This window comes from Quadrisphaera sp. INWT6, from assembly GCF_015390235.1.
In the GTDB taxonomy this organism is placed as follows: domain Bacteria; phylum Actinomycetota; class Actinomycetes; order Actinomycetales; family Quadrisphaeraceae; genus Quadrisphaera.
In genome coordinates this window covers 403,701-517,939 of sequence record NZ_VUOH01000001.1, presented here as the reverse complement: position 1 = coordinate 517,939, position 114,239 = coordinate 403,701, and the positions used below count along the sequence as shown (strand labels likewise).

Annotated in this window: 104 protein-coding genes, 1 other RNA gene and 3 pseudogenes (2 of these 108 cut by a window edge); 28 read left to right on the top strand and 80 right to left on the bottom strand. The window is 76.4% G+C overall.

Annotated features, from left to right (window positions below; genetic code table 11):
- Positions 1 to 1,298, bottom strand: partial view of a dihydroxy-acid dehydratase gene (ilvD, locus tag F1641_RS02270; protein WP_194902836.1) — the 5' portion only. Its footprint begins 418 nt before the window's first position; the window shows 1,298 of its 1,716 coding nt (coding positions 1-1,298); the start codon lies at positions 1,296 to 1,298; the stop codon falls past the left edge of the window.
- Between the two features lie 73 nt (positions 1,299 to 1,371).
- A complete protein-coding gene (locus F1641_RS02265) occupies positions 1,372 to 2,322 on the bottom strand; it encodes a 2-hydroxyacid dehydrogenase (RefSeq protein ID WP_194902835.1) in 951 nt (316 codons plus the stop codon).
- Between the two features lie 55 nt (positions 2,323 to 2,377).
- On the opposite strand from F1641_RS02265, the gene F1641_RS02260 reads away from it, so the two are divergent.
- Complete coding sequence (locus tag F1641_RS02260; RefSeq protein WP_309225322.1) at positions 2,378 to 3,652, top strand: PQQ-dependent sugar dehydrogenase; 1,275 nt, start codon at positions 2,378 to 2,380, stop codon at positions 3,650 to 3,652.
- 21 nt (positions 3,653 to 3,673) lie between these two features.
- Here the strand turns inward: F1641_RS02260 and F1641_RS02255 are convergent, their stop codons facing one another.
- The 11 genes from F1641_RS02255 to F1641_RS02205 all read right to left on the bottom strand — a co-directional run bounded on the left by F1641_RS02255 (position 3,674) and on the right by F1641_RS02205 (position 18,078).
- Positions 3,674 to 5,692, bottom strand: coding sequence for a bifunctional diguanylate cyclase/phosphodiesterase (locus F1641_RS02255; protein ID WP_194902833.1), 2,019 nt, complete (start codon positions 5,690 to 5,692; stop codon positions 3,674 to 3,676).
- A gap of 92 nt (positions 5,693 to 5,784) precedes the next feature.
- Positions 5,785 to 7,320: an Asp-tRNA(Asn)/Glu-tRNA(Gln) amidotransferase subunit GatB gene (gatB, locus tag F1641_RS02250; RefSeq protein WP_194902832.1), complete on the bottom strand. Its 1,536-nt coding sequence runs from the start codon at positions 7,318 to 7,320 to the stop codon at positions 5,785 to 5,787.
- Complete coding sequence (gatA, locus tag F1641_RS02245) at positions 7,317 to 8,900, bottom strand: Asp-tRNA(Asn)/Glu-tRNA(Gln) amidotransferase subunit GatA (RefSeq protein ID WP_194902831.1); 1,584 nt, start codon at positions 8,898 to 8,900, stop codon at positions 7,317 to 7,319. The genes gatB and gatA overlap by 4 nt, the downstream gene beginning before the upstream one ends.
- Positions 8,897 to 9,217 carry an Asp-tRNA(Asn)/Glu-tRNA(Gln) amidotransferase subunit GatC gene (gene gatC / locus F1641_RS02240; RefSeq protein ID WP_194902830.1) on the bottom strand — a complete coding sequence of 107 codons (321 nt, stop codon included), beginning with the start codon at positions 9,215 to 9,217 and terminating at the stop codon, positions 8,897 to 8,899. The genes gatA and gatC overlap by 4 nt, the downstream gene beginning before the upstream one ends.
- Positions 9,218 to 9,346: 129 nt before the next feature.
- The gene (locus F1641_RS02235) at positions 9,347 to 10,480 is read right to left on the bottom strand and encodes a hypothetical protein (protein ID WP_194902829.1); all 1,134 of its coding nucleotides are present in this window, start codon (positions 10,478 to 10,480) and stop codon (positions 9,347 to 9,349) included.
- 11 nt (positions 10,481 to 10,491) lie between these two features.
- The gene (locus F1641_RS22790) at positions 10,492 to 11,385 is read right to left on the bottom strand and encodes a pentapeptide repeat-containing protein (RefSeq protein WP_194902828.1); all 894 of its coding nucleotides are present in this window, start codon (positions 11,383 to 11,385) and stop codon (positions 10,492 to 10,494) included.
- On the bottom strand, positions 11,378 to 13,606 hold the full coding sequence (gene ligA, locus F1641_RS02225) for an NAD-dependent DNA ligase LigA (protein ID WP_194902827.1): 2,229 nt from the start codon (positions 13,604 to 13,606) through the stop codon (positions 11,378 to 11,380). The genes F1641_RS22790 and ligA overlap by 8 nt, the downstream gene beginning before the upstream one ends.
- Before the next feature lie 65 nt (positions 13,607 to 13,671).
- Positions 13,672 to 14,535: a type II CAAX prenyl endopeptidase Rce1 family protein gene (locus F1641_RS22785; RefSeq protein WP_194902826.1), complete on the bottom strand. Its 864-nt coding sequence runs from the start codon at positions 14,533 to 14,535 to the stop codon at positions 13,672 to 13,674.
- Positions 14,536 to 14,556: 21 nt separating this feature from the next.
- Entirely contained in the window at positions 14,557 to 15,717 is a 1,161-nt protein-coding gene (locus tag F1641_RS02215) for a methionine synthase (protein ID WP_194902825.1), read from the bottom strand.
- On the bottom strand, positions 15,714 to 16,841 hold the full coding sequence (gene mnmA, locus F1641_RS02210; protein WP_194902824.1) for a tRNA 2-thiouridine(34) synthase MnmA: 1,128 nt from the start codon (positions 16,839 to 16,841) through the stop codon (positions 15,714 to 15,716). Before mnmA ends, F1641_RS02215 begins: the two co-directional genes overlap by 4 nt.
- Before the next feature lie 10 nt (positions 16,842 to 16,851).
- Positions 16,852 to 18,078, bottom strand: a complete 1,227-nt coding sequence (locus F1641_RS02205) for a cysteine desulfurase family protein (protein WP_194903307.1) — start codon at positions 18,076 to 18,078, stop codon at positions 16,852 to 16,854.
- Positions 18,079 to 18,146: 68 nt separating this feature from the next.
- Between F1641_RS02205 and glgX the strand changes: the two genes are divergently transcribed.
- Complete coding sequence (glgX, locus tag F1641_RS02200) at positions 18,147 to 20,552, top strand: glycogen debranching protein GlgX (RefSeq protein ID WP_309225321.1); 2,406 nt, start codon at positions 18,147 to 18,149, stop codon at positions 20,550 to 20,552.
- Here the strand turns inward: glgX and F1641_RS02195 are convergent.
- Positions 20,486 to 21,607, bottom strand: coding sequence for an ABC transporter substrate-binding protein (locus F1641_RS02195; RefSeq protein WP_206690395.1), 1,122 nt, complete (start codon positions 21,605 to 21,607; stop codon positions 20,486 to 20,488). The two genes, glgX and F1641_RS02195, sit on opposite strands and share 67 nt — an antisense overlap.
- A gap of 45 nt (positions 21,608 to 21,652) precedes the next feature.
- Between F1641_RS02195 and F1641_RS22780 the strand changes: the two genes are divergently transcribed.
- Both F1641_RS22780 and F1641_RS19585 read left to right on the top strand, forming a co-directional pair.
- The gene (locus tag F1641_RS22780) at positions 21,653 to 22,036 is read left to right on the top strand and encodes a hypothetical protein (RefSeq protein WP_206690394.1); all 384 of its coding nucleotides are present in this window, start codon (positions 21,653 to 21,655) and stop codon (positions 22,034 to 22,036) included.
- Positions 22,027 to 22,440 (top strand): hypothetical protein, encoded by a 414-nt coding sequence (locus F1641_RS19585; protein WP_206690393.1) that lies wholly within the window; start codon positions 22,027 to 22,029, stop codon positions 22,438 to 22,440. The genes F1641_RS22780 and F1641_RS19585 overlap by 10 nt, the downstream gene beginning before the upstream one ends.
- Before the next feature lie 76 nt (positions 22,441 to 22,516).
- Here F1641_RS19585 and F1641_RS02185 read toward each other — a convergent pair whose 3' ends face one another.
- From F1641_RS02185 to glgP, 5 genes are all read right to left on the bottom strand, one after another.
- Positions 22,517 to 22,798 carry a hypothetical protein gene (locus tag F1641_RS02185; protein WP_194902823.1) on the bottom strand — a complete coding sequence of 94 codons (282 nt, stop codon included), beginning with the start codon at positions 22,796 to 22,798 and terminating at the stop codon, positions 22,517 to 22,519.
- Positions 22,799 to 22,809: 11 nt separating this feature from the next.
- Positions 22,810 to 23,049 carry a hypothetical protein gene (locus tag F1641_RS02180; protein WP_194902822.1) on the bottom strand — a complete coding sequence of 80 codons (240 nt, stop codon included), beginning with the start codon at positions 23,047 to 23,049 and terminating at the stop codon, positions 22,810 to 22,812.
- Positions 23,050 to 23,157: 108 nt separating this feature from the next.
- Positions 23,158 to 23,943 carry an ABC transporter permease subunit gene (locus F1641_RS02175; protein WP_309225320.1) on the bottom strand — a complete coding sequence of 262 codons (786 nt, stop codon included), beginning with the start codon at positions 23,941 to 23,943 and terminating at the stop codon, positions 23,158 to 23,160.
- Positions 23,940 to 24,815: an ABC transporter ATP-binding protein gene (locus F1641_RS02170; protein ID WP_194903303.1), complete on the bottom strand. Its 876-nt coding sequence runs from the start codon at positions 24,813 to 24,815 to the stop codon at positions 23,940 to 23,942. Before F1641_RS02170 ends, F1641_RS02175 begins: the two co-directional genes overlap by 4 nt.
- A 42-nt stretch (positions 24,816 to 24,857) precedes the next feature.
- Positions 24,858 to 27,440: an alpha-glucan family phosphorylase gene (glgP, locus tag F1641_RS02165; protein ID WP_194902821.1), complete on the bottom strand. Its 2,583-nt coding sequence runs from the start codon at positions 27,438 to 27,440 to the stop codon at positions 24,858 to 24,860.
- A gap of 152 nt (positions 27,441 to 27,592) precedes the next feature.
- On the opposite strand from glgP, the gene F1641_RS02160 reads away from it, so the two are divergent.
- From F1641_RS02160 to glgB, 3 genes are all read left to right on the top strand, one after another.
- Entirely contained in the window at positions 27,593 to 29,737 is a 2,145-nt protein-coding gene (locus F1641_RS02160; protein WP_309225318.1) for an alpha-1,4-glucan--maltose-1-phosphate maltosyltransferase, read from the top strand.
- Positions 29,734 to 31,254 carry a phosphotransferase gene (locus tag F1641_RS02155; protein ID WP_206690392.1) on the top strand — a complete coding sequence of 507 codons (1,521 nt, stop codon included), beginning with the start codon at positions 29,734 to 29,736 and terminating at the stop codon, positions 31,252 to 31,254. Before F1641_RS02160 ends, F1641_RS02155 begins: the two co-directional genes overlap by 4 nt.
- Positions 31,255 to 31,408: 154 nt before the next feature.
- Positions 31,409 to 33,811 carry a 1,4-alpha-glucan branching protein GlgB gene (glgB, locus tag F1641_RS02150; RefSeq protein WP_194902820.1) on the top strand — a complete coding sequence of 801 codons (2,403 nt, stop codon included), beginning with the start codon at positions 31,409 to 31,411 and terminating at the stop codon, positions 33,809 to 33,811.
- A gap of 81 nt (positions 33,812 to 33,892) precedes the next feature.
- Here glgB and F1641_RS02145 read toward each other — a convergent pair whose 3' ends face one another.
- The 5 genes from F1641_RS02145 to F1641_RS20740 all read right to left on the bottom strand — a co-directional run bounded on the left by F1641_RS02145 (position 33,893) and on the right by F1641_RS20740 (position 37,525).
- Positions 33,893 to 34,897, bottom strand: a complete 1,005-nt coding sequence (locus tag F1641_RS02145; RefSeq protein WP_194902819.1) for a tetratricopeptide repeat protein — start codon at positions 34,895 to 34,897, stop codon at positions 33,893 to 33,895.
- A 21-nt stretch (positions 34,898 to 34,918) separates the two neighbouring features.
- Positions 34,919 to 35,890: a hypothetical protein gene (locus tag F1641_RS02140; RefSeq protein ID WP_194902818.1), complete on the bottom strand. Its 972-nt coding sequence runs from the start codon at positions 35,888 to 35,890 to the stop codon at positions 34,919 to 34,921.
- Positions 35,887 to 36,657 (bottom strand): hypothetical protein, encoded by a 771-nt coding sequence (locus F1641_RS02135; protein WP_194902817.1) that lies wholly within the window; start codon positions 36,655 to 36,657, stop codon positions 35,887 to 35,889. Before F1641_RS02135 ends, F1641_RS02140 begins: the two co-directional genes overlap by 4 nt.
- A 154-nt stretch (positions 36,658 to 36,811) precedes the next feature.
- A complete protein-coding gene (locus F1641_RS02130) occupies positions 36,812 to 37,141 on the bottom strand; it encodes a thiamine-binding protein (protein WP_194902816.1) in 330 nt (109 codons plus the stop codon).
- 99 nt (positions 37,142 to 37,240) lie between these two features.
- Entirely contained in the window at positions 37,241 to 37,525 is a 285-nt protein-coding gene (locus F1641_RS20740) for a hypothetical protein (protein ID WP_194902815.1), read from the bottom strand.
- Between the two features lie 50 nt (positions 37,526 to 37,575).
- Here F1641_RS20740 and nucS point away from each other — a divergent pair, with 50 nt between their 5' ends.
- Positions 37,576 to 38,271: an endonuclease NucS gene (gene nucS, locus F1641_RS20735; RefSeq protein ID WP_194902814.1), complete on the top strand. Its 696-nt coding sequence runs from the start codon at positions 37,576 to 37,578 to the stop codon at positions 38,269 to 38,271.
- A gap of 62 nt (positions 38,272 to 38,333) precedes the next feature.
- Entirely contained in the window at positions 38,334 to 38,663 is a 330-nt protein-coding gene (locus F1641_RS02115) for a hypothetical protein (protein ID WP_309225317.1), read from the top strand.
- Positions 38,664 to 38,687: 24 nt separating this feature from the next.
- Here the strand turns inward: F1641_RS02115 and F1641_RS02110 are convergent, their stop codons facing one another.
- From F1641_RS02110 to F1641_RS02020, 19 genes are all read right to left on the bottom strand, one after another.
- Positions 38,688 to 39,098: a DUF2550 domain-containing protein gene (locus F1641_RS02110; protein WP_206690391.1), complete on the bottom strand. Its 411-nt coding sequence runs from the start codon at positions 39,096 to 39,098 to the stop codon at positions 38,688 to 38,690.
- 29 nt (positions 39,099 to 39,127) lie between these two features.
- Positions 39,128 to 39,397 carry a F0F1 ATP synthase subunit epsilon gene (locus F1641_RS02105; RefSeq protein ID WP_194902813.1) on the bottom strand — a complete coding sequence of 90 codons (270 nt, stop codon included), beginning with the start codon at positions 39,395 to 39,397 and terminating at the stop codon, positions 39,128 to 39,130.
- Positions 39,394 to 40,857, bottom strand: a complete 1,464-nt coding sequence (gene atpD, locus F1641_RS02100; protein WP_194902812.1) for a F0F1 ATP synthase subunit beta — start codon at positions 40,855 to 40,857, stop codon at positions 39,394 to 39,396. The genes F1641_RS02105 and atpD overlap by 4 nt, the downstream gene beginning before the upstream one ends.
- Positions 40,858 to 40,889: 32 nt before the next feature.
- The gene (locus F1641_RS02095) at positions 40,890 to 41,789 is read right to left on the bottom strand and encodes a F0F1 ATP synthase subunit gamma (RefSeq protein ID WP_194902811.1); all 900 of its coding nucleotides are present in this window, start codon (positions 41,787 to 41,789) and stop codon (positions 40,890 to 40,892) included.
- Between the two features lie 48 nt (positions 41,790 to 41,837).
- Positions 41,838 to 43,463 carry a F0F1 ATP synthase subunit alpha gene (gene atpA, locus F1641_RS02090; RefSeq protein ID WP_194902810.1) on the bottom strand — a complete coding sequence of 542 codons (1,626 nt, stop codon included), beginning with the start codon at positions 43,461 to 43,463 and terminating at the stop codon, positions 41,838 to 41,840.
- 65 nt (positions 43,464 to 43,528) lie between these two features.
- Positions 43,529 to 44,338: a F0F1 ATP synthase subunit delta gene (locus tag F1641_RS02085; protein WP_194902809.1), complete on the bottom strand. Its 810-nt coding sequence runs from the start codon at positions 44,336 to 44,338 to the stop codon at positions 43,529 to 43,531.
- Positions 44,338 to 44,970 (bottom strand): F0F1 ATP synthase subunit B, encoded by a 633-nt coding sequence (locus F1641_RS02080; RefSeq protein WP_194902808.1) that lies wholly within the window; start codon positions 44,968 to 44,970, stop codon positions 44,338 to 44,340. The genes F1641_RS02085 and F1641_RS02080 overlap by 1 nt, the downstream gene beginning before the upstream one ends.
- Before the next feature lie 25 nt (positions 44,971 to 44,995).
- Positions 44,996 to 45,217 carry a F0F1 ATP synthase subunit C gene (locus F1641_RS02075; protein WP_194902807.1) on the bottom strand — a complete coding sequence of 74 codons (222 nt, stop codon included), beginning with the start codon at positions 45,215 to 45,217 and terminating at the stop codon, positions 44,996 to 44,998.
- 77 nt (positions 45,218 to 45,294) lie between these two features.
- Complete coding sequence (gene atpB, locus F1641_RS02070; protein ID WP_194902806.1) at positions 45,295 to 46,074, bottom strand: F0F1 ATP synthase subunit A; 780 nt, start codon at positions 46,072 to 46,074, stop codon at positions 45,295 to 45,297.
- Between the two features lie 142 nt (positions 46,075 to 46,216).
- Entirely contained in the window at positions 46,217 to 46,654 is a 438-nt protein-coding gene (locus F1641_RS02065) for a hypothetical protein (protein ID WP_194902805.1), read from the bottom strand.
- Positions 46,655 to 46,692: 38 nt separating this feature from the next.
- The gene (locus tag F1641_RS02060) at positions 46,693 to 48,006 is read right to left on the bottom strand and encodes a glycosyltransferase family 4 protein (RefSeq protein WP_194902804.1); all 1,314 of its coding nucleotides are present in this window, start codon (positions 48,004 to 48,006) and stop codon (positions 46,693 to 46,695) included.
- Positions 48,003 to 48,743 carry an L-threonylcarbamoyladenylate synthase gene (locus F1641_RS02055; protein WP_194902803.1) on the bottom strand — a complete coding sequence of 247 codons (741 nt, stop codon included), beginning with the start codon at positions 48,741 to 48,743 and terminating at the stop codon, positions 48,003 to 48,005. The genes F1641_RS02060 and F1641_RS02055 overlap by 4 nt, the downstream gene beginning before the upstream one ends.
- Before the next feature lie 69 nt (positions 48,744 to 48,812).
- Complete coding sequence (gene prmC / locus F1641_RS02050) at positions 48,813 to 49,745, bottom strand: peptide chain release factor N(5)-glutamine methyltransferase (RefSeq protein ID WP_309225316.1); 933 nt, start codon at positions 49,743 to 49,745, stop codon at positions 48,813 to 48,815.
- Positions 49,738 to 50,847, bottom strand: coding sequence for a peptide chain release factor 1 (gene prfA, locus F1641_RS02045; RefSeq protein ID WP_194902802.1), 1,110 nt, complete (start codon positions 50,845 to 50,847; stop codon positions 49,738 to 49,740). Before prfA ends, prmC begins: the two co-directional genes overlap by 8 nt.
- A 109-nt stretch (positions 50,848 to 50,956) precedes the next feature.
- The gene (gene rpmE, locus F1641_RS20730; RefSeq protein WP_194902801.1) at positions 50,957 to 51,166 is read right to left on the bottom strand and encodes a 50S ribosomal protein L31; all 210 of its coding nucleotides are present in this window, start codon (positions 51,164 to 51,166) and stop codon (positions 50,957 to 50,959) included.
- A 185-nt stretch (positions 51,167 to 51,351) separates the two neighbouring features.
- Positions 51,352 to 53,775: a transcription termination factor Rho gene (rho, locus tag F1641_RS02035; RefSeq protein WP_194902800.1), complete on the bottom strand. Its 2,424-nt coding sequence runs from the start codon at positions 53,773 to 53,775 to the stop codon at positions 51,352 to 51,354.
- 378 nt (positions 53,776 to 54,153) lie between these two features.
- Entirely contained in the window at positions 54,154 to 55,107 is a 954-nt protein-coding gene (gene thrB, locus F1641_RS02030; RefSeq protein ID WP_194902799.1) for a homoserine kinase, read from the bottom strand.
- Between the two features lie 7 nt (positions 55,108 to 55,114).
- Complete coding sequence (thrC, locus tag F1641_RS02025) at positions 55,115 to 56,206, bottom strand: threonine synthase (RefSeq protein WP_194902798.1); 1,092 nt, start codon at positions 56,204 to 56,206, stop codon at positions 55,115 to 55,117.
- Positions 56,207 to 56,208: 2 nt separating this feature from the next.
- A complete protein-coding gene (locus tag F1641_RS02020) occupies positions 56,209 to 57,537 on the bottom strand; it encodes a homoserine dehydrogenase (RefSeq protein ID WP_194902797.1) in 1,329 nt (442 codons plus the stop codon).
- Positions 57,538 to 57,705: 168 nt separating this feature from the next.
- On the opposite strand from F1641_RS02020, the gene F1641_RS02015 reads away from it, so the two are divergent.
- Complete coding sequence (locus F1641_RS02015; protein WP_194902796.1) at positions 57,706 to 58,077, top strand: SdpI family protein; 372 nt, start codon at positions 57,706 to 57,708, stop codon at positions 58,075 to 58,077.
- Between the two features lie 279 nt (positions 58,078 to 58,356).
- Here F1641_RS02015 and F1641_RS02010 read toward each other — a convergent pair whose 3' ends face one another.
- The 6 genes from F1641_RS02010 to F1641_RS01985 form a co-directional block, all read right to left on the bottom strand.
- Positions 58,357 to 58,857: an SRPBCC family protein gene (locus tag F1641_RS02010; RefSeq protein WP_194902795.1), complete on the bottom strand. Its 501-nt coding sequence runs from the start codon at positions 58,855 to 58,857 to the stop codon at positions 58,357 to 58,359.
- A gap of 95 nt (positions 58,858 to 58,952) precedes the next feature.
- Entirely contained in the window at positions 58,953 to 59,303 is a 351-nt protein-coding gene (locus F1641_RS02005; protein WP_194902794.1) for a transcriptional regulator, read from the bottom strand.
- On the bottom strand, positions 59,300 to 59,731 hold the full coding sequence (locus F1641_RS02000) for a hypothetical protein (protein WP_194902793.1): 432 nt from the start codon (positions 59,729 to 59,731) through the stop codon (positions 59,300 to 59,302). Before F1641_RS02000 ends, F1641_RS02005 begins: the two co-directional genes overlap by 4 nt.
- Positions 59,732 to 59,786: 55 nt before the next feature.
- Entirely contained in the window at positions 59,787 to 61,544 is a 1,758-nt protein-coding gene (locus F1641_RS01995) for a DEAD/DEAH box helicase family protein (RefSeq protein ID WP_194903297.1), read from the bottom strand.
- Positions 61,545 to 61,681: 137 nt separating this feature from the next.
- Entirely contained in the window at positions 61,682 to 63,175 is a 1,494-nt protein-coding gene (locus tag F1641_RS01990; protein WP_194902792.1) for an MFS transporter, read from the bottom strand.
- Positions 63,172 to 63,522, bottom strand: coding sequence for a DUF3039 domain-containing protein (locus F1641_RS01985; protein ID WP_194902791.1), 351 nt, complete (start codon positions 63,520 to 63,522; stop codon positions 63,172 to 63,174). The genes F1641_RS01990 and F1641_RS01985 overlap by 4 nt, the downstream gene beginning before the upstream one ends.
- Positions 63,523 to 63,712: 190 nt before the next feature.
- Between F1641_RS01985 and F1641_RS20725 the strand changes: the two genes are divergently transcribed.
- Positions 63,713 to 65,320 (top strand): methyl-accepting chemotaxis protein, encoded by a 1,608-nt coding sequence (locus F1641_RS20725; RefSeq protein ID WP_194902790.1) that lies wholly within the window; start codon positions 63,713 to 63,715, stop codon positions 65,318 to 65,320.
- Positions 65,320 to 66,249 (top strand): transporter substrate-binding domain-containing protein, encoded by a 930-nt coding sequence (locus F1641_RS01975; RefSeq protein WP_194902789.1) that lies wholly within the window; start codon positions 65,320 to 65,322, stop codon positions 66,247 to 66,249. Before F1641_RS20725 ends, F1641_RS01975 begins: the two co-directional genes overlap by 1 nt.
- 22 nt (positions 66,250 to 66,271) lie before the next feature.
- On the opposite strand, the gene F1641_RS01970 is transcribed toward F1641_RS01975, so the two are convergent.
- The 4 genes and pseudogenes from F1641_RS01970 to F1641_RS20720 all read right to left on the bottom strand — a co-directional run bounded on the left by F1641_RS01970 (position 66,272) and on the right by F1641_RS20720 (position 71,377).
- A complete protein-coding gene (locus F1641_RS01970) occupies positions 66,272 to 66,820 on the bottom strand; it encodes a YqgE/AlgH family protein (protein WP_194903296.1) in 549 nt (182 codons plus the stop codon).
- A 50-nt stretch (positions 66,821 to 66,870) separates the two neighbouring features.
- Positions 66,871 to 67,296, bottom strand: a complete 426-nt coding sequence (locus F1641_RS01965; protein WP_206690390.1) for a hypothetical protein — start codon at positions 67,294 to 67,296, stop codon at positions 66,871 to 66,873.
- The gene (locus tag F1641_RS01960; RefSeq protein ID WP_194902788.1) at positions 67,289 to 68,776 is read right to left on the bottom strand and encodes a diguanylate cyclase; all 1,488 of its coding nucleotides are present in this window, start codon (positions 68,774 to 68,776) and stop codon (positions 67,289 to 67,291) included. Before F1641_RS01960 ends, F1641_RS01965 begins: the two co-directional genes overlap by 8 nt.
- A gap of 184 nt (positions 68,777 to 68,960) precedes the next feature.
- Positions 68,961 to 71,377, bottom strand: a pseudogene (locus F1641_RS20720) (phosphoketolase).
- 80 nt (positions 71,378 to 71,457) lie between these two features.
- On the opposite strand from F1641_RS20720, the gene F1641_RS01950 reads away from it, so the two are divergent.
- Positions 71,458 to 72,060, top strand: coding sequence for an isochorismatase family protein (locus F1641_RS01950; RefSeq protein ID WP_206690387.1), 603 nt, complete (start codon positions 71,458 to 71,460; stop codon positions 72,058 to 72,060).
- Positions 72,061 to 72,075: 15 nt separating this feature from the next.
- On the opposite strand, the gene F1641_RS01945 is transcribed toward F1641_RS01950, so the two are convergent.
- Positions 72,076 to 72,825: a ZIP family zinc transporter gene (locus F1641_RS01945; RefSeq protein WP_194903293.1), complete on the bottom strand. Its 750-nt coding sequence runs from the start codon at positions 72,823 to 72,825 to the stop codon at positions 72,076 to 72,078.
- A 162-nt stretch (positions 72,826 to 72,987) separates the two neighbouring features.
- On the opposite strand from F1641_RS01945, the gene F1641_RS01940 reads away from it, so the two are divergent.
- Entirely contained in the window at positions 72,988 to 73,986 is a 999-nt protein-coding gene (locus tag F1641_RS01940) for a DUF4349 domain-containing protein (protein ID WP_194902787.1), read from the top strand.
- A 6-nt stretch (positions 73,987 to 73,992) separates the two neighbouring features.
- Here F1641_RS01940 and F1641_RS01935 read toward each other — a convergent pair whose 3' ends face one another.
- Positions 73,993 to 75,126 carry an esterase family protein gene (locus F1641_RS01935; RefSeq protein WP_194902786.1) on the bottom strand — a complete coding sequence of 378 codons (1,134 nt, stop codon included), beginning with the start codon at positions 75,124 to 75,126 and terminating at the stop codon, positions 73,993 to 73,995.
- Positions 75,127 to 75,271: 145 nt separating this feature from the next.
- Here F1641_RS01935 and F1641_RS01930 point away from each other — a divergent pair, with 145 nt between their 5' ends.
- Positions 75,272 to 77,164, top strand: coding sequence for a phosphatidylglycerol lysyltransferase domain-containing protein (locus F1641_RS01930; RefSeq protein ID WP_194902785.1), 1,893 nt, complete (start codon positions 75,272 to 75,274; stop codon positions 77,162 to 77,164).
- Positions 77,161 to 78,036 carry a hypothetical protein gene (locus tag F1641_RS01925; RefSeq protein WP_194902784.1) on the top strand — a complete coding sequence of 292 codons (876 nt, stop codon included), beginning with the start codon at positions 77,161 to 77,163 and terminating at the stop codon, positions 78,034 to 78,036. The genes F1641_RS01930 and F1641_RS01925 overlap by 4 nt, the downstream gene beginning before the upstream one ends.
- Before the next feature lie 30 nt (positions 78,037 to 78,066).
- Here F1641_RS01925 and F1641_RS01920 read toward each other — a convergent pair whose 3' ends face one another.
- From F1641_RS01920 to F1641_RS01910, 3 genes are read right to left on the bottom strand one after another with little or no spacing between them, the layout of a single operon-like run.
- Entirely contained in the window at positions 78,067 to 78,879 is an 813-nt protein-coding gene (locus F1641_RS01920; protein WP_194902783.1) for a shikimate 5-dehydrogenase, read from the bottom strand.
- Entirely contained in the window at positions 78,855 to 79,871 is a 1,017-nt protein-coding gene (locus F1641_RS01915; protein WP_194902782.1) for an endonuclease/exonuclease/phosphatase family protein, read from the bottom strand. Before F1641_RS01915 ends, F1641_RS01920 begins: the two co-directional genes overlap by 25 nt.
- Before the next feature lie 3 nt (positions 79,872 to 79,874).
- On the bottom strand, positions 79,875 to 80,366 hold the full coding sequence (locus F1641_RS01910; RefSeq protein ID WP_194902781.1) for a YchJ family protein: 492 nt from the start codon (positions 80,364 to 80,366) through the stop codon (positions 79,875 to 79,877).
- A gap of 37 nt (positions 80,367 to 80,403) precedes the next feature.
- Between F1641_RS01910 and F1641_RS01905 the strand changes: the two genes are divergently transcribed.
- Positions 80,404 to 80,874 (top strand): pyridoxamine 5'-phosphate oxidase family protein, encoded by a 471-nt coding sequence (locus F1641_RS01905; protein WP_206690385.1) that lies wholly within the window; start codon positions 80,404 to 80,406, stop codon positions 80,872 to 80,874.
- Between the two features lie 111 nt (positions 80,875 to 80,985).
- Positions 80,986 to 81,999, top strand: coding sequence for an esterase family protein (locus F1641_RS01900; RefSeq protein WP_194902779.1), 1,014 nt, complete (start codon positions 80,986 to 80,988; stop codon positions 81,997 to 81,999).
- Between the two features lie 165 nt (positions 82,000 to 82,164).
- Here the strand turns inward: F1641_RS01900 and ssrA are convergent.
- Positions 82,165 to 82,536: a transfer-messenger RNA gene (gene ssrA, locus F1641_RS01895) on the bottom strand.
- A gap of 122 nt (positions 82,537 to 82,658) precedes the next feature.
- Between ssrA and F1641_RS01890 the strand changes: the two genes are divergently transcribed.
- Positions 82,659 to 83,126 (top strand): DUF6992 family protein, encoded by a 468-nt coding sequence (locus F1641_RS01890; protein WP_194902778.1) that lies wholly within the window; start codon positions 82,659 to 82,661, stop codon positions 83,124 to 83,126.
- A 13-nt stretch (positions 83,127 to 83,139) separates the two neighbouring features.
- Here F1641_RS01890 and F1641_RS01885 read toward each other — a convergent pair whose 3' ends face one another.
- The 7 genes from F1641_RS01885 to prfB form a co-directional block, all read right to left on the bottom strand.
- Positions 83,140 to 83,805 carry an SPFH domain-containing protein gene (locus tag F1641_RS01885; protein WP_206690384.1) on the bottom strand — a complete coding sequence of 222 codons (666 nt, stop codon included), beginning with the start codon at positions 83,803 to 83,805 and terminating at the stop codon, positions 83,140 to 83,142.
- Between the two features lie 327 nt (positions 83,806 to 84,132).
- Positions 84,133 to 85,056: an NADP-dependent oxidoreductase gene (locus F1641_RS01880; protein ID WP_194902777.1), complete on the bottom strand. Its 924-nt coding sequence runs from the start codon at positions 85,054 to 85,056 to the stop codon at positions 84,133 to 84,135.
- A 51-nt stretch (positions 85,057 to 85,107) separates the two neighbouring features.
- Positions 85,108 to 85,644 carry an SsrA-binding protein SmpB gene (smpB, locus tag F1641_RS01875; RefSeq protein WP_194902776.1) on the bottom strand — a complete coding sequence of 179 codons (537 nt, stop codon included), beginning with the start codon at positions 85,642 to 85,644 and terminating at the stop codon, positions 85,108 to 85,110.
- A 96-nt stretch (positions 85,645 to 85,740) separates the two neighbouring features.
- Positions 85,741 to 87,051 carry a M23 family metallopeptidase gene (locus tag F1641_RS22775; protein WP_194902775.1) on the bottom strand — a complete coding sequence of 437 codons (1,311 nt, stop codon included), beginning with the start codon at positions 87,049 to 87,051 and terminating at the stop codon, positions 85,741 to 85,743.
- A 4-nt stretch (positions 87,052 to 87,055) separates the two neighbouring features.
- Positions 87,056 to 87,970: a permease-like cell division protein FtsX gene (gene ftsX, locus F1641_RS01865; RefSeq protein WP_194902774.1), complete on the bottom strand. Its 915-nt coding sequence runs from the start codon at positions 87,968 to 87,970 to the stop codon at positions 87,056 to 87,058.
- Positions 87,967 to 88,776 (bottom strand): cell division ATP-binding protein FtsE, encoded by an 810-nt coding sequence (ftsE, locus tag F1641_RS01860; protein ID WP_194902773.1) that lies wholly within the window; start codon positions 88,774 to 88,776, stop codon positions 87,967 to 87,969. The genes ftsX and ftsE overlap by 4 nt, the downstream gene beginning before the upstream one ends.
- Before the next feature lie 133 nt (positions 88,777 to 88,909).
- On the bottom strand, positions 88,910 to 90,049 hold the full coding sequence (gene prfB, locus F1641_RS01855) for a peptide chain release factor 2 (RefSeq protein WP_194902772.1): 1,140 nt from the start codon (positions 90,047 to 90,049) through the stop codon (positions 88,910 to 88,912).
- A 34-nt stretch (positions 90,050 to 90,083) separates the two neighbouring features.
- Here prfB and F1641_RS01850 point away from each other — a divergent pair, with 34 nt between their 5' ends.
- The gene (locus tag F1641_RS01850; RefSeq protein ID WP_194902771.1) at positions 90,084 to 91,016 is read left to right on the top strand and encodes an NAD(P)-dependent oxidoreductase; all 933 of its coding nucleotides are present in this window, start codon (positions 90,084 to 90,086) and stop codon (positions 91,014 to 91,016) included.
- Between the two features lie 228 nt (positions 91,017 to 91,244).
- Here the strand turns inward: F1641_RS01850 and F1641_RS01845 are convergent, their stop codons facing one another.
- From F1641_RS01845 to F1641_RS22760, 5 genes and pseudogenes are all read right to left on the bottom strand, one after another.
- Complete coding sequence (locus tag F1641_RS01845; protein WP_194902770.1) at positions 91,245 to 91,958, bottom strand: AIM24 family protein; 714 nt, start codon at positions 91,956 to 91,958, stop codon at positions 91,245 to 91,247.
- 69 nt (positions 91,959 to 92,027) lie between these two features.
- A complete protein-coding gene (locus F1641_RS22770; protein ID WP_194902769.1) occupies positions 92,028 to 92,222 on the bottom strand; it encodes a hypothetical protein in 195 nt (64 codons plus the stop codon).
- Positions 92,223 to 92,250: 28 nt separating this feature from the next.
- A pseudogene (locus tag F1641_RS22765) lies at positions 92,251 to 92,516 on the bottom strand (WhiB family transcriptional regulator).
- A gap of 113 nt (positions 92,517 to 92,629) precedes the next feature.
- Complete coding sequence (locus F1641_RS01830) at positions 92,630 to 92,920, bottom strand: hypothetical protein (protein ID WP_194902768.1); 291 nt, start codon at positions 92,918 to 92,920, stop codon at positions 92,630 to 92,632.
- A 136-nt stretch (positions 92,921 to 93,056) separates the two neighbouring features.
- Positions 93,057 to 95,221 (bottom strand): annotated as a pseudogene (locus F1641_RS22760) (ATP-dependent DNA helicase UvrD2).
- Between the two features lie 23 nt (positions 95,222 to 95,244).
- On the opposite strand from F1641_RS22760, the gene F1641_RS01820 reads away from it, so the two are divergent.
- A complete protein-coding gene (locus tag F1641_RS01820) occupies positions 95,245 to 95,973 on the top strand; it encodes a nucleoside/nucleotide kinase family protein (RefSeq protein WP_309225313.1) in 729 nt (242 codons plus the stop codon).
- On the opposite strand, the gene F1641_RS01815 is transcribed toward F1641_RS01820, so the two are convergent.
- Positions 95,963 to 96,262: a hypothetical protein gene (locus F1641_RS01815; protein WP_194902767.1), complete on the bottom strand. Its 300-nt coding sequence runs from the start codon at positions 96,260 to 96,262 to the stop codon at positions 95,963 to 95,965. The genes F1641_RS01820 and F1641_RS01815 overlap by 11 nt on opposite strands.
- 147 nt (positions 96,263 to 96,409) lie before the next feature.
- On the opposite strand from F1641_RS01815, the gene F1641_RS01810 reads away from it, so the two are divergent.
- Entirely contained in the window at positions 96,410 to 96,670 is a 261-nt protein-coding gene (locus tag F1641_RS01810) for a mycoredoxin (RefSeq protein WP_194902766.1), read from the top strand.
- Positions 96,671 to 96,863: 193 nt separating this feature from the next.
- Positions 96,864 to 97,319 (top strand): hypothetical protein, encoded by a 456-nt coding sequence (locus F1641_RS01805; RefSeq protein WP_206690382.1) that lies wholly within the window; start codon positions 96,864 to 96,866, stop codon positions 97,317 to 97,319.
- Positions 97,320 to 97,480: 161 nt separating this feature from the next.
- Here the strand turns inward: F1641_RS01805 and nudC are convergent, their stop codons facing one another.
- A complete protein-coding gene (nudC, locus tag F1641_RS01800) occupies positions 97,481 to 98,419 on the bottom strand; it encodes an NAD(+) diphosphatase (RefSeq protein ID WP_194902765.1) in 939 nt (312 codons plus the stop codon).
- Between the two features lie 87 nt (positions 98,420 to 98,506).
- Between nudC and F1641_RS01795 the strand changes: the two genes are divergently transcribed.
- From F1641_RS01795 to F1641_RS01785, 3 genes are read left to right on the top strand one after another with little or no spacing between them, the layout of a single operon-like run.
- Positions 98,507 to 99,460, top strand: a complete 954-nt coding sequence (locus F1641_RS01795; RefSeq protein WP_194902764.1) for a phosphotransferase — start codon at positions 98,507 to 98,509, stop codon at positions 99,458 to 99,460.
- Complete coding sequence (locus tag F1641_RS01790; protein ID WP_206690381.1) at positions 99,457 to 100,317, top strand: endonuclease/exonuclease/phosphatase family protein; 861 nt, start codon at positions 99,457 to 99,459, stop codon at positions 100,315 to 100,317. Before F1641_RS01795 ends, F1641_RS01790 begins: the two co-directional genes overlap by 4 nt.
- A gap of 8 nt (positions 100,318 to 100,325) precedes the next feature.
- Positions 100,326 to 101,306, top strand: a complete 981-nt coding sequence (locus F1641_RS01785; RefSeq protein ID WP_194902763.1) for a BadF/BadG/BcrA/BcrD ATPase family protein — start codon at positions 100,326 to 100,328, stop codon at positions 101,304 to 101,306.
- Between the two features lie 230 nt (positions 101,307 to 101,536).
- On the opposite strand, the gene F1641_RS01780 is transcribed toward F1641_RS01785, so the two are convergent.
- From F1641_RS01780 to F1641_RS01770, 3 genes are all read right to left on the bottom strand, one after another.
- On the bottom strand, positions 101,537 to 105,049 hold the full coding sequence (locus tag F1641_RS01780; RefSeq protein WP_375541453.1) for a UvrD-helicase domain-containing protein: 3,513 nt from the start codon (positions 105,047 to 105,049) through the stop codon (positions 101,537 to 101,539).
- Positions 105,037 to 108,309, bottom strand: a complete 3,273-nt coding sequence (locus tag F1641_RS01775; RefSeq protein WP_194902761.1) for an ATP-dependent DNA helicase — start codon at positions 108,307 to 108,309, stop codon at positions 105,037 to 105,039. The genes F1641_RS01780 and F1641_RS01775 overlap by 13 nt, the downstream gene beginning before the upstream one ends.
- A 61-nt stretch (positions 108,310 to 108,370) precedes the next feature.
- A complete protein-coding gene (locus F1641_RS01770) occupies positions 108,371 to 109,345 on the bottom strand; it encodes a LysR family transcriptional regulator (protein WP_194902760.1) in 975 nt (324 codons plus the stop codon).
- Between the two features lie 118 nt (positions 109,346 to 109,463).
- Between F1641_RS01770 and F1641_RS01765 the strand changes: the two genes are divergently transcribed.
- Positions 109,464 to 110,471 carry a putative oxygenase MesX gene (locus tag F1641_RS01765; RefSeq protein ID WP_194902759.1) on the top strand — a complete coding sequence of 336 codons (1,008 nt, stop codon included), beginning with the start codon at positions 109,464 to 109,466 and terminating at the stop codon, positions 110,469 to 110,471.
- A gap of 11 nt (positions 110,472 to 110,482) precedes the next feature.
- Complete coding sequence (locus tag F1641_RS01760) at positions 110,483 to 111,532, top strand: methionine synthase (RefSeq protein ID WP_194902758.1); 1,050 nt, start codon at positions 110,483 to 110,485, stop codon at positions 111,530 to 111,532.
- Positions 111,533 to 111,539: 7 nt separating this feature from the next.
- On the opposite strand, the gene F1641_RS01755 is transcribed toward F1641_RS01760, so the two are convergent.
- The 4 genes from F1641_RS01755 to F1641_RS01740 form a co-directional block, all read right to left on the bottom strand.
- Complete coding sequence (locus F1641_RS01755; protein ID WP_309225312.1) at positions 111,540 to 111,947, bottom strand: MGMT family protein; 408 nt, start codon at positions 111,945 to 111,947, stop codon at positions 111,540 to 111,542.
- A complete protein-coding gene (gene idi / locus F1641_RS01750; protein ID WP_309225311.1) occupies positions 111,875 to 112,459 on the bottom strand; it encodes an isopentenyl-diphosphate Delta-isomerase in 585 nt (194 codons plus the stop codon). The genes F1641_RS01755 and idi overlap by 73 nt, the downstream gene beginning before the upstream one ends.
- A gap of 17 nt (positions 112,460 to 112,476) precedes the next feature.
- Positions 112,477 to 113,610, bottom strand: a complete 1,134-nt coding sequence (gene moeB, locus F1641_RS01745) for a molybdopterin-synthase adenylyltransferase MoeB (protein ID WP_309225310.1) — start codon at positions 113,608 to 113,610, stop codon at positions 112,477 to 112,479.
- Between the two features lie 101 nt (positions 113,611 to 113,711).
- Positions 113,712 to 114,239, bottom strand: the 3' portion of a protein-coding gene (locus F1641_RS01740) for a hypothetical protein (protein ID WP_194902756.1). The gene runs 360 nt beyond the window's last position; only the last 528 of its 888 coding nucleotides appear in the window; its start codon lies beyond the right edge, outside the window; it ends in the stop codon at positions 113,712 to 113,714.

Below are 114,239 nucleotides of genomic sequence, written 5' to 3'. Positions count from 1 at the left end.
TCCATCGCGGCGCGCTCCCGGTCGAAGACGCGGGCGGTGCCCTCGAAGACGTCGGACTCGAAGCCGGCCGACTTCACCACGGCGCCGCCGGGGGCGAGCGAGCCGTGCAGCACGGTGATGCCGCCCGTGGGGTGGATGGGGTCCGCGAGCGCCCGCAGCACCTTGCCGTCCGGGTCCGGCGGGGCGATGTCGGCCAGGTTCTCGGCCATCGTCTTGCCGGTCACCGTCATGACGTCGCCGTGGAGCAGGCCCGCGTCGAGCAGGGCGCGCATGACGACCGGCACGCCGCCGATCCTGTCGACGTCGGTCATGACGTGCTGGCCGAAGGGCTTCACGTCGGCCAGGTGCGGCACCCGCGAGCCGACCCTGTCGAAGTCGGCCAGGGTCAGCTCGACCTCCGCCTCGTGGGCGATGGCCAGCAGGTGCAGCACCGCGTTGGTGGAGCCGCCGAACGCCATGACCACGGAGATCGCGTTCTCGAACGCCTCCTTGGTCATGATGTCGCGGGCGGTGATGCCCTTGGCGAGCATCTCCACCACGGCCTGGCCGGAGCGGCGGGCGAAGCCGTCGCGGCGGCGGTCGGTGGCCGGCGGGGCCGCCGAGCCGGGCAGGCTCATGCCGAGCGCCTCCGCCGCGCTGGCCATGGTGTTGGCGGTGTACATGCCGCCGCAGGCGCCCTCGCCCGGGCAGATCGCCTTCTCGATGGCGGTGACGTCCTCGCGGCTCATCAGGCCGCGCGAGCAGGCGCCGACGGCCTCGAACGCGTCGATGATCGTGACCTGCTTCTCGGTGCCGTCCGAGAGCTTGGCGAAGCCCGGCAGGATCGAGCCGGCGTAGAGGAACACGCTGGCCAGGTCGAGGCGGGCGGCGGCCATGAGCATGCCCGGCAGCGACTTGTCGCAGCCGGCCAGCAGCACGGAGCCGTCGAGGCGCTCGGCCTGCATGACGGTCTCGACGGAGTCGGCGATGACCTCGCGGCTCACCAGGGAGAAGTGCATCCCCTCGTGGCCCATCGAGATGCCGTCGGAGACGGAGATGGTGCCGAACTCCAGCGGGTAGCCCTGGGCGGCGTGCACGCCGTCCTTCACGGCCTTCGCGAGCCGGTCCAGGGAGAGGTTGCAGGGCGTGATCTCGTTCCACGACGAGGCGACGCCGATCTGGGGCTTGGCGAAGTCGTCGTCGCCCAGCCCGACGGCGCGGAGCATGCCGCGGCTCGCGGTGGCCTCGAGCCCGTCCGTCACCTGGCGGGACCGGGGCTTCATGTCGGCGGTGGCGGGGCGCTCGGGGGCCTGGGTCATGCCCTGATCCTACGGTCCCGTAACAAGCGCCCCGCCGCCTCCACCTGCGGGGTCTCCCCCGCAGGTGGAGGGGTCACCCGATGACGACGTTGAGCGGCTCCTCGCCGGCGACCAGGCGCTCCACCTGGGCGCGCAGCAGCCGCAGCGCGCGGGGCTGCATCGCGGTGGTGGCCCCACCGACGTGCGGCGTCAGCAGCAGGTTGGGCGCACCCCACAGCGGGTGCTCCGCGGGCAGGGGCTCGGGGTCGACGACGTCGAGCGCGGCGTGCAGGCGCTCGGCGCGCAGCTCGGCGAGCAGGGCGTCGGTGTCGACCAGCGCACCGCGGCCCACGTTGACCAGCAGCGCGCCGTCGGGCAGCGCCGCGAGGAAGGCCGCGTCGACGATGCCGCGCGTGCTGTCGGTGAGCGGCAGGCCGATGACCACGACCTCCGCCTCGGGCAGCAGCTCGGGCAGCTCGTCGACGCCGTGCACCGCGCCGTGCTCGTCCGTGCGGGCGGTGGTGGCCACGCGCACGAGGTCGACCTCGAAGGGGGCCAGGCGCGCGGCGATGGCGCCGCCGATGCCGCCGACGCCGAGCAGGAGGACCTTGCGGTCGGCCAGCGAGCGGCGCTTGGCGGGGCGCCACGCGGCCTGGTCGGCGTCGCGCACGGCGGCGTCGATGCCGCGCAGCTTGGCGAGCGCGAGGCCCACGGCCAGCTCGGAGGTGGAGGCGTCGTGGATGCCGGCGCCGTTGGCCAGGCGCACGCCCTCGGGGAGCCTGTCGACGAGGTTGTCGTACCCGGCCGACGTCGTCTGGAGCAGGCGCAGCTGCGGCAGCGCGGCCACGGTCTCCAGCGCCGTCGCCGGGGTCATGTAGGGCAGCACCACGTACCCGACGCGCTCGGCGTCCTCGCCCAGCGCCTCGCGGGGGTCGGAGTCGACGTCCCACACGGCGGTGCGCACGCCCTCGGGCAGCGGGCCGATGGCCTCCTGCCACTCGGCGTCGGGCAGGGTCACCAGGAGCTCGTGCGTCGGGGTGGTCACGACCACCCACCCAAGCGGGTTGGCGACCCGTGCGCCAGCGGGTGAGGCTGGAGGGGTGCGCCACCGACGACGCCCCCTCGCCCGCCTGCACCCCGCTGCCGCGGTGGTCGCCCTGGGGCTCGTGGTGGCCGGGTGCGCCGGGGGCGCCGACGACGAGGCGGGTCCGGGGTCGCAGGGCCCGACGGCGACGGAGGCGCTGCCCGCGCCGTCGTCGCCGTCGGACGCGCCGACGAGCTCCGTGACCGGTGGCGCCCCCGCGCTGCCGGCGGCCCTGGCGGCCGGCCACGCGCTCAGCGGGACGCCGGGGGCGGCGACCGACGTCGTCACGGGGCTCGACGTGCCGTGGGCCGTCGCCGTCCTGCCCGACGGCACCGCCCTGGTCAGCGAGCGCGACACGGCCCGGGTGCTGCGCGTGGACGGGTCCGGCGGCGGGTGGGCGGCCGCGCAGGTGGTGGCCACCGGGCCGGACGGGGCCGTGCCCGGCGTCGAGCCGCGCGGCGAGGGCGGGCTGCTGGGGCTGGCCGTGTCGCCGGGCTTCGCGGAGGACGGGTACGTCTACGCCTACCTGACCACGGCCGACGACGACCGCGTGGTGAGGATGCGGCTCACCGGCGCCTCCCCCGGGAGCCTCTCGGAGCCCGAGCCGGTGCTGACCGGGATCCGCTCGGCCACGGTGCACCACGGCGGGCGCCTGGCGTTCGGCCCCGACGGGATGCTCTACGTCACCACGGGCGACGCCAGCGCGCCGTCCACCGCCCAGGACACCGCGGCGCTCACCGGCAAGGTGCTGCGGCTCACCCCCGACGGGCAGCCCGCTCCGGGCAACCCCGTCGAGGGCTCCCCCGTCTGGACGCACGGCCACCGCAACCCCCAGGGCGTCGGCTGGGACGCCGACGGGCGCATGTTCGCCGCGGAGTTCGGGCAGGACGCCCAGGACGAGCTCAACCTGCTCGAGCCGGGCCGCGACTACGGGTGGCCGCTCGTGGAGGGGTTCGTCCCGGGCCCCGACGGCTCGCAGGCCGACGTCGACGACCCGGCGCTCACGGCGCCGCTGCTGGCGTGGGCCACGGCGGAGGCCTCCCCCAGCGGGCTGCTGGTCACCGCCGACGCGGTCTACGTCGCCGCGCTGCGGGGGCAGCGGCTGTGGCGGGTGCCCCTGGCCGGCGGGGTGCTGGGGCAGCCGGAGGCGCTGCTGGCCGGGGAGCACGGACGCATCCGCGACGTGGTCGCCGCGCCCGACGGCGGCGCGCTGTGGGTGCTCACCAACAACACCTCCCGGGGCGCGGGGAACCCCGGTGACGACCGCGTGCTCCGCGTGCCGCTGGCCTGAGCCCCGGCGGCCGCGCGGGCCTCAGGCGGCGCGGTCCGCCGGGTCCAGCTGGCGCGGCGGCGCGGCCAGGTGCGCCGCGACCTCGTCGGGCGCCAGCGCCCGGGACCAGTACCAGCCCTGGCCGTGGGTGATGCCCAGGTCGGCGACCATGCGCGCCTGGTGGGCGTCCTCGACGCCCTCCGCCACGAGCCCGAGGCCCAGGGCGCGGCAGACGGCCACGACGGCCGCGAGCAGCGCCCGCGAGCGCTCGCTGGAGGCGGCGCTGACCACCAGGGACCTGTCGACCTTCACGAAGGTCACCGGTAGGCGCTCGAGGTAGCCGAGCGAGGAGTACCCCGTGCCGAAGTCGTCGATGGCCAGCTGCACCCCCGCGGCGCGCAGCTCGCCCAGGGTGCGCGCCGCCGGGTCGTCGCGGGACAGGAACAGCGACTCGGTGACCTCGACGGTCAGCAGGTCGAGCGGGACGCCGCGCTCGGCGGCGCAGGCGCGCAGGGCCTCGGTGTAGGTGGGGCGGCGCAGCTCGTGCACCGAGGCGTTGACGCCGACCCGGAGCCTTCGCCCCACCCCGCCGGCGGCCACGAAGGCGTCCAGGCCGCGGGCGAGGACCGACGCCCCGACCAGGTGCACCAGCCCCGCCGCCTCGGCGAGGGGGACGTACTCGTCGGGCGCCACGGCGCCCAGCTGCGGGTCGACCCAGCGGGAGAGCAGCTCGAACCCGGTGGTGGCGCCCGAGGGGACGTCGACCACGGGCTGCAGGTGCACGGTCAGGGCGTCGCGGGAGAGCGCCTCGCGCAGGGCCGCGACGACGAGGTGCTCGCGCCGGCTGCGCTCGACGAGCGCGGCGTCGTGCACGCGGGTCACCCCGTCGCCCTGGGCCTTGGCCAGCCGCAGGGCGGCCGCGGCGTCGGAGAGCACCGCGGCGGGGTCCGCGCCGTCGTCCACCGCCTCGGCGACGCCGGCGCAGGCGCTCAGGGGCTCGTCGCCGGCGATGCCCAGCGACGAGACCGCGGCGAGCGCGCGCGCCGCGACGTCTCGTCCCGCCGCGGCACCACCGGTGCCCCGCAGCACGAACTGGTCGCCTCCGGTGCGGTGCACCGTCCACCCGGGCGGGAGCGCGCCGGCCAGCGCCCTGGCGACGGCCTGCAGGGCGGCGTCACCGAGGGCGGCGCCGAACTGCGCGTTGAACTCGTAGAAGGAGTCGAGGCCGACCTTGACCACGACCGTGCCGCGGCGAGCCGCGCCGCGGTCGCGCCCCAGCCGCTCCACGAGGTCGCGGCGGTTGGGCAGCCCCGTCAGGTCGTCCGTGTGCACCTGGCGGGCGAGGTCGTCCAGCAGCGCCGAGCGCTGGCGCCGCAGTTGGAGGGCCCGCAGGCCGCCGAGGGCGACGACCAGGCAGAGGAAGCTCCCGCTGACGGTGTCGAGGAACCGGCCCCCGGGGCCCGCGGTCAGCACCACCGTCAGGACCGTCGTGGTGAGCACCGCGACCACCGCGAACGCGCTCGAGCGCTCGAGCCGGTCCCGGGCGGGGTCCGCACCGGGGCGCCGGCCCGCCCGTCCGGCCGACCGGGCGGTGAGCAGCAGCATCGGCAGCGCGGCGAGCGCGGCCGCCGTCCACGGTCGTGCGGGACCGGCGTCGAGCAGGCCGGTGCTCCCCACGACGACGGCGGCAGCAGCCGTGCAGCAGACGAGGGCCGCTCCCGCCGCACCGCGCCCCGGGGCGGCCACCACCAGCAGCCCGGCGGTCGACGCCCCGACCGAGGCGACCAGCAGCGCCGCCGCGCAGAGCACCACCTCGCCGGTGGTGACCGGCCCGTAGCTGAGGAAGGCCTGCAGGTGCAGCAGCCAGAAGACCTGCGCGGCGCCCGCGCCCAGCAGGAGGCCGTGACCGGAGGCCCCGGCCAGGGCCGCGGACTCCGGAGCGGTGCGGGCACGGCGCGCCAGCAGGCCCGCGGCTGCCGCACCCACCACCAGGACGAGGACCTCGCGGACCGGGAAGGCCCACAGGCTCCCCAGGAGCTCGAGCGCGGAGGCGGGTGTCACCCGGTGGTCCTCGACCCCGAGCGGGGCCGACTTGACCGACGACGCCCGGGCGGCACCCGCCGTCCTCCGCGTGTCCCCCGGACGGGGGTGCCTCAGGCGCCTGAGGCCACCCGCTCGAGGACGAGCTCGCGCACGCGCGCGGCGTCCGCGGAGCCTCGGGTGGCCTTCATGACCGCGCCCACGATCGCTCCGGCCGCCTGCACCTTGCCGTCGCGGATCTTGCCCGCGACGTCGGGGTTGGCGGCCAGGGCCTCGTCGACGGCGGCCAGCAGCGCGCCGTCGTCGGAGACGACCGCCAGGCCGCGGGCGTCGACGACCTGCTGGGGGTCGCCCTCGCCGTCGAGCACGTGCTCGAGCACCTGGCGGGCCAGCTTGTCGTTGAGCTTCCCGCCGTCGACCAGCGCCTGCAGCTGCGCCACCTGCGCCGGGGTGACGGGGAGCTCCTCCAGGGAGGTGCCGCGGGTGTTCGCGGCGCGGCCGAGCTCACCGGTCCACCACTTGCGGGCCGCCGCGGGCGGAGCGCCGAGCACGACGGTGGCCTCGACCAGGTCGAGCGCCCCGGCGTTGAGCAGGTCGCGCATGTCGAGGTCGGTCAGGCCCCACTCCCCCTGCAGGCGGCGCCGGCGCGCGGCCGGCGGCTCGGGCAGGGCCGCGCGCAGCTCCTCCACCCAGGCCGGGTCGGGGGCGACGGGCACCAGGTCGGGCTCGGGGAAGTAGCGGTAGTCGTCGGCGTCGGACTTGATGCGGCCCGACGTCGTCAGGCCGGTGTCCTCGTGCCAGTGCCGGGTCTCCTGCAGCACGCTCCCGCCGTCGAGCAGGACGGCGGCCTGGCGGCTGACCTCGTAGCGCACGGCGCGCTCCACCGACCGCAGCGAGTTGACGTTCTTGGTCTCGGTGCGGGTGCCCAGGCGGCTCTCGGGGCTGTCGCGCAGCGAGAGGTTGACGTCGCAGCGCATCGAGCCCTGCTCCATCTTCACATCGGAGACGTCGAGCCCCTTGAGCAGGTCGCGGAGGGTGGCCACGTAGGCGCGCGCCACCTCGCCGACCCGCGGGCCCGCCCCGGTGATCGGCCGGGTGACGATCTCGATCAGCGGGATGCCGGCGCGGTTGTAGTCGACCAGGGAGTACTCGGCGCCGTGGATGCGGCCGGTGGCCCCGCCCACGTGCGAGGACTTGCCCGTGTCCTCCTCCATGTGCGCGCGCTCGATCTCCACGCGGTGCGTGAAGGCCGGCTCGCCCGCCTCGTTGGCGGGGACGTCGACGTCGAGCCAGCCGTCGAAGGCGATCGGCTCGTCGTACTGGCTGGTCTGGAAGTTCTTCGGCATGTCCGGGTAGAAGTAGTTCTTCCGGGCGAACCGGCACTCCGCCGCGATCGAGCAGTTGAGCGCCAGGCCCATGCGGATCGCCGACTCGACGGCCTTGGCGTTGAGCACCGGCATCGAGCCCGGCAGGCCCAGCGACGTCGGGTCGACCTGGGTGTTCGGCTCGGCGCCGAACTCCGTCGGCGCGGGGCTGAACATCTTGGTGGCGGTGTTCAGCTCGACGTGCACCTCGAGGCCCACCACGGGGTCGAAGCGCGCGACCGCGTCGTCGTAGGCGACCAGGTCGGGGGTGCTGCTCGTGCTCATGCGGGGGCTCCGGTCGTGCTGGCGGCGGTCCAGTCGGGCACGCGGTCGAGCAGCTTGCCGCCCCACTGCGCGTGCAGGCGCGCCTCGAGGGCGGCGCCCACGCGGTACAGGCGGGCGTCCTCGCGGGCCGGGGCCAGCAGCTGCAGGCCCACGGGCAGGCCGTCCTCGGGGGCCAGGCCCACCGGCAGGCTCATGCCGGGGATGCCGGCCAGGTTCGCGGGGATGGTGGCGACGTCGCCGCGGTACATGGCGAGCGGGTCGTCGAGCTTCTCGCCGAGGCGGAAGGCGGTGGTCGGCGCGGTGGGGCTGACCAGCACGTCGACCTGCTCGAACGCGGCGTCGAAGTCGCGCTGCACCAGCGTGCGGATCTTCTGCGCGCTGCCGTAGTAGGCGTCGTAGTAGCCGCTGGACAGGGCGTACGTGCCCAGGATGATGCGGCGCTTGGCCTCGGGGCCGAAGCCCTCGGCCCGCGTCGCGGCCATGACCTGCTCGGCGGTGACCTCGGCCGGGTCGACGTCGGCCGGGACCACCCGCAGGCCGTACCGCATGCCGTCGTAGCGGGCGAGGTTGCTGCTCGCCTCGCTCGGGAGGATCAGGTAGTAGGCGCCGAGGGCGTGCTCCACGTTGGGGCACCCGACCTCGACGACCTCGGCGCCCGCGGCCCGCAGGTGGTCCAGCGCCTCCTCGAAGCGCGCCAGGACGCCGGCCTGGTAGCCCTCGTCGTGCCCGGCGCGGCCCATCTCGCGCACCACGCCGACGCGGACGCCGGTCAGGTCGCCCCGGGCCCCCTCGCGGGCGGCGGCGACGACGGCGGGCACCGGGTCGGTCAGGGAGGTGGAGTCGCGGGGGTCGTGACCGCCCATGACCTCGTGCAGCAGCGCCGTGTCGAGCACGGTGCGGGCGCAGGGGCCGCCCTGGTCGAGGCTGCTGGCCAGCGCGATCAGGCCGTAGCGCGAGACGCCGCCGTAGGTGGGCTTCACCCCGACCGTGCCGGTGACGGCGGCGGGCTGGCGGATCGAGCCGCCGGTGTCGGTGCCGGTGGCCAGCGGGGCCTCGAAGGCGGCCAGCGCCGCGGCGGACCCGCCGCCGGAGCCCCCGGGGATCCGGTCGGCGGCCCACGGGTTGCGCGTGGGGCCGAAGGCCGAGTGCTCGGTGCTCGACCCCATGGCGAACTCGTCCATGTTGGTCTTGCCGAGGGTGACGAGCCCGGCGGCGCGCATCTGCTCGACGACCGTCGCGTCGTACGGGGGCACCCAGCCCTCGAGCATCCGCGAGCCCGCGGTGCTGGGCATGCCCCGGGTGACCATGACGTCCTTCACGGCCACCGGGACGCCGGCCAGCTCGTGGAGCTCCTCACCGCGCGAGCGCGCGGCGTCGAGCTCGCGGGCGCGGGCCAGGGCCCCCTCGGCGTCGACGTGGAGGAAGGCGTGGACGCCGGACTCGACGGGCCCGTCGACCTCGGCGATCCGGTCGAGGTGGGCCTGGGTGAGCTCCACCGAGGAGACCTCCCCGGCGCGCAGCGCCCCGGCCATCGCCGAGGCGTCCAGGCGGACGAGCTCGGCAGCGCTGTGCGAGGTCATGCGTCCTCCCCCAGGATCCGCGGCACGCGGAACTTGTCGTCCTCGGACTCCGGCGCGGCGGCCAGGGCGTCAGCGGCGGTCAGGGTCCGCACGACGACGTCGGGGCGGGTGACGTTCCGCAGCGGCACGGGGTGGCTCGTGGCGGGGACCGGCTGGCCGGACTCCGCCTCGGCGCGGGCCACCGCACCGGTCACCGACGCGACGGCGTCGACGATGGCGGTCAGCTGCTCGGCCAGGTGGTCGAGCTCGGCGTCGGGCATGTCGATGCGGGCCAGCCGCGCGAGGTGCGCGACCTCCTCGCGAGGCAGAGCGGGCATGGGATCGGAGTCTAGGAGGCTGCGCCGACGCCGCGGACGGACGTCTCCTCGCTGATCGTGCAGAAGACCCGCACGTCGGGGTCCGGGGTGCGGGTCTTCTGCACGATCACCTGAGCGAGGTGACCCGGGTCAGGAGTGCTGCTGCTCGCCCTCGCCGGCGGAGGTCTCCTGCGGTGCGTCCGAGCTCTGCTCGCCGGACTGCTCCGAGGACTGGTCGGTCGACTGCTCGGTCGACTGCTCCGGGGCCTGGGGCTCGGCGGGGGTGACCTGCTCGGGCTGGTCGGCGTCGGAGACGCCCTCGGGCGCGCTGCCCTCGGAGGCCGGGGCCTCGGCCGCCGGCGCAGCGGCGGCCGAGGCGCGGGGACGGCGGGTGCGCGGGGTCGTCCCCGTCGCGGTGGAGGTGCGGCGCGTGCGCGGGGTGCGCGCCGGGGCCGGGGAGCCCTCGCCAGCGCCGTCACCGGTGGCCGCCCCCTCGGCGGGGGCCTCGCCGTCAGCGGCCGGTGCGGTGGAGGGGCGGCGCGTGCGGGTCGTGGTCGCGCGCGGGGTGCGCGCGCCCGTGGCCCGGGGGGTGCGGGTGCCGGTCGCGCGGGTGCGGCGGGCGGGGGTCGCGGGCGTCTCCTCGGCGGCGGGAGCGGCGGCCTCGTCGGACGACGGGGCGGCCGACGCACCCGCAGGCTCGGGCTCGACGGCGGCGGGCTCCGGGGCCTCGGCGGCGTCGGCGGGCTCTGCGGCCGGGGTCTCAGCCGGGGTGTCCGTGGAGGTGCCGGCGGCAGCGCCCGTCTCCTCGGCCGCGGCGGCGGAGTCGGCGGCGACGGCGCGGTCGGCGGAGCCCTGGCGCTTGGCGGCCTTGCGCGCGGCGTCCTCGTGGGCGCGGCGGGCCTCGTCGGCGGCGGCGTCGGCCTTTCCGGCCGCCTTGTCGGCGTCCTTCGCCTTCCCCTTCAGGGGGCCGAGCGACGACTTCGCCCTCTCCAGCGCCTTCTCGGCGTCGGCGAGGGCGGCGCGCGCCTCCTTGCGGGCCTTCTTGGCGGCGTCGACAGCAGCCGCGGCGCTGTCGCGGCGGGCAGCGGTCTCGTCGCGGGCGGCAGCGGCCTGCGCCTGCGCGGACGAGCGGCGCTCCAGCTCGGCGGCGGCCTGTGCGAGGCGCTGCGCCGGCGACGGCGACTTCGCCGAGGCCTTCGACGCCTTCGACGACTTCGACTTCTTCGTCGGCTTCGCCGGCCCGGTGGACTTCTTGCTGCTCCCCGAGGAGCCCTTCTTCGCCATGGTCGACTGTTCTACCCCCTGCGACCTGCGGCGTCACCTCGAGGGCCGCCCCCTGCGCGCGTCCAGAGGGACGGGCGCGCCAGTCCGGCGGGCAGCCGCGTCGCCGCGTCGCCGCGGGCGGCGTCGAGCTGGGTCCGGGTGACGAAGAGCGCGCCGGTGAGGTCGGCGCCCGACAGGTCCGCTCCCCGCAGGTCCGCTCCGAGGAGGTCGGCGTCGCGCAGGTCCGCCCCGCGCAGGTCGGCGCCCAGGAGCAGGGCCCCCCGCAGGTCGGCACCGCGCAGCCGCGCCCCGCGCCAGCGCACCCCCGACCTGTCGGCGCCCCGGTGCCGCGCCGGACGCTGCCCGCGCGGCAGGGCCCGGGCCCGCAGCTCGCTGCTCGCCCGCTCCAGCAGCGGGCCGGCCCGCCGGCGGCGCGCGGCGGCGTCGAGCCCCACCAGCACGGCGCGGTCGGAGGCGGCGAGCGCCTCGACCTCGGTGCGCTCGGCCTCGACGTCGTCGCGCAGGGGCCCAGCGGGCAGCCGGTCAGCGGCCTCGGTGAGGTGCCACAGCACCTCGTGGAGCTGCCGGAGCACACCCAGCGCCGCACCGAGGTCGGCGCTCAGGGCCGGGTCGGCGCCGAGGGCGGCGGGCGTCGGTCGCGGCCCGGGGCCGATGACCACCTCCACGGCCCGCTGGCCCGCGCCGAAGCAGTCGAAGGCCACGCAGCCTGGGAACCCGCGCTCGACCAGCTGCTCGTGGATGCCGCAGAGGGCGTCCGCGCGCAGGTTCGGGCAGGGCGTGCCGGCGGGCTTGTCGAGGGCGAAGTCGGCCGAGGCGCTGAAGGCCGGCAGCACGCAGCACAGCGCCGCGCAGCGCGAGCAGTCGGCCTGGAGGTGCGCGCGCGAGCGGACGGCCTGCTCAGGCACCGGGCACAGGCTCGTCGGCGGGCGCGTCCTCCGCGGAGGCGTCGTCCGAGGCGTCGTCGGCCGGCTCCTCCGGCGCGGGCGGCGGGCCGTCGGCGAGCAGCGCCTCGAAGCCCTCCTCGTCGAGGACCGTGACGCCGAGCTGCTCGGCCTTGTCGGCCTTGCTGCCGGGGCTGTCGCCGACCACCACGAACGACGTCTTCTTGGAGACCGCCGACGACGCCTTGCCCCCGCGGGACAGGATCGCCTCCTTGGCCTCGTCGCGGCTGAAGCGGGAGAGCGACCCGGTGACGACGACCGTCAGACCCTCGAGCGTCCTCGCGACGCCCTCGACGGGCGCGTCCTCCATCGACACCCCGGCGGCGGCCCACGCGTCGACCACGGCGGCGTGCCAGTCGACCGCGAACCACTCCGTCACCGCCTCGGCGATGGTCGGGCCGACGCCGTCGGCGGCCGCGAGCTCCTCGGTGGACGCGGCGCGGATCGCGTCCATCGAGCCGAAGCGCTGCGCCAGCGCCCGGGCGGCCATGGGCCCCACGTGCCGGATCGACAGGCCCACGAGGACCCGCCACAGCGGGCGGTCCTTCGCGGCGGCGAGGTTGGTCAGCAGGCGGGTGCCGTTGGCGTTGAGGACGCGCACCTCGCCCTCGCCCTTCTTGGGGGCGCGGGTGAACAGCGGCAGGCGCAGCAGGTCGTCGGCCGCCAGCGCGAAGAGCCCGCCCTCGTCGACGAGCACCTGCGCGCCGTCGTCGTCGGCCTCGGTCAGCGCCGTGGCGGCCTCGTAGCCGAGGGCCTCGACGTCGAACGCGCCGCGCCCCGCGACGTGGAAGACGCGCTCGCGCAGCTGCGCGGGACAGGTGCGGGCGTTGGGGCAGCGCAGGTCGGCGTCGCCCTCCTTCTCGAAGCGCAGCTCGGTGTCGCACTCGGGGCAGTGCGTCGGCATCTCGAAGGCCCGCTCGCTGCCGTCGCGCAGGTCGGCGACGGGGCCGACCACCTCGGGGATCACGTCACCGGCCTTGCGCACCACCACGGTGTCGCCGATGAGCACGCCCTTGCGCTCCACCTCGGAGCCGTTGTGGAGCGTGGCCAGCTGGACGGTCGAGCCGGCCACCTTCACGGGCTCCATGTGCGCGAAGGGCGTCACGCGACCGGTGCGGCCCACGTTGACGCGGATGTCGAGGAGCGTGGTGGTGACCTCCTCCGGCGGGTACTTCCAGGCGATCGCCCACCGCGGCGCGCGCGAGGTGGCGCCCAGCCGGCGCTGCAGCGCGACCTCGTCGACCTTGACCACCACGCCGTCGATCTCGTGCTCGACCGCCGCGGCGTCGTGGCGGTGCTCGCCGTAGTGGTCGATGTAGGCCTGGACCTCCTCCAGCGACCCCACCACCCGGTAGGCCCGCGAGACCGGCAGGCCCCACGAGCGCAGCAGGTCGTACGTCTGCGACTGGCTGGTGGGCTCGAGCCCCCCGCGCACCCCGAGGCCGTGGACGATCATCGACAGCGGCCGCGACGCGGTGACGCGCGGGTCCTTCTGGCGCAGCGACCCCGCCGCGGCGTTGCGCGGGTTGGCGAAGGGGGCCTTGCCGGCCTCGACGAGCGAGGCGTTGAGGGCCTCGAAGTCGGCGACGGGGAAGAACACCTCGCCCCGCACCTCGAACACCTCGGGGAAGCCCGCCGCGTCGCCGGCGAGCTGCTGCGGCACGGCGTCGATGGTGCGGACGTTGTTCGTGACGTCCTCGCCGGTGCGGCCGTCACCGCGGGTCGCGGCCAGCGCGAGGCGGCCGCGCTCGTAGCGCAGGTTGATGGCGAGGCCGTCGATCTTCAGCTCGCACAGCCAGCGGACCGCCGGGGCCTCCTCGCGGCCGTCGGACAGGTCGCGCTGCACGCGCCCGGCCCAGGCGGCGAGCTCGTCGGGGGTGAAGGCGTTGTCGAGGCTGAGCATGCGCTCGAGGTGGTCGACGGCGGTGAACTCGGTGCTGAAGGTGCCGCCGACCACCTGCGTCGGGGAGTCGGGCACCCGCAGGTCGGGGTGGGCGTCCTCCAGGGACTCCAGGCGGCGCAGCAGGGCGTCGAACTCGCCGTCGGCCATCGTGGGGGCGTCGCGCACGTAGTAGGCGAAGCGCGCCGAGCGCACCTGCTCGGCCAGCTCCTCCCACTCCCGGCGGGCCTCCGGCGGTGCCGCCGGGAGGTCCGCGGCGTCGGGAGCGGCGTGCTGCTCGGTCACGGCCACAGTCTGCCGACCCCCTCCGACAGCAGCGCGCGAAGGAGCGCAGACGGGTCAGCGGGAGGTCAGCGGCGCCGCCAGTGCACGACGGCGAGGACCAGCGCGGCGACGGCCAGGTACGCCACCACCAGCACCTCCGCGCCCTCGCCGGTGCGCAGGGCGAGGCCCGTGGTGCCGACGTCGCCCAGCAGCAGCCGGTTGACCACCAGGAACGCGAGGTGGAACCCGACGCACGCCCAGATCGACCCGGTGACGGCCCGCACGAGCAGCAGGACGACCCCGAAGGCCGCCAGCAGCACCGCGTACGAGACCGGGTCCTGCCCGTCCGGGGCGAAGGTGGCGGAGGGCACGCCGACCTCGAGCCAGCGCCCCAGCGCGGCGCTGGTCCAGATCGCCGCGGCGGGGGCGACCACGAAGGCGGCGGTCGTGAGCAGGCCGGCGAACCAGCCCGGGAGGTGGGCGCGCAGGCCGCCGAAGACGCCGCCGCGGAACGCCAGCTCCTCGGGCACCGCCTCGAGCGCCGCGGCCAGCAGCAGCGTCACCACCAGCCACCGCACCAGGCGCCACGCGTCGACGTCGACCACCCGGACCCCGCCGCCGAGGAGGTGGTCACCCAGCAGCACCACCCCCACCGAGCCGAGCGCGACCAGCACGCCCAGCGCCGCGCGCCGCGGCTGCTTGAGCGCCAGCACCGAGGCCCACCGGGCCCGGCCGTGCGCCACGAGCACCAGCGGCACCGCCACGGCGAGCACGACGGCGGCGGGCACCGCCCGGGCCGCGTCACCGGAGGCCCCGGCGCCGCGGGCGGCGGCGGCCGCGACCCCGGCGAGGCCGAGGGCGAGCACGAAGGCGAGCCACGAGGCGCAGGCGCGGGCGAGGTCGCCGGTGAGGCGGTCCCCGCCCGAAGAGCGACGGGTGTTCGGCGGCACGCCCCCACCCTGCCGGGTGCGTCAGCCCTCCGCGAGCACCTCGCCCAGCGCGTCGGCGGTCTGCACCAGCCGGGCGAGCGCCGCGACGGCGCGCTCGGGAGCGACCGCGGCCAGGCCCGTGGACGTCGTCACCACCACCCGCGCCAGCTGCGCGGCGTCGAGGCCGAGCCGGCCCCAGGGGCCGCGGACGGCGTCGACCAGGGCGCTCACCGGCGGCAGGGCTCCCCCGGCGGCCAGCGCCGGCACGTCGAGCACGCCCAGGTGGAGCTCGTGCCCGGACTCGAGCGCCTCGGCCAGCTGCTCCCACACGGCGTCGCCGAGGGCGCGCGACGGCGGGGCGCTGACCACCAGGGCGTCGGCGCCGGAGGTGCGCAGCAGCGGCCACGGCCCCGCTGCCCCCGCTGCCCCCACTGCCCCCCCTGCCCCACTCGTCCCGCTCGGGCCGGCGCCCTGTCCGGCAGCGGACCCGCTGCTCGGAGCGGTGCAGCGCAGAGCGGTGCGCACGCCGTCGGACCGCAGCGCGCCGGTGAGGTCGCGCAGCCCGTCGCGGGCGCGCTGCCCGTCGACGGCGCGCAGCCGGCCCCAGCCGCTGGCGGTGGGCACGCGGCCCTCGAGCACCGCGGGCAGGTTCGGCTCGTCGACCTGCACCAGCAGGTCGGCCCCCGGCACGAGGCGCCGCACGTCGGCGGCGTGGCGGCGCACCCCCTCCACCAGGGAGGCCAGCAGGTCGCGGGCGGCGCCGTCGTCGACCACCGCCCGCTCGCCGCGGGGCAGCCAGACGGAGGAGGCGAGCGTCCAGGGGCCCACCACCTGCAGCTTCAGCGGTCCGGTGTAGCCGTCGGCGGCCTCGGCGAGGGCGTCGAGGTCGGCGGTGCGGAAGCTCGCGGCCCGCTCGGCGTCGCGGCCGGGGTGGTCGACCAGGCGCCAGCCCACGGGCTGCAGGTCGACGGGCAGGTCGACCAGCAGCGCGGCGGTGCGGCCCGTCGGGTCGGCGCCCGGGCCCCGGGCGGGCAGCTCGGGGGCGAAGGGCAGGCCGGCGCCGCCCTCGCCCTGCGCGCCGGCACCGGCCAGCTCGCCCAGCACGGCGCGGGCGGCCTCCAGGGGGTGCTCCCCCGGCCAGGCCCCGGTGGCGGTGGCCCGCGGCCGTGCGTCCGACGGCCGTGCGGCGGGGGTCTCGCTCATGCCCGCAGCGTCGCGCGCTCGGCGCGGACCGCCGACGACAGGGTCGCCGAGCCGACCACGCGGGTGCCGTCGTAGAGGGCGAGCAGCTGCCCGGGCGCGACGCCGCGGGCGGGCTCGTCCAGGCGCACCCGCAGCTCGCCGCCGTCGGCGCGCTCGACCGAGCAGGCCAGCTCGCGCCCGTGCGCCCTCACCTGGGCACCGAGGCGGGCTCCGACCTCCGGGGCCGGCCCGCACCACACGGCGCCGTCACCGGTGAGGACGTCGACGTCGAGGTCCTCCGCGGACCCCACGACCACCCGGCGCTCGGCCACCGAGACCGACAGCACGTAGCGGGGCTTCCCGTCGGGCGCCGGGGTGCCGAGCCGCAGCCCGCGCCGCTGGCCCACCGTGTACCCGGCGGCGCCGTCGTGGGCGCCGACCACGGCTCCGCTCGCGTCGACCACGTCACCGGCCTCGGAGCCCGCGCCGGACAGGCGCGACCCGAGCCAGGCGCGGGTGTCGCCGTCGGGCACGAAGCAGATGTCGGTGCTGTCGGGCTTGTCGGCCACGCCGAGCCCGCGGGCAGCGGCCTCGGCGCGCACCTCGTCCTTGTCGGCGGCGTCGCCGAGGGGGAACAGCGCCGTCGCCAGGCGCTCGGGCGGCAGGACGGCCAGCACGTACGACTGGTCCTTGCCGAGGTCGTGGGAGCGGTGCAGCTCGCGGCCGCCCGTCGTCGTCCCCGGGCCGTCGGCCAGGCGCGCGTAGTGCCCGGTGGCCACCGCGTCGAAGCCCAGCGCCAGCGCGCGGTCGGCGAGGGCCGCGAACTTCACCTTCTGGTTGCAGCGCACGCACGGGTTGGGGGTGCGTCCCGCCGCGTACTCGGCGACGAAGTCGTCGACCACGTCGCGCCCGAACCGCTCGGAGAGGTCCCACACGTAGAAGGGGACGCCGATGACGTCGGCGGCGCGGCGGGCGTCGCGGGAGTCCTCGACGGTGCAGCAGCCCCGCGCCCGGCCCGGCACCGCGCTCGGCGCTGTGCTCGCGAGCGCGAGGTGGACGGCGACGACGTCGTGCCCCGCGTCGACGGCGCGGGCCGCCGCCACGGCCGAGTCGACGCCCCCGGACAGCGCCGCGAGCACCCTCACAGCGGGCCGCTCACGGGGAGACCAGCGCGAGCCCGGCGGTGCGGGCGCGCTCGACCACGGGACCGATGACCTCGCCCACGAGGGCGACGTCGGCGGCGGTCGACGTGCGCCCGAGGCTGAAGCGCAGGGCCCCCTGGGCCTCGGCGTCGCTCAGGCCCATCGCGCGCAGCACGTGGCTGGGCTGGGGCACTCCCGCGGTGCACGCCGACCCGGTGGAGCACTCCACGCCGCGGGCGTCGAGGAGGTAGAGCAGCGCGTCGCCCTCGGCGCCCGGGACCGTGACGTGCAGCAGGCCGGGCAGCCGGTCGGCGGCGGACGCCGGCCCGCGGACCACCGCTCCGGGCACCGCGGCGAGCACCGCGGCCTCGAGCTGGTCGCGCAGCGCCGACAGCGCCGCGGCCCGCTCCTCCAGGGTGGCGACGGCGGCCGTGGTGGCCACCGCGAGCGCGCGGGCGGAGGCGGCGTCGACGCTGCCGGAGCGGACCCCGCCCTCCTGCCCGCCGCCGTGGAGCACGGGCACCAGGGGCGTGCCGCGGCGCAGCACGAGCGCCCCGACGCCGGTCGGGCCGCCGAGCTTGTGCCCCGTGAACGACAGGGCCGCCAGGCCCGAGGCGGCGAAGTCGACGGGCACCTGGCCGACGGCCTGGACGGCGTCGGAGTGCACGGGGATGCCGTGCTCGGCGGCCAGCTCGACCACCTCGTGCAGCGGCTGCAGGGTGCCGACCTCGTTGTTGGCCCACATGACGCTGATGAGCGCCACGGAGGCCGGGTCGCGCTCGACCGCGGCCCGCAGCGCGTCGAGGCGGAGCCGCCCCTCGCCGTCGACGGGCAGCTCCTCGACCACGGCGCCCTGGCCGGTGGCCGGGTCGGCGAGCCAGTGGGCGGGGTCGAGCACGCCGTGGTGCTCGACGGCGGACACGAGCACGCGGGTGCGGCGCGGGTCTCCGCCGGGGCCGGAGCGGCGGGCCCAGTACAGGCCCTTCACCGCGAGGTTGTCGGACTCGGTGCCCCCGCCGGTGAGGACGACCTCGCCCGGGCGGGCGCCGAGGGCGGCGGCGAGCTCCTCGCGGGCCTCCTCCACGACGCGTCGCGCCGCGCGGCCGGAGGTGTGCAGGGCGGAGGCGTTCCCGGTGCGGGTCAGCTCGGCGAGCATCGCCTCGGCGGCGGCGGGCAGGACCGGGGTGTCGGCCGCGTGGTCCAGGTACGCCGACGCGCGCGCGGCGGAGGGTGCTGGCATCACGCGCAGAGCCTACGTCCGCCGGGGTGCGCGTCCCGGTCGTGCGCGACCTGCGGCAGGGTGGCCCCGTGGAAGACACCGCAGCCCCGACACCGCCGTCGGCCCCCGCGCCGCCCTCCGCACCGGCGCCGGCTCCGACGCCGGCACGGGCCTCGCAGCTGGGCGTGCACCTGCACCCCGGCGGGGCCAGCGCCGCGGTCGCCGCCGGCAGCGCTGACGCCGTCACCGCCTGCCTGCTCGACGACGACGGGCGCGGCGGATGGGCCGAGCGGCGCGTCCCGCTGGAGCGCCGCCCCGGCGGCCTGTGGACCGGTGAGCTCCCCGGCGTGGTCGCCGGCCAGCGCTACGGGCTGCGCGTCGACGGTCCCTGGGACCCGGGCGCCGGGCACCGCCACGACCCGGCCAAGCTGCTGCTGGACCCGTACGCCCGTGCCCTCGAGGGCGAGCTGCGCTGGGGTCCGGAGGTCTTCGCGCACGCCGTCGAGGGGCCGCAGTGGCTGCCCGTGGACGGCGGCTCGGTGCGCAGCGGGCTCGACAGCGCCGGGAGCGTGCCCGTCGGCGTGGTGGTCGACCCCCCCGTGGCCGACCAGGCCGCCCGGCCGCGCACCCCGTGGTCGCGCACCGTGGTCTACGAGGCCCACCTGCGCGGGCTGACCATGCGCCACCCCGACGTGCCCGCCGAGCTGCGCGGCACGTGGGCGGGGCTCGCCCACCGCGCCGTCGTCGACCACCTGGTCCGCCTCGGCGTGACGGCGGTCGAGCTGCTGCCGGTGCAGGCCATCAGCACCGAGATCCCCCTGGCCAGGCGCGGGCAGGCGAACTACTGGGGCTACTCCACGCTGAGCTGGTTCGCCCCCGAGCCGCGGTACGCGACCGCCGCGGCGCGCGCCGCCGGCCCCCCTGCGGTGCTGGCCGAGGTCCACGACGCCGTCGCCGCGCTGCACGCCGCGGGGCTCGAGGTGCTGGTCGACGTCGTCTACAACCACTCCTGCGAGGGCAGCGCGCACGACGGCCCGGCGCTGTCGCTGCGGGGGCTCGACGCCGCCGGGTACTACCGCCTGGACCAGGGCCGCGACGTCGACTCCTCCGGCTGCGGCAACAGCCTCGACTTCGGCCGCCCCCGCTGCGTGCAGCTGGCGATGGACTCGCTGCGCCACTGGGTGACGGCGTTCGGCGTCGACGGGTTCCGCTTCGACCTCGCCCCGACGCTGGGCCGCGGCCTCGACGGCGGTTACCGCCCCGACGCCCCGCTGCTGCTGGCCATGGGCGCCGACCCGGTGCTGTCCGACGTCAAGCTCGTCGCCGAGCCGTGGGACCTCGGCCGCGACGGCTGGCGCACCGGCGACTTCCCCGTGCCGTTCGCGGAGTGGAACGACAGGTTCCGCGACGGCGCCCGCGAGTTCTGGCTGGGCGTGCCCGGACGGGCCTCGCGCGGCGAGCCCACCGGCAGCGGCCTCGGCGAGCTGGCGCTGCGCCTGACCGGCTCGGCGGACCTGTTCGGCGGGCGGCCCAGCGACCGCGGCCCCTCGGCCTCGGTGAGCTTCATCACCGCCCACGACGGCTTCACGCTCGCCGACGCCACCGCGTACGACCACAAGCACAACGCCGCCAACGGCGAGGACGGGCGCGACGGCACCGACGGCAACAGGTCGTGGAACCACGGCATGGAGGGGTGGCCCGGTACCGGTGGCACCGCGGCGGGTCCGCTCACCGGCGACCCGTCAGCCGCCGACCCGCGCGCCGACGAGGCGCTGGACCCCGACGAGCTCATGGTCGCCTCCCTGCGCCGCCGCTCCATGCGCAACCTGCTGGCCACCCTGGTGCTCTCCGCCGGCGTCCCGATGGTCACCGCCGGTGACGAGCTGGGGCGCACCCAGGGCGGCAACAACAACCCCTACTGCCTCGACGACGAGACCTCCTGGGTCGACTGGCGCCTCGCCCCCTGGCAGGACGACCTCCTCGAGAGCACCCGCCAGCTCCTGGCGCTGCGGGCGGAGCACCCGGTGCTGCGCGCCGAGCTGCCGCCGCGCTCCGCCCGGGCGCCGCGCGAGGCCGGCGCGGCGGCGCTGACCTGGTGGGACGCCACCGGGGGCCCGATGGACCCGGAGGACTGGAGCGACCCGCAGAACCGCACCGTCCAGGTGCACCTCGACGCGTCGGGGACCGGCGGGGAGGACCTGCTGCTCGTGCTCGCCGGCGACCTCGACGACGGCGAGGTGGTGCTGCCCCCGCAGGCCGGGGTCGGCGGCTACCGGCTCCTGTGGGACAGCGCCGTCGAGCGCTACGACGCGGCGGCGGTCTGGGCGGTGGACCGCGCGGGGGCGTCGGTCCCGGTCAGCGCCCTGTCGGTGCGGCTGTACCGGCCGCACCCCGCAGAGGTCGCCCAGGAGGTCGCCCAGGACGTCGCTCAGGACGTCGCGGCGGCCTCCGGCCAGAGCACGGCGCCGTCGGAGCCGACCACCGCGCGCAGGTAGGAGTCGTCGAAGGTGCTCGTCAGGTCCGGCACGGCGCTCAGCTCGCCGGACCCGACGAGCACCTCGCCCTCGGCCTGCAGCGCCGCCGGGTCGACGTACCCGACCGGCTGCCCGGCGGGCGTCGAGCTCGCCACCAGCGCCGACTCGGTCTCGAAGACCTGCTGGTTGTGCTCGACGTCGAAGCCGCTGCCGCTCTTCTCGGCCGCCGCCTGCACGCACTGGTCGACCTCGGTCTGGCAGACCTCGTGGGCGCGCAGCAGCACGCGCACGAAGTCCTGCACCGCGGTCGGGTGCTCCTGCGCGAACTGCGGGTCGGCGATGACCTGCCCGAAGGAGCCGACCACGCCGTAGTCCTCGGGGTTCCACTGCGTCACCTCGTCGCCGGCGGCGGCCAGGGTCAGCGGCTCGTTGGACTTGTAGCCGGTGAGCGACTGCACCTGCCCGCGCACGAGCACCGTCGGGTCGTACCCGACCTTGACCTGCGTGATGGAGCCGAGGTCGACCTCGGCGGTGACGAGCATCGCGCGCAGGGGCGCCGGGAGGCTGCCCTTGTGGCCCAGCGTCGTGCCGTCGAGCTGGGTGAGGTCGGTGACGGACGGCTCGGTCATCAGGGTCGCGATCGGCACGTGCCCGAAGGTGGCGACGCCGACGACGTCCGCTCCCCCGGCCACGGCGAGCATCGCCTCGGCCGCGCTGCCGACACCCGACAGCTGCGCCCTGCCGGCCGCGGTGAGCTGGGCGCCCTGGGCGGTGTCGCCGGTGCCCGGCTGCAGCTCGACGTCGAGGCAGACGTCGTCGAAGAGGCCCATCGACTCCGCGGCGACGGCCTCGAGGATCGTCGTGGACGCCTGGTACTGGTAGCCCGTGAGGTAGGTGACCGTGCCGGCGTCGCGGTTCGCCTGGCAGCGCTCGGCGTCGACGACGCCCGACGACGGCGCCGCGGACGACGTCCCGCCGGGGGACGGGGACGAGCCGGAGCAGGCGGAGAGCAGGAGCGCCAGGGCGCCGGCGGCGGCCAGGGCGCCGAGGGACGAGCGGCGGCGGAGCGGGGTCACCCGCCAATGATCGGGCCTGCGGCAGCGGGGTGGCAGCCTCGGTCCGTGACCGAGACCGACCTGCCCGGCCTGCCCCTGCTCGAGGACGACCTCGCGAGCCCCGGCGTCATCGAGCCGCACCGGGTGGTCGCGGCTCGCGACCTGCCCGAGCGCGCCGTGCTCTGCTTCCCCCGGCAGCCCGTCGAGGCCGCGGGTGCCCTCGCGGGAGCGGCGCGCCGCGACCCCGTGGTGGCCGAGCACGGGCACCACGCCGTGTGGGACGTGCCCTGGCGGGGGCAGCGGCTCGCCGTCGTCCAGGCGGGCGTGGGTGCGCCGATGGCCGCGGGGATCCTCGAGGAGGTCGTGGCCCGCGGGGTGCGCGCCGTGGTCGCCGTGGGCGGGGCGGGGGCGCTGCTGCCCGACCTCGTCATGGGCCACCCGTGGTGGTGACCAGCGCCGTGCGCGACGAGGGGACGTCGTTCCACTACGCCCCGCCCACGCGCACGATCGAGGCCGACCCCGTGGGCGTCGACGTGCTGGAGCGGGTGCTGGGGGCGGCTGGGGCGCCGTACCTGCTCGGCCGGGCGTGGACCACGGACGCCCTCTTCCGCGAGACCCGCGAGCGCGTGGAGCGCCGGGTGGCCGAGGGGTGCTCGGTGGTGGAGATGGAGGCCGCGGCGCTCATCGCGGTGGCGCGGTACCGCCGGGTGGCGTTCGGCCAGGTCGTCTACGCGGGTGACAGCCTCGCCGCGGAGTGGGACGACCGCGGCTGGAGCTCGGCCACCGACGTGCGCCAGCGCCTGTTCGAGCTGGCGGCCGACGCCGCGCTCGAGCTCCCGCTCCCCCGGGCCTGACGTTCGGCCTCGCGACGGCGGAGTCCGAGGCCAGGAACGAGGCTCCTACGACCCTGGACTCCGCCGTCGCGCTGGGTCAGCTGGTGGTGCCGCCGGTCATGACCTGGGTGGCGACGGCGCGGCGCTCGGCGTCTCCGGACTGCAGGTCGGCGCGCTGGGTGCCGCGGCTGCCCGGCCGACCGGGGGCGTGGGGGAAGTTCCCCCGCTGCCGCTCGTCGGGGAACCCCAGGACGATGCCGAAGAGGTACGCCCCCGCGCGCCGGTCGAGGGCCACCGACGCCCGCAGCGCGCGCCGCACCACGCCCAGCACCGCACCCAGCACCGCACCCAGCACCGCACCCAGCACCGCACCCAGCACCGCACCCACGGTCAGACCGCCCCGCCGGCGGTGGAGCTGGTGGCGACGGCCCGCAGGTGCGCCTCGCCCTCGAGGCCCTGCGCCCGTGCCGACGAGCGGCCGACGACCTCGTTCCGGTACCCGGGGTGGTTGCCGTGGGTGCGCTCGGCGCGGAAGCCGAAGACCAGGCCGAAGAGGTAGGCGCCCACGCGCCGGTCGACCTGCAGCAGCGAGCGGACCAGGGCCCCGACCGGGGCGGACGCGGTGCTCATGACCGGACGCTAGACCTGCGCCCCCGCGGCGTCCAGGTCGGCGCGCCGGCGGCTCAACGGCGGCTCAGCGGCGGCTCAGCGGCGGCTCAGCGGCGGCTGAGCGGCGACTCAGCGGCGACCGGGGGCGTAGCGCGCGAGCACCCGCCGCTCCACCGCCACGACGGCGCCCAGCAGCAGGACGCCCATCAGCGCGAGCACGATGATCGCGGCGTACACCGGCGCCAGCTGGTAGTTGGCGGCCGACGTCGTGATGAGCGTCCCCAGGCCCGCCGACGACCCGGCGGCCACGAACTCCGCGACCACCGCGCCCACCACCGACAGCGGCAGCACCACGCGCAGCGCGGTGAACAGTGCGGGCAGCGCCGCGGGCAGGCGGAGCCGGCGGAGCACCTCCAGCCGGGAGGCGCGCAGCGACCGGAGCACCGCGAAGGCGTCCGGCGGCGCGGCGCGCAGCCCCGACAGCACGGTCACCAGCACGGGGAAGAACACGACGATCGCGGTGACCACCACCTTCGGCGTCCGCCCGAAGCCGAACGCCACCACCAGCGCCGGCGCGAGGGCCACCACCGGGGTCGTGTTGAGCACGACGGCGAGGGGCATGACCGCCCGCGCCAGCAGGGGCACCTCGGACAGCACCACCGCGAGCGCCACCGCGAGCGCGCCCCCGACGGCGACGCCGAGCAGCGCCGTCGACAGGGTGGTCCAGGCGTCGGAGAGGTACCTGCCGGGCGAGCCGCCGAGCTCGGTGAGCACGTCGGCGGGCAGCGGCAGCAGGTACGTCTCCCCCCGGGCCGCGAGCGAGGAGGCGAGCAGCTGCCAGGCGGTGGCGAGGAGGGCCAGGGCGACGACGGCCGGCAGCCACGTCGCCGGGTGCCACCAGGCGCGGGTGCTCACGCGCCGCGCTCCCGTCCGGCGGCCGGGCCGGGCCCCCCGGCCGGGCCGCCGTGGGTGGCGGCCCAGGCGGCCGACAGCTCGGCGCGCAGGCGGTCCTCGACGGCGTGCAGGGCGCGCTCGTCGAGGTGCTCCCCCGCGCGGGGCCGGGGCAGGCCCACCTCGACGACGTCGACGACCCGCCCGGGCGGCCCGGCCATGACCACCACGACGTCGGAGAGCAGCACGGCCTCGCGCACGGAGTGCGTCACGAAGAGGACGGTGGTGGGCACGTGCTCCCACAGCGCGAGCAGCTGGCGGCGCAGCGCCTCGCGCGTGATCTCGTCGACGGCGGAGAAGGGCTCGTCCAGCAGGAGCACGCCGGGGCGCATCGCCACGGCCCGGGCGAGGGCCACGCGCTGCTGCATGCCGCCGGACAGCTCGTGCGGGTAGGCGTCGAGCACGGCGCCCAGGCCCACCTCCTGCAGCACGCCGACGACGTCGGAGGGTCCCGGTGCGTCCGCGGCCCGGCGGCGGTCGGCGCGCCGGTTCACCCGCTGCGGGAGCTCGGCGTTCGCGCGGACGGTCAGCCACGGCAGCAGCGCGGGCGTCTGAGGCACCAGGCCGACCTGCTTGTCGGCCGCGGCGGCCGAGGGGGGCCGCCCGCACACGGCGACCGAGCCGCTGTCGGGCTCCTCCAGCCCGGCGACGGCGCGCAGCAGCGTGGACTTCCCGCAGCCGCTCGGCCCGATGAGGCTGGTGAAGCTGCCCTGGCGGACGTCGAGGTCGACCCCGGCCAGGGCCTGCACGCGCCGGGCGCGCCGACCGGGACCTGCGGCGCTCGCGTAGGAGCGCCGCAGGTCCCGGACCCGGATCCCGCCGTCGGACGCCGTCAGGTCAGCGTCCCGACGCGCGGGCCGGCGGTCGAGCGGGGTGGCTCAGGAGGCACTGGTGACCAGGGCCGTCTCCGTGGCGCTGGCCTGCGACGCGTGCTTGGGCAGCACGCGCACGGTGTAGCCGAAGGCGCCGGAGCGCCGCAGCGCCACGGTGCCGCTGAACAGGTGCCGGCCCTCCTCGTAGCTCTCCTCCAGGGCCAGCGAGCCCGTGGCGGTGTCGACGAGCTGGTCGTCGACGTCCACGCGCCCGTGCACCACCTGCACGTCGACGTCGGACGGCGAGAGCTGCCCGAGGCTGACGTAGGCGGCCACGCGGACCTCGTCGCCGACCTCCGGGGAGTCACCGACCCCGCCGGACTCGACGTGGTCGACGCGGACGCCGCCCCAGGTCGCGCGGACGCGGCCCTTCCAGGCGGCCACGTCGCGGGCGCCGGCGAAGTCGCCGGCCGCGAGCGCGGCGCCGGACGCGGCGGCCGGCACGTACAGCCGCTGCACGTAGTCCTGCACCATCCGGGTCGCCTGCACCTTGGGGGCGAGGGTGGCCAGGGTGTGCTTGACCATCTCGAGCCAGCGGCCGGGCAGGCCGGAGGCGTCGCGGTCGTAGAACCGCGGGGCCACCTGGGTCTCGACGAGGTCGTACAGCGCGGCGGCCTCGAGGTCGTCGCGGCGGTCGGCGTCCTCCACGCCGTCGGCGGTGGGGATGGCCCAGCCGTTCTCGCCGTCGTACCACTCGTCCCACCACCCGTCGAGGATCGACAGGTTGAGGCCGCCGTTCAGGGCGGCCTTCATGCCGGACGTGCCGCAGGCCTCCAGCGGGCGCAGCGGGTTGTTCAGCCACACGTCCACGCCCGGGTACATGGTCTGCGCCATGCGGATGTCGTAGTTGGGCAGCACCACGATGCGGTGGCGCACGCCGGCGTCGTCGGCGAACTGCACCATGCGCTGCAGGAGCCGCTTGCCGGAGTCGTCGGCGGGGTGGCTCTTGCCGGCGATGACCAGCTGCACCGGACGCGTCGGGTGCGTCAGCAGCGCCTTCAGCCGCTCGGGGTCGCGCAGCATCAGCGTGAGGCGCTTGTAGGTGGGCACGCGGCGGGCGAAGCCGATGGTGAGCACCTCGGGGTCGAGCACGTCGTCGACCCAGCCGAGCTCGGCCGGGGAGGCGCCGCGGCGCAGCCACGAGGAGCGCACGCGGCGGCGCGCGTCGGCGACCAGCTGCGCGCGCAGCTCGCCGCGCAGCGCCCACAGGGCCTGCTCGTCGAGGGCGGCCGCCCCGCCGGACTGGCTCGAGGCGTCGTCGCCGCCGCCGGAGGCGGCCAGCAGGTCGACGACCTTCCGGTCCACCCAGGTCGGGGCGTGGACGCCGTTGGTGATGGAGGTGATGGGCGTCTCGTCGGCGTCGAAGCCCGGCCACAGGCCGGAGAACATGCCGCGGGAGACCTCGCCGTGCAGCGCCGAGACGCCGTTGGCGCGCTGCGCCAGGCGGAAGCCCATGACGGCCATGTTGAACACCGAGGGGTCGCCGCCGTCGTAGTCCTCGGCGCCGAGGGCCAGCACGCGGTCGAGCGGCACGTCGCCGAGGAGGCCCGAGCCGCCCAGGTGCTCCGAGACCGCGTCGCGGCCGAACCTGTCGATGCCGGCGGGCACCGGGGTGTGGGTGGTGAAGACGGTGGCGGCGCGGACCGCCTCGACGGCCTCGTCGAAGGACAGCCCCTGCGAGGTCAGCTCGCGGATCCGCTCGACGCCGAGGAAGCCGGCGTGGCCCTCGTTGGTGTGGTAGACGCCGGGCTCCGGGGCACCGGACAGGCGCGACCACAGGCGCAGCGCGCGGACGCCGCCGGCGCCCAGCAGCAGCTCCTGCTGGAGGCGGTGGTCACCGCCGCCGCCGTAGAGGCGGTCGGTCACGCCGGCGGCGGCCTCGTCGTTGCCGGTGACGTCGGAGTCGAGCAGCAGCAGCGGGACGCGGCCGACGTCGGCCTTCCACACGTGCGCGAGCAGCGTGCGCCCGCCCGGCAGCGGCAGGGAGATGACGGCGGGGCTGCCGTCGGCCTCGCGCAGCTGGGTCAGGGGCAGGCCGTCGGGGTCGGAGACGGGGTAGGTCTCGGTCTGCCAGCCGTCGCGGGTGAAGGCCTGCTTGAAGTAGCCGGCCTTGTAGAGCAGGCCGACGCCGACGATCGGGGCGCCCAGGTCCGAGGCCGCCTTGAGGTGGTCGCCGGCGAGGATGCCGAGGCCGCCGGAGTACTGCGGGAGCACCGAGGTGATGCCGAACTCGGGCGAGAAGTAGGCGATCGAGCGGGGCCAGGACGAGCCGTCCTGCGCGCCGCCGGCGACCTGCTGCTGGTACCAGCGGTCACCCGTCAGGTACTGGCGCAGGTCCTCCGAGGCCGCGGTCACCGCCGCCACGACCCTCCTGTCCGCCGCCAGCTCGGCCAGCCGCTCGGGCGACAGGTCGCCGAGCAGGGCGACGGGGTCGTGGCGCAGCGCCTCCCACCGCTCCGGGTCCAGGCTCGCGAAGAGGTCCTGGGTCGGGGCGTGCCAGGACCACCGGAGGTTGGTGGCCAGCTCGCCGAGGGGCTGCAGCTTCGCCGGCAGGGCGGTGCGGACGGTGAACCGTCGGATCGCTCTCACGACGGCCGAACCTATGCCAGCGGGCTCCCGAGGACCAGGGCGAGCGGTGTCCGGCGCCCGGGGGTGCCGGCGGTCCGGGGGCGGGCCCGGTGGGCGGCCCCGGTGGGGATCTCGGGTGTCGGAGCCCGGAGCCCCTCGGTAGGTTCGCGGCCGTGGAGAAGGTCCAGGCCGCGCGCGCCGGAACGAACGACGACCAGACCGGCACCGCGGTGGGCGGGACGCCCGTGCCGTCGACCGGGAGCGGGCTGGGACGCATCCCGGTCATCGACACCTCCCCGAGCGTCGACGGCGGCCGCTGGGCCGCCAAGGCCGTGGTCGGCGAGGCGGTCCCGGTGCGGGCCACCGTCTTCCGCGAGGGCCACGACGCCGTCAGCGCGTCCGCGGTGCTGCTGCGCCCCGACGGCTCGGTGCGCACCCGCGTGACGATGACGCCGATGGGCCCCGGCACCGACCGCTGGGAGGCGTGGGTCGTGCCCGACGCCGCCGGCGACTGGACCTTCCGCGTCGAGGGCTGGAGCGACCCCTACGGCACCTGGGACCACGACGCCACGATCAAGGTCCGCGCGGGCGTCGACGTCGAGCTGATGCTCGTCGAGGGCGCCCTGCTGCTGGAGCGCGCCGCCGACCGCCCCGAGCTGCCCGAGCACGCCGTCCACGTGCTGCACGGCGCCGCCTGGGCGCTGCGCGACACCGGCCGCCCGGCCGAGGCGCGCCTCGCGGCCGGCACCGCCCCCGAGGTGGCGGCCGTGCTCACCGAGCACCCGCTGCGCGACATGGTCTCCCCCGGCCCGGAGATGGGGCTGCGCGTCGAGCGCGAGCGCGCGCTGGTGGGCGCCTGGTACGAGGTGTTCCCGCGCTCCGAGGGCGCCTGGCGCGACGAGTCCGGAGCCTGGCGCAGCGGCACCCTGCGCACGGCGACCGCGGCGGTCGACAGGGCCAAGTCGATGGGCTTCGACGTCCTCTACCTGACCCCGATCCACCCCATCGGCTCGACCAACCGCAAGGGCCGCAACAACACCCTCACCACCGAGCCGGGAGACCCGGGCTCGCCCTACGGCATCGGCTCCGAGGCCGGCGGCCACGACGCGATCCACCCCGACCTGGGCACCTTCGACGACTTCGACCACTTCGTCGGGTACGCCCGCGAGCAGGGGCTCGAGGTCGCGATGGACATCGCCCTGCAGGCCTCGCCCGACCACCCGTGGGTCCGCGAGCACCCGGAGTGGTTCGTGCGCCGCTCCGACGGCTCCATCGCCTACGCCGAGAACCCGCCGAAGAAGTACCAGGACATCTACCCGGTCAACTTCGACGACGACCCGGCGGGCATCTACGCCGAGGTGCTGCGGATCGTGCTGCTGTGGGCCTCCCACGGCGTGAAGCTCTTCCGCGTCGACAACCCGCACACCAAGTCGGTGGTGTTCTGGGAGTGGCTGATCGAGAAGGTCCGGGAGGTCGACCCCGACGTCCTCTTCCTCTCGGAGGCCTTCACCAAGCCCTCGATGATGCGCGCCCTGGCCAAGGTGGGCTTCGCGCAGAGCTACACCTACTACGCCTGGCGCAACACCCGCGAGGAGCTCACCGACTACCTGCTCGAGCTCACCACCGGCGGTGACGAGCCGGGCGAGGGCGACGCCGCGCACGGCGGCACGGCCGACTACCTGCGGCCGAGCTTCTGGCCCACCACGCACGACATCCTGACGCCGTACATGCAGTACGGCGGGCCGGCGGCGCACGCCCTGCGCGCGGTCATCGCGGCCACGTCGGTGCCCACCTACGGCATCTACACCGGCTACGAGCTGGTGGAGAACGTCGCGCGACCGGGCGCCGAGGAGCACGTCGACAACGAGAAGTACGAGTACAAGCAGCGCGACTGGGACGGCGCCGCCGCCTCCGGCCGCTCCCTCGCCCCGCTGCTGGCCAAGCTCAACTGGGCGCGCCACCACCACCCGGCGCTGCAGCGCCTGCGCGGCCTGAGCTTCCACACCGCCGACGACGACTCCGTGCTCGCCTACTCGCGGCGCGTCCCCGCCGAGCAGTCGCCGACCGGCGCCGAGGACGTGGTGCTCGTCATCGTCAACCTCGACCCGCACTCCACCCGCGAGACGACCGTCCACCTCGACATGGCCGCCCTGGGCCTGCAGCCGTGGGAGTCCTTCACCGCCACCGACCTCGTCAGCGGTGACAGCTGGACCTGGTGGGAGAACACCTACGTCAAGCTCGGCCCGGCGACGACCCCCTTCCACGTCGTCCACGTCACCCGCTCCGCGACGGGGTCGGACGAGGGGGCCGGAGCGTGACCGACGACCTGGGCGCGCCCGCCCCGCGCACCGGGACGCACCTGCACGACCTCCTCGGCCCGTGGGTGCCCCACCAGCGCTGGTACCCGGCCAAGGGCCGCGAGGCGCGCCTGGAGGTGACCGGGCGGCTGCTGCTGCCCTGGGCCGACGGCGAGGACGTGCGCGTCCTCGTGCACGTCGTGCGCATCACCACCGAGGCCGGAGGGCCCGGGGGCTCCGACGGCGCCGGGGGCCAGGTCGACGTCGTGCAGGTGCCCCTCGTGCACCGGCGCGCGCCCCGCGAGGGCTCCGACGCCGCGGCCGCGCTGCTCGGCGTGCTGACCGACCCCGACGGCGTCGGCTGGTTCGTCTACGACGGCCCGCACGACCCGGCGTACGTCGACGCGCTCCTCGCGCTGCTCTCCGGCAGCATCCGCGGGCTCGGGCTCGACGCCAGCGGTGAGCGCGCCGAGGCCGGCGGCAGCGCCGCCGGACACCACCCGCCGGGCGTGGAGCCGCTGGAGCCGGGCACGCCCGCGCGCGTGCTGCGGGGCGAGCAGTCCAACACCTCGATCATCGTCGAGGCGCCCGAGGGCTCCGGCGCGACCGGCTCGGTCATCGTCAAGGTCTTCCGCACGCTGCACCCCGGCCGCAACCCCGACGTGGAGGTGCAGGCGGCCCTGACCGGCACCGGCACGACCGCCGTGCCGTCGCTCGCCGGGTGGGTCGAGGGCTCCTGGCCCGCCGTCCCGGGCGCGACGGGCGCCGACCTGGTGCACGGCGACCTCGCCGTGGCCTCGGAGTTCCTCGCCGGGGCGCAGGACGCCTGGCGCGAGGCCACCGCGGCCGTCACCAGCGGCGCCGACTTCAACGAGCGCGCCCGCGGGCTCGGGGCCGCCACGGCCGAGGTGCACGCGGCGCTCGCCGAGCACCTGCCCCGCCGCGAGGCCACCGACGCCGACGCCGACCGCCTGGCCGAGGGGTGGCGCGAGCGGCTGGAGTGGGCCCTCGCGGCCGCGCCCGTCCTCGCCCCGCGCGCCCAGGCGCTGCGGGAGCGGGTCTCGGGCGCGCGCGGCCTGTCGGCCGCCGAGCTCCCCCCGCTGCAGCGCGTCCACGGCGACTACCACCTCGGCCAGGTGCTGCAGGTCCCCGGCCGCGGGTGGGTGCTCCTCGACTTCGAGGGCGAGCCCCTGCGGCCGCTGGCCGAGCGCACCCTGCCCGACCTGCCCCTGCGCGACGTCGCCGGCATGCTGCGCTCCTTCGACTACGCCGCCCGCCAGACCACCGTCGGCCTGCCCGACGGACCGGACGCCGACGCGGCGCGGGCGGCGGCGGACGGCTGGGCGAGCGCCAGCCGCGCCGCCTTCTGCGAGGGCTACGCGGAGGTCACCGGCGCCGACCCCCGCTCCTGGGGGCCCCTGCTCGACGCCCTCGAGCTCGACAAGGCCCTGTACGAGGTCGTCTACGAGGTCCGCAACCGCCCCGACTGGGTCGCGGTGCCGCTGGCCGCCGTCGACCGCGTGCTCCAGCAGGGCTGAGGTCCCGCCGGCAGCGCCCGACCACCCGTCCGCGGGTGGTCGGGCCCCGTCGCGCCCGGGCCCCGGAGGGCCGTCCCACCAGCGGGTCCCCCGAGATCGCCCCGCGCCGTGCGCCCCGTCGCCAGCGCTGACCGCTCGTGCCAGGGTGGGGACCATGGACACCAGCCCGGCTCCCTCGAGCGTCGACGTCGAGCTCCTCCGCCAGGTGGCTCGCGGCGAGAGCGCCTTCCCCCACGACGTGCTCGGCCCCCACCAGGCCCCCGACGGCACCATCACCGTCCGCGTGCTGCGCCCGCTCGCCGAGGAGGTCGTGCTCGTCACCCCCGACGGGGCGCGGACCTCCTTCGCGCACGAGGCCGACGGGGTCTGGAGCGCGGTGATGCCGGGCGACACCGTCACCGACTACCGCGTCGAGGTCACGATGCCGGGAGCCTCCCCCGTCGTCGCCGACGACCCGTACCGGTTCCTGCCCACCCTCACCCCGTTCGACCTCCACCTGGTCTCCGAGGGCCGCCACGAGGAGCTGTGGACCGTGCTGGGGGCGCAGGTGCGCCGCTGGCCCGGCGTCCTGGGCGACGTGCACGGCACCTCCTTCGCCGTCTGGGCCCCGCACGCGCGCGCCGTGCAGGTCATCGGCGACTTCAACGGCTGGGACGGGCGCCAGAGCGCGATGCGGTCCCTGGGCGGCTCCGGCGTGTGGGAGGTCTTCCTCCCCGACGTCGTGTCCGGCACCAGGTACAAGTTCCGCATCCAGACGCAGGGCGGCGGCTGGGTCGAGAAGGCCGACCCGATGGCCCGCGCCACCGAGGTGCCCCCGCTGACGGCCTCGGTCGTGACCGAGTCCGACTACACCTGGAACGACGCCGCGTGGCTCGAGGCGCGCGCCCAGACCGAGGCGACCACCTCGCCGATGAGCGTCTACGAGGTGCACCTGGGCTCGTGGCGCCCGGGGCTGAGCTACCGCGAGGCGGCGGACCAGCTGGCCGAGTACGCCGGCGCCGCCGGCTTCACCCACGTCGAGCTCATGCCGGTCGCCGAGCACCCCTTCGGCGGCTCCTGGGGCTACCAGGTCACCGGCTACTACGCGCCCACCTCGCGGCTGGGCTCCCCCGACGACTTCCGCTACCTGGTCGACAGGCTCCACCAGGCCGGCCTCGGCGTCATCCTCGACTGGGTGCCCGCGCACTTCCCGAAGGACGAGTTCGCGCTGGCGCGCTTCGACGGCGAGCCGCTGTACGAGTACCCCGACCCCCGCAAGGGCGAGCACCCCGACTGGGGCACCCTCGTGCCCGACTACGGCCGCCCCGAGGTCCGCAACTTCCTCGTGGCCAACGCGGTCTACTGGCTGCAGGAGTTCCACATCGACGGCCTGCGCGTCGACGCCGTCGCCTCGATGCTCTACCTCGACTACTCCCGCCAGAGCGGGCAGTGGGTGCCCAACCGCTTCGGCGGCCGCGAGCACCTGGAGGCCATCGAGTTCCTCCAGGAGGTCAACGCGACGGCCTACCGCCGGGTGCCCGGCATCGTGATGATCGCCGAGGAGTCGACGGCGTGGCCGGGCGTGACCCGCCCGACCGACGCCGGGGGCCTGGGCTTCGGCCTGAAGTGGAACATGGGGTGGATGCACGACTCGCTGCGCTACCTCGGCGAGGACCCGGTCAACCGGCGCTGGCACCACGGCGAGATGACCTTCGCCATGGTCTACGCCTACTCCGAGAACTACGTGCTCCCCATCAGCCACGACGAGGTCGTGCACGGCAAGGGCTCCCTGCTGCGCAAGGCCCCGGGCGACCGCTGGCAGCAGGTGGCCTCGCTGCGCGCCTTCCTGGCCTTCATGTGGGCCCACCCGGGCAAGCAGCTGCTCTTCATGGGCCAGGAGTTCGGCCAGGAGGCCGAGTGGTCCGAGGGCCGCAGCCTCGACTGGTGGCTGCTCGACCAGCCGCTGCACGCCGGCGTCCTGGCGGCGCTGACCGACCTGAACCGCGTCTACAAGGAGACCCCCGCGCTCTGGGAGCTCGACACCGACCCCGCGGGCTTCTCCTGGATCAGCTCCGACGACGCCGCGCACGACACCTTCTCGTTCATCCGGTGGGACCGCTCCGGCCGACCGCTCGTGTGCGCGGTGAACTTCGGCGGGGCTCCTCACGAGGAGTACCGGCTGGGCTTCCCGGGCGCCGGGCGCTGGACCGAGGTCGTCAACACCGACGAGACCCGCTACGGCGGCTCGGGGGTGACCAACGGCTCGGTCGACGTGGTCGCCGAGGCGCACTGGGGCCAGCCGGCCTCCGCCGTCCTGCGGGTCCCGCCGCTGGCCGCGGTGTGGTTCACCCCTGAGGAGTGGCCGCCGGCGCAGGGCGCCGCCGTCGAGTCCGCCGGGGCTGCTGAGCAGTCCGAGGGCGACGAGGGCGACGGCGTCACCGAGGCCGCGGCCCGCGAGACCGACGACGCGACCCTGGACGACCTGGTCGTCGCCGCCGACCCGCCCGAGTTCCTCAAGCAGGGCGGGGAGCGTCCGGCCGGCTCGCGCAGCCGCGGGTCGCAGCCCGACCAGAGCTGACCGCTCGAGCCCCCGGCTGACGACGGCGGGCGCCGACCACCTCGCGGTGGTCGGCGCCCGCCGTCGTGCTGCGGTGGACCGTCAGTACAGGGCGGCCGCCAGGGCCCGGCGCGCGGGGGCCACGCGCTCGTCGTCGGAGCCGACGACCTCGAAGAGGTCCACGAGGTGGGTGCGGGCGCGGTCGCGGTCGTCGCCGTGCGTGGCGCGCACCAGGGCGACCATGCGGGCGAAGGCGCTGTCGACGTCGCCGGCGAGCAGGTCGAGGTCGGCGGCGAGGACCACGGCGTCGACGTCGGCGCCCGGGGCGTCGGCGGCGGCGCGCGCCGCGACCGGGTCGGCTCCGAGCGTGCGGCGCAGGACGCCGACGCGGGCCAGGCCGGTGCGGGCCTCGGCGTCGGCGGGCTGCTCGGCGAGCGCGCGCTCGTAGGCGCGGGCGGCGCCGTCGAGGTCGTCGCGGGCCAGGGCCTCCTCGGCCTCGGCGTGCAGGGGCGGCAGCGGCGGCTGCTCGGGCTCGCCCTCGCCCGGGGCGCCCGCGGCGTCGGGCGCGGGGACCCGCCCGGTGATGCCGTTCTGCGCGGCGACCCTGAGCATCTCGTCGAGCACCTGGCGCACCTGGGGCTCGGGGTAGGCGCCCTGGAACAGCGGCACCGGCTGGCCGCCGAGGACGGCCACCACGGTGGGGACGGACTGGACCTGGAACGCGGCGGCGATCTGCTGGTTGGCGTCGACGTCGACCTTGGCGAGCAGGAACGCGCCCGCGTACTCCTCCGCCAGGCGCTCCAGGACCGGCGACAGCTGCTTGCACGGCCCGCACCAGGTGGCCCACAGGTCGACCACGACCGGCACCTGCGCGGACAGCTGCACGAGGGCGCCGAACTCCGCGTCCGTGACGTCGACGACGACGCGGGGCCCCTCCCCCGCGGGCGCCTGGGCCGCGGGGGCGTCGCCGTCCGCGGCGGGGGCCGACGGCGGGCGCTGCCCCGCGGCGGGGGCGGCGGGCCGCTGCGCGCGGCCGGCCAGGCTCGAGAGGTCGACGGCGCCGCGCAGGTCCATGCGCGGGCCGGGGCGGCTCGCCGGGGTGCTCATGGCCCCATCCTCCCCCAGGGCTCAGCGGACCTCGACGCCCGTGGTGCCGCGCGCTCCCGCCACCAGCGACACCCGCTCGGCTGCACCGACCGCCGGGACGTGCAGCACCACGACCTCCGCCGTCCGCACCTCGAGGCCGTCGGGGGCGTCCGCGCGGCCCGCGAGGGCGGCCAGGTCAGCGGGCAGCGTCTGGCTGACGCCGACCCCGCGGGGGGTGAACGACCGCGTCCCCGACAGCACCCCCAGCACCAGCGCCCCGCCGTCCGCGGTGCGCAGCGACCACAGCGCGCCCTCGCGCGGCGCGTGCGCGGCGGTGTACTCCACGAACTCCGACACCCCGTCGCGCTCGGCCTGCTGCTCGCTCAGCACCTGGTCCCGCAGCGCGTCGTCGGCGAAGGTCGCCGCGGCGGACGAGGCGCCCCCCTGCGTCAGGACGTCGGCGTAGCCGCTCAGCGCGTCGGCCGGTGTCGCGAGCAGGCCGGTCGCGTCGGCGGGGAGGGGCTCGACGGTCGCGCCGTCCTGCGCGAGCGCGGGCAGCGACACCCCCGGGAGCACCGCAGCGGAGGCGACGGCCCGGTACGGGTCGCGCGGGCCGGCCTGCTCCAGCACGACCACCTGGGGGACGGCGCCGCTGCCCGGCTCGAGGGCCGTCACGAACCACCGGGGCCACTCCCCCGCGGGCGGAACGGCCACCATCAGAGGCCGCCCGGCCAGCGCGGCGGGCTCCGGCGCCGTGGCCACCTGCGCGCGGACGGTCTGGGCGGCCCGGCGCACGTCCAGCTCAGCGCCCCCGAGACGACCGTCGAGCGCCTCGGGGTCGACCTGGTCGACCGCCGTGAGCACCCGCGACACCTGCGCCGCCGCCACGGCGGGCACCGGCCCCGACGCGGCGGGGCCGGCGGCCTCCGAGCCCGTCGAGCACCCGGCCACCGCGATGAGCAGGCCCGCTGCTGCGAGCGCAGCGGCCCGCTGCGCGGCCGTGGTGGACCTCACCGCAGGCTCCGCCGGTCGCGCCGCCGGTCGCTGCCGCGGGGGCGCCGCAGGAGGACCGGCTCGGTGGCGCCGTCAGCGGGGGCCTCTGGCGCGGGGGCGGTGGCGGGGGCGGGGGCGGGCTCCAGGTCGGGCACCGGTCCGGTCGCGGGCCGGGTCTGGGGCAGGGTCACCACGACGGCCTCGCGACGCGCGCGACCGCCCACCCCGCGCAGGGCCAGCAGCCCGACGAGCGCCCCGGCCCCCAGGAGGGCCCAGGCGAGCAGCGGCACGGGGTGCTCGCTCCAGACCAGCTCGACGTCCGTGGGCGTCGCAGCGGTGCCGTCGGAGGCGACGAGCACCGACAGGGGCGCGCTGCCGGCTCCCGGGCCGGTGGTCGGCTCGGTGGTCAGCTCGGCGCTGCCCGTTCCGGTGGCCTGCGCCGTCCACAGGTCGCTGCCGGCGGGGTCGGGCACCTCCGCCTCGCCCTCGGAGGTGGTCGGGGTCAGCGACCCGTCGTCGCCGGACCGGGTGAGCGTCGTGGTGGCGGCGCCCTGCGCCCAGGCCGCGACGTCGGCTGCGGTGCCGACGGCCACCAGCACGGGCCCGGAGCCGGAGGCGCGGACCCTCACGGTCCCGTCGAGCCCGGCCAGGAGGGATGCGTCGGTGACGACCAGCGGCACCGCGGCCGCTGCGGAAGGGGTCGCGGCGGCGGTCGCGCTGACCTCGCGCGACGGGCGGGCGACCGTGGCCAGGAGCGCCCCGGCGGCGAGCAGGACGACAGCCAGCACGGCGGCCCACCGCCGTCCGCGGCCGACGCGGGGCCCGGCACCCCGGACCCGGCGGGAGGGACGCGCGTCGCGGCGCCCCCTCGGCGGTGGGAGCGCCGCGGCGTCCTCCCCGGTCACCGACCCCTCACCCCTGCGACGACGGCTCAGCAGCCCGTCACTGGCCCCGGCCGGGCTCTCCCTCGGCCCGCTCGACGGCCGCCTCCAGGCGGTCGAGCTTGGCCTGCATCTCCCCCGTGCGGCCCGGACGGATGTCGGCCTTCAGCACCAGGGAGACCCGGTCGCTGTGGGCGCCGACGGCCTCGCAGGCCCGGCGCACGACGTCCAGGCACTCCTCCCACTCGCCCTCGACGGTGGTGAACATCGAGTCGGTGCTGTGGGGCAGGCCGCTGGAGCGCACCACGCGGACGGCGTCGGCCACCGCGGCCGCGACGGACCCGGTGGGGTCGCTGGTGCCGGAGGGGGCCACGGAGAAGGCGACGAGCATGTCGGCCACGGTAGCGACGCGGCGCGGGCGCCCGGGGCCTTCTGCCGGATCGGGCCGCGCCGGCGACGCGTCGGATCCGGCCCGGCGGGGCCGGGCGGCTCAGCGGGGCCGGCGGTGGGCGCGGGCCCGCCAGCAGGACCGGTGCCAGTGGCGGCGCTCCCCCGGGCCGACGCCGGGCGGTGCGTCCGCCGGCCAGGCCACGACGTGGGCCGTCCCCGGGGGGATCACCTGGTCGCACCCCGGGCAGCGGTAGGGCTTCAGGGCGGCGGCTCCGGGGACGACGCGCACCAGCCACTCGCCGTCGGGGGCGCTCTCACCGGTGGCCCAGCCGACGGGGCGGGTGGGTGCGGCGGTGGTGGCGGCGCCGACGCGGCGTCGGCTCACGGGTCGGCGGGGCACACCACCATCTTCGGGGCTCGCTACCCTCGCCGCTCGTGCGCCTCGTCATCGCCCGCTGCTCCGTGGACTACGAGGGACGGCTGAACGCCCACCTGCCCCTCGCCACGCGCCTCCTGCTCGTCAAGGCCGACGGGAGCGTGCTCGTGCACTCCGACGGCGGCTCCTACAAGCCGCTGAACTGGATGAGCCCGCCGTGCGCGCTGTCGGTGGAGCCGGCGACGGGTCCGCACGCGGCCGCCGGGGCCGAGCAGGTGTGGTCGGTGCGCTCGGCCAAGACCGAGGACCGCCTCGTGGTGGCCGTCCACGAGGTGCTCCACGACTCCAGCCACGAGCTGGGCGTCGACCCGGGCCTGGTCAAGGACGGCGTGGAGGCGCAGCTGCAGAAGCTGCTCTCCGAGCAGGTGGACCTCCTGGGCGAGGGCCACCAGCTCGTCCGGCGGGAGTACCCCACGGCGATCGGCCCCGTCGACCTGCTCGTGCGCTCGCCCCACGGCGGCACCGTGGCCGTCGAGGTCAAGCGCCGCGCCGAGATCGACGGCGTGGAGCAGCTCACGCGCTACCTGGCGCTCCTCAACCGCGACCCGCTGCTCGCACCGGTCGAGGGGGTGCTGGCCGCCCAGGAGATCCGCCCGCAGGCGCGGGTGCTGGCCACCGACCGCGGCATCCGCTGCCTGGTGCTCGACTACGACGCCCTGCGGGGCGTGGACGACGTGGAGTCCCGCCTGTTCTGACGCGCGGGCCCGCAGGCGGGGGCAGGCTGGTCAGCGGCCCCCGCGGGGCGCACCATGTCCCGGTGGGACTGACAGGCGGCGGCGTTCCGGGACCCCTGGTCGGGCTGCTGCTGTCCCTGGTGATGCTGGGGCTGCTGGTCCTGGCGCTGCGGTGGACGTTCGCCAGGGGCCACTCGGTGGTGGCGCGCAAGCCGCGCGCCGGACGCGCCGACGAGTACGGGCTGCTGGTGGTGGTCAGCGAGCCGGGGACCTTCGTGGAGGCCGAGGTCGACCGGCAGCGGCTCACCGCGGCGGGGCTCCGCGCCACGCTCGCACCGACGACGGACGGTCCGCGCGTGCTGGTCTTCCCCGAGGACGAGAGGACCGCTCGCGCGGTGCTGCGCGCGGCCTGACCCGGGGCCAGCGCCCGTCGGGCGTCAGATCGCGGGATGCCCGGGGGCGCCCGGGGGGGCGGCCTCGAGCCACGAGGTGAATCCGGTGGCCGCGTCCGGGGACATGCCCAGCTCCAGGCAGGAGCCGCGGAAGGTGCACCGGACGACGACGTCGCCCGGCTGGAGGGCCACCCCCTCCTCCACGCTGGGGAGGCGGCGGCCGACGACCTCGATGTCCGCGCGGGACCACGTGGCCCGCGGCCCGGGGAGCACCGACAGGACGCTCCACCACTGCACGTCGTGGCTGCCGAAGCGCCCGATGCCCGAGACCCATGCACGGCCCTTGCGCCGCACCGCGCAGTCGAAGCTGCCGGGGACCCCCGTGAGGAACCGCCGGCGCACCGCGACCCCGAACAGCAGGGCCGCGACCAGCACCAGGATCGACGCCGCGATCACCGCGGCGTCGACCAGGATGCCTTCTGGTGTCAGCTGGAGGCCCGCTCGCCCACGGTGGCGCGCTCTGCCACGACGAGCACGGTGTCGTGCTCGACCGACAGGAACCCGCCGTCGACCTGCGCGGTGACGCCCCCGCCGGGGGCCTCGACCTTGACCTCACCGGCGGCGAGCACCGCCAGGGTGGGGGCGTGACCGGTCAGGATGCCGATCTCGCCCTCCAGGGTGCGGGCGACGACCATCGTGGCGTCGCCCGTCCAGACCTCGCGCTCCGCGGAGACGACCTGGACCTTCAGGCTCACTCGCCGGTCTCCTTCTTGATCTCCGCCCACTTCTTCTCGACGTCCTCGATGGAGCCGACGTTGAAGAAGGCCTGCTCGGCGACGTGGTCGTACTCGCCGTCAGCGATCTTGGAGAAGGACTCGACGGTGTCCTTGAGCGGCACGGTCGAACCGGGCACGCCCGTGAACTTCTCGGCCATGTACGTGTTCTGCGACAGGAACTGCTGGATGCGGCGCGCGCGGTTGACGACGACCTTGTCCTCCTCGGACAGCTCGTCGACGCCGAGGATCGCGATGATGTCCTGCAGCTCCTTGTTGCGCTGGAGGATCTGCTTGACGCGGATCGCCGTCTCGTAGTGGTCGCGGCCCAGGAAGCGCGGGTCAAGGATGCGGCTGGTCGAGGTCAGCGGGTCCACGGCCGGGTAGAGGCCGCGGCTCGCGATCTCGCGGGACAGCTCCGTGGTCGCGTCGAGGTGCGCGAACGTCGTGGCCGGCGCCGGGTCCGTGTAGTCGTCGGCCGGCACGTAGATCGCCTGCAGCGAGGTGATCGAGTGACCGCGCGTCGAGGTGATGCGCTCCTGGAGCACACCCATCTCGTCCGCCAGGTTCGGCTGGTAGCCCACGGCCGAGGGCATGCGGCCCAGCAGGGTCGACACCTCCGAGCCGGCCTGGGTGAACCGGAAGATGTTGTCGATGAAGAGCAGCACGTCCTGGTTCTGGACGTCGCGGAAGTACTCCGCCATCGTCAGGGCGCTCAGGGCGACGCGCAGGCGGGTGCCCGGCGGCTCGTCCATCTGGCCGAAGACCAGCGCGGTCTTGTCGAAGACGCCGGCCTCCTCCATCTCCGCGATGAGGTCGTTGCCCTCGCGGGTGCGCTCACCCACGCCGGCGAAGACCGACACACCGCCGTGGTTCTGGGCGACGCGCTGGATCATCTCCTGGATCAGCACCGTCTTGCCCACGCCGGCGCCGCCGAACAGGCCGATCTTGCCGCCCTGCACGTACGGGGTCAGCAGGTCGATGACCTTGATGCCGGTCTCGAACATCGTGGTCTTCGACTCGAGCTGGTCGAAGGAGGGCGCCTTGCGGTGGATGGGCCACCGGTCGGTGATCTCGAGGGTCTCGCCCTCGGCGAGGTCCAGCGGCACGCCGTTCACGTTGAAGACGTGGCCCAGGGTCACGTCGCCGACGGGCACGGAGATCGGGCTGCCGGTGTCCTTGACCGCCATGCCGCGCACGAGGCCGTCGGTCGGCTTCAGGGCGATGGCGCGCGCCTGGTTGTCACCGATGTGCAGCGCCACCTCGAGCGTCAGCGTGAGCTTCTCGCCCAGCAGCTCGTAGTCGATGGTGAGCGCGTTGTACATGTCGGGGACGGCGTCGCCGGGGAACTCGACGTCGACGACCGGCCCGGTGACCCGGACGATGCGGCCGGTGGCACCAGCGGGGTCGGTCTGAGCGGGGCGCTCGGCGGTCGCGGTCATGGCGGGTCCTTCCGGAGTGTCAGTCAGGTGGGTCAGCGGGCCGAGGTCAGCGCGTCAGCACCGCTGACGATCTCGGTGATCTCCTGCGTGATCTCGGCCTGGCGCGCCTGGTTCGCCAGCCGGGTGAAGTTCTTGATGAGGTCGTCGGCGTTGTCGCCGGCCGACTTCATCGCGCGCTGGCGCGCGGCGTGCTCGCTGGCCGCGGCCTGCAGGAGCAGGTTGTAGATGCGGGCGCTCACGTAGCGCGGGAGGAGCGCGTCGAGGACGCGCTCCGCGTCGGGCTCGAAGTCGTACAGCGGGAGCACCTCGTTCGACGGGGGCGCCTCGACGCCCTCGACGACCTCGAGGGGCAGCAGGCGCAGCGCCTGGGGCTCCTGCGTGACCATCGAGAGGAACCGGGTGGAGACGACGTGGATCTCGTCCACGCCGCCCTCGGCACCGGTCTTCTGGAAGGCCTCGACGAGGGTCTCGCCGACCTCGTCCGCGAGCTCGTAGGTCGGAGCCTCCGACGACCCCACCCACTCGGCCTCGATCGCCCGGCGGCGGAAGCGGTAGTACGTCACGCCCTTGCGGCCGAGGACGTACAGCACCGGCTCCACGCCGCGCTCGCGGAGGGTGGCCATGAGGCGCTCCCCCTCCTTGATCGCGCTGGAGGAGTAGGCGCCGGCCATGCCGCGGTCGCTGGTGACGACCAGGACCGCAGCACGGGACGGGTTCGGGCGCTCGGTGAGGAGCGGGTGCTCGGCGTCGGTGTACGTCGCCACCGCCGACACCGCGCGCGTCAGGGCGCGGGCGTACGGGGACGACGCGGCCACGGCCTGGCGGGCCTTGGTGATGCGCGACGTCGCGATGAGCTCCATGGCCCGGAAGATCTTCTGCATGTTCCGGGTGGAGCGGATGCGGCTCCGGTACTCACGCAGCTGGCCAGCCACCGGTGCCTCCTCTCGGGGTGCTCGTCACTCGCAGGTCGGTGCTGGACATCAGGACTTCTGGCGCACGATCTGCTCGTTCTGGACCTCGTCGAGCGCGTCCTCGCGGGAGTCGTCGACGCCGCCGCCCTGCTCGCTGGTGCGGAAGCCGGCGTTGAAGTCGTCGATGGCCTTCGACAGGGCGGCGACGGTGTCGTCGCCCAGCAGGCCGGTCTCGCGGATCGTGCCGAGAGCGATGTCGTTGCGGCGCAGGTGCTCGAGCAGCTCGGTCTCCCAGCGGCGGACGTCGGCCACGGGGACCTCGTCCATCTTGCCGTTGGTGCCCGCCCACACGGAGACGACCTGCTCCTCGACCGGGAACGGCGAGTACTGCGGCTGCTTGAGCAGCTCGGTCAGGCGCTCACCGCGCGCCAGCTGGTTGCGGCTGGCGGCGTCGAGGTCGGAGGCGAACATGGCGAAGGCCTGCAGCGAGCGGTACTGGGCGAGCTCCAGCTTCAGCGTGCCCGAGACCTTCTTCATCGCCTTGATCTGCGCGTCACCGCCGACGCGGGACACCGAGATGCCGACGTCGACAGCGGGGCGCTGGTTGGCGTTGAACAGGTCGGACTGGAGGAAGATCTGCCCGTCCGTGATGGAGATGACGTTGGTCGGGATGTACGCCGACACGTCGTTCGCCTTGGTCTCGATGACCGGCAGGCCCGTCATGGAGCCGGCGCCCAGGTCGTCGGAGAGCTTCGCGCAGCGCTCCAGCAACCGGGAGTGCAGGTAGAAGACGTCGCCCGGGTAGGCCTCGCGGCCCGGCGGGCGGCGCAGCAGCAGCGACACGGCGCGGTACGCCTCGGCCTGCTTGGACAGGTCGTCGAAGATGATCAGGACGTGCTTGCCGCCGTACATCCAGTGCTGGCCGATGGCCGAGCCGGTGTAGGGGGCGAGGTACTTGAAGCCGGCCGGGTCGGACGCCGGGGACGCGACGATCGTCGTGTACTCCATGGCGCCGGCGTCCTCGAGGGCGCCGCGCACGGAGGCGATCGTGGAGCCCTTCTGGCCGATCCCGACGTAGATGCAGCGGACCTGCTTCTTTGGGTCGCCGGACTCCCAGTTGGCCTTCTGGTTGATGATCGTGTCGAGCGCGATCGCCGTCTTGCCGGTCTGGCGGTCACCGATGATGAGCTCGCGCTGGCCGCGGCCGATCGGGATCATCGCGTCGATGGCCTTGATGCCGGTCTGCAGCGGCTCGTGCACCGACTTGCGCTGAACGACCGAGGGCGCCTGCAGCTCGAGGGCGCGGGTGCCCTCGGCCTTGATCTCGCCGAGGCCGTCGATCGGGTTGCCCAGGGGGTCGACCACGCGGCCGAGGAAGGCGTCGCCGACGGGGGCCGACAGCACCTCACCGGTGCGGTGGACCGGCTGGCCGGCCTCGATGCCCGCGAACTCGCCCAGGACGATGGCGCCGATCTCGCGCTCGTCGAGGTTCAGGGCCAGGCCGAGCGTGCCGTCCTCGAAGCGGAGCAGCTCGTTCGCCATCGCACCGGGGAGGCCCTCGATGCGGGCGATGCCGTCGCCGGCCTCGGTGACCGTGCCGATCTCCTCGCGGGAGCTGCCGCTGGGCGTGAAGGAGGAGACGAAGTCCTCGAGCGCGCCGCGGATCTCCTCAGGCCGGATCGTGAGCTCCGCCATCGTGTGTTCCTGCTCCCTGGTCGTGGTGGTTCGTCAGTGGTTCCAGTGTCCCCGCGGTCGCGGGGTCAGCCGACCACTCGGCGCCGGGCGGCGGCGAGGCGGCTGGCGGTGGTCGCGTCGAGGAGCTCGTCGCCGACCTGCACGCGCAGGCCTCCGAGCACCTCGGGGTCGACGTCGACCTGCACCTGGACGGGCTTTCCGTAGACCCGCGCCAGCGCTGCCGCCAGGCGGTCCTGCTGGAGGGCGGTCATGGGCACCGCCGCGGTCACGACCGCCAGCAGGCGGGCGCGGCGCGCGGAGGCGCTGTTCAGGAGGTCGTCGAGGGCGCTCGCCACACGACGGCCGCGGGGGGCGACCACGACCTGGCGCACGAGCGCCGTGGTCGTCGGCTCGGCCCGGGAGGCGAGCAGGGCGTCGACGAGCGCTCCGCGCTGGGCGGGGGTGGCCCGGCCGTCGTCGAGGGAGGCCGCGAGGGCGCGGTCTCCCGCCACGAGGCGCGAGAACCGGAAGAGCTCGTCCTCGACGGTGTCGAGGACCCGGTCGGACTCCGCCCCGGCGAGGAGCGACTGGGTGCCGAGGGCCTCCAGCGCGTCACCGAGGTCGCGCTGCTCCGACCAGCGGCTGCGGACCAGGCCCGTGACGACGTCGAGCGCCGGCCCCGAGACCTGGGTGCCGAGCAGCCGCTCGGCCAGGGCGGCCCGGTCCGCGTCGGACCGGGTGCTGTCCGTCAGTGCCCGGCGCAGCCCGACGGAGGTGTCGAGCAGGCCGGCCACCGCGTACAGCTCCTGGCCGAGGGCCGAAGCCCCGCCCCGCGCGAGGAGCGGCTCGAGCCGGTCCTGCGCGGCGGCCAGGGAGGCTCGCGAGGCGCCGCGCATCAGGGGACCCGGTGCGCGCCGCCCGACGACGGGCCCGCGGGGGCCGCGGACGTCGTGGGCTCGACGGTGGTCGCGCTCGCGCGGACGTCCTCGGGGGACGACTGCTCGAGCTCGGTGAGGAAGCGCTCGACGATGCGCGACTGGCGCGCGGAGTCGGTCAGCGCCTCGCCGACGATGCGGCCGGCGAGCTGGGTGGCGAGGCCACCGAGCTCGGTGCGCAGCGACGTGACCGCCGCCAGCCGCTCGGCCTCGACCTGGCGGCCGGCCGACTCGGTGATGCGCTCGGCCTCGGAGGAGGCCCGGTCGCGCATCTCGGCGATGATCTTGGCGCCCTCGGAGCGCGCCTCCTCGCGGATGCGCGCGGCCTCGGCCCGGGCGTCCGCGAGCTGGGCGCGGTACTCCTCCAGCGCGGCCTCGGCCTCGGCCTGGGCCTTCTCCGCCTTCTCCATGCCGCCCTGGATCGCTGCCTGGCGCTGGGCCAGCATCGTCTCGAGGCGGGGGACCACCGTGCGGTAGGCCACGAAGAGCAGGACGGCGAAGCAGATCGTGCCGATCAGCAGCTCACCCGGGTGCGGAAGCACCGGGTAGGCGGTCGCCCAGAAGCCCTCCTCAGCGGCCAGGACGGGTGTCATCTGCTGTTCTCCTCAGTCGTGGAGGTCAGAGTCCGCCGAAGACGAACGCGAGGGCGATGCCGAAGATGGCGAACTGCTCACAGAGGACGAAGCCGAGGATGGCGATCGTCTGGAGCATGCCGCGAGCCTCGGGCTGGCGGGCGACGCCGCTGACGTACGCGGCGAAGATGAGGCCGACGCCGACGCCCGGGCCGATCGCAGAGAGTCCGTAGCCGACGATGCCCAGGCTTCCGGTGATGCCGTCCATAGATCCGTTCCTCTCGAGTCCCCGCCGCGACCTGGTGACCGGGCGGTCGTGTGTGTGGGGTGGGTCCTGTGGTGGGTCTAGTGGTCGCCTGCGTAGACCTCGGCGATGTACAGCGAGGTCAGCAGGACGAAGACGTAGGCCTGCAGGAACGAGATGAGGATCTCGAAGGCCGTCAGGAAGAAGTAGATGAGGAAGGTCGGCAGCGCGACCACGTTCAGCGGGAAGCCGCCGTGCAGCAGCATGTACTCGCCGCCCAGGGCGAAGAGCAGCAGCAGCATGTGGCCGGCGAACATGTTGCCGAACAGACGCAGCGCGAGCGTCAGCGGGCGGATCACCAGGAAGGTGAGCAGCTCCAGGACGAACACCACCGGCACCGCGGCGAACGGCAGGCCCGGCGGCACCAGGTGCTTGAGCGTCCCGCCGACGCCGTTGTGGCGGACGTGCGCAGCGATGTACACCAGCCAGACCGCGATCGCCAGGACGATCGGGAAGCCGATGCGGCTGAACGTCGGGTACTGCACGACCGGGGTGATGCCCATCAGGTTGTTGACGAGCACCAGCGTGAAGATCGCGAACAGGAACCCGATGTACGGGCGGACCCGGGCGGCGCCGATGATGTCGCGGCCCACGGAGTTGCGCACGAGGCCGTAGACGCCCTCGAGCGCCCACTGCCCGCGGCTGGGGACCAGCGAGAGCTTTTTGGTCGCCAGGACCAGCACGAGGCAGATGGCCGCCGTCGTGAGGACCATGACGACCATCGGCCGGGTCACCGCGAAGGCGCCGTCGCCGATCAGCGGCTGCCAGAAGTCGGCAGGGCTCGGGGGCGTGAAGCCCGCCGAGGCCGGCAGCGCGATCATCCCTGGGCATCCTCTCGGTCGTGGTTCGGCCGGGTGGGTGCGATCTCGTGCGGGCGGCTTCGTCCGCGCCCCTGATCACCACCGTTGCAAGCGAGGTAACCGTAGCGGACGCTGGGAGCGGCTCCGTCCGTGCGGGGGGCGCTCACCGCCCGACCGGCCCGTCGGAGGCCGGCGCCTCGTCGTACAGCAAGGTGCGGACCTTGAGGAAGGCGACCACCTGGCCGACCGTCCAGGCGAGCGAGACGCCGCACGCCGAGACGGCGAAGGCGATGGGCTCGAGCCAGGTGGCGTCGCGGAACAGGACCAGGAAGAGGCCGAGGAGCAGCACGACGGTCATGTAGCTGACCATGGCGATGCCGAGCACGATGACCGGTTCGAGGTGCCGGACGCGCTGGAGCACGAGGACGCTCGCGGCGAACGTCACCCCCACCAGCAGCGACGCGGTGACCGCTCCCGCGGCACCGCGGCTCCCCTGCAGCAGGGAGAAGACGACGACCGCAGCGACGGCGATGACGGATGCGGGGACGGAACCGCCCAGGAGCATGGCGCGGTAGGGGTCCTGCGGGCGCGAGGCCTGCACGGGCTCTCCAGACGTGGGGGGCGGGGTGCCCCTCGATGCTACCGGCGCGGCGGACGGGTCCCGGAGCGCGCGGGCTGGTGGGCCCGTCCCCCCCGGCGGGCCCCGGGGTCCTCCGTGAGGGACGTCACCCGTTCGGTGGAGCCGGGGGCCGCCGGAGGTCCCGCGGCCCCGGTCGGGCCGCTCCCCGCACCGGGAGGGGGCGCGGGGGCGGCGCGCTCGGCCGCCTGCCGCTCGCGCAGCAGCACGGGGCCGTGGCGCCGGGCCCGGGCCCGGCGGGGACCGAGGGTCACCAGGACGGCGAGGAGCAGCACAGCGGCCCACGTGGGCAGCACGAGGTGCAGCGGCAGGAACGCGAGCGCGATGTACCCGAAGGACACGACGGCGGTCCACAGCCACAGCACGCCGACGGCGCGCCCGTGCGTGTGCCCCAGCGACAGCAGCCGGTGGTGGAGGTGCAGCTTGTCGGCGGCGAAGGGCGACTGCCCGGCCAGCACGCGCCTCACCACCGCGAGCACCAGGTCCGTCAGGGGCAGCAGGAGCACCGCGACCGGCAGGAGCACCGGGAGGAAGACGGGGACGATCTGGGCGCCCGAGCCGATCGCCTGGGGGTCGAAGCGACCCGTCACCGAGACCGCCGACGCGGCGAGCATGAGGCCGATGAGCATCGAGCCGGAGTCGCCCATGAAGATGCGGGCCGGGTGGGCGTTGTGCGGCAGGAACCCCAGGCAGACGCCGATGAGCACCGCCACCACCATCGAGCCGAGGTTGGCGTAGTTGTCGGGGCTGGCGCCGCGGGTGAGCAGGTAGGAGTAGGTGAAGAACGCCACCGACCCGATGCCGACGACCCCCGCCGCGAGGCCGTCGAGGCCGTCGACGAAGTTCACGGCGTTCACCGCCACCACGACCGCCAGCACCGTGACGCCGAGCTGCAGGCCCGAGGAGCCCACCCACAGGCCCCCCGCCACCGGCAGCGCGAGCAGCATCACGCCCTGCCACGCCATCAGCCCCGCGGCCAGCACCTGGCCCGCCAGCTTGGTGAGCGGGTCGAGGCCCCACACGTCGTCGGCGACGCCGAGCAGGCACACGATCGCCGCGGCCCCCAGGACCGCCCACGCCTGGCGGGACTCGGTGAACAGGTCGGAGAGGAAGGGCATCCGGCTCGCCGCCGCGAAGGCCACCGCGACCCCGGCGAGCATCGCCAGGCCGCCCAGGCGCGGGGTCGGGACGCTGTGCACGTCGCGGTCGCGGACGGGCGTCATGGCGGTGAAGCGCTCGGCCACCCGCCGGGCCAGCGGCGTGGCGAGGTACGTCGTCCCCGCGGCTACCAGCAGCAGGAGCAGGTAGGCCCTCACCCGGCTGGCTCTGCGGAGCCGCCCCCGGCGGCCCCGGCGCTCCCTCCGGCCGCTCCGGCGTCACCGCCCGGGGCAGCCGGTGCGGGCTCGTCGTCGTCGTCGACCGGGGCGACGAGACGCAGCGCCGCCGTGGGCACGGCCCCGCGGCGCAGGACCCGCAGGCGCTCCCCCGTCGCGTCGACGATGGTCGAGGGCGGCGCGTCGGTGCGGGCCGGCTGCCCGTCGTCGAGGTAGGCCGCCACGGCGCCGCCGAGCTGGGCCTCCGCCTCGGCGGCCGTCGTGGCCGCCGCGTGGCCGGTGAGGTTGGCGCTGCTGACGGCCAGGGGCCCGGTGGAGCGCAGCAGCTCGCGCGCCAGCTCGTGGTCGGGCACGCGCACCGCGACGGTGCCGCCGGTGTCGCCCAGGTCCCAGCGCAGCGACGGCTGCGCCCGGCACACGAGGGTGAGGCCCCCGGGCCAGAACGCCTCGGCCAGGGCGCGGGCCGTGGGCGGCACGCCGGCGGCGAGGCCGTCGAGCACGCGGGCGTCGGAGACCAGCACGGGCGGCGGCATGGCGCGCCCGCGGCCCTTCGCCGCCAGGAGGCGCGACACGGCGTCGGCGTCGAAGGCGTCCGCGGCGATGCCGTGCACGGTGTCGGTGGGGAGCACCACGAGCTCGCCGCGGGCGAGGGCGTCGCGCGCGTGGCGCAGTCCCGCCTCCCGCTGGGCGGCGTCGGTGCAGTCGTACCGGCTGCTCACCCGCGCAGTCTCTCACCGCCCGCCGCGCCGCGAGGGCAGGTGCGCGCTCCGGTGGTGGTCAGCCGGTGGTCAGGCCCGCCGGGCGCTGGTGGCGCGGGGGCGGCCGGTGGCGTCGTCCGCCGTCGCGGCGCCCGACCACTGCGGCGGCGCGAGCAGGGCCCGCAGCGCGGCACCCTGCACCTCGGCGTGCTCCACCACGAGCAGGCCGCCGGGCGCGAGCAGCGCGGACGCGCGGGCGACGACGCCGCGCGGCACCTCGAGGCCGTCGTCGCCGCCTCCCCACAGGGCCAGGGCCGGGTCGTGGTCGCGCACCTCGGGCTCGCGGGGAACGGCCCCGGGAGGCACGTACGGAGGGTTGGAGGCGACGACGTCGACCGTCCCGTCGAGCTCGGCGAGGAGCTCCGGGGCGGTGGCGTCGCCCTGCACGAGGCGCACCCGCTCCCCCGCGGGGTGCGCGTCGAGGTTGCGCCGCGCCCAGGCGTGCGCCGCCGGGTCGAGCTCGACGGCGACGACGCGGGCGCCGGGCACCTCGGCGGCCACCGACAGCGCGATGGCGCCCGACCCGGTGCACAGGTCGACCACCAGGGGCGAGCGCCCGGCGGCGGCGACCTGCAGGGCCGCCTCCACGGCGGTGCCGGCCGTGGTCTCGGTCTCGGGCCGGGGCACGAAGACGCCCGGCCCCACCGCGAGCTCCAGACCGCGGAACGGCGCCCGCCCCAGCAGGTGCTGCAGGGGCTCGCGCGCCTCGCGCCGCGCCACCAGCCGCGCGAGCTCGCCGGCCTGCTCCGCGGTGAGGTCGCTGCCCCGCAGCGAGGCGGCGGCCAGCTCGCCGCGGCTCGCGCCGAGCACGGCGGCGGCGAGGAGCTCGGCGTCGGCCCGCGGCGAGGGGACCCCCGCCGCCGCGAGCCTCGCGGTGGCGGCGCGCAGGGCCCCGGCGAGGTCTCCCCCGCGCGCAGCGCCGCCGGTGGTCGTGGTGGTGGTGGTGCCAGCGCTCTCAGCCACTGGGAGCCTCCAGGCGGGCGACCAGGTCGGCGTCGACGCACGACTGCACGACCGGGTCGAGGTCGCCGGCCAGCACCTGGTCGAGGTTGTACGACTTGTAGCCCGTGCGGTGGTCGCTGATGCGGTTCTCGGGGTAGTTGTACGTGCGGATCCGCTCGGACCGGTCCACGGTGCGCACCTGCGAGCGGCGGGTGGCCGACGCCGACGCCTCCGCTGCCTCCTGCGCGGCCGCCCGCAGGCGCGCGCGCAGGATGCGCATGGCCTGCTCGCGGTTCTGCAGCTGGCTCTTCTCGTTCTGGCAGCTCACCACGGTGCCGGTGGGCAGGTGCGTGATGCGCACCGCGGAGTCGGTGGTGTTGACCGACTGCCCGCCCGGCCCCGACGACCTGAAGACGTCGACGCGCAGGTCGTTCTGCGAGATCTCGACCTCCCCGGCGTCCTCCACCTCCGGGACCACCAGCACGCCGACGGCGGACGTGTGGATGCGCCCCTGCGACTCGGTGACGGGCACGCGCTGCACGCGGTGCACCCCGCCCTCGAACTTCAGCCGCGCCCAGGGCCCGTCCACGGCGTCGTCGCCGCCGCGGCGCTTCACCGCGACGGAGACGTCCTTGTAGCCGCCGAGGTCGGACTCGGTGGCCGACAGCACCTCGGTGCGCCAGCCCGTGCGCTCGGCCCAGCGCAGGTACATCCGCAGGACGTCGCCGGCGAACAGGGCTGACTCGTCCCCGCCCTCCCCGGCCTTGACCTCCAGGATCACGTCGGAGCCGTCCTCGGGGTCGCGCGGGGCGAGCACCTCGCGCAGCCGCTCGGCGGCGGTGCGGGCCGCGGCCTCGAGGGCGGGGAGCTCCTCGGCGAAGGCGGCGTCCTCCGCGGCGAGCTGGCGCCCCGCCAGGAGGTCGTCCTCGGCGGCGTCGCGGGCGGCGGACGCCGCGGCCACGCGGCCGAGCTCGGCGTAGCGCCGCCCGAGGGAGCGGGCGCGCGCGGCGTCGGCGTGGACGGCGGGGTCGGCCAGCTGGCGCTCGACGTCGGCGTGCTCGGCCAGCAGCGCCGAGAGGCGGTCGGTCCGGTCAGCGGCGGGATCGCCGCCGGGGGTGCTCACGAGGGACTCCTACGACGGACCGGTGGTCGGGACGGCGGGTGGCTGGCCGGTGGGACGACGACGCCGGCCCGCCCCTGCTCGGGACGGGCCGGCGTCGAGGGGACCGGTGTCAGCTCTTCTTGCCGTAGCGGGCGTTGAAGCGCGCGACGCGGCCGCCGGTGTCGAGGATCTTCTGCTTGCCCGTGTAGAAGGGGTGGCAGGCGCTGCACACGTCGGCGCGGATCTCGTCGCCCGGCGCGGAGCTGCGGGTCGTGAAGGTGCTCCCGCAGGTGCACGTCACGGTGGTCTCGTGGTAGTCGGGGTGGATGTCGGTCTTCACGTCTGCTCCTCGGTGTCGGTGGCCGCCGGGTCGTGCTGCCCACCAGGTGGGGGCGCACGTGAGCCGGAGCCGGCGAGCATTCTGCCAGCAGTCGGGAGGACCGCTGACCCTCCTCACAACGCAGCGGACCCCGCCGTGCTTCCCGGCGGGGTCCGCTGCGTCGTGCGGTGCTGCTCCCGGGCGGGTCAGTCCTTAGCGGTCGGGCGCGCGCCGGTCACCGGGGTGGACGTCTGCACCTGCTTGAGGAACTCGGTGTTGCTCTTGGTGTCGCGCAGCTTGCCCAGCAGCAGCTCGAGCGCCTGCTGGCTGTCGAGCGCCGTCAGCACGCGGCGGAGCTTCCACATCACGGTCAGCTCGTCGCGGCCGAGGAGGATCTCCTCACGGCGGGTGCCCGAGGGGTTCACGTCGACGGCGGGGAAGACCCGCTTGTCGGCCAGGCGCCGGTCGAGCCGCAGCTCCATGTTCCCGGTGCCCTTGAACTCCTCGAAGATGACCTCGTCGGCCTTCGAGCCGGTCTCGACCAGCGCCGAGGCGATGATCGTCAGCGAGCCGCCGTTCTCGATGTTGCGCGCCGCGCCGAAGAACTTCTTCGGGTGGTACAGCGCGGCCGCGTCGACGCCGCCGGACAGGATGCGCCCGCTCGCCGGGGCGGCGAGGTTGTAGGCGCGGCCCAGGCGGGTCAGGGAGTCGAGGAGCACGACGACGTCGTGGCCGAGCTCCACCAGGCGCTTGGCCCGCTCGATGGCGAGCTCGGCGGCGGCGGTGTGGTCGGACGCGGGCCGGTCGAAGGTCGAGGCGATGACCTCGCCCTTCACGGTCCGCTGCATGTCCGTGACCTCCTCGGGGCGCTCGTCGACGAGCACGACCATGAGGTGGACCTCGGGGTTGTTGATGCTGATCGCGTTCGCGATCGCCTGCATCATCAGCGTCTTGCCCGCCTTGGGCGGGGAGACGATGAGACCGCGCTGGCCCTTGCCGATCGGGGCCACCAGGTCGACGATGCGCGTCGCCGTGATCCCGGGCTCGGTCTCCAGGCGCAGGCGCTCGTTCGGGTACAGCGGCGTCAGCTTGCTGAACTCCGGCCGACGGCGGGCCTCGTCGGGGCTCATGCCGTTGACGGTGTCGAGGCGCACCAGGGCGTTGAACTTCTGGCCGCCGCGAGCACCGCTCGCGGCCTGCTGGGCCTGGTCGCCGTCGCGGGGCGCGCGGACGGCGCCGGTCACGGCGTCACCGGCGCGCAGACCGGCCTTGCGGACCTGGCTCAGCGGGACGTAGACGTCACCCGGGCCGGGCAGGTAGCCCGAGGTGCGGATGAAGCCGTAGCTGTCCGAGACGTCGAGGATGCCCGCGACGGGCAGCAGCACGTCGTCCGGCGAGACCTCCACCGGCACGTCGGCGTCCGCACCCGGCTCGGTCCGGCCGCGGCGGCCCTTCCGGTCGCGGTCGCGGTCGCGGTAGCGGCCCCGGCGCCCGCGGCGACCGCCGAGGGCGTCGTCGTCGTCGAGGGGGTCGGAGGAGCTGTCGGGGTCGAGACCCTGCTGCGGCGCGGCCTGCTGGCGGTCGGAACGGACCTCGGACCTGTCGACGACGCCGGCGGCGCGCTCGTCGGTGCGAGCCTCACCGCTGCGCTCGCGGCGCGCGCGGTCGTTCCGCTCGCTGCGCTCGGCGAGGGCGCGGTCGAGGTCGAGGCGCACCTCCTCGGCGCGGTCGCGCGCCTCGCGCTGGCTCGGGCTCAGCCGGTCGCCGCGGTCACCCCGCTCGAAGCGGTCGGTGCGCTCGGCCCGGTCGGCCCGGTCGGTGCGCTCGGGACGGTCGGTGCGGTCCTGCCGCTCCGAGCGGTCCGCGCGCTCGGTGCGGTCGGTGCGCTCGGCCCGGTCGGTGCGGTCCTGCCGCTCCGAGCGGTCCGCACGCTCGGTGCGCTCCTGGCGCTCGACCCGGTCAGAGCGGTCCTGGCGCTCAGCGCGCTCGGGACGGTCCTGCCGCTCGGTGCGCTCGGTGCGCTCGGTGCGCGACGACGGCTCGTCGGCCGCGTCGGAGCTGGACTCCCCAGCGGTGACGCCCTGGTCGGCGGTCTCGACGCCGCGACGAGCGGTGCGCGCACGACGGGGGGCGCGCTCCTGGGCGGGGACCTCGGCCGCAGCGGGGCTCGGCTGCTCGGTGGGCTCGGCGGAGCCCTGGGGCTGCTCGGCCGCCGGCGCGGAGCGCTCGACGGGGGCGGCCTCGGGGGTCGCGGAGGGGGTCGCCTCGGCGGCAGCCGCCTGCGGCTCCCGGTCGGGGGTCCGCTCCGAGACCTGCTCCGGGGCCTGGTCAGCGGCCTGCTCGGGCGAGCGGCGCTGGCGGCGGACGGCGGTGCGCGCCGCCGCGGGCTCGGCCGCGGGCGCAGAGGCCGCGCCGCTGCGGCCCTCTCCCTGGCCGGAGCCCTGCGCGGCGCGGATCACGTCGAGCAGCTCGCTCTTGCGCATGCGGGCGGTGCCCGCGACGCCCAGCTCGACCGCCAGGGCCTGCAGCTGGGGCAGGCGGAGCGCGGTCAGCCCGGCGCGGCGCGCGCCCGGCTCGGTCGCGGCGCTGGCGTCAGCGTCGAGCGCGGCGACTTCGGTGGTGTTGGTCACGAAGGTCCTTCCCCCTCGTCAGCGCCCGGCGTGCGCCGGGGCGGGTCACCGGACAGCTCGTGGGCGTGTGCCGGTGCGGGTGTCGCCGTGCGGAGCCCTGGTGGTGTGCCGAGCGGACGCCGCCTCAGGGGGCACGTCAGCAGAGCGGAGGGGTCCGTGGTTCTCCACGGCAGGTGGTGTGACCCGTGAGCCAGCGGATGGCGGCGACATCGGCGCCGCGGCGCGGACCAGCAGGGCTGGCCACACAGTAGCACCCGGACGGAGCAGGGGCTCCGAGACGGAGAGCGGGGCTCCCGGCGTCACCCGGACAGCCGTGGAGGGCTGCACCCCTCCCATCGACGGGCGCCCGGCGGTCCTGAGGACTTCGCCGCCGGCGCCTCAGCCGAGGACGCTGACGACCGCTCCGGCGCGTGCGACGCCGGGCCGCGCGGTGCGCCACCCGGTGTGCTGCTGCACGACGTCCTGCGCGCGGGCGGCGTGGTCCGCGGAGGGGCTGAGCACGAGCACCGACGGTCCCGCGCCGGAGACCACGGCGGCGTGCCCGGCGGCGCGGAGCGCCTCGAGCAGAGCGGCGCTGGCGGGCATCGCCCCGGCGCGCTGCGCCTGGTGCAGGCGGTCCTCGGTGGCGGCGTGGAGCAGGTGGGGGCTGCGCGTCAGGGCCTCCACCAGCAGCGCGGCGCGGCCCGCGGAGTGCGCGGCGTCGCCGTGGGGCACCTGCAGCGGGAGCATCGCGCGAGCCCGCGCCGTGGACAGCTCGACGTCGGGCAGGCACAGCAGGGGCACGACGTCCGGGTGCGGCTCGACGCGCACCGAGCGCCAGGGCCCGTGGGCGCCGTCGCGCCACCCCAGCGTGAGACCGCCCAGCAGCGACGCCGCGGCGTTGTCGGGGTGCCCCTCCAGGCCGCAGACCAGGTCGAGCAGTGCCTCGGGTGCCAGCGGCTCGTCGAGCAGCGCGGAGCCCGCAGCCGCCCCGGCGACCACGGCGGCCGCGGACGAGCCGACGCCGCGGCCGTGGGGCACGCCGTTGCGGCTGTCCACGCGCAGGGCGGGCTGCTCGGACGCCGACAGGCCCGCGGCGTGCAGGGCGGCGCGCACCGAGCGGACCACGAGGTTCCCCTCGCCGCCGCCGATGCTCTCCGCCCCCTGTCCGCTGACGGAGACCTCGGCGGTCCGGCCGGCCGGGGCCTGCGAGGGGGCGAGCGCCTCGACCTCCACCTCGTCGGTGAGGCCCAGGGCCAGGCCGAGGGCGTCGAACCCGGGGCCCAGGTTGGCGCTGGACCCGGGCACGACGACCCTGACCCGCCGCCCGAGGACGGCGCGGGGGGTGCTCACCGGCCGGTCACTCCAGGCCGAGGGCGGTCGCCGCCGAGACGGCGTCGACGCCCACGCGCACCGGCAGCACCTCGGTGCCGTCGGCCTCCTTCAGGGCCCACTGCGGGTCCTTCAGGCCGTGTCCGGTCACGGTGATGACGATCCGCAGGCCGCTGGCGACCTGGCCCGCCGCGTGCCGCTTGAGCAGCCCCGCGACGCCGGCCGCCGACGCCGGCTCGACGAACACGCCGTCCTGGCGCGACAGGAGGCGGTGCGCGGAGAGGATCTCCTCGTCGGTCACGGCCTCGATGACGCCGCCCGACTCCTCGCGCGCCGCGACCGCCTGCTGCCAGGAGGCCGGGTTGCCGATGCGGATGGCGGTGGCGATCGTGTCGGGGGCGTCGACGGGGTGGCCGAGCACGATGGGCGAGGCGCCGGCGGCCTGGAAGCCCCACATCTGCGGGCGGCGCGTGGCCGGCCCGTCGCCCGTGGCGCCGTCGCCGGAGCCCCAGTACTCGGTGTACCCGCGCCAGTAGGCGGTGATGTTGCCGGCGTTGCCGACGGGCAGGCAGTGGACGTCGGGCGCGTCGCCCAGGGCGTCGACCACCTCGAAGGCGGCGGTCTTCTGCCCCTCGATGCGGGCCGGGTTGACCGAGTTCACCAGCTCGACGGGGTAGGCCTCGGAGATCTTGCGGGCCACGGTGAGGCAGTCGTCGAAGTTGCCGTCGACCTGGAGCAGGGTGGCGCCGTGCGCCACGGCCTGGCTGAGCTTGCCCATGGCGATGCGGCCCTCGGGCACGAGCACGCCGCAGCTGAGGCCGGCGGCCGTCGCGTACGCCGCAGCCGCCGCGGACGTGTTGCCCGTGGAGGCGCAGATGACGGCGCGGGCGCCGTCAGCGGCGGCCCGGGTCATCGCGACGGTCATCCCGCGGTCCTTGAAGGACCCCGTGGGGTTGCAGCCCTCGACCTTCAGCCGGACGTCGCACCCGGTGATCTCCGACAGGGTGCGCGCGCGCACGAGCGGCGTGCCGCCCTCCCCCAGCGTGACCGCCGGGGCGTCCGCCACGACGGGCAGCCGGTCCCGGTACTCCTCGACGACCCCGCGCCACTGGTGCGCCATGCTCAGTTCCCTTCCACGCGCAGCACCGAGGCCACCGAGGCCACGGCGTCGAGCTCCGTCAGTCCTGCCACGCACGCGGCGAGCGCCGCGTCGGTGGCGGTGTGCGTCACGACCACGAGCGAGGCCGACCCGGGGGCGCCGCCGCCGGTGTCGCCGTCGGGGCGCTGCCGCACGGTCTCGATCGAGACGCCGTGCCCGGCGAAGACCTGGGCCACCGAGGCCAGCACGCCCGGGCGGTCGGCCACGACGAGGCGCACCTGGTAGCGGGTGCGCACGGCGTCGATGGGCAGCACCGGCAGGTCGGCGTGCCCCAGCACGCGGGGGCCGACGCTGCCGTCGACGCGGTGCCGCACGGTGGTGACCAGGTCTCCGAGGACGGCGCTGGCCGTGGGCCGGCCGCCGGCGCCCTGGCCGTAGAACATCAGCTCGCCGGCGCCCTCGGCCTCCACGAAGACGGCGTTGAACGCGCCCCGGGTGCTGGCCAGCGGGTGGTCGCGGCTCAGCAGCACCGGGTGGACCCGCGCCTGCACGCCCTCGGCGGTGTTCCCGGCGTCGTCGACGGTGGTGCTGCGCTCGACCACCGCGAGCAGCTTGACCACGGCCCCGGCCTCCCGGGCGGAGGCGACGTCGTCGGCGCTGACGCCACGGATGCCCTCGCGGTGCACGTCGTCGATGGTCAGCGGGGTGTGGAAGGCCAGCGTCGCGAGGATGGCGGCCTTGGCGGCGGCGTCCCAGCCGTCGACGTCGGCCGTCGGGTTGGCCTCGGCGAAGCCCAGCTCCTGGGCGCGCGCCACGGCGCTGTCGAAGGAGGCGCCGCGGGTGTCCATCTCGTCGAGCACGAAGTTCGTGGTGCCGTTGACGATGCCCAGCACGCGCTGGACCCGGTCACCGGCGAGCGACTCGCGCAGCGGGCGGATGATCGGGATCGCGCCGGCGACGGCGGCCTCGAAGTAGAGGTCGGTGCCGGCGGCGTCGGCGGCGGCGTGCAGCTCGCGGCCGTGGGCGGCCAGCAGCGCCTTGTTGCCGGTGACGACGCTGGCGCCGGCGGCGACGGCGTCGAGCAGCAGGGTCCGGGCGGGCTCGAGGCCGCCGACGAGCTCGACGACGACGTCGGCGCGGCGCACCAGCGCCGCGGCGTCGGTGGTGAGCAGCGCGGGGTCGACGCCCTCGCGGGGGCGGCCGGTGTCGCGCACGGCGACGCCCACCAGCTCGATCTCGGCACCCGCCCGCGCGGACAGCTCGGCGCGCGCGGCCGAGCCCTCCGCGAGCGCCGCCGCCACCTGGCTGCCCACCGAGCCGCAGCCCAGCAGAGCCACCCGCACCCGTCCCACGCCTGCTCCTGATCTCGACGTCCCGGCGAGCCGCCGGGGCACGGGTCCGGCCCGCACGCGGAGCCAGTCTCCCAGGCCCGCCCGGACGGCGTGACCAGTCCGCCCGGTCCGCGGACCACCCGCTCGGCGCGCGGAGGGGGCGGCGCGGCGCTGCGTACCCTGCTGGACGTGGACGGAGTGCCGGTCTGGCTGGCTGCGCTGCTGGGCGGGCTGCTGCTCGCGGGCGGCGCGATGGTGCCCTACGTGATCGCCAGGGCGGCCAGCGGGCAGCTGCGGCGCAACCACTGGGTGGGCATCCGCACGCCGTCGACGATGGCCAGCGACGCGTCCTGGCGCCAGGCGCACGCCGCGGCCCGCGGCTGGGCCGTGGCCGCCGGTGTCGTGATCGCGCTGAGCGGGCTGGGCGTGCTGCTGGTCGCGGCCCTCGGCAGCACGGGGCTGCTGGCGGCCGTCGCCGTCGGCGGGGCGGTGCTGGGGGCGGTGCTGCTGGTGCTGGGAGCGCTGCGGGCCGACGCGGCGACGCGCCCGCCCCGCCCGTAGCCCCACGGCTCCACCAGCCGCGACGGGTGCCGCGGGCGAGAGGCGGCTCGTGACCTGTCGAAGAGCACCGATGTGGCGCTCAGGCGCACGATCGTCGGTGGGAGTGGGTGGCGAGGTGCCCGCTGGGTGACCCGGTGCCCGGCTGCAGGCACCTCCCCCGGGCACCAGACCACCCACTGGGCACCAGACCACCCACTGGGCACCAGATCACCCGCTCGACCAGCGCCGACGCGCGATGTGGCGCTCAGGCGCATGATCGTCGCGGGGACTGGGCTGGGGTCAGCCGGTGCGGACGCGGCGCCCGATCTCGGCGTTGCGGTCGCGCAGGAGCCCGGCGAGCGTCGGGCGCACGAAGAGGACGTCCGCCACCCGTCCCAGCGGCCCGAGGGGGCTGACCCAGGTCATCCGGTCGGTCGAGCGCGAGCGCGGGCTCCCGTCGGGGCCCGGGGGCAGCGGGTCGAAGAGGTGCTCGTGGTGGAAGCTGGCGAAGGCGCCGGACACCATCGCGTCGACGAAGCGCGCCCGGCCGCCGGACAGCTCGGGCTGCAGCTCGAGGATCTCCGTGGTGTGGCGCAGGGGGACGACGCCGTACAGGCGCAGCGCCCACCGCACCCGCTCCCCCGCCGCGATGCGGCCCGTCGTCCTGCTGCCCCCGCCGGCGGGCACGGCGCGCACGCGGTGGCGGCGGCCGGCGACGCGCTCGACGTCGAGGTCCAGGGACACCGCGAGCGCCGTCGCGACGTCGGCGGGCAGGTCGGTCGAGACCTCGATCGTCGGCACGCGACCACTCTCGGCGGCGCCGGGCCGTGACGCACCCCCGCGGCTCCCGGCGAGCGCCGGGAGCGCCGGGAGCGCCACGAGCGCCCCGGACCGGGTCACCCCAGCTCGGCTCCGAGCAGCGCCCGCAGCGCGGCCAGGTGGGCGCGCAGCGCCGCCCGCCCCGCGTCGGTGAGGGCCAGCCACGTCCGGGGCCTGCGGCCGACCCGGCCCTTGGTCACCTCGACGTACCCGACGGCCTCGAGCGCGGCGACCTGCTTGGACAGCACCGAGTCGGAGACCTCCACGGCGTCGCGCACCTCGCCGAACTCGGCGCGGTCGACGCCGGACAGCGCCGAGACCACGGACAGCCGGACCGGGGAGTGGATGGCGTCGTCGAGCTGGTGGCGCGGGTGCGACCCCGTGCCGGCCGCACCGCTCGTGCTGCTCGTGCTGCTGGGGCTGGTCATCGGCGCGACCACCGCAGGGCCAGCAGCGCCGTGGCCGCGAGCGGCACCGCGCTCAGCAGCGCCGCGGGCAGCCAGTAGGCCGCCGCGCCGTGACGGGGGTGCCCGACGAGCAGGACGAGGCCGTAGACGACGCCCCAGGAGACCCAGCCCGCGGCGTGCAGCCGGCCCTCGCGGCGCAGCCTGACCGGACGGGTGGAGGCGTACGCGACGCCGAGGGACACCAGGACCACCCAGCCGATCATCGCCAGGGTCGTGCCGGCATCACCGCCGAGCCCGATGAGGGCCACGACGACGGCGCTGCCGACGGCGAAGGCCCCGAAGTAGCCCGCCAGCCAGCGACCGCGGGCGGCGAGCCCCCGGCGCGCGGTGTCCGCGCCCGCGAGGGCGGTGCGGGCCTGGTCGGCGGTGACGTGCGCGTGCTCGCTCATGTCGACGAGTGTGGCAAGTACTTTCCAGTCTGGCAAGTACTTTCCTGGAGCGCTCTCAGAGCTGGGCGAGCAGGAAGTCGCGGCGCTTCTCGAGCACCTCGACGGACGCCGACGCCGACGCCGGCCCGGGCACCGCCCGCCGCAGCGACACGTGCACCCGCGAGTGGGGCTCCCCCGACCGCGAGGCGACCCGGGCCACCAGCTGGTTGACCTCGCGGCGCAGGTCGGCGGCGGCGCGCCACCCCGCCTGCCCCTCGTCGGGCTCGAAGTGGCCCGCACCGGCGCCGGCGGGAGACCCCTGGCTCCCGGAGCCGAGGCCGCCGAAGAGGTCGTCCTGGACGGCGGCGGCCGCGGCGGCGCGCCGGTGGTCCTCGTCGCGCTGGGAGAGCAGGTGCGCGGTCTGCTCCGGCGTCAGCATCCCGGCGAGCAGCCCGAGGTGCTCGCCGTCGGCCTCGGTGAGCTCCGGGCCGCCGGCCAGCACCGCGCGGCCGCCGTGCAGCACGTGGGCGAACTGCGCGTCGGCGTCGATGGCGCGCCACTCGCGGGTCTCCCCCGCGGCGCGCTCGCGCGGCGGCAGGGGGTCGAGGTCGTCGCTGACCTGGGCCGGCGGCGGGATGACGTGGTTGCGCTCCTCCTCCATGGCCGCGGCCAGGGTGAGCAGCGGGCGCACGGCCGGGAGGAAGACGGTGGCCGCCTCGTGCGGGCCGCGCGAGCGCACCACGCGGCCGACGGCCTGGGCGAAGAACAGCGGCGTGCGGTAGCTGGTCATCCAGGCGAGCACCGCGGCGCGCGGCACGTCGACGCCCTCGGAGACCATCCGCACGCAGACGGCGATGCGCGCCGTCCCGGTGCCGAACTTCTCGATCTTCTTCGACGCGGTCGGGTCGTCGGAGAGGATCAGCTCGGGCTTGTGCCCGGTGACCTTCTTGACGATCGCCGCGTAGGCGCGCGCGTCGTCCTGGTCGCTGGCCAGCACCAGGCCGGCGGCGTCGGGGACGCCGTGGGCCCGCAGGTGGGTGATCCGCTCGTCGACCGCGGCGATGACGTGCGGCACCCACTGGCCCTTGGGGTCGAGCACCGTCTTCCAGGCCGTGGCCTCGACGCTCTTGGTGCTGGGCTCGCTCAGCGACGCGGCGATGACCTCACCGGCGCTGTTGCGCCAGCGCGCGGTGCCCGTGTACGCCGCGAAGACGACGGGGCGGACCACGCCGTCGCGGAGGGCCTCGCGGTAGCCGTAGGTGTAGTCGGCCGAGCTGCGCAGCTCGCCCGGCTCGCCGTCGGGCACCTCGGAGTACCTCACGAAGGGGATGCGCTCGCCCGGCTTGGTGCGGAACGGCGTCCCGGTCAGGCACAGGCGGCGCGCGGCCCTGCCGAAGGCCTCCTCGGCGGCCTCGCCCCAGCTCAGGCCGTCACCGGCGTGGTGGACCTCGTCGAGGACCACCAGCGTCTTGGCCGCCGTGCACCGCGCCGCGTGCAGCGCCGGCTTGCCCGCCACCTGCGCGTACGTGGTCACGTAGCCCTTCGTGCCCGCGCGCACCGGGCCGACGGCGTTGGTCAGCGTGGGGTCGAGCACGATCCCGGCGGCGTCCGCGGCCTCGGCCCACTGCGTGCGCAGGTGGTCGGTCGGGGCGACGACGACGACGCGCGCCACCTCCCGGCGCGCCAGCAGCCGCGAGGCCAGGGTCAGCGCGAACGTCGTCTTGCCGGCCCCGGGGGTCGCGGTGACCAGGTAGTCCGAGGGCCTGGCCTCCTCGTAGCGCGCGAGCGCCTGCGACTGCCAGGCACGCAGCGGGCGACCGCCGTGCGACTCCACCGGACCGACGACCGCGCCCGGGTCTCCCGGGGAGGTGCCCGCCCCGGGGGCGCTCGCCGCGGCGAAGAGGTCGTCGGAGCCCTCCGACGGCAGGTGCGCGGAGGTGGACGGACGGGCTCGCTGGAGCGGGGAGGAACTCACGGCGCGGCCACGCTAGCCGGTCCGGGGCCGGTCCCGGGCTCCTTCTCCCAGCCGCCCGCGGGGCGCACGCGGAGCGCCGTGGCGGACGCCAGGAGGCCGAACAGGCACAGCCCGCCGAAGAGCAGGGCGAACGTCGCGCCGCCGTCGGCGGTGCCGCCGCCGGGGGCGCCCGCGGCGGAGCCGGCGAGGTCGGCGTGGAGGTCGGGCGCGGCGCCCAGGCGGGCCGCGAACAGCGCCCCGGCGATGCCGATGCCGACCACGGCACCGAGCGCGTCGGACAGCTGCAGGGCCGCGCTGTTGCGCCCGCGCAGGTCAGCGGGGCTCAGCGACAGCGTCAGCACGCTGGTGCTCGACATCGTCAGCCCCATGCCGAGCCCGCCGACGGCCCAGGTGCCCAGGACCGCGAGCCCGGGCAGGAGGTGCAGCGAGGGCAGCACGAGCAGCCCCACCGCCACCGAGACGAGCAGGCCCCCCACGGCCATGAGGCGCGAGCGGTCGAGAGGCAGGTCGGCGCGCCCCTGGAGGGCCGAGCCCAGCGTCCAGCCGAGGGCCGCGCCGGTCAGGGCCAGGCCGGCGAGCGCCGGCGGCAGGTCGCGCTCCAGCACGAGCATGAGCGGCACGTACGACTCGGCGCCGAAGAACCCGGCGGTCATCAGACCGCGGACCGCGATGACGCTGGGCAGGCCGCGGGCGGCGCGCAGGGTGCCGGCGGGCAGCAGCGCGGGCAGCGCCACGGCCACCGCCACCACGCCGATGACCGCGGTCGCCACGGGGAGCCAGCGCAGGGGCACCAGGTCGGCGGCGCCGGCCTGCGCGAGGCCGGCGCCCGCAGCCACCCCGAGACCCCGGACGGCGCGGGAGCGCTGGCTGAGCAGTCCCGCGCGCGCCGGCTCCGCACGACCGGCGCCTGCGCCGCCCCGCCCCGCCGGGACGCCCACGCCGGCGAGGCGCGGGAGCAGCACCAGCCCGACGACCACCGCCAGCGGAGCCACCAGGAGGAACACCGCCCGCCAGCTCCACGCCACGGCCAGCCAGCCGGCCAGCAGGGGCCCCACCACGGCGGGCAGCACCCAGGCCGAGCTGATCCACGCGAAGACGCGGGGGCGCGCCTCGTCGGAGAAGACGGCCCCCACCACCGCGTACAGCGAGACCACGAGGAGCCCGCCCCCCAGCCCCGAGACCGCGCGCCCGACCAGGAGCACCGTGAAGGTCGGAGCGGTGCCGCACACGACCAGGCCACCGGCGAAGGCGACCAGGCCGGCGACCACGGGCGCGCGGGGCCCGCGCGCGTCGGCCCAGCCGCCCGCGAGGACCGTGCCGAGCAGGCTCGCGGTGAGGAAGAGGGAGAAGGCCAGGCCGTACCGCCGCAGGCCACCGAGCTCGTCGGCGACGACGGGCATGGCGGTGCTCACCGCCATCGCCTCGAAGGCGACCAGCGTGACGAGGGCGATGATCCCGGCGAGCGCGACGCGCAGCTCGCCCCGGATCACTCCGCGCCGGAGCCGCTGCCCCCGGAGCCCTTGCCGCCCTTGCCGCCGGAGCCGCCCTCGCGGGAGCGCATCCCCTCGATGACCTCCTTGCACATCGGGCACACCGGGAACTTGTTCGGGTCGCGCCCCGGCACCCAGACCTTGCCGCACAGCGCGATGACGGGCTCACCGGTCAGCGCCGACTCGAGCACCTTCTCCTTGCGCACGTAGTGCGCGTAGCGCTCGTGGTCACCGGGCTCGACGGGCTGCTCGACGAGCTGGCGGTCGAGCAGCGCCGTGCCCGACCCGGAGGTCCGCGGGTCTGACGTCGCGGGGCTGGCGCCGGGGTCGGACAGCGGCTCGCTCATGGGGGCCAGCGTACGTCGCGGCTCCGTCGCTCCGCTGCCGTCCCGAGGGCCGCGCCGGCCGCTCCCCCGCGACGGCGTCCCCCGCGCTCGTCCCTCAAGTCGATCACCCCGGGCACCGAAGATCCACCGACGGGTCGTGAGGCGGCCCGCCCCGCACCAGACCAGGCCGAACCACCAGGAGGAGCAGCCGGTGACCGCTCGAGAAGCCCCCGCCACCCGCAGGTCGACCAGCATCTCCACCCGTCTGCTGGTGCTCGCCGCGACCGGCGTCGCCGGCGTCGTCGTCGTCGGCGGCATCGGCCTGCGGGGCCTCGACGCCCAGGGCTCGGCGCAGGCCGACCTGGTGCGCGCCGACCGCGCCGCGGCCCTCGGCGAGACCGTCGACGCCCGCCAGGCGAAGCTGCGCAGCGCCGTGGTCGTGCCCCTGCTCACCGACGACGCCGCCCTGCGCGCGTCCGCCGTGTCGGCGCTGGGCGACGACGCCACCGCCCTGCGCGACGCCCTGCGCGAGCTGCAGGCCGCCTCGACGGGGACGACGCGCCAGCAGGCCGGTGACCTCCTGGTCCAGACCGAGCAGCTCATCACGCTGGGCCAGCGCGTGGTCTCCCTCGCCAACTTCCAGGTCACCGACCCGGGCCAGAGCGCCGCGCGCGCCGCGCTCCCGGCCTTCACCGCCCAGGCCGACGCCGTCGCCGGGGCCGTCCCCGGCATCCGCGAGGCCGCCGGCGACGCCCGCGACGCCGCCCTGGAGCGGGCCGCCGCGGCCCGCTCCGCCGCGCTGTGGCAGACGGCGGCAGCCGCGCTCCTCGCCGCCCTCGTGCTCGGCACCGCCTCCCTGACCCTGCGCAGCTCGCTGCGCCGCCGCCTCGGGGCCACCGTCGGGCTGCTGGAGGAGGTGGCCGCCGGCCGCCTCGACCGCCGCGGCGCGGTCGGCGCCGACGACGAGGTGGGCCGCATGGTCGGCTCCCTCAACACCGCCCTGGACCACCTCAGCCACCTCATGGCGCAGGTCGCCCGGGCCAGCGACGACATGGCCGCCTCGGCCCGCGACCTCACCGCCGTCTCCGGCTCCCTCGAGGCGCGCGCCGGCGACTCCGCGACCCAGGCCTCGGCCGGGTCGAGCGCCTCGGAGGAGATCTCCGTGACCATCCGCAGCGTGGCCAGCGCCAGCAGCGAGATGTCGCGGGCCATCGAGCAGATCGCCGCCGCCACCGAGGAGGCCAGCACCGTCGCCGGTGACGCCGTGCGGGCCACCGAGGCCGCGACGCGCACCGTGGCGGGCCTGTCGCAGTCGTCGGCCGAGATCGGCGACATCGTCAGGGTCATCACCTCGATCGCCGAGCAGACCAACCTGCTCGCCCTCAACGCGACCATCGAGGCCGCCCGCGCCGGAGAGTTCGGCAAGGGCTTCGCCGTGGTGGCCAGCGAGGTCAAGGAGCTCGCCCGCGAGTCCGCGCGCACCTCCGAGGGGATCGTGGCGAAGGTCGCCGCGGCCCAGCAGGACGCCGACGCGGCGAGCGCCGCCATCGAGTCGATCAACGAGGTGGTCGAGCGCATCAGCGCGCTGCAGTCGACCATCGCCGCCGCCGTCGAGGAGCAGACCGCGACCACCCGGGAGATGGCCCGGAACATCGACGAGATCGCGACCGGCTCGACCGACGTCACGCGGTCGATCTCGGCGATGGCCCTCGCGGCCGAGCGCACCACCGGTGACGCCGAGAGCGCCGCCGCCACCGCCGCGCGGGTCGCCGCGTCCGCGGCCGCGCTGGAGACCGAGCTCGAGAGGTTCACCGTCTGATGGCCGCCGCCACGCCCACGAGCAGCCGGACCACCACCCGCCCGACGACCCCCCAGGAGCAGCCCGTGCACCGCACCCGCCTGCGCGCCACCGGCGCCGCCAGCCTGCTCGCCGCCGCGTCCCTGGGCCTGTCCGCCTGCGGCGGCGCCGCACCCGAGGAGGCCGCCGCGGCCCGCCCCGCGGCGGACCTGCAGCTGGTGAGCGACGGCGTGCTGACCGTCGGCACCGACGCCACCTACCCCCCGATGGAGTACCGCGAGGGCGGGCAGCTCAAGGGCGCCAACGTCGAGCTGATGACCGACCTCGCCCACCGCATGGGGCTGGAGGTCGAGTTCGTGGACGTCGCCTTCGGCGACCTGCGCCCGGCCGCCGCGGCGCACACGATCGACGTCGTCGGCGCCTCGATGACCGACACCGCCGCGCGCCAGGCCGACGTCGACTTCGTCGACTACTTCGTGGCCGGGGCCCAGCTGCTCGTCGGGCAGGACGGCCCCGCCGACCTCGCCTCACCGAGCTCGTGGTGCGGCCTGCGGGCGGCCACCACCAGCGGGACCACCGACGGCGACATCGTCACCGCCCAGTCCGAGCTGTGCCGGGCCGCCGGGCGGCCACCGATCACCTTCATCGACGTGCCGTACACCAAGAGCGTCGAGGAGGTGGACGCCGGCCGCGCCGACTTCGGGGTCGAGGACCTGCCCGCCGCGGTCTACCTCGCCGGCGCCTCCACCACCGGCATCACCGTCGTGGGCCAGCAGCTGCAGCCGCAGCCCTACGGGTTCGGCGTGGCCAAGGACCGCACGGCGCTGCGCGACGCGCTGCAGCGGGCGCTGCAGGAGTCGATCGCCGACGGCACCTACGACGAGGTGCTCGCGAAGTACGACGTCTCCGACGGCGCCCTGAAGAGCACCGCCCTCAACGGCGGCGCCTGAGGCCCGCCGGCCCCGGGGCACCTCAGTTGAGGCTGGGGTCCTCGGGGTAGGACGCCACCCAGGCCAGCCGGCCGGGCTGGCGGCGCAGCACCGACGCCCACAGGCCCTCCGGGGCGTCGGTGAAGGCGTCGCCGGCCTCGCCGTCGACGACGTACCAGGAGCCCTCCTCGACCTCGCCCTCCAGCTGCCCGGCGCTCCAGCCGGCGTAGCCCGCGAAGATCCGCAGGCCGCCGACCCCGGGGGCCACGACCTCCGGCGGGGCGTCGAGGTCGACGACGCCCAGCGAGCCCACCAGGCGGCGCACCCCCAGCGGCTCCGGACCGTCACCGGGCACCGCGACCAGGCCCAGGGCGGTGTCCAGGCCCACCGGCCCGCCGCGGAACAGCCGGCCGGGGGCGGTGGTGAACGGCTGCCACGCGGGGAGCACCGTCTCGACGTCCGTGGTGGTGGGGCGGTTCACGACGACGCCGAAGGCGCCGCCGTCAGCGGTGTGGTCGAGCAGGAGCACCACGGTGCGGCGGAACTCGGCCCCCTCGAGCGAGGGCGTGGCGACGAGCAGCCGGCCCGTCATCGACCAGCCGTCGAGCCCGCTCGAGGCGCCGTGCTCGCCCTGCCCCTGCGTCACCGGGCCAGTGTGCCGCCGGCCGTCCGGCCGCGCCGCGCGAGCCGCTGGGACGCGCGGCGGCCGGCCAGCACCGCCAGCGCCGCGCCGAGGAGCACCCCGACGGCGTCGGCGACGGCGTCGAGCGGGTCTCCGCTGCGGTCCGGGAGCACGAGGTCCTGGAGGACCTCCGAGACCACGGCGTGCGCGAGCAGCAGCGGCAGCAGCAGGCGGCCCGGCGCGCCGGCGCGCAGCCCGGTCCAGGCGACGAGCCCGAACACCGCCAGGTGCACGGCCTTGTCCACGCCGGGGACCCCTCCCGTGGAGGGCGCGCGGGGCGCGTAGAGCACCACCAGCTGCAGCAGGACCGCGACGGCGAAGGCGGTGCGGACGACCGTCCGGTCCCGGCGGGCCCCGGCGCCGGACCCCGCCGGGGCCTCAGGCACGCCCGGGGCGCTCGCCGGCGCTCGTGCGCAGCGCCCGGCGGCGGCGCTTGTCCTCGTACATGGCGGCGTCGGCCTCGGTGACCGCCCGGGCGACGGTGCGCCCCGGCTCGGCCCGGGCCACCCCCACCGACACGCGCAGCGGGAGGCCGCCCGGGGTCCGCGCCTGCTCCACGCCGGCCCGCAGGCGGGCGGCGAGCGCCTCGACGTCGCCCACGCGCGGCACGAGCACGGCGAACTCGTCACCGCCGACGCGGGCGACGACGTCGCTGCTGCCGCGCAGGCAGGCCCGCAGCGCGGCGCCGCAGGTGCGCAGCAGCTCGTCGCCGGCGGCGTGGCCGTAGGTGTCGTTGACGTGCTTGAGGTCGTCGAGGTCGAGCAGGGCCACGGCCACGGGGACGCCGGCGTCGACCAGGCCCTGGGCGGCCGCCAGCTCGGAGTCCCACCGGTGGCGGCTGCCGACGTCGGTGAGGGCGTCGCGGCCCAGCTGGAGCCGGGTGTCGGAGAGCTGCTGCTCGACCTTCTCCCGGGCCAGGACCACCGCGAGCACCGTGCCGGCCGTCTGCACCAGCTGCGTGGCGATGCGCCGGCGCAGCGGGCTGAAGGGCTGGGCGCTCGCGCCGCAGCGGACGGCCAGGACGCCGCCCGCGGGCCCGGCGGGGTGGTCGGGACCGCCCAGCGGGAGCACGAGGGCCGCCACCGCGCCGTCCTCCGGCCGCAGCGGGGCCCCGAGCGGGGCGACCGCGGGCGAGGGACCCGCGAGGGCGGCACGGGCGGCGGCCAGCACCGCCGGGTCGTCGGCGAGCTGCCCGCCGCCCACGCGCCCGTCGGAGCGCCCGTCGCGCTGCCCGTCGAGCTGTGCGGGCTGGCGCACCACGGTGGCGGGCCCGCCGTCGACCCAGACCGCGGCCACCTGGCAGCCCAGGGCGTCGAGCAGGACCCGCGCGACGCGCTCGACGGCCTCGGCGGGCGGGCGGCGCAGGGCGCCGGTGAGCTCCTGCACGGCGTGGAGGGCGCGCAGCTCGTCGACCACCTGGCCGTCGAGGGCGCCGGTCGAGGCGCCGGGCAGCACCACCACCGCGCGGCGCTCGTGGAGGTCGGCGAGCACCGTGCGCGCGGCGCGGCGCAGCGCCTGGTCGTCGGCGGCGAGGAGGCCCTCGCTGCGCCGGGGGGCGCCCAGCACCACCACGGCGTCGTCGCCGAGCGCGACCACGGCGGCGGTGGCCGCGCGGTAGCCGCCGACGACGTGCGTCGGTGACGCCGCGAGCACGCGGACCACGCCTCCGGTGCGCAGGGCCCGGGCGGCGAGGTGGTCGGCGCCGGACTCGTCGTCGAGGGAGAGCGGGGCGCCGCCGGCACCGGGCGTGCCGGCCCCGCGCCCCGCGACGTGCTCCCAGCCCCGCTCGGCGTGGTGGCTGAGCACGAGGGCGTCGGGCGCGCCGACGGCGGCGAGGAGCGCGTCGGTCCGGTCCACGCCTCCCACCCGGTCCTCCTGCACGGTCGTGCCTGCGGGCGGGCTCATGCGCGTCCGCTGGTCAGGGAGTATGGCGCAGCAGGGTGACGGAGGGCGGGCGCGGCCGACAGGCGCGCACCCTCCGCAGTCATATGCTCACGGTACGTGACAGGCCGGGCACGCGCCGTCGCGACGCGCCTCGCGACCGCCGGCCTCAGAGGGTCGGGTCCCAGCGGAAGCCGCTGATCTCCTCCGGGTCCTCCCCCGTCTCGTACGCGTGGGCGCGGGCGGCCAGGCGGGCGTCGGCCATCTCCTGCCGCAGCCCGGCGTGCCGGACGCCGAGCCCGGGGACCCTGTCGATGACGTCCATGACCAGGCGGAACCGGTCCAGGTCGTTGCGGTGCACCATGTCGAAGGGCGTCGTGGTGGTGCCCTCCTCGACGAACCCGCGCACGTGCAGGTTCTGGTGGCCGTTGCGCCGGTACGTCAGGCGGTGCACCAGCGTCGGGTAGCCGTGGAAGGCGAACAGCACCGGCCTGTCGGTGGTGAACAGCGCGTCGTACTCGCGGTCGGCCAGGCCGTGGGGGTGCTCCGACGGCGGCTGCAGCCGCATGAGGTCGACCACGTTCACGAAGCGCACGCGCAGCTCGGGGAGCCGCTCGCGCAGGACCGCGGTGGCCGCGAGCGCCTCCTGCGTGGGGATGTCACCGGCGCACGCGATGACGACGTCGGGCTCGACGCCGTCGTCGTTGGAGGCCCACGCCCAGCGGCCCAGGCCCCGGGTGCAGTGGGCGACGGCCTCGTCGACGGTCAGGTAGTCGAGCGCCTGCTGCTTGCCGGCGACGACGACGTTGACGTAGTGCTCGCTGCGCAGCACGTGGTCCATGGTCGACAGGAGCGTGTTGGCGTCCGGCGGGAGGTAGACCCGCGTGATCTCGGCCTTCTTGGTGACCACGTGGTCGATGAAGCCCGGGTCCTGGTGGGAGAAGCCGTTGTGGTCCTGGCGCCACACGTGGCTGCTGAGCAGGTAGTTCAGCGACGCCAGCGGCCGCCGCCACGCCAGCTGGCGGGTGGTCTTGAGCCACTTGGCGTGCTGGTTGACCATCGAGTCGACGATGTGGATGAAGGCCTCGTAGCTGGTGAACAGGCCGTGGCGACCGGTGAGCAGGTACCCCTCCAGCCAGCCCTGGCACAGGTGCTCGGAGAGCACCTCCATGACGCGGCCGTCGCGGCGGACGTGGCTGTCGCCCTCCCGGGGCCCGTCGGCGAGCTGGCGACCGGTGACGTCGAAGACGGCCTGGAGCCGGTTGCTGGCCACCTCGTCCGGGCCGAAGAGGCGGAAGGTCTCGGGGTTGGCTGCCACGACGTCGCGCAGCCAGTCGCCGAAGACGCTGGTCGGGCTGTGCATCTGCTCCCCCGGCCGCGGCACGTCGACGCCGTGGGAGCGGAAGTCGGGCAGTCGCAGCGGCTTCTTGACCAGGCCGCCGTTGGTGCGGGGGTTGGCGCTCATGCGCCGCTCGTCGCGCGGGCGGTTGGCGAGCACCGCGTCCGTCGGCGCGCCGTCGTCGCCGAAGAGCTCCTCGGCGCGGTAGGACTCGAGCCACGCGCGGAGCTGCTCGCGGTGCCCCTCGTCGGAGCGGACCTCGGACAGCGGCACCTGGTGGGCGCGCCACGTGCCCGCCACCGGCTCGCCGTCGACGTCGTGCGGGCCCGTCCAGCCCTTGGGGGTGCGCAGGACGACGACGGGCCAGCGGGGGCGGTCGCCCGGGTCGCCGTCGTGGGCCGCGGCGTGCTCGCGGGCGGCGCGCTGGTTCTCGGAGATGGTGTCCAGGGCCGTGTCGAGCGCCTGGGCCATGCGCTGGTGGACGGGGTCGCGTCCTCGCCGTCACCGGGGCCCGAGACCCACAGCGGCTCCCAGCCGGTGCCGCGCAGGTACTGCTCCAGCTCGTCGTCGCTCATCCGCGCCAGCACCGTCGGGTTGGCGATCTTGTAGCCGTTGAGGTGCAGCACGGGCAGCACCGCGCCGTCGCGCGCCGCGTCGAGGAACTTGTTCGCGTGCCACGAGGCCGCCAGCGGGCCGGTCTCGGCCTCGCCGTCGCCGATGACGCAGACCGCCACGAGGTCGGGGTCGTCGAAGACCGCTCCGGTGGCGTGCACGAGGGCGTAGCCGAGCTCGCCGCCCTCGTGGATCGAGCCGGGCACGTCGGCCGCCGCGTGGCTGGGGATGCCGCCGGGGAAGGAGAACTGCTTGAACAGCCGGCGCATCCCCTCCTCGGTCTGGTCGACGTCGGGGTAGGCCTCGGTCCAGGCGCCCTCCAGCCAGGCGTTGGCCACCACCGCGGGACCGCCGTGCCCGGGGCCGGCCACGAACAGCGCCTCGGTGTCGCGGTCGCGGATGGCGCGGTTGACGTGGCTCCACACGAAGTTGAGCCCGGGCGTGGTGCCCCAGTGGCCGAGGAGGCGGGCCTTGACGTGGTCGGGGCCCAGCGGCTCGCGCTGCAGCGGGTCGGCCTGCAGGTAGATCTGGCCGACCGAGAGGTAGTTCGCGGCGCGCCACCAGTGGTCGACGGCCGCGAGCGCCGCGTCGTCGAGGACGTCGGGGACGAGGTCGCCGCCGGGGACGACGGGCACGGCGGGGCGCGTGGCGAGGTCGGTCACGGTTCCCACCTACCCGCTGGCGCGGGGCTCACGCGGTGGGACAGGCTTGGCGGGTGGCAGCTGAGCGCTTCGCGTACGGGCCGGGAACGGCGCTGGTGGTGGTGGACGTCCAGGTCGACTTCGCCGACCCGACCGGGTCGCTCCACGTGCGCGGCGGCGAGGAGGTCGTGCCGCTCGTGAACGCCGAGGTGGAGGCCGCCACCGCGGCGGGCTCCCCGGTGGTGTTCACGCAGGACTGGCACCCCGAGCACACCCCGCACTTCGCCGCCGACGGCGGGACCTGGCCCGTGCACTGCGTGGCCGGCACGCCCGGCGCCGAGCTCCACCCGGCGCTGGTGGTGCCCGAGGGCGCGCCGCGGGTGCGCAAGGGCACCGGCGCGGAGGACGGCTACTCCGGCTTCTCCGAGCTCGACCTCGCCTCCGGCCGCCGCGAGGCGACCGTGCTGGGAGACCTGCTCGACGCGCACGGGGTGCGGCGCATCGTCGTCGTCGGGCTCGCGGGCGACTACTGCGTGAGGGCCACGGCGCTGGACGGCGCCGCCCGCGGGCTGGCGGTGCGGGTGCCGCTGGCCCTGACGCGCTTCGTGCAGCTGGCCGAGGGCGACGACGAGCGCGCGGTCGCCGAGATGCGCGCCGCCGGCGTCGAGGTGCTCTAGACCCGTCGCGACCGCTCAGGCGCGCGAGACGGCGAACGCCGCCAGGAAGCCCAGCGCCGTGATGAGCCCCGTGAGCAGGTGGGTGCGCTCGAAGGCCTCCGGGACCATGGTGTCGGCCACCATCGCGAGGATCGCCCCGGCCGCGACGGCGGTGATGACCGCGACGAGCTGGTCGGGCGCACCGTCCAGCAGCAGCGCGCCGAGCATCGCGGACAGGCCGCTGGCCAGGGCGATGCCGCCCCAGACCCCGAAGACGTAGCGGGCGCTGCGGCCCGCGCGGCGCATGCCGGCGGCGCTCGAGAGCCCCTCGGGCACGTTGGAGATGAAGACGGCGGCGAGCACCCCGACGCCGACGCCACCGCCGCTGAGCAGCGACAGGCCGAGCACCACCGACTCCGGCACCCCGTCGAGCAGGGCGCCGACGGCGATGGCGGCGCCGCTGCCGGAGTCCTCGTCCTCGCTGGGCTGCTGGTCGCCCGACCGCTTGCGGTGGCGCGCCCCGAGCCGGGACAGCGCCGTGTTCGCCGCGACGTAGACGACCGCGCCACCGAGGAACCCGCCCGCCGTCGCGAGCAGGCCGCCGGAGCGCTCCGCCTCGTCGACCAGCTCGAACGCGAGCGCCGAGATCAGCACGCCGGCGCCGAAGGCCATCACCGAGGCCACGGCCCACCGCGGCACCCTCGCGAACCACGCCACCGCCGCACCGAGCACCAGGGCGAGCCCGCCCACCAGCCCCCACGCGCCCGCCTCGAGCCACACCGGCACCGCAGCCACCCCGCCCTCAGACCGTCGCAGCGGCCGCCGGGCTGGACCACACCGGCGAGGACGCTAGGCCCGCTGCGGGCGCGCCGCCAGCGCAGTGATCACGGTCCGGTCACGGGACCGGTCCCGCTGCAACGGCCCGGCCGGGAGCCGCGTCTGGCGGGCATGAACAGGTCCGGCGCGCTGAGGCGCTCCCCCGCTGCCGTGCTCGTGCCGATCGCCCTGACCGGCCTGCTGCTGGCCGGCTGCTCCGCGAGCGAGTCGGGGGCCGCGGCGAGCGGGTCCGGAGCAGCCGAGAGCGCCGCGGACCGCGCCGGCCCGCAGTCCTTCACCGACGCCGCGGCGACGAGCGGTGACGGCGGGAGCAGCGCCGAGGCCGCGAGCGCTGCGGCCCCCGCTCCCGCTGCCGGCGCCGCGGGCAGCGACCTCGCCGGCGCCAGCGACCGCCAGGTGATCACCACCGGCTCGGCCAGCATCGTGGTCGACTCCCCCGCCACGGCCGCCGAGCAGATCGCCGTCTACGTCGAGGGCGCCGGGGGCCGGGTGGAGCAGCGCTCGGTGCAGACCCCCGAGGAGGGGCCGTCCAGCGCGACGCTCACCGTGCGCGTCCCCGCGCAGGGGTTCTCGACGACCCTGGACCAGCTCGGGCGCTTCGGGGAGGTCAGCGACGTCGACGTCACCTCCACCGACGTGACCGCGCAGGCCAGCGACCTGGACGCGCGGGTCGCGGCGCTGCGCACCTCCACCGAGCGGCTCACCGCTCTGCTCGCCGGCGCTGCGAGCACCGAGGAGGTGGTGGCCGCCGAGAGCGCCCTCACCCAGCGGCAGGCCGAGCTCGACTCCCTCACCGCCCAGCGCGCCGTGCTCTCCGGCCAGGTCGAGATGGCGACGCTCAGCCTGTACGTCACCGGCCGCGCCGAGGCGCCGGTCGTCGAGGCGGGCGGGTTCCTGGGCGGCCTCGCCTCGGGGTGGAACGCCCTGGTCGCGGCGGTCGCGGGCGCCCTGGTGGTGCTGGGGGTGCTGCTCCCGTGGCTCGTGGCGGCCGCCGTGGTCACCGCTGCCGCGTTCGGGGTGGCGCGGGTGGTGCGGCGCGTGCAGGCGCGGCGCGCGCCCGCGGCCTCCCCCGCCGCCGCGGGCCCGGCCGACGTCGACGACGAGGGCTGACGCCGGTCAGGACGCCGGGGTGCTCGACGGCTCGGGCGCCGGCGCGAGGCCCATCCGGTCGAGCACCCACGTGAGGCCGGGGGCGATGCCGGTGGCGGCGAAGTCCCAGTCGTGCTCGGAGTCGGGCTCGACCCGCAGCAGCACCGGCAGGCCCTTCGCCCGCAGGTCGCTCACCACGCGCCGGGTCTCCCGCGCCGCGAGCGGGTCGCCGTCCTCGGCGAGGTCGAACCAGAACGGCACGCCCTCCCGGACGGGCAGGCGGGGCAGGTAGTGGACGGGCGAGGCCGCCCGGTACTCCGCCCTCGTGCTCAGGGCGTCCCTCCCGCCGGGACCGGGGCTGCCGAACGCCTCCAGCCCGACGACGCCGCCGAAGACGTCTTGGTGGCGCAGGCCCAGGTCGAGGGCGCAGTAGCCCCCCATCGACATCCCCGCGGCCACCCGGTGCGCGGGGTCGGCGGCCGTGGCGTAGTGCGCGTCGACCCAGCTGACGACGTCGAGCACGTGGGTGGCCACCTGAGGCCCGCCGGGCCGGGTGCTGTCGAGGCACTCGGTGTCGTCGGTGTCGGGGGCGGTGAGGTCGGGGGCCACGAGGACGACCGGGGGGATCAGCCGGTCGTGGATGAGCACGTCGGCGGTGTGGGCGACGTCGCCCGCGGTGAACCAGTCGGCCGAGGAGCCCGGCTCGCCGTGGAAGAGGTAGACCACCGGGTAGCGGACCGAGCCGGCGTCGTCGGGGTCGTAGCCGGGAGGGGTGTAGACCCAGGTGTCGCTGGGGTCGAGCCCCGAGCCGTCGCGCAGCGGCACCTGCACCTGGGTGACCTCGCCGTCGGTGTCCGGCACGCGCCCGGTGGCCAGGGTCTCGGCGGCCTGCGCCGAGGGCAGCAGCCCCAGCCGGGTGTTCACCCCGGCCGCCAGCGCCAGGGCGAGGACCAGCACGGCCGCGCTCCCGGCCAGCCACGGGCGGCGTCCCCGGCGGCGCCGCACCACCACCAGCACCACCAGGAGCACGGCGAGCCCGCCCAGCACGCCGGCGGGCCACCAGGTGGAGAGCACGTCGCGGTGGGCCCCCAGCTGGTCCAGGACGGCGCGGGGCACCTCGCCGGCGCTCGGGAGCGCCAGGGGCGCGGACGCGGAGGCCACGGCTGATGGTGGCTCCCCGGCCTGGGAGCGCGCCACGCGAGGTACCGGGGGCCGACTGTGAGTCGCGTGGGAGTCGCGTGGGAGGTCGACCGGACGGCCGACGGCGCCTGCGGGCGGGCCGCGCGATGGCGCAGGATGACCCCTCGTGGATCACCTCGTCCGTCGAGACCGCCGCCGGCGCACCGCTTCCGTCGTCGTGGCTGCCGCCGGCCTGCTCTCCCTGCTCTCCGCGGCGCTCCCGCCGCTGCGCGGCCGCCTGGAGACCCTGCTGGGCCTCACGCCCTTCCTGGTGCCGCAGACCGCGGCCGGCGTGACCGCGCTGGCCGGGTGCACCCTGCTCGTGGTCGCGCGCGGCCTGCGCCGCGGCAGCCGCCTGGCCTGGGGCGCGGCGCTGGCCCTGCTCCTCGGTCTGACGGTGCTGCACCTGGTCAAGGGCATCGACTACGAGGAGGCGCTGCTCACCGCGGCGGTCGCGGCCTACCTGAGCACGCAGCGCCGGGCCTTCCCGGTGCTGCCCAGCCACGCCGCCGCCGTGCGCGCCGTGGTCCTGGGCGCGGGCGGGGCCGTCGCCGCCGTGCTCATCACGGCAGCGCTGACGCTGGGCTTCGGCGGGCACCGCCACCACGGGCAGTTCGGTGAGGACGCCCGCGAGGCCGCCGGGCGGCTCGTCGGCGTGGAGGAGGCGCAGCGCGTCGGCGTCCCGGCCGGCGTGGTGCCCGGGCTCGGGCCGGCCTCGAGCCGGCTCCTCCCCGTGATCGGCGTCGGCCTGGTCTGCACGGTGCTGTGGCTGGTCTTCGCACCCCGCCGCGCCCCGAAGCTCGGTCGGGCCGAGCACGACGCCGAGCGCGAGCGCGCCCGCGCCGTCGTGCACCGCTGGGGCGGCGACACCCTGGCCTACTTCGCCCTGCGCGACGACAAGGACTGGTTCTTCACCGGCTCGACCGTGGTCGCCCACTCCGTGCGCGGCACCACCTGCCTGGTCTCCCCCGACCCGGTCGGCCCGCCCGAGGAGCGCGAGGACGCCTGGGCCGACTTCCGCGACTACGCCGAGCGCAACGGCTGGACCGTGCTGGTGATCGGCGCCGCCGAGCCCTGGCTGCCGGTGTACGAGCGCACCGGCATGCGCCCGGTCTACCTCGGCGACGAGGCCGTGCTCGACTGCACCACCTTCACCCTCGCCGGCAACGCGATGAAGTCGCTGCGGCAGGCGTACAACCGCGTGGGGCGCGCCGGCGTGACGTACTCCTTCCACACCGCCGGCGAGCTCGACCCCGCGATGCGCGCCGAGCTCGTGGCCATGAGCGCGCAGAGCCGCCGCGGCGACGCCGAGCGCGGCTTCTCGATGACGCTGTCGCGCCTGGCCGACCCGGCCGACGCCGACCTGCTGCTGACCGTGGCCCGCCAGCGGGTGGCCGCCACCGAGGAGGCCCCCGCCGTCGACAGGGTCATCGGCTTCGTGCAGTGGGTGCCCTCGGCCGACGTCGACGGCTGGTCGCTCGACGTGATGCGCCGCTCCACCGACGAGGGCCTGCCCTCCGGCATCGTCGACGCGATGATCATCGCCACCGCCGAGCACGTGCGCGAGCGCGGCCAGAAGGGGCTCGGCCTCAACTTCGCGGTGCTCCGCACGGTGGTCTCCGGCGAGCAGGAGGGCCGCGTGCCCGACCTCGCCCGCCAGGTGCTCACGCGCCTGGGCAGCCACTCCCAGATGGAGTCGCTGTGGCGGTTCAACGCCAAGTACGACCCGACCTGGCGGGCCCGCTACGTCGTCGTCGACGACCTCGCCCAGCTCGCCACCGACGGCCTCACGATGGCCCGCGCCGAGGGGCTCACCGAGGAGCTGCCGCTGGTCTCCGCGCTGCCGCGCCTGGGCGAGCAGATCGGCAGCCAGCTGAGCGGTGTGGGCACCGCGCTGCGCGACCGCCTCCCCGGCCGCTCGCGCACCGCTGCCGACGAGGACGACGCGGACGGCGAGGGCGACGAGGGCGACGACCGGGACGACGACGGGCCCGTCGGCCCCGGCAGCAGCCCCCGGTGAGCGCGGCGCTGGGCCTCACCGCCGCGCTCGTGGCGAGCCTGGCCTACGGCGTCGCGTCGGTGCTGCAGGCCCTCGGGGCCCGGCGGGCGGCGTCGGCCGGGGGTGCGGCGCCCACGACCGGCGGGGCCGGCGCCGTCGGGCTGGCCCGCCAGCCGCTCTACCTGGCCGGGGTGGTCCTCGACGGCGCCGCGTGGCTCGTGTCGCTCGTCGCCCTGCGGACGCTGCCGCTGTTCGCGGTCCAGGCGCTCCTCGCCGGCTCGCTCGCCGTGACGGCCCTCCTGGGCGCACGCGCGCTGGGCGTGAGGCTCGGCAGGGTCGAGCACGCGGCCGTCGTGGCCGCCGTCGCGGGCCTCGCCCTGGTCGCCGCCGGGGCCCAGCCGGGCCGCCCGCAGCCCGCTCCTCCCGGCACCGTCGAGGCGGCCCTGGGGCTGGCCGTCGCCCTCGCCCTGCTGGTGGCCGTGCCGGCGGGCACCTCCGAGCGCCCCCGGCGCTGGCTGGAGGGGCGCACCGGGGCCCTGGTGCTCTCGTGCGCCGCCGGTGTCGCCTACTCCGTCGCCGCGCTGTGCGCCCGCCTCGTGGAGCCCGCCTCCCCGCTGGGCCTGCTCACCGAGCCCGCCACCTGGGCCGTGGTGATCTCCGGCGTCGCCGGGACGCTGCTCTACGGCAGGGCGCTGTCCGGTGACGGCGTGGTCGCGGCGACGGCCGCGCTGTGGGTGGTCGAGGTGGTGGTCGGCGGCGCCGCGGGCCTGCTGCTCCTCGGCGACGGCGTGCGCCCGGGCTGGGCCACACCGGTCGTCATCGGGGTGGGGCTGGCGCTCGCGGCGTGCGTCCAGCTGGCGCGCCCCGCCTCCGAGGCCCAGCCCGCCGGCTGACCCGCAGCCGACCGGCCCGGCGGCCGGCGCTCAGCCCTGGCGGGAGAACGCCGAGGCCCGCTCCACCTGCTCGGGCGTCACCTCGACCCCGGTGTACCGCTCGAACTGGCGGGCCGCCTGCAGCGCGATCACCTGCGACCCCGTGATGACCGGCACCCCGGCCCCCTCGGCGGCCCGCACCAGCGGGGTCAGCGCGGGGAAGGCGACGACGTCGAGCACGGCCGCCGCCGCGCGGACGTGCTCCAGGGGGAAGGCCAGCGCGTCGGCGTCCTCCCCCGCCATCCCCAGCGGGGTCGCGTTGACCAGCACCGCGTCGTCGACCGGCTCGGAGGCTCGCACGGCGTGCCGGTAGCCGTACTTCTCCGCGAGCCGGCGGCCGGTGGCCTCGTTGCGGGCGAGGACGGTCAGGTCGTGGGTGCCGGAGCCGCGGAAGGCGGCGACCACCGCCTTCGCCATGCCCCCCGAGCCCTGCACCACGACCGGCAGCGACGGGTCGAGCCCGGCGATGAGGGTCGCGACGGCCTCGTAGTCGGTGTTCGAGGCGGTGAGCCGGCCGCCGTCGTTGACGATCGTGTTGACGCTCTCGATCGCCGCCGCCGACGCCTCCAGCTCGTCGACCAGCGGGATCACCGCCTCCTTGAACGGCATGGACACCGAGCAGCCCCGGATGCCCAGGGCCCGCACGCCGCGGAGGGCGCCCTCGACGTCGTCGGTGGTGAACGCCTTGTAGACGAACGGCAGGGCCAGCTCGTCGTAGAGGAAGTTGTGGAAGCGGGTCCCGAGGTTCGAGGGGCGCCCCGCCAGGGAGATGCAGAGCGTCATGTCCTTGTGGAGGATCGGCACGGCGCCATCCTCGCGCCTGGGCCCCAGCCGGCCAGGGCCAGGTCGGCCAGCACCGGCGAGTGCGTGCTCGGGCCCCGCTCCCCCTCCCACGTGCGCACCGGCTCCAGCCCCGCGACCAGCACGACGTCGACCCGCGCGAGCCCGGGGCCCGGACCGCGGGTGAGCTGCGGCATCCGGCCCACCGCCGCGTTCACGTCGGTGAGGCCCGCGGCCACGAGCAGCTGGAGCGGCTCGTTGAGCTCCGCGGAGTTGATGTCGCCCCCGACGACCACGACGTCTCCCGCGCGACGCCGCTCCTGGACGACCTCGGCGAGGTGCCGGGCCTCGGCCACCCGCACCGCACCGGCGCTCGCGGTGCCGCCCGCGGGGTTGCGGGCGCCGTCGCTCGCGGAGCAGCCCAGGCACGGGCTCGCCAGGTGCACCGAGAGGACCGACGCGGTGCGGCCGCCCAGGTCGAGCCGCACCAGGTCGGCCGGTCGGGCGCCGTCGGGCAGGCCCGCGAGCGGGGTGGCGCTGAGGACGGGGTAGCGGCTGAGCACGGCGTCGCCGTCGTCCTGCGGCCCCAGGGGCCCGAAGGAGCGGTAGGGGTAGGCGGCGGCCAGGTGCCGGTCGGCGGCGCCCCGCTGGCGGGGGGTCAGCTCCTGCAGCAGCAGCACGTCGGGGGCGTCGTCGGCGACCAGCCGCAGCACGCCGTCGACCGAGCCCCCGTGGGTGGCGTTGTAGGTGGCGACCCGCAGGTCGGACCGGGCGGTGCTGCTCGCCGGGCTCCCGGGCACGAGCACGTGCCCCCAGGTGCTCGCCAGCACGGCGACGGGCGCGGTGAGGGCGACGACGGCGCGGCGACGACCCCGCAGGAGCGCCCGCACGAGCAGCACCGGGGTGGGCAGCAGCCACCAGAAGGCCGCGAGGGCGAGCGCGTAGGTGGGCGCCCAGGCGTCACCGACGACGGCGACGGCCAGCAGGGCCGCGGTCGCCGCCGTCCCGTAGAGCACGCCTCAGGCCAGCTCGCCGTCGAGGTAGAGCCAGCGGCGGCCGGCGCCGGGGCCCGCCGCCGCGGTGCGCACGAAGCGGCTCCGCTCGCGCAGCACCCCGCGGGCCGGGGTCCCGTCGTCGCGGGTGGCGGTGCTGCGCCAGCGCGCCTCGAAGGTGACGGTGCCCTCGTCGTCGAAGGGACCACCGCCCGTGGTCTCGACGACGTCCAGGCGGACCCAGCGCTGGTCGGGGTCGAGGTCCACCTCGGCCTCCTCGGGCCGGTCGTGGGGGTGCCACGTGCGCAGCAGGTACGGCACGTCGCGGAGCGCGAAGGCCGAGTAGCGCGACCGCATGAGGGCCTCCGCGGTGGGAGCGTCGGCCTCCCCGCGGTGGTAGCGGCCGCAGCAGGCGGCGTAGGCGTCGCCGGTGCCGCAGGGGCAGCGCTCGGCGCCCGCGCCGCCACGGCCGTCAGGGCTGTCAGGGCTGTCGGTGGGCGTCCCTACGGTGCCGGGCATGGGACCCAGTGTGGGGCCGCGCGTCGAGCGGCCCGTGATGCCCGAGGGCTATGGCCTGCCCGACACGACCGACGGCGTCCTCGCCTGGTCAGCCGTCCAGGAGCGCCTCGTGGCCGCCCAGCACTACTGGCTGGCGTCGGTGAGGCCGGACGGCCGCCCCCACACCGTGCCCCGCTGGGGCGTCTGGCTCGACGGGCGGTTCTGGTACGACGGCGCCGCCACCACCGTCCACGCCCGCAACCTGGCCTCCAACCCCGCGTGCTCGCTGCACCTGGAGAGCGGCAGCGACGTCGTCGTGGTCGAGGGCGCGTCGCACCCGGCGCGCGCCGACGCCGCCGACCTGGGCCGGCGCCTGGCGGAGGCGTTCAGCAAGTACCACGCCGCCGGGTACTCCCCCGGCGCCGACGCCTGGTCGGGTGACGACGGCGGGGGGCTGCGGGTCCTCGTGCCGCAGCGGGCGCTGGCGTGGTCGGCCTTTCCCACCGACTGCACGCGGTTCACCTTCTGACCGCGCCTCGACCCGTCCCCGCACCGGTCCAGGCAGCTGGCGGGTGGCTGCCAGGGGGTCCGCAGGCGGTGGGCACGCTCCCGTCATCGGTGGCCCTCCACCGTGGGGGTCGTGCCCCGTCGTCGTCCGCTGGTCGCGCTCTGCGCCGCTGCGCTCCTGGTCGTCCTGACCGGCTGCTCGTCCGCCGCCGACGGCGCGGCGCCCGTCGCCGCCTCGTCCACCTCGCCCACCTCGGCCCCGGGTGGTGCGCCGTCGTCCGCCGCACCGGCCGCGAGCACGGCGTCGCCCTCCCCGCCCCAGCGGCACGTGGCGGACGGGCAGGTGTGGACGCAGGCCGACTTCGGCGACCAGCCCGTGCGGCAGACGGTGCTCACCGGGCCCTCGTCGGGCGTCACGATGACCGTCTGGGTGTGGACCCCGCCGCAGTACTCCGACCCCGCCTACGCCGGGAAGGACTTCCCGGTGCTGTTCCTCTACCCCGGCGGCGACGGCGCCACGTACAACAACTGGACGGACCGCTCCTACGGCGCACAGGACGTGGTCAGCAGGGGGGCCGCTGACGGCTCGGTGCTGCCGTTAGTCTTCGTCATGCCCGAGATGCAGGTGTCGAAGGACGTCGACACCGAGTGCACCGACATGCCGGGACAGCCGGCCGTGGGGACCTTCCTCGACACCGACCTCCCGCGGATGGTCCAGGACGACTTCCGCGTGCTCCCGCCAGGGCGCGGCTGGGGCATCTCGGGGGCCTCCGCGGGGGCGTACTGCGCGGCGGCGATCGCCCTGCGCCACCCCGACCAGTACGGCGCCGTCGTCAGCATCGCCGGGTACTTCTCCATGGAGACGGACCTGCCGCAGCGCGAGGACCCCGCGGTGCGGGCCCTGTACCCGTCGGCCCTGGCACCGACCTCCACCGGCGGCGCGGCCTGGCTGTTCGTGGCCGGCACCGACAGCCCCGAGGACGTCCGCGCCGCGAAGGAGTTCGCTCCGCTGCTGCCACCCCCGGCGACGACGCAGACGTACCTGCAGCCGGGCGGCGAGCACCTCACGACGTCGTTCAAGGCGGCGATGCCCCAGGTGCTGCAGTTCTTCTCCCAGCACCTGAGCCCGCCGGCCCCGGGGGCGTGAGCCCGGTCGTGCGCCCGGTCGTGCGCCCGGTCGTGCGCCCGGTCGTGCGCCCGGTCGTGCGCGCGGGCAGACGACGGAGGGCCCGACCTGGTGGTCGGGCCCTCCGCTGCTCGCAAGGGGGGTGTCGCTCACGTGGGACGACTGCTGATCAGTCCGAGAGCGACGAGGTGGAGGTGGCGGGAATCGAACCCGCGTCCGCCGTCGTGCCCCCAGGGCTTCTCCGGGTGCAGCCCGTGACTCGTTCTGCTCGGCTCCAGCGCTCACACGGGCGTTGCGCTGACGAGCCCAGTCACCTTGGTTTCCCACCGGCCCCGGTGACACTGGCCGGTGGTTGAGCTCCCTAGCTGACGCCGGTACCCGGGCCGGGAGCACTCCCGGGCCGACGGACTTTCAACTCAGCTGATCAGGCAGCGAGAGCGAAGTCGGTGCTCTTGGAATCGGCACCTGTGGGTTTGCAAGGAACGTTAACGAGATGACCTTGCCTTCTCGACCCGCTTCCCCTGGTTCGACGATGCGACGTCGAAACCTGACACCCCCTGTGGAGTTGTGCTGCTCGCGGCCGGGACCACGGGCAGTCGGACCATCCTACGCGCAGCGGCAGCCGGTCCTCCAGTGAGAACTCCTGCTGCGCGCCCGCTGTTCCGCGCGAGACTGGTCCCGTGGACGACGACGTCGAGGCCGTCGAGCGCGAGCTCACCCGTGCGCTGCAGACGTGGACCGTGGCCAGCACCCTGACCGGGGCGGTGGCCCTGGTGGTCGGGAAGCGCCGGGGGCACCCGGCGCTGCGGGCCTTCGGGGAGCAGACCGTGCTGTGGGCGGTGGTCGACGCCGCCGTGCTCGGTGCCGGCGCCGCGGTCCGGGCGCGCGCCAGCGGTCCGCCCCCGGCGGAGCGGCTGCGCCTGCTGCTCACCACCAACGCCGTGGCCGACATCGGGTACGTGGCGCTCGGGTCGGCCCTGGCCGCGCGACCCGACCGGGTGCTGCGGCGGCTGCGGCGCCGCGGGCGCGGCCGGCGGACGAGCGAGGCGGAGCTGCGGGCGCACGGCCTGGCCGTCGTGGTGCAGGGCCTGGCGCTGCTCGTCCTCGACGCCCGCGCCGCCCGACGGCTGGGACCCGCACCCCGCTGAGCGTCGGGGAGCCTCAGGACTCCCCGACGTGCAGGACGACGGTCGAGCCGGCCCGCGCCGCCTCCTGGACGGTGCGCAGCTGCAGCAGCGCGGGGTTCTCCGCCAGCGTCCGCGCCGCGTTGGCGAGGGCCCGCGTGGCGGCGACCTCACCGCGTGCCCGCTCGAGGGCGGCCTGCCCCTCCTGGGTCGCCGTCGCCGTCGCCAGCAGGGCGCGGCGCAGCTCCCCCGGGAGGCTGACGTCGCGGACGGAGGCCTCGACCACCGCGATCCCCAGGTGCGCCACCTCGGTCGCCACGAGCGGGGTGAGCACCGACGCCGCCCCCGCCCGCAGGGCGAGCAGCTCGGCGACCGGAGCCGCGGCCACCCAGTCGCGGACCGCCAGCTGCAGCGCCAGCCGCAGCTCGGCCTCCGGGTCGGCGGCCGCGTCGAGGAAGGCCACCGGGTCGGCGATCGCGAACCGGGCGGCAGCGCTGACGCGGACGCCCGGGACGTCGGCCGCCGCGACCTCCTGGCCGGTCACCATGAGCAGCTGCTGGCGGACGTCGAGGACCTCCACCGAGCGCCGCCACGCCCTGCCCCTGAGCCGGTGGCGTCCGGCGTCGAGGACGTCGACGACGCGCCCGTCGTACCGGACGACGGCGCGCCGGCCGTCCCTCACCACCAGGTGCTTCCTGAACACGCTCCGCCTCCTGCCGCCCACGGGTGCACCGACCAGCAGCACGGAGCGGACGCACAGCGACGACGGCCGGTGCCCGACGGCCCGGACGGGCAACCCCTCGAGGAGGTGCGCGGGTCCGAGCGCTGCCTGCCGGCCCTCGCGGGCGCGGCGGGGCACCGGCCGCCGTCATCGGTCGAGGAGTCGAACCTCAGCGCTGATGAGGCGCCAGCATCCGCAGTGCTGCGCTGCCCGCTGGTGCGCGGGACGCGGCCGGTGAGCCACCGGTGCGCCGCTCGTCGGGCAGCAGGACCACGATGCCCGCAGCCCGGCGAACGGCGCCACGGGTTTTCAGACGGCGAGGACCAGCTTGCCGCGGACGTGGCCGTCCACCTGCGCCGTCCAGGCGTCGGCGGCGCGCTCCAGGGGGAACGCCTCCTGCACCTCGACGCGCACGGTCCCGTCGGCCACCAGGGCCGCGAGGGAGGCCAGCTGCCGGGCGTCGGGGGTGACGAAGCAGTAGAGCCCGCCCGCCTCGGCCACGGCCTGCGGGTCGACGTTCGACGCGGTGCGCGCCGGGTCCTTCGCGAGCTCGGCCGACTGCGTGATCGCGTCGCCGCCGACGTAGTCGACCGCGGCGTCGACGCCCTCGGGGGCGAGGGCGCGCACGGCGTCGACCAGCCCGTCGCCGTACTGGACGGGCTCGGCGCCCAGGGAGCGGACGAAGTCGTGGTTGCGCTCGCTCGCGGTGCCGATGACGCGCGCCCCGCGGGCCACGGCGATCTGGACCGCGAGGTGGCCCACGCCACCGGACGCGGCGTGCACGAGCACGGTGTCGCCCGCGCCCGCGCGCACCGCCTCCAGCGACTGCAGCGCGGTGAGGCCCGCCAGCGGCAGGGCCCCGGCGGCCTCCCAGGAGACGGCCGGCGGCTTCAGCGCCCAGTGGCGCTGGGCCCCGGCGACCAGCTCGGCGTAGCAGCCGTCACGGACGAAGTCCTTGCGGACGTAGCCCAGGACCTCGTCACCGACGGCCAGGTCGCGCACGGCGGGCCCGACCGCCTCGACGACGCCGGCGGCGTCCCACCCGGCGATCGTCGGCAGGAACGAGGGGAAGGCCCCCTGCAGGTACCCCGCGCCGATCTTGAAGTCGACGGGGTTCACCCCGGCGGCCCTCACGCGGACGAGGACGGAGTCCGGACCGACGACGGGGTCGGGCCGCTCACCGACCTGCAGGACCTCGGGACCGCCGTAGGACTCGTGGAAGACAGCACGCATGCACCCAGCCTGCGGCGGCACGAGACCCACCGCACCCGGTGGGCTGACGAGCTACTCGCCGATGCGGCTGCGGTTGCGCATGGCGCGCTGGGCCTCGCGCTCGTCGGTCTGGGTGCGCAGGGCCTGGCGCTTGTCGAAGGTCTTCTTGCCCTTCGCGACGCCGATCTCGACCTTCACCCGGCCGCCGCGGAAGTACAGCTGCAGCGGCACCAGCGTGTAGCCGCTCTGGGCCGCCGACTGCGCCAGCTTCTCGATCTCAGCGGCGTGGAGCAGCAGCTTGCGGCGGCGCCGCGGCTCGTGGTTGGTCCAGGTGCCCTCGGCGTACTCGGGGATGTGCACGGCCTCGAGCCACGCCTCGCCCCGCTCGACCTCGGCGAACCCGTCGACCAGCGACGCGCGGCCCTGCCGCAGCGACTTCACCTCGGTGCCGGTGAGCACCATCCCCGCCTCGAACACGTCCTCGATGGCGTAGTCGAAGCGCGCGCGGCGGTTGGAGGCCACCACCGTCTTCGTCGTCGTGTCGCGTCCGGGCGCCGACGCGGGCTTGTGCGTCTGCGGTGCGCGCCACTCCCCGCGTCCTCTGGCCATCCGACCAGTCTACGGAGGCGCGCCACCCGGTTCCCCGCCACCGACCCACCACCGACCCACCACCGACCCACCACCGACCGGCCGGTGGGACCGGCGTCAGAGCCAGCCGGCCATCGCGTCGGTCGGGCTGCCGTCCACGCGCACCTCGAAGTGCAGGTGGCAGGCCGTGCCCACGCCGGTGCTGCCGGAGTAGGCGACCAGCTGCCCCTTCTTCACGTCCTGCCCCGGGGAGGCGGCGAAGCGCGACAGGTGGGCGTAGGCGGTGGCCACGTCGCGGCCGCCGATCGTCCCGTGGTCGATGACGAGGATGTTGCCGTAGCCCGTGCCGGGGCCGGCGCGCACGACCTCGCCGTCGGCGGCGGCGTAGACCGGGGTGCCGCAGGCTGCCCGGAGGTCGGTCCCGGCGTGCAGGCGGCGCACGTGGTAGACGGGGTGGACGCGGTACCCGAAGCCCGAGGTCACCGTCATCGAGGCCAGCGGGTTGCCGAGCACGCCCCGCTGCGGGGCCGCCGAGCCGCCCGAGCTCGAGCCGCCCTTGGAGCCGCGGGCCTTGGCCCGGGCCCGCAGCTGGGCGCCGATGTCGTCGCTCTCGGCCTGCGCGGCCGCCGCCTGCTGCTCGTAGGCGCGCTTCTCCGCCTCGACGTCGGCCAGGGCCTTCGCCTTGGTGGCCTCCAGCGCGGCGAGCTCGTCCTTGCGGGCCTGCGCCTCGGCCTCGGCGCGCTGGGTGACGACGACCTGCTCGGCCGCCTGGGCGCGGAGCTCGGCGATCTGCGCGCGCACCGCCTCGAGGCGGTCGGCGCGGTGCTGCTGCTCGGCCTTCGTCTGCGCCAGGCGGGCCGTGGACGCCTGCTGCACGCGGGCGGCGGCGTCGACGAGCGCGAGGCGGTCGGCCAGCTCGCTGGGTCCCTCGCCGCCCACCACGGCCAGGGCGAGACCGGTGTCGATCCCTCCCCCGCGGTAGGTCGCGGAGACCAGGCGGGAGACGCGCTTCTCGGCCGCGGCCAGGTCGGCCTCGCCCTGGGCCAGCTCGTCGACGGCGACCTGCTCGGCGGCCTCGGCGGCGGCGAGCTGGCCGGCGAGCTCGACGTCGCGGTCCTTGGCCGTCCGGACGGCCGTCTGCGCGCTGTCCAGCGCGGCCTGGACGGCCGGCTGGCGCGACTGGACGTCGGCGAGCTCGGCCGCAGCCTGCTGCGCGCGCTCACCGGAGTCCGCGAGCCCCTCCTGCGCCTGCGCCAGGGCGTCCTCCAGCTGCTGCTGCTTCGCCCGCAGCTGGGCGTCCGTGGCGGCGTCGGCGGGGCTGGCACCGCCCGGCACCAGGCCCACCGCGCCGAGCAGCACGGCGACGACGACGGCGCAGACCGCCAGCAGCAGCCGGCGTCCTGAGCGGCCGGCGTCGTGAACAGGCACCGGCTCAGACGCGCAGGTAGCGCGAGAGCGTCGTGACCGACGCCGTGCCCGCGAGGAGCACCGCCACCGCCACGAGGACGGGGGCCACGAGCCACACCTGGTGGGTGCCGACGTACCCGAACAGCGGCAGCGCCTCGACCAGCCAGCCCTGCACGCCGAACCTGACGGCCGCGTACAGCGCGCCCACGGCCAGGGCGGCGCCGACGACGGCGGCCAGCACCCCCTCCAGCAGGAACGGCAGCTGGATGAGCAGCTTGCTGGCCCCGACCAGGCGCATGATCCCGGTCTCGCGGCGGCGGCTGAAGGCGGACAGGCGGATGGTGGTCGCGATGAGCAGGGCCGCGGCCACGATCATCACCAGGGCGAACCCGCCGGCCACCGCGGTCGCGACGTTCAGCACGGTGAAGAACGGGTCGAGCACGCGGCGCTGGTCCTGCACCTGCTCGACGCCCGGGGTCCCGGCGAAGAACTGGGTCACGACGTCGTACTTGGTGGGGTCGGTGAGCTTCACGCGGAAGGACTCGTTGAGCTGGTCCTCGGTGGCCGACTCGGCGATGGCCGTGCCCGCGAACTGCTGCTGGAAGCGCGCGTAGGCGTCGGCCTTCGACTCGAACTGCACCGACTCCACGTAGGGCTGCAGCGTCGGCGACCGCAGCTCGGCGAGCACCGCGTCGCGCTGCGACGGCGTGACCTCTCCGCTGGTGCAGGTCGGCGCCTCGGAGTCGGCGGTGCAGAGGAACACCGAGACCTGCACGCGGTCGTACCAGTAGTCCTTCATCTGGTTGACCTGCAGCTGCAGCAGCGCGCCCGCTCCGACGAAGACCAGCGACACGAAGGTGACCAGCACCACCGAGACGGTCATCGCGGTGTTGCGGCGCAGCCCGCCGAGGATCTCGGACGCGAGGAACCGGACCCTCACCGCCAGACCTCCGTCGCGCCCGGGCGGGCGCCCGCCCAGCCGGTGTCCGCGCCGCGTCCGCCACCCGGGCCCCCGGGGCCGTCCACGGGCGAGCGGTCGGCCTCGTCCACGGCGCGCAGCGCGCCCGTGGCGTACCCGCCGGCGGCCTCGTCGCGGACGACGACCCCGCCCTCGAGCTGCACCACGCGCTTGCGCAGGGCGTCGACCGTGCCGGTGTCGTGCGTGGCCATGAGGATCGTGGTGCTCGTGCGGTTGATCCGCTCCAGCAGCTTCATGATCCCGGCGCTGGTCTCGGGGTCGAGGTTGCCGGTGGGCTCGTCGGCCAGCAGGATCGCGGGCCGGTTGACGAAGGCGCGGGCGATGGCCACGCGCTGCTGCTCGCCGCCGGACAGCTCGTGGGGCAGGCGGCGCTCCTTGCCGGCCAGGCCCACCAGCTCGAGGGTCTCGGGCACGACCTGGGCGATGTGGTGGCGGCTCTTGCCGATCACCTGCAGCGCGAAGGCGACGTTGTCGAAGACGTTCTTGCCGGGCAGCAGGCGGAAGTCCTGGAACACCACGCCCATCTGCCGCCGCAGGTGCGGCACCTTCCAGCTCGACAGGCGGGCGACGTCGCGGCCGGCCACGTGCACCGAGCCCCGCGTCGCGACGTCCTCGCGCAGCACCAGCCGCAGCAGGGTCGACTTGCCCGAGCCCGAGGCGCCCACGAGGAAGACGAACTCACCGCGCTCCACGTCGAGGTTGACGCGGTGCAGAGCCGGCCGCTTGGAGCGCGGGTAGGTCTTGGAGACGGACTCGAAGCGGATCACGGTCGCCTGCCAGCTCGGGGACGGGTGGGCGTCATCGAGCGTAAGCAGACAGTGACGGCGAACCCTGGCATCTCGCCCGGCGTGTCGCCCGCGGACGCGCCGGGTGGGGCGCGCCCGGCGGGTCAGACCCCGGTCAGCTCTCGGAGGCGCGCTCGCGCTGGCGGCGCCAGCGGATGCCGGTCTCCAGGAAGTCGTCGATCTCGCCGTCGAACACCGAGGCGGGGTTGCCGACCTCGTGCTCGGTGCGGAGGTCCTTGACCATCTGGTACGGGTTCAGCACGTACGAGCGCATCTGGTTGCCCCAGCTGCCGGAGTCGTCGCCCTTCAGCGCGTCGAGCTCGGCCTGGCGCTCCTCTCGGGCGCGCACCAGCAGGCGGGCCTGCAGCACGCGCAGCGCCGCCGCCTTGTTCTGCAGCTGGCTCTTCTCGTTCTGGCAGCTGACCACGATGCCGGTGGGCAGGTGGGTCAGGCGCACGGCGGAGTCGGTGGTGTTCACCGACTGCCCGCCCGGGCCGGAGGAGCGGAACACGTCGACGCGGAGGTCGTTCTCCGGGATCTCGATGTGGTCGGTCTCCTCGGTGACCGGGAGCACCTCGACACCGGCGAAGGAGGTCTGGCGGCGGCCCTGGTTGTCGAAGGGGCTGATGCGCACGAGGCGGTGGGTCCCCTGCTCGACCGACAGCGTGCCGTAGGCGTAGGGGGCGTGGACCGCCATCGTCGCGGACTTGATGCCCGCCTCCTCGGCGTAGGAGGTGTCCATGACCTCCGCCTTGTGCCCGTGGCGCTCGGCCCAGCGCAGGTACATGCGCAGCAGCATCTCGGCGAAGTCGGCGGCGTCGACGCCACCGGCCTCGGCGCGGATGGTGACGAGCGCCTCGCGCTGGTCGTACTCCCCGGACAGCAGCGTGCGGACCTCGAGCTCGCCGAGGGCCTTGCGGATGCTCGTGAGCTCCTTCTCGGCCTCCGCACGGGTCTCGTCGGCCGTCTCGGCGTCGCCCTCGGCGGCGGCCTCGTCGGCCATCTCCACCAGGGTGTCGAGGTCGTCGATGCGGGCGCCCATGCGCTCCAGCCGCTCGAGCTCGGACTGCGCGTGCGAGAGCCTGCTGGTCACGGCCTGGGCGTTCTCGACGTCGTCCCACAGGTCCGGGGCCGAGGCCTGCTCGGTCAGCGAGGCGACCGTCGCCGTGAGGGCGTCGACGTCGCTGACCTCGCGGACCGTCCGGTAGGTGGTGCGGAGGGAGGAGATCTCAGCGGGGAGGTCGACGGCTGCCACGACCGGCAAGGGTACGACGACGGATGATGCGCCCATGCCTGAGCACGCCCCCGAGCAGCAGCCCCTCGTCGTGGTCCCGGACGCCGACGGCGCCGCGGCCCTCGCCTCCGCGGGGGTGAGGACGGCGGTCGTCGCTCCCGAGGACGTCGTCCCGGAGCAGGCGCGGAGCGCCCGAGCGCTGGTGGTGGGCCCGGCGGAGAGCCCCGCCGAGGTGGAGGCCGCGCTCGCGCAGGTGGCGCAGCTGCCCGACCTCCAGCTGCTGGTCAGCCTCGGCCAGGGCAGCGAGCAGTGGGGCGACCTGCGCGAGGGCGTCGGCATCGCCACCGCCCGGGGCGCGCACGGCGGCTCGACCGCGGAGTGGGTGCTCACCGCGGTGCTGGCGCAGCTGCGGCTCGTGCCCGAGCTGCTCGACGCCCAGCGCGAGCACCGCTGGGAGGGGCGCCAGGCGCGCACCCTGCTGCGCTCGCGCGTGCTGGTGCTCGGCGCGGGCGACCTCGGGGAGAACGTCAGGGCGCGCCTGCTGCCGTTCGGGGCCTCCGTGACCGTGGCGGCGCGGACCGCCCGCGACGGCGTGGTGAGCATGGAGGTCGCCCGCGAGCTGCTGGGGACGACGGACGTGCTCGTCGTCGTCCTGCCGCTGACCGACGACACGCGCCACGTGGTCGACGCCGAGCTGCTGGCGGCGCTGCCCGACGGCGCCCTCGTGGTCAACGCCGGGCGCGGACCGCTCGTCGACACCTCCGCCCTGCTGGCGGAGCTGCAGGGCGGACGGCTCCAGGCGGCGCTCGACGTCACCGACCCCGAGCCGCTCCCCGCCGACCACCCGCTCTGGGACGCCCCCGGCCTGCTGCTGACGCCGCACGTCGCGGGCAACACCGAGGGCTCCGGCGAGCGGGCGTGGTCGCAGGCGGCCGAGCAGGTCGCTGCCTTCGCCCGCGGCCAGCGCCCGCCGAACCAGGTGCGCTGACCCCTCCCGCGACGATCACGCACCTGAGCGCCACCACCGGCACCCGACCCCGGCGCACGTGGCGCAGATCCGCATGATCGTCGCGTGGACTGGGGGGGCAGCGCATCAGGTCGCCGAGGAACCCGCCAGCACACCCCCGCGACGATCACGCACCTGAGCGCCACCACCGGCACACGACCCCGGCGCACCTGGCGCAGATCCGCATGATCGTCGCGGGGACTGGGGGGGTCAGCGCATCAGGTCGCCGAGGAACCCGCCGCTGTTGCCGCCGCCGGAGCCCTGGCCGCCGAGCGGACGGCCCTCGCTCGGCTGCACCAGCACGAAGCCCGGGCCGTGGAACAGGTACTGGAACGCCTCGCCCGAGCCGCCGCGCAGCAGCGAGCGCACGTTCATGCTGTTCACCAGCTGCGGCGCCAGGTGGCTCGACCAGGCGACGGCGGCCTGGATGTCGACGCCGGTGGGCTGCTGGGAGCAGTCGAGCAGCACCGGCGGGCCGTCGCTGGTGAGGGCGACGACGCCGTGGCCCGAGACCTCGACGTTCCACATGCCGCCCGAGAGGCCGCCCGCGCCCTGGACGCGGCGGATGTCCCAGTCGAGGGAGGCGTCGAAGGCGAGCAGGTTCTTGCCGTCGACGCTGATGCCGTCGCCCTCGAGCAGGACGAGGTGGACGTGCTCGGCGGTGTTGGCGAAGAAGACCTCGCCGTCACCGGAGACGCGCATGAGCGGGGTGTCCTCGCTGGTCATGACCTTCTTGAGGAACTTGGCCACCGAGCCGGAGCCCTCGTGCTGGAAGGACACGCGGCCCTGGTACGCGACCATCGAGCCCTTCGCCGCGAGGACGTCCTGGGAGAGGCTGACCCGCAGCATCGCCGAGTTCTGCAGGACCCAGCGGTCGCTGGTCTGCTTCTCGGCGGTGGCGGCGTCGAAGAGGTTGCTGCGCATGGTCAGACCCTGGCACCACGGTGCCCCGGAGGTCCACGACCCCCGGGGCCCCGTGGTGCTGGGCCGGCCTCAGGCGGTGCGCGGACGGGCCAGCGCCCGCCGCGCGGCGCGGACGGCGAGCCGCTCGGCGCGCGCCGCCAGGCGGACGGCGCGGGCCCGGTCGCGCCGGACCGCCTCCTCGCGGGAGGCGGCCACGGCGCGCTGCAGCTCGGCGCGGTGGACGTGGTGCAGGGCGAGCACCTGGTCGGGGTGGTAGGTGTGCACGGTGGTCTCCAGGGGTGGTGGGAGCCCCTCAGGCGACAGCGCTGACGGCGCCGACGGGCTCGGGCAGGGGGTGCTTGCGGGGGCGGCCCCGGGGCCGCTTGCGGGGGACGACGACGCCGGAGAGCACGAGCTCCCGCCCCAGACGCCCCACGGCTCGGAGCGCTCGAGGGCGCCGTCCAGGCAGTCGGCGCGCAGGGGGCAACCGGTGCACAGGGCCTTGGCGGCCTCGACGTCCTGCGGCAGCTCGGCGAACCAGAGCTCGGGGTCGTTCACCCGGCAGGGCAGCGACGACATGGGGTTTCCTCTCGGAGCGGCGGTGCTGAGGAGCGGTGGGAGGGGCCGCAGCAGCACGAAGGCCGCGGACCCCGTGGGGGGTCCGCGGCCTGCTCGCCGTGGAGGAGGACCTGCTAGCTGGTCACCAGCTGGCGGGTCTCCTGCCGGCAGGCAGGGAGGACGCCCGAGGGGCGGGGGTCGGGGATGACGACGAGGCGAGGCCGGTAGCTGGCCGCGTGGGCCGAGCCGCCGGGGGCGGCGACAGCGCCGCGCCCGGTGCCGGAGAGCTCACCGCGCGAGCGGTCCGCCGAGGCGACGAGGCCTTCGAAGGACAGACCGGTCCCCTGGAACGGGGCGCCGAAGGCGCGCGTGGTGGAGCCCCAGGACATCACCTGGACGCCACGGTCAGTCGTGGTCTCGTTCATCGCGCACCTCCTCAGCTCGCCCACCGCCCGTTGCGGACAGTGGTGATCGCGTGTCCACGAGGCTAGGCCCGCCCCGCAGATCGGCACAACGGGTTTTTCGCAGACCTTCGAAGCCGTCGCGCGAGCGGGCCAGCGGTCAGTCGCGGGAGACCGCCGACGGGTCGGCCAGGACCGCGAGGACCGCCTCGCCGTAGCGCTCCAGCTTGGCCGGGCCCACCCCGGCGATGCGGGCCAGACCCGCGGTGTCGGCAGGACCGGACTCGGCGATGGCGACCAGCGTCGCGTCGGTGAAGACGACGTACGCGGGCACCTTCGCCTCGCTCGCCGTGGCGGACCGCCAGGTGCGCAGCGCCTCGAAGACGCCCTCGTCGTAGGTGGGCGGGCACGTGGCGCAGCGCCCCACCTTGCGCTCGGCCGGGTCGCTGAGGGCCGTGCCGCAGCCGCGGCAGGTGCGGGCCAGGCCCGGTCCCTTCTTGCGACCGCCCGAGCCGCTGCTGGCGCCGCCGCGGCGGCCGGGCTCGCGCTCGCCGGCCTCGCGGGGCCGCAGCCCGTCGAGGAAGCGCGACGGCGAGCGGCTGGCGCGCCCGCCCGGCGTCCGCGCCCTCCCCCACGACAGCGACAGGTGCTCGCGGGCGCGGGTGATGCCCACGTAGAGCAGGCGGCGCTCCTCCTCGACCTTCTCGGGGTCGTCGGCGGAGAAGCTGATCGGCAGCAGGCCCTCGCTCACGCCCACCAGCCACACGGCGTCCCACTCCAGGCCCTTGGCGGCGTGGAAGGACGCGAGGGTCACGCCCTGCACCGTCGGGGCGTGCTGCGCCGCGGTGCGCTCGTCGATCTCGGTGACGAGGTCGGCGACGCGGGCGCCGGGGCGCGCGGCATCGACGTCGTCGGCGAGGGCGGCCAGCGCCTGCAGGGAGGCCCACCGGTCGCGGGCCGCGCCGGCGGCAGCGGGCGGCTCGGGGGTCCAGCCGCTGGTGGCGAGCACGTCGCGCACGGCCTCGCCGAGAGGGCTGGAGCCGTCGTCGGAGCGCGCGGCGCCGCGCAGCAGCAGCACCGCCTGGCGCACCTCGGCGCGGAAGAAGAACTTCTCGCCGCCGCGCAGCTGGTAGCCGACGCCGGCCTCGGAGAGGGCCTGCTCCAGCGGCTCGGACTGCCCGTTGGTGCGGAACAGCACCGCGACCTCGGACGCCGGGGTGCCGGCGTCGAGACGGCGCCGCACCGCGGCCGCGACGCCCGCCGCCTCGGCGACGTCGTCGTCGTAGCTGGTGAAGACCGGGTCGGGGCCCGACGGGCGCTGGGCCACCAGCTCGACGCGGGCGCGCACCGCCTCGGCGGGGGCCCGGTCGAGCAGGCGGTTGGCGAGCGCCACCACCTGCGGCGTGGAGCGGTAGTCGCGAACGAGCCGGACCACGGTGGCGCCGGTGTGGCGGCGGGGGAACTCCAACAGGTGCGCGGGCGTGGCGCCCGCGAAGGAGTAGATGGTCTGGCTGGCGTCGCCGACGACGCACACGTCCTCGCGACCGCCGAGCCACAGGTCGAGCAGGCGCTGCTGCAGCGGGGAGACGTCTGGTACTCGTCGACGGTGAAGAAGCGGTACTGGCGGCGCACGCTCTCGGCGACGTCGCCGCGCTCGGCGAGGATGCCGCTGGTCAGCAGCAGGACGTCCTCGAAGTCCATCGCGCCGCGGTCGGTCTTGACGTCCTCGTAGGACTGCATCACCCGGCTCATCGCGCTCGGGTCGAGGCCCGCGGGAGGCGTGCGGCCGGCCTTCGCGACGCCCGCCGGGTAGGCCTCGGGCGTCAGCAGCGCCACCTTGGCCCACTCGACCTCGGCGGACAGGTCGCGCACCGCCGTCCTGTCGACCGACAGGCGCAGCCGGCTCGCGGCCTCGGCGACCAGCCGCGCCTTGTGCTCCACGAGCACCGGCAGCGGACCACCCACGGCCGTGGGCCAGAAGTACTGGAGCTGGCGCAGGGCCGCGGCGTGGAAGGTGCGGGCCTGCACCGCGGGGACGCCCAGGTCGCGCAGCCGCGAGCGCATCTCGCCCGCGGCGCGGGAGGTGAAGGTGAGGGCCAGCACGCTGCGCGGGTCGTACACGCCGGAGTGCACGCCGTGGGCGATGCGGTGGGTGATGGCGCGGGTCTTGCCCGTGCCGGCGCCGGCGAGCACGCACACCGGGCCCCGCAGGGCCGTGGCCACGGCCCGCTGCTCCGGGTCGAGGGAGGCGAGGACGGCGTCGGCGAGCGTCGCGTGGACGGCGTCGCCGGTGCGCGCGCTCGGGCTGCTCGTTGCACTGCTCATGACTCCGCCCATGATGGCTGACCGTGCCGACAACGCCGTCCCACCGTCCACAGCCCTCCGCCGCCCCCACCCCCGACCCGGTCGAGCTCACCGCCGACGACCTGGTCGACAGGGCCGGCTCCCTCGTGGCCGCCGCGGGTGGACGGCGGGTGCTCCTGGGCGTCGTCGGCGCCCCGGGCGCGGGCAAGTCGACGCTGGCGGAGCTGCTGGTGGCCCGGCTGACCGCCGAGCTGGCGGGCCCCGCCAGCAGCGCGGGCGCCGGGGAGGGCGCAGCCCTGGTCGGCATGGACGGCTTCCACCTCGCCCAGGCGACCCTCGAGCGCTGGGGGCGGGCGGACCGCAAGGGCGCGCCGGACACCTTCGACGCCGGCGGCTACGTGGCGCTGCTGCGGCGCCTGCGCGCCGCTGACGACGCCGAGCCGGTGGTGCACGCCCCGCTGTTCCGGCGCGACCTCGAGGAGCCCGTGGGCAGCGCCGTCCCCGTCCGCGCAGGGACCCCTCTGGTGGTCACGGAGGGCAACTACCTCCTGCTCGACGGCCCGTGGGCCCCGGTGCGCGAGCTGCTCGACGAGGTGTGGTTCCTGGCCCCCGCCGAGGAGCTGCGGGTGGAGAGGCTGGTGGCCCGCCACGAGCGCTTCGGCAAGGCCCCCGACGTCGCGAGGGCGTGGTCGCTCGGCCCGGACCAGGCCAACGCCGACGTCGTCGCGGCCAGCGCCCACCGCGCCGACCTGGTGGTGAGGCTCAGGGGGTGACCGCTGCGGCGGCGGACGCGGTGCGCACCTGCGGGCGCCGCTGCACGTCGGCCAGCTCCACCAGACCGGTGACGCCCTCGGAGCGCAGCTCCGCGTGAGCGCGCTCCACCGCCTCGGCCCAGGCCCCGAGCACCGCGCCGCGCCGGGTGACCACCCGGCTCGCCGTGACGACGGGCTCGGGCGCCGCGCTGACGCCCTCGACGTCGAGGCCCGCCCGCTCCAGGGCGCGCGCGGCGGCGTCCAGGTCGGCCTCGGCCGCCTGGCACCGGAACAGCAGCACCGTCGCCACCCCGCCACGGTCGGGCACCGCTCCGGCGGGGTCGAGGTTCTGTCCGTTGTGACCAGGGCGACCCCGGCGGGATGACCACGGCGGGGTCGGGTGTTGAGGACCGGTGGAACAAGAACACCGACCACCGACCACCGACCGAGGAGAGCGATGTCCGCCCCCACGCTGCCCGAGCAGGGCTCCATCACGATGTACACGACCACCTGGTGCGGCTACTGCAAGATCCTCAAGAAGGGCCTGCAGCGCGAGGGCATCACCTGGAACGAGGTGAACATCGAGGAGGTCCCCGGTGCGGCCGACTACGTGATGAGCGTGAACGGCGGCAACCAGACCGTCCCGACCGTCGTGTTCCCCGACGGCTCCTCGGCCACCAACCCGTCGCTGGCCGAGGTCAAGGCCAAGCTCTCCTGAGGCCGTCCTGAGGGTCGAGCCGCTCGACGCCGCCGGGGTCGCCGACCGCGCCCTGGCGGCGCTCGAGCGCTCCCCGTCCGCGGGGGCACCGGCCCTGCGCCTGGGCGTCGACGCCGCCGTCCCGGCCGACGCGGCCGTCTTCGCCGACGCGGTCGAGGCCGCCCTGACCTCCCGGGGCCGACCGGTGCTCCGCGTGGACTCCGAGGACTACCTGCGCCCGCGCTCGCTGCGCCTGGAGCACGGCAGCCGCGACCCCGACTCCGGCTACGAGAGCTGGTACGACCTGTACGCCCTGCTGCGGGAGGTGCTCGACCCCCTCGGCCCGGGCGGCTCCGGCGCGTGGCTGCCCGCGCTGTGGGACGCCGAGCGCGACCGCTCCACCCGGCTGCCCCGGCGCGACGCACCGCCGGGAGCCGTGCTGGTGCTGACGGGCCCGTTCCTGCTGCGGTGGGAGATGAGCGGGGCCCTGGACGCCGTCGTCCACCTGCAGACCTCCGCCGCGGCCCAGCGCCGCCGCCTGCCCGAGGGCGATGCCGACCGCATCACGGGCGCGTGGGCCCGCTACCTCGAGGAGACCGACCCCGCGCCGCGCGCCGACGTGGTCGTGCGCTGCGAGGACCCCCGCCACCCCGCCGTCGTCGTCCCCTGACCCGGCGCCCGCGGGTCTGTCGCAGCTCCTGTCCGACCGCAGCCGAGCGCCCGGCTGCGGTTCCCACGCCCCTGACACCGCAACCGAGCGCCCGGCTGCGGTTCCCACGCCCCTGACACCGCAACCGAGCGCCCGGCTGCGGTCCAGAACCGCGGGCGGGCTCAGCGCCAGACGCCGCCGTCGTCCTGGAGCGGACCGCCGAACCACTGCTCGATGATCCGGCGGGCGATGGAGACCGGCGGCGGGAGCAGCACGTCGCCGTCGCGCAGCGCCTCCACGAGCTCGTCGCGGGAGAACCAGCGGGCGTCGGTGATCTCGACGTCGTCCGTGAGCACCTCGGTGCTGACCGCGGTGCCGCGGAACCCGAGCATGAGCGAGGCGGGGAACGGCCAGGGCTGGTTGCCGAGGTAGTCGACGTCGCCGACCTCGATGCCGACCTCCTCCAGCACCTCGCGGCGCACGGCGGCCTCGAGGGACTCCCCCGGCTCGACGAAGCCGGCGAGCGTCGAGTACCGCTTGGCGGGCCACATGTCGTTGTGGCCGAGCAGCAGGCGGTCGTCAGCGTCGACCACCGACATGATCACCGCGGGGTCGGTGCGCGGGAAGTGCTCGCTGCCGTCGGCGGTGCACCTGCGCACCCACCCGGCCTGCTCCACGGACGTCGGCGCGCCGCAGCGCGGGCAGCGCGGGTTGACCTTGTGCCAGCGCAGCACCGCCACGGCCTGCGTGAGCAGGCCCGCCTCCAGGGCGTCGAGCTCCACGCCGAGCGTGCGCAGGTCGGCCCAGTCGTCACCGCCTCCCGGGTCGAGCGAGGGGTCGGCGACCTCCTCCGCCACGAACCAGGTGCCGTCGGGCCCGGTGCCGAGCAGCACGCGCACGCCGTGGGGCGCGCTGTCCGGCACGTGCGACGGCGGCACGAGCGCCAGCCGGACGCCCTGGTCGTCGCGGACCACGGGCGTGCGGCCGTCGTGGACGCGCACCACGCGGACGGCGTCGTCCTGCCAGAGCTGCTCCAGCAGCCCGTCGTCGCCGCGGCGGGCGCCCTGGCGGTCGGAGGTGGATCGCGACAGGGACAGGTCGGGCAGGGGTGCGGGGGCCACGACGCCACCGTAGGCAGCCCCGGTGCGGACCGCGGTCCGGGGCCGCGCCCGCGGGGCGGGCGGGTCGCGGAGCACTAGCGTTGGCCCGTGCGCCGGGACCCCTACCTGCTCGCAGCCCTGACCAGCGCTGCGCTCCCGGGCGCCGACCCGGTGCGCGTCCAGCTGCTCGACGAGGGCGCCGCGGGTGACGACCTCGACGCCGCCGTGGTGGAGGTCGTCGGCGGGGAGAAGCACCTCGTGAGCGTGCCGCGCACGGCGGCCGCCGGCGCCGACCTCGAGCGCGAGGCCGCCGCGCTGGGCCTCCTCGCGCGCGTCGGCGGGACCCCCACCGCGCCGCACCGCCTGCCCTTCGCCGTCCCGGCGGTGTCCGGGTCCGCGCCGCTGCCGGAGGGCGGCCGGGTCGTGGTCACCACCTGGCTCGACGGCGCCGCGCTCGACGTCGCCGACCTGCCCCCCGGTCGCCTCGCCGGCTCCCTGGCCGCGGCGCTCGCCGCCGTGCACGCGCTGCCGGGCGAGATGGTCGACGAGGCCGGGCTCCCGGTGTGGAGCGCCTCGGAGCTGCGCGGGCGCCGCCTGTCCGAGCTCGACCGCGCCGCCGCCACCGGGCGCGTGCCCGCCCGTCTGCTCGCCCGCTGGGAGCAGGGGCTGGAGGAGGTCAGCTGGTGGCGCTTCTCCCCCGTCGTCGTGCACGGCGACCTCGACGGGAGCCGCGTGCTCACCGACGGCCACGCGGTCACCGGCATCACCGGCTGGGGCTCGCTGGCCGTCGGTGACCCCGCGGACGACGTCGCCTGGCTCGCCGCGGCAGCCCCCACCGAGACCCTGGAGAGCGTGCTCGCCGCCTGCGCCGCGGCCCGGCACGAGCCGCCCGGCGCCGACCCCGGGCTGGCCGGGCGGGCCCGCCTGGCCGGGGAGATGGCCCTGGCCCGGTACCTCCTGCACGGGGTGGCCTCGGAGGACGACGACGTGCTCGACGACGCCACCGCGATGCTCGAGGACCTCGACGCCTCGCTCGACGACGGCGACGAGCTCGCGCCGTGACCGCGCACGACCCGGCGGGAGGGGACGTCGCGCTGCGGGTGGCGGCGCTCAACCTGGCCTCCGGGCGCGGGGCGGGCGGGCGACCCCTCGACGAGGCGGCGCTGCGCGCAGCCGTCGCGCCGCTGGCCGGCTGCGACGTGGTGGCGCTGGCGGAGGTCGACGACGCGCAGCCGCGCTCGGGCGCGCTCGACCAGGCCCGCGCGGTCGCCTCGGCCCTCGACCTGGGGCACTGGCGCGCCGCACCGACCCTCGCCGGCACCCCGGGGCTCCGGCGCGACTGGTCTCCGCTGGCCGGGACGCTGCGCGGGCCCGACGGCGACGCAGAGGCCGCCTGCCGGCGTCCCACGTACGGCGTGGCGCTCCTGGTGCGGCGGCCCGTGGTGGCCTGGCACGCGCTGGACCTCGGCACCGGCCGGGGGCGCCTGCCGCTCGTCGTGCCCGACCCCGCCAGCGGACGGACCGGGCTGCTGCTCTTCCCCGACGAGCCGCGGGCGGCCGTCGCCGCGGTGCTCGGCGACGGGACCGTGGTCGCCGCGACCCACCTCTCGTTCGCCCCGCCCACAGCGCTGCGCCAGCTCCGGCGGGTCAGCGCGTGGCTGCGCGGCCTGGCGCCCGCCGGTCCCGACGGCGCGACGCGCCCGGTGCTGCTCGCCGGAGACCTCAACCTCCCCGCCCCCCTCGTGCGGCTGGCCGCCGGCCGCCCGACGCTCGTCGCCGCACCGACGTTCCCGGGGGCGGCGCCGCGGCTGCAGCTCGACCACGTCGTCTCCCTGGGTGCGCCCGTGACGGCCACCGGTTCCGCCGAGCAGCTCGCGGTGGGAGACCACCGCGCGCTCGTCGTCGACGTCGAGAGCTGAGGCAGGGCGTGGGGACGTCGTGCGTCGTCGCGCTCGACGCCGGCGGCACGCACACCCGAGCGGCCTGCTTCGCGCTCGACGGCGCACTGCTGGGTCGGGCAGAGGGTCCGGCGGGGGCGTGGCACCACCACGACGACGCCGTCGAGAACCTCAGGTCGACCGTGCACCGCGCCCTGGCCGGCGCCGGGGTGGAGGTGAGCGGGGTCTGCGCCCTGGTGGCCGGAGTCGCAGGCATCAGCAGCCGCGGGACGGACGACGGCGCCGGCGGCGACCGGTCGCGGGAGTGGGCGGCCCGGCACCTGGCCGTCCCGGAGCTCTCCTGCCCGCAGGTCTTCGTCAACGACGCCGTCACGGCCCACCGCGGAGCGCTGCTGGGACGCCCCGGCGTCATCGTCGTCGCCGGTACCGGCTCGATGGTCATGGCGATCGCGGCCGACGGCGCGGAGGTCGAGAACGGGCAGCTCGCGCACTACGCCGGGGCGGCGCGCCACCTGGTGCTCGACGCGGTGCACCGGGTGCTGGCGGGGCGTGCGGTACCTGCTGACGACGCGTTCGTTGCCGGTCTGCTGGAGGCGCTGGGCGCCGACGGCGTCACCGCGCTGCGCCGGCTCGCACTCGACCTCGAGCTGCGGGAGGGGCAGCACGCCGTCACCCGCCGCTTCGGGCCGGCCGCCCCGCTGGTGACCGCCGCGGCCGACACCAGCCCCCTCGCTGACGCCGCGCTGCGGGCACTGGCGGAGCGCACCGCGACCGGGGTGCTGCTCCTGGCGCCGCTGGTGGGCACGGACCCCGTCGAGGTGACGACGACCGGTTCGCTCGCCACGGACCGAGCCTTCACCGTTCGCCTGTCCGCCGCCCTCAGCGGTGGCGGGAGCAGCGCAGTGCTCGTGCCCGCGTCGGTCGACGCGGTCCGAGGCGCGGCCCTGATGGCGTTCGACCTGGTCGGCTCCGTCGACGACGCGGTGCTCGACCGCCTGCTGCACCCCTGACGCCAGGGCCGCCGGCGCCCCTGCGGCGATCACGGACTCCTGGAGGCGTTCGCCGACGACCCGTGGCAGGAAGTCCGTGATCGCCGCACCGAACTCCGTGGTCGACATCCGCGACCCCATGGTCACTGCGGAGCGCGGCTCCAGCAGGTGCGCGTGGCGCGCCAGTGCTCGGCGAACGACCACGGTCGTCCGGCCGCACGACCAGCGTCGGGGCCGCCGCAGGGGGGAGGTCAGCCGCGGGTGTCGATGGCGGCGCCGACGGGCTGGGCGGCGGCCCCTCGGACGAGGGCCTCCAGCCCGGCGGCGTCGAGGAGGTCGGTGGGACGGCTGGTGGTGCCGGTCGTCGCGTAGAAGAACGCCGCCCCCACCCGGTCCAGCGGCACGCCCTTCCACCGCGACCACGCCAGGCGGTACACGGCCAGCTGCACCGCCGCGGCGCGCGCGGCGGCCCCGGTGGGCGGGCGGCCCGTCTTCCAGTCGACGACGTCGACGCCGCCGCCCTCGGACGCCGGACGCGGGAAGACGGCGTCGACGCGGCAGCGGACCACCAGGCCCGCCACCGGCGTCTCCAGGTCGACCTCGACGGCGACCGGCTCCCGGTGAGCCCACTCCGAGGCCAGGAAGCTCTCCTGCAGCGCGGCGAGCGCCTCCTCGTCGTCGCCGAGGGGTCCGAGGCCGTCGCCGCCGTCGCCGGTGGCGTCACCGTCGTGCTCGTCGTCCGGCTCGTCGTCGAGGTCGAGCAGCGCCGCGGAGCGGAACCTCTCCTCCAGCCAGGCGTGGAACGCGACCCCGCGGCGGGTCGCGACGCGCGGCTGCACCGGCACCGGGCGGCGGACCGCGAGGGCGAGGGCCTCCGGGTCGGAGGCCAGCTGCACCAGCCGGGAGGCCGAGAGGTGGGCGGGCAGCTCCACGTCGGGGCTCCCCCCGGCGTCGCCGCGGGCGCGCTCGGCCAGCAGCGCCTCGACCTCGTCGGCCCAGGGACCGCCGCGGCCCGGGGGCTCCTCCGCACCGCCGGGGGTCTCGTCACCCTCGTCAGCGACTGAGAGCGCGAGCGCGACCGCCGCCTCGCGGACGGCCTCGGCGGCGGCCTCCAGGGCGGGGCGGCGGGGGCCGAGCGGGTCGAAGGGCCAGGTCGCGCGGCGGGGCTCGCGCAGCTCGGGGTTCTCGGGCTCCTCCGGGGCCTGCGGCAGCTCCGGCACCTCGCCGTCGCCGCGGCCGCGCAGGTGGTCCACCACCTCGACGAGGAAGGCCGAGGGGAGGCGCTCCTTCTTGCGCTCCCCGCCCCACCAGGCCCCGGTGAGCAGCAGCAGCGAGCGGGCCCGCGTCAGCGCGACGTAGGCGAGGCGGCGCTCCTCGGCGCGGTGGGCCTCGGCGCAGCGCTCCGCGTAGGCGGCGCGCTCGGCCTCGGCGCCCTTCGCGTCGAGCGCGGCCTCCCACCCGAGGTGGGGCAGGGAGTCGGCGTCACCGCGCAGCGGGTGCGGCAGCACGCCGAGGCCCGAGAGCCACCCCTGCGACGTGCGCGGGCGCGTGGGGAAGCCGTTCTCGGCGAGACCGGCGACGGCCACGACGTCCCACTCCAGGCCCTTCGAGGCGTGCACGGTCAGCAGCTGCACCGCGGTGCGGCTGGGCTCGGTGCCCTCCTCGCCGCCGTCGGACAGGCCGGGGGTGGGCTCGTCGGCGTCCGCGGCCTGGTCCAGGCCGTGCTCGTGCTCCTCCGCGAGCGCCAGCCACGACAGGAAGGCCCGCAGCGACGAGCGGTGCGAGACCCCAGCGCGGGCGGTCTCGGTGAAGGACGCCGCGACCTGCGCGAGCGCGTCGAGCCCGGCGCGGGAGGCCGCCGCGGAGCTGCCGCTCGCGGTCGCGCGCGCGGCCAGCTCGACGTCGAGCAGCAGGGCCCGCTCGACGGCGACGACGAGGTCCGCCAGCGGCAGGTCGAGCTCGCGCAGGCGGCGCAGCAGCAGGCCCGCCTCGCGGACGCGCCCGCGCCCGGCGTCGGACAGGCGGGAGCCGTCGGCGGTCTCCCAGTCGGCGGGGGGCGGGTCGTCGACGGCGTCGACCAGGCTGGCCTCCTCGGCCAGCTCCGGCGGCGGTGCCTCGTCGACGCCCTGGTCCGTGCGGGAGCGGCGCGAGGTGGCGCGGCGCCTCGACCAGGCGGCGAGCACCGCCAGGTCGCGGGCGCCGAGGCGCCAGCGGGGCCCGGTGAGCAGGCGGATGAGGGCGTCGCCGCGGGTGGGGTCGGCGACGGCCCGCAGCGCCGAGACCACGTCGACGACCTCGGGGCGCAGCAGCAGCCCGCCCAGGCCCACCACCTCGACCGGCACGCCGCGGGCGCACAGCGCCTCCTCCAGCAGCGCGAACTGCGAGCGGGCGCGGCACAGCACGGCGGCGGTGCGGCGCTGGTCGGCGGGGAGGCGGGCGTCGCCGTGCCAGACGACGGCGATCCGGTCGGCGAGCAGCGCCGCCTCCTCCCCCGCCGTCTGCGCCCACGCCACCTCGACCTCCCCGTGGCCGGCTCCGGGCCGGGGGCCCAGCACGGGCAGCGGCAGACGGGAGGCAGCGCGCAGCGGCTGCGCGACGACGGCGGCCGCGTCGAGCACGGCCACGTCGTTGCGCCAGCTCGTCGACAGCGCGAGGTGTGCGGCGGCGGCGCCGTCGGAGCGCCGGAACCGGGTCGGAAAGGCCTGCAGGCCGCCGGCGCTCGCGCCGCGCCAGCCGTAGATGGCCTGGTGGGGGTCGCCGACGGCCGTGACGGGGTGCCCGCCGCCGAAGAGGCGGGAGAGCAGCTCGGCCTGGGCGGTGGAGGTGTCCTGGTACTCGTCGAGCAGCACCACGCCCCAGCGCGCGCGCTCCAGGGCGGCGACCGCGGGCACCTCGGCCGCGATGCGCGCCGCGAGGCGGACCTGGTCGCCGTGGTCGAGCACGCCCAGCTCGTGCTTGCGCTCGGCGTAGCGCCGCAGCAGCGGCAGCACCCGGCGCCGCTGCTCCAGCACCCTCAGCGCCGCGGCCACCTTGGCGGGCTGCTTGCCGGGCAGCGCCCCGACCCGCGCCAGGACCCCGGCGAGCACCGCCTCGACGGCGTCGACGTCGACCAGGTGCTCCGCGCACTCCCCCGCCAGGGCGAGCACCGCGGTGACCACCGTGGACGGCGCGGCGTCGAGGTCTCCCAGGCCGTCGGCGCCCTCGCCGTCGGCCGCGTCGACGACGTCGGCCGCCAGCTGCCACGCAGCAGCGGGTCCGACGAGCTGCGAGCGCGGCTCGACACCGATGCGCAGGCCGTGGTCGGTGACCAGGCCGGCGGCGTAGGCGTGGTAGGTCGCGACCGTCGGCGCGCCGTCGCTGCCGGAGGCCGCGGCGGGGACCGCGCCCCCGCCGTCCCCGCCGCCGTCCTGCTCGCTGCCGCTGCCGGGGGCTCCGGGGACGGGCAGCAGGCCGGCGGCGTCGAGGGCCGCCAGGCGCAGGCGCACCCGCTCGGCGAGCTCGCCGGCGGCCTTGCGCGTGAACGTCAGGCCGAGCACCCGGTCGGGCTCCACGTGCCCGTTGGCCACGAGCCACACCACGCGGGCCGCCATCGTCTCGGTCTTGCCCGAGCCCGCGCCGGCCACCACCAGCAGCGGCGCGAGCGGCGCCTCGATGACGGCCGCCTGCTCGGGGGTGGGCGGGTGCTGGCCCAGCGCCGAGGCGATGTCCGCCGCGCTGAGCACCCGGGGCGTCGCCGTGGTCGCCGTCGGCGTCACCGCACGCACCCGCCCTCGGGACGCAGCGGGCAGCTCGTGCGCACGGGGCACGTCGAGCAGAGGTCGTTGGCGACGGCGTCGAAGGCGCTGGCCGCCATGCCGTCGGCGGTGCGCTGCAGCAGGTCGTGCGCCCAGGCCGGGTCGGCGGCGTCGGCCAGCGGCGGCTGCGCCTGCACGCCCGGCTTGGCGCGCGTGCCGCCGAGCTGGACGAGCGCCGCGCCACCGCTGCGCTCGCCCTCGCCGAGGGCGCCCGAGTCGACGACGGCCTGGTAGAGCCCCAGCTGCGGGTGGGCGTCGAGCTCGTCGGCCTTCGGCGCCCGCTTGCCGGTCTTCAGGTCGACCACGCGCAGCGAGCCGTCGGGCTCGCGCTCCAGCCGGTCCAGGCGGCCCCTGACCAGGGCCCGACCGATGGCGGCGTCGACCTCCACCTCGACCCCGGCGAGCGAGCGCCCGGCCGTGCGCGCGTCGAGCACGTACGCGGCGAGCATCCGCACCATCCGCTCGGCCTTGCGGCGCTCCCGCTGGCCCACCCACGTGTCGGGCAGCCCGAGCGTCGGCCACAGCTCGTCGAGGCGGGCGGTCATCTCCGCGAGGCTGCCCTCGGGCAGCTCCTGGCCGATGCGGTGGACCAGGTTGCCGACGCCCTGCTGCAGCGAGTCGGCGGGGCGGCCGCCGCTGCTCTCCAGCAGCCAGCGCAGCCCGCAGCGCCCGAACGACTCCACCGCCGACGGGCTGACCGGCACCGGCTGCTCGGGGTCGCGCAGGGGCCGCTCGTCGGAGACCGGGGGCAGGCCGTACCAGTCGCGCGGGTCGGCGCCCGGGACGCCGGCGGCGGCCAGGCGCGCCAGGGCCGTCGCGGCGTCGGCCCGGCGCGCCTCGTCGACCACGGCGCCGGTGCCGTCGCGGGCGCCGACGGGCACCAGCAGCACCGAGCGCAGCTCGGCCACGAGCGCCGGCAGCGACGTGGCCCGGGGCACGCTGCTGAGCGGGCGCTCGGTGTCAGCGGCGGCGTCCGGCCCGCCCTCGGCCGGTGCCTCCGGCGGGCAGACGAGGTCGACGAAGGGCGAGGGGCGCTCGTCCTCGCTGCGCACCGCGGTCACCACCAGGCGGCGCCGGGCGCGGGAGACCGCGACCTGCAGCAGGCGGTGCTCGTCATCCAGGACCTGCCGGCGGGCCGCCGCCGCGGCCGCCGCGGCGGCCACCTGCTCGTCGGCGGACAGGCGCCCGGCCAGGACGTCGGCCAGCTCCGGGGCGCCCAGCAGCGACCCGCGCAGGCGCGTGTCGGGCCAGGCCCCCTCCTGCAGACCGGGGACGACGACCACGTCCCACTCGCGCCCGGCCGCGGCCGTGGGGGTCAGCAGCTCGACGGCCCCGGCGCCCGTGGCGCGGGCGGCGAGGGTGTCGGCGGGCACGTCCTGGGCCTGCAGGTGCTCCAGGAAGCGCTGCGGCGGCGAGCCGGGCTCGCGCTCCTCGTAGCGCGAGGCCGCGTCGAAGAGGGCGACGACGGCGTCGAGGTCGCGGTCGGCCAGGGCCCCCGCCGACTCCGCCCCCAGCCCGGAGGCGGAGGGCGCCGCGAGCGCTCGGTGGCGCCACCGCTCGGCGAGACCGGTGGTGGCCCACAGCGCCCAGAGCACCTCCTCCGCGCTGCCGCCCGCCTGCGCGGCCGCGCGGCCGGCCGCGAGCACCGAGGCGACGTGGCGCGCCGGGCGGGCCGCGCGCGCGGGGAGGTCGGGCCAGCGCTCGGGGTGGAGGACGGCGTCGACGAGGAGCGCGTCGCTGCTGCGCCGGCCGCTCTCCGGGGGCGCGGCGCGCTCGGCGGCCAGGAGCACCTGGCGCAGCCGGCGCAGGGCCAGCGGGTCGGCGCCGCCGACGGGAGGGGCGAGCAGGGCGAGCACGTCGTCGACGGAGACCTCGCCCTCCTCCGCCAGGACCAGGCGCAGCGCCACCAGCAGCGGCACGACCGCCGGCTCGGCGCGCACGGGCACCTCGGCGGGCGGGACCACCACCGGGACGCCGGCGCGGCCCAGCTCGCGCCGCAGCGCCCCCGTGCCGCCGGCGCTGCGGACCACCACCGCCATCGCACCCCACGGCGTGCCCTCGCGGACGTGCTCCTCGCGCAGCAGCGCGGCCACCAGCGCGGCCTCCTGCGCGGGGGTGGGCAGCAGGTGCGCCTCGACCGCGCCGTCCTCGGCGGTGGCGGCGGGGTCGGCGTCGCGCTGGGCAACGGCTCCGACGCTGCCGGTGCGCGCCGCGACCCGCACCGAGGCGGCGGCGACCGCACGGCTGGACCGCCACCGGGTGGGCAGCACGGCCACCGGCGCCGGCCCGCCGGGCCCGGCGAAGCGCTCCGCGGCGCCGGCGAGAAGGGTCGGGTCGCCGCCGCGGAAGGTCGTGGTGGTGGCGTCGGGGTCTCCGAGCAGCAGCACGTCACCGCCGCGGCCGACCAGCAGGTCGAGCAGCTCGGCGGTGGCGGCGGTGGACTCGTGGTGGTCGTCGACGGCCACCAGCGCCAGGCGCGCGCGCTCCGCCGCGAGGAGCGCCGGGTCGGCGCGCAGCGCGGCGCAGGCGTCGTGGACGATGGCGGCCGGGTCGTGCGCACCGGGGCTCGCGAGGGCCGTGACCTGCAGGTACTCCGCCAGCACGGCGGCCGCGGCGCGCCAGGTGGGCCGGCGGTGCGCCTTTGCCAGGTGCGAGAGCCGGGCCGGGTCGACGCCGCGCTCCAGCGCCCGCATCAGCAGGTCGCGCAGCTCGCCGCGGAAGGCCGGCACGCCGCGCACGGCGGCGGGGACGTCGTCGGGCCACGGCGGGCCGGGCGCGTCGCCCTCCTCGTGGCCGCGGAGCAGCTCGGCGAGCACCTGGTCCTGCTCCGGGCCGGTGAGCAGCCGCGGCGCCGGCCCCCCGGACACCAGCGCGGCCCGGCGCAGCAGGGCCCAGGCCAGGGAGGCGGGCGTGCGCACCAGGGCCTCGGTCGTGGTGCGGCCCAGCCGCGAGCTGACCCGGTCTCGCAGCCCGGCCGCCGCCCGGCGCGACGGGGCGAGCACCAGCAGGGAGGAGGGGTCGGCGCCGTCGCGCTCGACCCGGGTGACCAGCGCCTCCAGCAGCGCCGTCGTCTTGCCGGTGCCCGGGGCGCCGAGGACGACGAGCGGTCCGCCGCCCACCGGGTGCTCGGCGACGCGGCGCTGCACGGCGTCGAGCGCGGGCGGGGCGGGGGCAGCCGTCGACACCGACGGCGCACCGCGCACGAAGCGCGGGGCGGCGACGGCGGTCATGGCAGGACCGTGCCACGCCCCACCGACAGCCCGGTCGGCCCGGTCGGCCCGGTCGGCCCGGTCAGCCGCTCGTCCTCGTCCGCCGACCGTGGTCGTCGTCCAGGAGCGCGACGCCGAAGCCGGAGACCACGGCCCGCACCTCGTCGAGGTAGCGCTGCGCCAGGTCGGTGAGGGGGATGGCGGAGTGGCCGATCCAGCCGATCTCGATGCGCTCGTCGACGTCGAGCGGGACGGCGGTGATCGCCGGGTCCAGGTCGTCGCTGACGATGCCCGTCGAGATCGTGTAGCCGTCGAGCCCGATCATCAGGTTGAAGATCGTCGCGCGGTCGGAGACGCGGACCTCCCGTGCGCTCGACAGGGTGGAGAGGATCTCCTCGGCGAAGTAGAAGGAGTTGTTCGTCCCCTGGTCGAAGGCCAGGCGCGGCAGGTCGGCCAGGTCCGCCAGGGTCACGCGCTCCTTGGCCGCGAGCGGGTTCGTCCGGGAGACGAAGATGTGGGGCCGGGCGATGAAGAGGGGCCGGAACTCGAGCCCGGAGTCGCGCAGCAGCTTGGCGATCACGTCGCGGTTGAAGTCGTTGCGGTAGATGATCCCCAGGTCGCTGCGCAGCGTGCGGACGTCCTCGATGATGTCCCAGGTGCGGGTCTCCCTCAGGGAGAACTCGTACTCCGCGCCCTCCGTGCGCCGGACCGTGCGGACGAACGCGTCGACGGCGAACGAGTAGTGCTGCGTCGACACCCCGAGCAGCCGCCGCGACGGCGGACCGCCGAGGTAGCGCTGCTCGAGCAGCGCGACCTGCTCGACCACCTGGCGGGCGTAGCCGAGGAACTCCACCCCGTCGGGGGTGAGCGCGACCCCACGGGCCGACCGGACGAGGAGGGTCCGGCCCACGCGCGCCTCGAGCTCCTTCATGGCCGCCGACAGCGTCGGCTGGGCGACGTAGAGGAGGTCGGCCGCGGCGCTGATCGAACCCTCCGCAGCGACCTCGATGAAGGACGCCAGCTGCTGCAGCGTCACCCCGTTCGACCGCCGTGCCACAGGAAGAGTCTATAGCGGGCCATCCCCGTGTCGTATTACCTGATGACCGCTGATCACCCGCACGATGAGACCCCGACGACCACACCGGCACGGCCGGACAGAGCCTGGAGCGGCCGCCATGGGAGCAGCGTTCGAGTTCAGCGTGACCACCACCCGCTTCGACGAGGACTACGAGCCGTCGAGCAGCTCCCGGATCACCACGAACTTCGCCAACCTGGCCCGGGGGGAGCACCGGCGGCAGAACCTCCGCCGGGCGCTGACGATGATCGACCGCCGGTTCAACGACCTCGTCGACTGGGACAACCCCGAGCGCGACCGCTACGCGGTCGAGGCCGACATCGTCTCCGTCGAGCTGGCCTTCACCGCCGACGCCGAGGGCCGGCGGTTCCCGCTCTTCGAGGTGCTCGACCTGCACGTCCTCGACCGGTGGACGGGCGAGCGGCGCCACGGGACCGTCGGCAACAACTTCTCGTCGTACGTCCGCGACTACGACTTCAGCGTGCGGCTGCCCGCGCTGGGCGCGGGCGGGGCCGGGGCCGCCCTCCCCGACGACTTCGGCGACCTGCACGGCGCGCTGTTCCAGGAGTTCCTCGAGTCCGGCACCTACCGGGAGCGGTTCGCGCAGCAGCCGGTGGTCTGCATCAGCGTCTCGACGAGCCGCACCTACCGCCGGACCGCGAACCACCACCCCGTCCTCGGCGTCGAGTACCAGCAGGACGAGCCCTCCCTGACCGACGCCTACTTCGCCAAGATGGGGCTCGGCGTCCGCTGCTTCATGCCGCGCGGCGCCGTCGCCCCGCTCGCCCTCTACTCCCGGGGTGACCTGCTGAACGACTACACGAACCTGCAGCTCGCCAGCACCGTGGCCACGATGGAGGCGTTCCAGAAAATCTACCGGCCGGAGATCTACAGCGCGAACTCGGCCGCGGGGCACACCTACCGGCCGAGCCTGGCGCACGAGGACTTCTCGCGCCCGCAGGTCGACTACGACCGTGACGAGCGCAGCCGGCTCGCCGTCACGCAGGGGCGGTTCACCGAGGAGCACTTCGTGGAGCCGCACCGCGACGTGCTCGAGCAGTGGGTCGCGGGCTGCCGGGCGACCGCCGTCCGGACCGCAGGGGTGTGAGGACCACGACCATGACCACGACCACCAGCACGACCCTCCCGACGTCGATCGTCGGCAGCCTGCCCAAGCCGTCCTGGCTCGCCCAGCCGGAGACCCTCTGGTCGCCCTGGAGGCTCGACGGCGAGGCCCTCGCCGAGGGCAAGCAGGACGCGCTGCGCGCCGTCGTCCAGGAGCAGCACCGCCGCGGCGTCGACGTCGTGAGCGACGGCGAGCAGACCCGCCAGCACTTCGTCACCACGTTCATCGAGCACCTGACCGGCGTCGACTTCTCCCAGCGCGAGACGGTCCGGATCCGCGACCGGTACGACGCGAGCGTGCCGAGCGTGGTCGGGGCCGTGAGCCGCGAGCGGCCGGTCTTCGTCGACGACGCGAGGTTCCTCCGCAGCCAGACGGACCGGCCGGTCAAGTGGGCGCTGCCCGGCCCGATGACGATGGTCGACACCCTCTACGACCGCCACTACCGCAGCCGCGAGAAGCTGGCCTGGGAGTTCGCGACCATCCTCAACCAGGAGGCCCGCGAGCTCGAGGCGGCGGGGGTCGACGTCATCCAGTTCGACGAGCCCGCGTTCAACGTCTTCCACGACGAGGTGCGCGACTGGGGCGTCGCGGCGCTGGAGCGGGCGGCGGAGGGGCTGCGCGCCCAGACCGTCGTCCACATCTGCTACGGCTACGGCATCAAGGCGAACAACGACTGGAAGGCGACGCTCGGGGACGAGTGGCGCCAGTACGAGCGGTCCTTCCCGCTGCTGCAGCGGTCCAGCATCGACGTCGTCTCGCTGGAGAGCCACCACTCGCACGTGCCGGTCGAGCTGGTCGAGCTGCTGCGCGGCAAGGGGGTCATGCTCGGGGCCGTCGACGTGGCGAGCCACCAGGTGGAGACCCCGGAGGAGGTCGCCGACACCCTCCGGAAGGCGCTCGCCTACGTCGACGCGGACCTGCTCGTCCCCAGCACCAACTGCGGGATGGCGCCGCTGCCGCGGACGGTGGCGCACGAGAAGATGAGCGCCCTGGTCGCGGGGGCCGCCCTGCTCCGCGAGGAGCTGGCCGCAGCCGGCCGGTGAGCAGCGCTCAGCCGGGGGCGTCCCCGGGGCCGTCCCACCGGCACCTGCCCAGGTCGAGCCGGCTCGTGCCCAGCACCAGCGGGTGCCCCTCGTCAGCCCAGTGGATCATCGCCCGCGGCACGAGGCCCTCGGGCAGCGAGCCGTCGGCGCGGACCACGCGCCACCACGGCAGCTCGTGCCCGTGCTGGCTCATCACCGCTCCGACGGCGCGGGCCGCGCCCCAGCCGGTGAGCTCTGCGACGTCGCCGTACGTCAGCGCCATGCCCTCGGGGATGGCGAGGACGAGCGGGCCGACGTCGTCGATGTAGGCGCGTCCCGGCGGGCGCTGCCGGTGCTGCGGGCTCAGCCCCGGGCCCCGCTCGTCGCGGCGCCCAGGCCGAGCCGGCTCAGCTGGCCGAGCTGCAGGACGGCCCACGGGGAGATGGCGAAGGGCGTGCGCGCGGCGAGGGCGACGGCGTCGTCCCACTCCACCCACGCCCACTCGGCGACCTCGTCGGGGTCGGGCACCGGGTCGGCGTCGGCCACGGCGGTGTAGACGGGGCAGAACTCGTTCTCGACCACGCCGGAGGCGTCGACCGCGCGGTAGGCGAACTCGGGCAGCCGCTCCGCCAGGTCGCGCACCTCCAGGCCCAGCTCCTGGCGGGCGCGACGGCGCACGGCGTCCTCGAAGGACTCCTCCGGGGCGGGGTGCCCGCACACGGAGTTGGTCCACACGCCCGGCCAGGTCTTCTTGGACACGGCGCGGCGGGTCATCAGCAGGCGGCCGCGGGTGTCGCTGACGTAGCAGGAGAAGGCCAGGTGCAGCGGGGTGTCAGCGGTGTGCACGCCCGCCTTGGGGGTGCTGCCGACGGGACGGCGCTCGTCGTCGAGCAGCACGACCAGCTCGGGGGCCTGCTGCTCGGCGCCGGTGGCCAGGGAGGTCGTCACCGCACGAGGGTAGGCGCTCAGGTGACGACGAGCCCCGGGTCGACGTCCGCCGCCCAGGCCAGCAGGCCTCCGCGCAGGTGCGCCGCGTCCGCGCGACCGGCGGCGCGCAGTGCCCGCACGACGCGCTCCGAGCGGGCGCCGGAGCGGCAGAGCACCACCACGCGGCCGTCCGGGAGCGGAGGCAGCACCCCGGAGAGCGCGTCGTCCAGCGGCACGGCGACGCTGCCCGGCAGCGAGCCCAGCGAGCGCTCGGCACCGGTGCGGACGTCGAGCAGGACGACACCGGCACCGCTCGCCAGCGCCTGCGCCAGCTGCGGCGCGGTCAGCTCCGCGTCGTCGGGGAGCGGCTCCTCGGCGCGGGGCTGCGGGACCTCGCGCCGGGGTCCGCTGCCACCAGGACCAGCGCCGCGGACGCGGACGGTCCGCCACGACATGGCCATCGCGTCGAGCACGAGCAGCCGGCCGACCAGGGGCTCCCCCGCACCGACGAGCAGCTTCACCGCCTCGACCGCCATCACCGAGCCGACGACGCCGCACAGCGCGCCCAGCACGCCGGCCTCGGCGCACGAGGCGACGGAGCCCGGCGGGGGCGGGGCGGGGAACAGGTCGCGGTACCCGGGACCTCCGGCCGCGGGCCAGAGCGCGGTGACCTGGGCGTCGTGCTGCAGCAGCGACCCGAAGACCTCCGGGACGCCCAGCTGCTCGCACGCGTCGGCGACGGCGTAGCGGGTGGCGAAGTTGTCAGCGCCGTCGACGACGAGGTGGCAACCGGCCAGGAGGCTCGTGGCGTTCTCGGCGGTGAGGCGCTCGGGGACGCGCACGACGCGCGCCCAGGGGGCCTGGCGGGCCAGGGCGTCGGCGGCGGAGTCGACCTTGGGGCGGCCGACGTCGTCGGCGCCGTGGAGCACCTGGCGCTGGAGGTTGGAGGCCTCGACGTCGTCGTCGTCGACGACCACCAGCTCGCCGACCCCCGCGGCGGCGAGGTAGGCGAGCACCGGGGAGCCCAGGCCGCCCGCCCCGACGACGGCGACGCGCGCGGCCCGCAGGCGGCGCTGCCCGACCTCGCCCACGGACGGCAGCAGCAGGTGGCGCGACCACCGCTGGCGCTCCTGCGGGGTCAGCGGCGGGCCCGGCTCGACCAGCGGCTCCACGCGACCAGCCTCGCACGCCCCGGGAACCGCAACCAGGCGCTCGACTGCGGTCCAGGAGGGACCAGGAACCGCAACCAGGCGCTCGGCTGCGGTCGAGGGGGTCAGCGGAGGTCGGGGTCCAGGCGGCGGTTGCAGGCCGACAGGACGGCGCGCACCACGGCGGGCTGCGAGCCGCCCTCGAGGGCGGCTCCCACCAGCTGCTCGCTGCCACGGGCGGTGGCGATGCCGATCATCACGGTGACGGCGGCGCGGCCGTCGAGCTCGCTGGGCCGCACGGCCTCGACCTCGCCGCGCAGACGACCACCGGCAGCGGACTCCAGGGCGCGCAGCGTGGCCGCCGCGAGCGCCCGCGGGCCGCCGGAGGGGGTGTTCGCGGCCTCGGAGACGCCGGTGTGCACCGAGCCGGCGCGGGTGAGCACCACGGTCGCCGTCGTCGCGAGGCCCTCGGTCACCACCTGGACCTTCTCGAGCACCAGGCGGTCCCCGCCCTGGGGGCGCGGGGCGGGGGCGGACTCCCCCAGCCACTGCGGGGCCGGGGTGGAGGCCACCGAGGTGGCGCTGAGCGGCGGCACGGAGATGCGGCCGGTGCGCGGCCGGTCGGCGCGCTCGGGGGCCGCGGCGGGCATGGG

Excerpts from the sequence above, each read along its gene's own strand:
- gatB (WP_194902832.1), bottom strand. The coding sequence starts at position 7,320 with ATGAGCACGAGCAGCACCCCCGACCTGGTCGCCTACGACGACGCGGTC.
- gatA (WP_194902831.1), bottom strand. The coding sequence starts at position 8,900 with ATGACCTCGCACAGCGCTGCCGAGCTCGTCCGCCTGGACGCCTCGGCG.
- gatC (WP_194902830.1), bottom strand. The coding sequence starts at position 9,217 with ATGCCCGCTCTGCCTCGCGAGGAGGTCGCGCACCTCGCGCGGCTGGCC.
- F1641_RS02235 (WP_194902829.1), bottom strand. The coding sequence starts at position 10,480 with ATGGCGAAGAAGGGCTCCTCGGGGAGCAGCAAGAAGTCCACCGGGCCG.
- F1641_RS02215 (WP_194902825.1), bottom strand. The coding sequence starts at position 15,717 with ATGAGCGAGACCCCCGCCGCACGGCCGTCGGACGCACGGCCGCGGGCC.
- F1641_RS02205 (WP_194903307.1), bottom strand. The coding sequence starts at position 18,078 with ATGCCAGCACCCTCCGCCGCGCGCGCGTCGGCGTACCTGGACCACGCG.
- F1641_RS02180 (WP_194902822.1), bottom strand. The coding sequence starts at position 23,049 with ATGAGCACCGCGTCCGCCCCGGTCGGGGCCCTGGTCCGCTCGCTGCTG.
- glgB (WP_194902820.1), top strand. The coding sequence starts at position 31,409 with ATGGACACCAGCCCGGCTCCCTCGAGCGTCGACGTCGAGCTCCTCCGC.
- F1641_RS02145 (WP_194902819.1), bottom strand. The coding sequence starts at position 34,897 with ATGAGCACCCCGGCGAGCCGCCCCGGCCCGCGCATGGACCTGCGCGGC.
- F1641_RS02130 (WP_194902816.1), bottom strand. The coding sequence starts at position 37,141 with ATGCTCGTCGCCTTCTCCGTGGCCCCCTCCGGCACCAGCGACCCCACC.
- atpD (WP_194902812.1), bottom strand. The coding sequence starts at position 40,857 with ATGACCGCGACCGCCGAGCGCCCCGCTCAGACCGACCCCGCTGGTGCC.
- atpA (WP_194902810.1), bottom strand. The coding sequence starts at position 43,463 with ATGGCGGAGCTCACGATCCGGCCTGAGGAGATCCGCGGCGCGCTCGAG.
- F1641_RS02085 (WP_194902809.1), bottom strand. The coding sequence starts at position 44,338 with ATGCGCGGCGCCTCGCGAGCCTCCCTGGCCGCCGCGCAGGACCGGCTC.
- F1641_RS02080 (WP_194902808.1), bottom strand. The coding sequence starts at position 44,970 with ATGACACCCGTCCTGGCCGCTGAGGAGGGCTTCTGGGCGACCGCCTAC.
- F1641_RS02075 (WP_194902807.1), bottom strand. The coding sequence starts at position 45,217 with ATGGACGGCATCACCGGAAGCCTGGGCATCGTCGGCTACGGACTCTCT.
- atpB (WP_194902806.1), bottom strand. The coding sequence starts at position 46,074 with ATGATCGCGCTGCCGGCCTCGGCGGGCTTCACGCCCCCGAGCCCTGCC.
- thrC (WP_194902798.1), bottom strand. The coding sequence starts at position 56,206 with ATGGCGCACCAGTGGCGCGGGGTCGTCGAGGAGTACCGGGACCGGCTG.
- F1641_RS02005 (WP_194902794.1), bottom strand. The coding sequence starts at position 59,303 with ATGACCAGCCCCAGCAGCACGAGCAGCACGAGCGGTGCGGCCGGCACG.
- F1641_RS02000 (WP_194902793.1), bottom strand. The coding sequence starts at position 59,731 with ATGAGCGAGCACGCGCACGTCACCGCCGACCAGGCCCGCACCGCCCTC.
- F1641_RS01985 (WP_194902791.1), bottom strand. The coding sequence starts at position 63,522 with ATGAGCGAGCCGCTGTCCGACCCCGGCGCCAGCCCCGCGACGTCAGAC.
- F1641_RS01975 (WP_194902789.1), top strand. The coding sequence starts at position 65,320 with ATGGCCGCCGCCACGCCCACGAGCAGCCGGACCACCACCCGCCCGACG.
- F1641_RS01970 (WP_194903296.1), bottom strand. The coding sequence starts at position 66,820 with ATGACGGGCCGGCTGCTCGTCGCCACGCCCTCGCTCGAGGGGGCCGAG.
- F1641_RS01940 (WP_194902787.1), top strand. The coding sequence starts at position 72,988 with ATGAACAGGTCCGGCGCGCTGAGGCGCTCCCCCGCTGCCGTGCTCGTG.
- F1641_RS01910 (WP_194902781.1), bottom strand. The coding sequence starts at position 80,366 with ATGCCCGGCACCGTAGGGACGCCCACCGACAGCCCTGACAGCCCTGAC.
- F1641_RS01905 (WP_206690385.1), top strand. The coding sequence starts at position 80,404 with ATGCCCGAGGGCTATGGCCTGCCCGACACGACCGACGGCGTCCTCGCC.
- F1641_RS01880 (WP_194902777.1), bottom strand. The coding sequence starts at position 85,056 with ATGCGTGCTGTCTTCCACGAGTCCTACGGCGGTCCCGAGGTCCTGCAG.
- smpB (WP_194902776.1), bottom strand. The coding sequence starts at position 85,644 with ATGGCCAGAGGACGCGGGGAGTGGCGCGCACCGCAGACGCACAAGCCC.
- F1641_RS01850 (WP_194902771.1), top strand. The coding sequence starts at position 90,084 with ATGCCTGAGCACGCCCCCGAGCAGCAGCCCCTCGTCGTGGTCCCGGAC.
- F1641_RS01845 (WP_194902770.1), bottom strand. The coding sequence starts at position 91,958 with ATGCGCAGCAACCTCTTCGACGCCGCCACCGCCGAGAAGCAGACCAGC.
- F1641_RS01830 (WP_194902768.1), bottom strand. The coding sequence starts at position 92,920 with ATGAACGAGACCACGACTGACCGTGGCGTCCAGGTGATGTCCTGGGGC.
- F1641_RS01810 (WP_194902766.1), top strand. The coding sequence starts at position 96,410 with ATGTCCGCCCCCACGCTGCCCGAGCAGGGCTCCATCACGATGTACACG.
- F1641_RS01775 (WP_194902761.1), bottom strand. The coding sequence starts at position 108,309 with ATGACCGCCGTCGCCGCCCCGCGCTTCGTGCGCGGTGCGCCGTCGGTG.
- F1641_RS01765 (WP_194902759.1), top strand. The coding sequence starts at position 109,464 with ATGGGAGCAGCGTTCGAGTTCAGCGTGACCACCACCCGCTTCGACGAG.
- F1641_RS01760 (WP_194902758.1), top strand. The coding sequence starts at position 110,483 with ATGACCACGACCACCAGCACGACCCTCCCGACGTCGATCGTCGGCAGC.